This is a genomic window from Gilliamella sp. wkB195 (genome assembly GCF_001690445.1).
Taxonomy (GTDB): Bacteria; Pseudomonadota; Gammaproteobacteria; order Enterobacterales; family Orbaceae; genus Gilliamella; species Gilliamella apicola_E.
In genome coordinates this window covers 1-115343 of record NZ_LZGP01000002.1, presented here as the reverse complement: position 1 = coordinate 115343, position 115343 = coordinate 1, and the positions used below count along the sequence as shown (strand labels likewise).

Genomic DNA, 115343 nt, shown 5'->3' with positions numbered 1-115343 from the left:
ACATCGATTTATGTCAATACTTTCGGTACTGAAAAAATTGAGCATAATAAAATCATATCGTTAATTAAAGAATTTTTTGATTTAAGACCTTACGGATTAATTCAAATGCTAGATCTCATCCAACCAATCTATCAAAAAACTGCAACTTACGGCCATTTTGGTCGAGATATATTCCCTTGGGAAAAAACAGATAAAGCAGCCATTCTTAGAGATGCAGCAGGATTATAAACGAATTCCAATTTATCTCCATAATCAAGTATTGGCTTGTTTAAGAACTCACTTAACTCAAGCCAATAATATATTAAATACTAATTATAAAGAACCCAAAGTCAGTTATAAACCTAAAGGTAGTGTTGCTGGATGCGCTTTTTTAACTCGCTGGGAAATTCAACTCAATAGCATAATGCTTAATGAGAATGGAGAAAAATTTATTAATGAAGTTGTTCCTCATGAATTAGCACATCTCATTACCTTTCAAAAATTTGGAAAAGTAAAACCACATGGAAAAGAATGGCAATATATCATGTCTGAAATAATGGAAAAGGAACCTAAAGTTACTCATAATTTTAATATTAAACGTAACGAATATGTCTATATTTGTAATTGCCAAGAACATTATTTATCACCAATACGACATAACAAAATTCGAAAGAATAAAACTAGTTATCAATGCCGTAAATGCGGTACTATACTAAAACTAAAAATATCTATTTAATTTTGAAGTAAAACATGCCTAATTTTGATACACATTTTTACAAAAGTTCCACGATTATTGTGATTTTAAGCTTTTGTTTATATATAGCAGGTAACTTTTTCATTCCATTGTATGGAAAATTGACAGTTAGCTTGGTCGAACATTTACAGTCTCTTTTCTTATTATTTATGTGCTGTTACACATATTTATATGCTAAAAAGGTCAAGAATCATGTAAATCTTTACAAATTTTGGGTTTGGACAATTTTCTGGTGGTTTATGCTTTTTGGCAGAGGAATCAGCTGGGGGCGTGACTTTTTCCCTGAGGTACCCCGTTTCTACTATAAAATAATTGCTGGTATCTTAATTGGAATACCTTTTTTAACAATATTTTTACCGACAATCCGTCAAGAGATAGTTCGCCGTTATAAATTTGAAAAAATTCCTGTCTGGCACATCTTTTTTGCTTTCCTATTTCTAGGAATTGCTGATATTGCTGAACATCATCGTATTGGTCATCAATTTTTAGTCCTAAGCAACGAAAGAAAAGATCTTATTGAAGAGTTAATGGAAATACCTTGTCTTTTAAGTCTTGCATTAATAACTATTTATATGCAAAAAAATGAACAAGAGAGGTTAAACAAGCCATGTTAAGCTATCGTCATAGCTATCACGCGGGAAATCATGCAGATGTGTTAAAACACATTGTATTGACGTTATGTATTAATGCATTGAAAGAAAAAGAAAAGCCTTTTTTATATTTAGATACACATTCTGGCGCTGGTCGCTATTTACTACAAAGTGAACATGCTGAAAAGACTGGAGAGTTTTTATCAGGAATCAATTTAATTTGGCAACAATCTGATACGCCAGAACTACTTAACACCTATTTATCTGTTCTGAAGCGTTATAATCCTTTCGATAATTTAAAATATTATCTAGGCTCACCTTTAATTGCTAAGCAATTACTAAGAGAGCAAGACAAACTTAATCTTACTGAACTTCACTCAACTGACTATTCCTTATTAAGACAAGAATTTAGTAAAGATAAGCGAGCTAAAGTATTTAAAGAAGATGGATTTGCACAACTCAAATCAAAATTACCCCCTGAATCACGACGTGGTATTATTTTGATAGATCCATCATATGAGATAAAAGATGATTATCAAAAAATCCCAAAAGCATTAATTGAAGCATATAAACGTTTTGCAACCGGGGTTTATTTAATTTGGTATCCAGTTGTCTCTAGAACTCAAACACAAAAGATGATTGAGCAAATTATTAATTCAGGTATTAAAAGAATTTCACAATTCGAATTGGCAGTAAAACCCGATAATAATCAGAAGGGAATGACAGCTTCAGGTATGATTGTGATTAATCCACCTTGGAAGTTAAATGAGCAAATGCAAACAATTATGCCTTGGTTAAAAAACATTCTTGATACAGAGAAAACAGGAAATTATCTTATCAAAGAACTTGTTAGTGAATAATTTAAGCTATTTTTAAGTTAAAAATGCGAGATTTTCTCGCATTTTTTATTAAAACTTCAAAAATCTCTATTAAGGGAAGAAATGGCAAGCAAAGAGATAAATCCATAATATTAAAGTCAAAAGTAATGAAAGAAAAACAGCCGCGGAGCCATAATCCTTTGCTCGACCAGATAATTCATGTCGCTCACTTCCAATTCTATCAACCACACATTCAATGGCACTATTAATGAGTTCAACTATCATCACAAAGCCTATTGAACCAACTAATAAAATTCGCTCATAAATAGAAAAATCAATAAGCATTACAATAACATAAGCAAGAATTAACAAAATTAATTCTTGTCGGAACGCTGCTTCATTTATGATAGCTGATTTAAATCCCTTTAATGAGTACTTCGTCGCATTGATAATACGTTGTAGTCCTGTTGCTTTTTTCACAATAACTTCCCAAATTTAAAATTATCTTACATAGCCATAATTCATCAGACGCTGGAACCTTCTTTCAAGAAGCACAGGCAACTCCAAACTACCTAATTCATCAAGATCAGATAATAATTGCTTTTTAAGTGAGGCTGCAACAGCACTATAATCTCGATGAGCGCCACCTAAAGGTTCAGGGATAACTGCATCAATAAGTTTTAGTTTTATCAATTTATCTGCAGTCATATTCATTGCTTCAGCCGCCACTGGTGCTTTATCTGCGCTCTTCCAAAGAATAGACGCACAACCTTCAGGAGAAATAACAGAATAAGTGCTATATTGGAGCATATTAACTTTATCGGCCACACCTATTGCAAGTGCTCCACCAGAACCACCTTCACCAATAACAGTACAAATTGTTGGTACATTTAAACGAGACATTTCACGTAAATTACGAGCAATCGCCTCAGCTTGCCCCCTTTCCTCTGCGCCAATACCAGGATAAGCACCTGGTGTATCAATAAAGGTAATGATAGGTAATTTAAATCGCTCAGCCATTTGCATTAATCTCAATGCTTTACGATAACCTTCAGGAGCAGGCATACCAAAATTACGATAAATTTTTTGTTTAGTTTCACGACCTTTTTGGTGACCAATAACCATAACAGGTCGGTCATCAATACGAGCTATTCCACCAACAATTGCTTTGTCATCTGCGTAAGCTCTATCACCGGCCAGCTCATCAAAGTCGGTAAAAATTTCATTAATATAGTCCAATGTATAAGGGCGATTAGGATGTCGGGCTAATTGAGCTACATCCCAAGGTGATAAATTTGAAAATATCTTCTTAGTCAACTCACGACTTTTTTGATTCAACTGTTTAATTTCTTTATCTAAATTGATATCCAATTCAACTTGTTGCGAATCAATATTCTTTAAGGAATTAATTTTTGCTTCTAATTCCGCTATCGGCTTTTCAAATTCCAAAAAATTATTCATAACGCTTATGATTGCCTCTTGTATTAATTGTATTTAGTTAAAATACATTACTAAATTTAGTATACTGACTATTTATTAAAATAAAATTAAGTCAATTTTACTATGTAATAATCATTGAAGTCACCAATATTTATTATTAATGAACATCAACATTCCAAATGGCACAGCTAGCTTTTAATAGGTTAACTGCAACCATTAAATAAAAAAATCTGTTTTTTAATTAATCAAATTCAAAGTCCACTCGCTCATTTCCTAATAAAGTTTTCAACTCTATTATTAGCGCATCTTCAGGCACAATCCGCCAAGTTGTACCAAATTGAAGACGTACCACAGAATCTTCTCTATGATAATAGAGATTAATCGGGACACTACCATGTCGATAAGGTTCTATAATTTGTTGTAATCGCTGTAAAATTCGACGGTTAACTTCAGCGTCAGATAAGGTTAAAGATAATCCTTTAACATACTTAGCCCTAGCATCTTTTAAGTCGACAATATCGCGAACCGACATCTTAAATCCGCCATTAAAATCATCATGACTAACTTGACCTGAAACGATTAAAATTTTATCTTTCACTAACAAATGACCAAACTTTTCCAATGCGTCAGAAAAAAGCAAGCCATCAATTCGTCCAGATCTATCGTCTAAAGTGAATAATCCAATCTTATTACCTTTTTTAGTTATTCGAACTCTGGCATCAACAACAATACCGGCAAATGTTGCCATTTTCCCCCATCCAGTTGGAGCCGCTTCACTTATTCTAACTCCACCAGAATATCGATTAAGTTCTTTTAAATATTGCGTAACTGGATGGCCGGTTAAATATAAACCTAAGGCTTCTCGTTCACCTTCAAGTAATACTTGTTCGGGTAATTCAGGAACAGCAGCATAAGCATTTTCAACTTGTTCTGGCTCCTCAGCTAATACACCAAACATATCTTCTTGCCCAATGGTTTGAGCTCTAGCATACTGATCTGCTGCTTGCATGGCGTCATTGATACTATGCAAAATAGCCGCTCTATGAGGACCTAATTTATCAAAAGCTCCAGCCATAGTTAATTTCTCTAACACGCGCCGATTGATTTTCTTCATATCTGTTCGAGCACAAAGCTCAAAGATATTTTTAAAATAACCACCACTATTACGTGCTTCGACAATAGCCTCAATTGGGCCCTCACCAACGCCTTTTATTGCACCAATACCATATACAATTTCGCCTTTATCATTCACATGGAAATGATAAAGACCACTGTTAATATCAGGAGGATTTACTTGCAGCCCCATTCTTAAACACTCATCAACAAGACCCACAATTTTATCTGTATTATCCATATCAGCAGTCATTACGGCTGCCATAAATTCGGCGGGGTAATGCGTTTTCAACCATAATGTTTGATATGAAACAAGTGCATAAGCAGCTGAGTGAGATTTATTAAAACCATATCCAGCAAACTTCTCAACCAAATCAAAGATATGCATGGAAAGTTCACCATCAACACCTTGTTTCTCAGCGCCTTCTTTGAAGACCGAACGCTGTTTGGCCATCTCTTCTGGTTTTTTCTTACCCATTGCTCTTCGAAGCAAATCGGCGCCACCAAGTGTATAACCCGATAGCGTCTGAGCAATCTGCATAACTTGTTCTTGATATAGGATGATACCATAGGTCGGTTCTAAAATTGGTTTAAGTGATTCATGCTGATGATTTATATCAGGATATGATACCTCCTCCCGACCATGTTTACGGTCAATAAAATTATCTACCATGCCTGATTGCAACGGACCCGGTCGAAATAGCGCAACTAAAGCGATCATATCTTCAAAACAGTCAGGTTTTAAACGTCTGATCAAGTCTTTCATTCCGCGCGATTCCAGTTGGAATACAGCTGTTGTCTCAGCTTTTAATAATAATTGGAATGATTCATCATCATCAAGTGGTATGCGAGTAATATCAACTGGTGGTTTTCCATCTTTTAATCGGCGCTCATTAATCATTTTAATAGCCCAATCAATAATGGTTAAGGTCCGTAACCCTAAAAAGTCAAATTTAACAAGCCCTGCGTATTCAACGTCATTTTTATCAAACTGTGTTACTGGGTGATGACCTTCGGGATCGCAATAAATAGGAGAAAAATCGGTAATCTTAGTCGGAGATATTACTACACCACCGGCATGTTTACCTGCATTTCGAGTTACCCCTTCTAATTGTCTGGCGATATCAATGAGAGACTTAACTTCTTCGTTGTTATCATAAAGCTCTTGAAGTTGAGGCTCAACTTCAAATGCTTTAGCTAATGTCATACCCGGATCAAGTGGAATTAATTTTGAAATACGATCAACAAATCCATAAGGATGACCAAGAACTCGTCCTACATCGCGAATAACTGCTTTAGCAGCCATTGTACCAAATGTAATAATTTGAGATACTGCATCGCGACCATACATATCAGCAACGTGATCAATAACCATATCACGCTTTTCCATACAAAAATCAACATCGAAATCCGGCATTGAAACCCGTTCTGGGTTTAGAAAACGTTCAAAAAGTAGGTCAAATGCTAATGGATCTAAATCAGTTATCTTTAGAGCATAAGCAACTAAAGAACCGGCTCCTGAACCACGTCCTGGGCCAACAGGAATATCATTATCTTTTGACCATTGAATAAACTCCATGACGATCAAAAAGTACCCAGGAAAGCCCATTTGGTTTATTACGTTTAATTCAGTTTCTAACCGCTCATCATACTCAGGACGTCGCTGTTTTCGAACTTCTGGATCAGGAAAAAGAAACTCAAGCCGCTCTTCTAAACCTTCACGTGATTTATGCACCAAAAAATCTTCGGTTGACATATCACCCGTAGGAAACTGTGGTAAAAAATATTCGCCGAGTCGAATAGTCACATTACATCGTTTAGCTATTTCAACACTATTTTCCAATGCCTCTGGAATATCGGAAAACAATTTGCACATTTCTTGTTCCGATCGTAAGTATTGCTCGGATGAATAGTTTTTCGGCCTACTTGGATCTTCAAGTGTATTACCATCGTGGATAGCTACTCGAATTTCATGCGCTTCAAAATCAGAAGATGATAAGAAGCGCACATCATTAGTCGCCACAACCGGTAAGGAATATTGTTCAGCGAGTTTAATTGCGCTATGAATAAATAACTCTTCATTGGCGCGATTTGTACGGACTAATTCAAAATAGAAATGTTGATTAAAATTTTCTAAATAGTAAGTGATCGCCTCATCAATAATCGCTTGATTATCGCGAATAACACCAATACCAATATCACTTTCACGACCAGCTAATATGATTAAACCTTCTCGATGGATAGTTAGCCATTCTTGATCAACAACAGGCATATCACCAATATAGCCTCGTTGATAAGCTTTTGAAATTAATAAGGTAAGATTTTGATAGCCTGTATTATTAGCGGCTAATATTGTTAATCGATAAATATCATCACTTAGTTGTGAACTTTTAATTGCTAAGTCAGCACCAATAATGGGTTTAATGCCTTTTCCCATGGCTGATCCATAGAACTTAACTAGTCCACAGAGATTGGTAAAATCAGTAATTGCAAAAGCAGGCATTTGCAATTTACTTACTTCATTGACTAAAGCACCTACTTTAGCGATACCATCAACCATTGAAAAATCGCTATGCAAATGAAGATGAATAAACTTAGGTTCGGTCATATTTACCAAAAGTAATTACACAAAAAATTAGCCACAATTATAGCACAAACCCGACGAATATTCTTATTGCTTTATTTATCAAAAAATCGACTAATAAAACAATAAATAAAACTTCCGTTATAAAGAACGGAAGTTAATCAAATTAGTCTTAAAAATTATAAAAAGTTATTTGCGCCGTAAACCTTCAGCATTAGCTGCTTTTATCGCAGCAAATACTGTTTCTGGAGAAATTTCTGCAGGAGAATTATGAATTGATTCACCTTCAGCACAAGCTAAAATTGCCACTTGCATCAAATCATCATCGCTAACATTAGCTAATCCAATTTCTGCTAGCGTAGTTGGCAATCCAACTGACTCACAAAAATGATAAACAGTCTCGATCATTTCAGGATCGCTATCGATTAGCATTAACATAGCAAGCGTACCAAATGCTACTTTTTCACCATGCCAATAATTATGCGTTGCTTCTAATGCTGTAAATCCATTATGAATGGCATGGGCAGCTGAAAGCCCACCACTTTCAAATCCCAATCCTGAAAGAAGTGTATTAGCTTCAATTACATGTTCTAGGGCAGGAGTTACGACTTTTTGTTCACAAGAATTTTTAGCCTGAACACCATAGTTAAGTAATATTTCAAAACAAAATTTTGCTAACGCAAATGCAGTCATTGGACCTGGTCGTCCACTCATATTCCCAGCTTTTGATTGTCTACAATCTTCGGCCTCAAACCAAGTTGCTAAAGCATCTCCCATACCGGCAACTAAAAATCTTACAGGCGCATTAGCGATAACTTTTGAATCAACTAATACTACATCAGGATTTCTGGGTAACACAAAATATCTTTTAAATTCACCAGTTGGTGTATAAATTACTGATAAAGCGCTACAAGGCGCATCTGTAGAGGCAAGCGTAGGGACCACAACACAAGGGTAGTTAATCGTTGCTGCAACCGCTTTCGCTGTATCAATAACCTTCCCTCCACCTATACCCACAATCACATCAATATTTTGAGATTTAGCTAACTCAATTATCCTTGCAATCTCTTCATCGCTACATTCTCGATTAAAAATATCGACGATACTTTCAATATTACCTGATAGTGATTTTTCGATAGTTTTAGATAAATTTTTATGTGCAGATGGACTTTCAAGTAATAATGCTTTTTTTCCAAGCCTTGCTAACTCTTGGCCTAGGCTATTTTCAATTGCATTAAAACCTTGAATGTAACGATTTGGAAAAAGTGCAGTAGTAATCATAATAACAGCTCCTAAAAAATAAAAAATCCTGCATAGATAAATCTTATTATTTTAAGAAATATTTCTATCTATATTTTTAGATTAAAACATACGCTTTTATTATTAATATACTACTAAATATTTTAAAAAATGAGGTGTATGCCACATTTTTTATTGTGAAATGTATTATTGAAAATGAAAAAAGGAAATAGTCGCTTCCCATCACCAAATCGTGATGGGAAAAATGGAGATTAAATCTTCTTGAATAAGACTGAACCGTTAGTACCACCAAAGCCAAATGAATTACAAAGAGCATATTCTAAGTTTTTCACTTGACGAGCTGTGTGTGGAACATAATCAAGATCACATCCCTCATCAGGATTATCTAAATTAATTGTTGGAGGAACAGCCTGATCGCGTAATGCAAGTACAGTAAAAATAGACTCAACCGCACCAGCTGCACCTAATAAGTGCCCAATCATTGATTTAGTTGAACTTACCATTACTTTGTTGGCATTTTCTTTAAAAATGCTTTTAACTGCTTGAGTCTCAGCTTTGTCGCCAGCAGGAGTTGATGTACCATGCGCATTAATATAACCAATATGTTCAGGTGTTATTCCTGCATCACGAATCGCGCATTTCATAGCTAATGCCGCTCCGCTACCATCTGCTGGAGGTGAAGTCATATGATAAGCATCACCACTCATACCAAAGCCAACTACTTCAGCATAAATCTTAGCACCACGCTTTTTAGCATGTTCATATTCTTCTAGGAACATGATACCTGCACCGTCACCAAGCACAAAACCATCACGATCTTTATCCCATGGTCGACTTGCAGCTTTTGGGTTGTCATTATTCGTTGACAATGCACGCGCAGCCCCAAAACCACCTATACCAAGAGGAGTACTCGCTTTTTCACCACCACCAGCTAACATCGCATCGGCATCACCATATGCAATCATACGCGCTGCATGACCAATATTATGTACGCCAGAAGAACAAGCGGTAGCAATAGTAATACTTGGACCTTTTAATCCGTAAATAATTGATAAGTGACCAGCGATCATATTTACTATAGTCGATGGTACAAAGAAAGGACTAATTTTACGTGGTCCACCATTAACTAATGCACTATGATTTTCTTCAATTAATCCTAGTCCACCAATACCTGAACCGATAGCACAACCGATTCGCTCTGCATTTTCTTCCGTAATTTCAATACCCGCATCTTGCATTGCTTGCATACCTGCTGCAATACCGTATTGGATAAAATAATCCATTTTACGAGCATCTTTACGTGAAATATTATAATCTTCGCCATCAAAGTTTTTAACCATCGCTGCGAAGCGCGTTGCAAAAGGGGCTGTATCAAAGTGTTCTATAAGTTCTACACCACTTTGACCTGCTAATAAAGCTTGCCAAGTAGAATCAACTGTATTACCTACTGGAGATATCATGCCCATTCCAGTAACAACAACTCTGCGTTTAGACACATTGTCCTCCAGAAAAGGATTGAAATGAAATTTGAATCATTGAAAATTTTTTATGAGTTTTCAAAATTAAATTGGAATCCACTCTATAAAAATAGAGATACAAATACAAACTAGGCGATCATTTGACCGCCTATTATGAAAACTCTGCTAACCTTATTGATTTGCAGTAATATAATCAATTGCTGATTGTACAGTTGTAATTTTTTCAGCTTCTTCATCAGGAATTTCAGTATCAAATTCTTCTTCTAAAGCCATAACTAATTCAACTGTATCAAGAGAGTCAGCGCCAAGATCTTCAACGAAAGAAGATTCATTTCTAACTTCATCCTCTTTAACACCAAGTTGCTCAACAATAATTTTCTTAACTCGCTCTTCAATAGTGCTCATACTCTTTTTTTTCCTATAAATATCGCCGAAAGTGGCGGTGAATGTAAGTTTATAAAATGTTGAAAAAGATGCCAATCATTTTTCAACCCAATTGCTTATTTTTTGTTCAAAATATGAAATTATTGACTCATTTTACACTATTCTGATCAATTACACCATATACATGCCGCCATTGACATGTAAAGTTTCACCCGTAATATAAGATGCCTCATCAGAAGCCAAGAACGCTACTGCATTAGCAATTTCAGCTGGTTCACCTAAACGCCCTGCTGGCACTTGCGCTAATGTTAACGCCTTTTGTTCATCAGTCAATGCTTCTGTCATATCTGTTGCAATGAACCCTGGTGCTACCACATTAACCGTAATACCTCGAGATGCAACTTCACGAGCTAATGATTTACTAAATCCAATCAATCCAGCTTTTGCCGCCGCATAGTTAGCTTGGCCTGCATTACCCATAGTACCAACAACAGATCCTATAGTAATAATTCTACCATAACGTTTTTTCATCATAGTACGCATTAATGCTTTTGATAAGCGGAATACAGACGTTAAATTAGTATCTAAAATATCTTGCCACTCATCTTCTTTCATTCTCATTAATAAATTATCACGAGTGATACCTGCATTATTAACGAGAATATCAATATCGCCAAATTCCGTTTTAATTGTATTAATAACTGATTCAATAGATCCTTCATCGGTCACATTTAGTGCTAAACCTTTTCCTTTAGTGCCTAAATATTCACTTATGGCTTGAGCACCTTTTTCGGTTGTTGCAGTTCCAATAACAGTTGCGCCACAAGCAACTAATTTTTCTGCAATTGCCTTCCCGATCCCACGGCTTGCGCCAGTAACTAAAGCAATCTTTCCTGATAGGTTCATAACTACCCCTTTTACCTTCTATTTAGTATTTTCTATCGCAACATCTAATGATGCTTTATCATTAACAGCATAAGCCGATAATGAATCAACGATTCGTTTAGTTAAACCAGTTAAAACTTTACCTGGTCCGATTTCAACTAACATTGTTACACCTTGTTTTGCCATATCCTCTACTGTTTCAGTCCAACGAACAGGGCTATATAGCTGAGCGATTAATGCTGTTTTGATTTTGTCTGCTGATGTTTCAACTTTAACATCAACATTATTAATTACTGCAAATTTAGGGGCATAGAATGTGATATTATTTAATGCTACCGCTAATTTATCAGCTGCAGGTTTCATTAAAGCACAATGTGATGGGACGCTAACTGCCAGTGGTAATGCTCGTTTAGCACCCGCCTCTTTACACAGAGCGCCAGCTCGTTCAACCGCTTCTTTATTACCCGCAATAACAACTTGACCAGGTGAATTAAAATTAACTGGCGCAACGACTTGGCCTTGAGCCGCTTCGTCACAAGCTTTACGGATCGAATCGTTATCTAAACCAATGATAGCAAACATTGCACCGGTACCACTTGGTACAGCTTCTTGCATTAGTTTTCCACGTAGCTCAACTAATTTAATTGCATCTTTAAAATCAATTACGCCAGCACATACCAATGCTGAGTATTCGCCTAAACTATGGCCTGCCATAAATTCTGGTTGAGCGCCATTAATACTTTGCCAAACACGGTAAATAGCAACAGATGAAGCAAGTAATGCTGGTTGAGTTTGCCAAGTTTTATTTAATTCCTCAGCAGGACCATCTTGCACTAAAGCCCATAAATCATAACCTAGCACTTGTGAAGCTTCATCAAAAGTTGACTTCACAATTGGATAGTTTTCAGCAAGATCTTTTAACATACCTACAGCTTGTGAGCCTTGTCCTGGAAATACCATTGCAAATTTGGTCATTTTGAAATCCTTGATTACTTAAAATAAGTTATAAATTAAAATTTAACGAGCGCAGAGCCCCAAACGAAACCACCGCCGAAAGCTTCTAACAATATTAACTGCCCTCGTTTAATACGGCCATCTCGCACACCTGCATCTAAAGCGCAAGGTACCGATGCAGCAGAAGTATTACCTTGTTTATCAAGCGTCACAATAACCTTACTCATATCCATATCAAGACGTTTAGCCGTAGCTGAAATAATTCGTAAATTAGCTTGATGAGGAACTAACCAATCTAAATCTGATTTATTAAATGCATTCTCAGATAATAGCTCATCGACTAAATTTGAAAGTTCTTTGACTGCAATTTTAAATACTTCATTGCCATGCATTGTCATATAAACTGGATCATTAAGTGAACGACGATCGACATATGGATATTTTAACAATTCACCATAACGACCATCAGCATGAAGATGAGAAGCAATAATTCCTGGTTCTTGTGAAGCACCCACTACAACAGCTCCTGCACCATCACCAAAAATAATAATTGTCCCGCGATCACTTGGATCAACACCACGAGTTAACATATCTGAGCCAACCACTAAGGCATATTTAATTGCACCACTCTTCACATATTTATCCGCAATATCAAGCGCATAAATAAATCCTGAACAAGCAGCTGATACATCAAATGCAATTACATCACCCAGATCCAATTTGGCCTGTAATTCAGTAGCTGAACTTGGAAAAGCATTAACCGATGTTGCTGTTGCAACAATAATCAAACCAATCTCTTGTTTATCGATTTTCGCCATTTCAATCGCATTAATCGCCGCTTCATAAGCCATACTAGTAACGGTTTCATCTGGTGCAGCAATGCGTCTTTCTTTAATACCAGTACGGGTAGTTATCCATTCATCACTAGTATCGACCATCTTTTCAAGATCGGCATTGGTTCTTATTTGTTTTGGAAGATAGCTTCCTGTTCCTAATATCTTTGTATACATCTAATTATTCGCTCTTAGGTAGTGCAGAAGATAGACTATTGGCAATCTTCTCAGGTATATTCGTTTCGATAGCTAAAATAGCTTGCTCAATTGCTGCAAAAAATGATTTTTGATTGGCACTACCGTGACTTTTAATCACAATACTTTGAAGTCCAAGTAAACAGGCACCATTATATCGTCCAGGATCTAAATAACCAAAATTTTTTACTATTTTTCGTTGAAGCCATTTACTCAAAAATTTCATAATTAATGAGTTTTGTCCTAATAGCATTTTAAATGATGACAAGAAAATTTTGATTAATCCTTCTACTGTTTTGAGCGTCACATTACCAACAAAACCATCACAAACAAGCACATCAGTTTTACCGGTCAACAGCTCATTGCCTTCTAAATAACCGATATAATTAATTTGATCATTGGCTTTCAAAATAGACGCCGCGGCACGAATTTTATCTAGCCCCTTAATATCTTCTTCACCAATATTAAGCAGAGCAACGCGCGGATTTTTAATATGAAGGACTGATTTTGCTAGTATTTCGCCCATTATGGCAAACTGCACTAGCATATCACTATCGCATTCTGCATTAGCACCTAAATCAAGCACAACAGTATTTTGGTTATTTAACGCAGGAATGGTGGCAACTAATGCCGGGCGATCGATACCAGTTAAAGAATGCAACAACAGCTTAGATAGCCCCATCAATGCACCAGTATTACCGGAACTGACGCAAGCCTGAGCCTTACTACTTTTCACTAACTCTAATGCAATCCTCATTGAGGAACCTTGGCTATGCCTAATTGCATATGATGGTTTCATATCGTTAGCGATGATCGCAGTAGATTCAGTTAACATCAAACGACCATTTTCTTGATATTGAGTAACCAGCTTTGCATTTTCTTTAGACAAAAAAAAGCCAACTTCCTTTAAATCACCGACAAGAAAGATAGAAAGGTTTGGATAATGGTGTAATGCTTGAATTGCAGCAGGAACAACAATACGAGGACCGAAGTCCCCGCTCATAGCATCTAACGCAATGGTTAGATTATCCAAAATGTCACCTGAAGATTTCTAGTTACTAAATAATTATTTAGAAATCACTTTACGACCGCGATAATAACCATCAGCGGTTACGTGATGACGTAAATGTGTTTTACCTGATTCATCAACTGAGATATTAGCAACAGTTAATGCATCATGAGAACGACGCATACCACGTTTTGCACGAGTTTTACGATTCTGTTGAACAGCCATGGATTTACCCCTTATTCTTTAAACTAACTAAAATTGCAAATGGATTTGGTTTTTCATTCTCCGCTGGAATTTCACCAAATACCATATCTGCCTCTGACACTTCGCAGTGTTTACTATCATGCACCGGCGCAATTGGTAATGAGAGAATAATTTCGTCCTCAATTAACGCTAATATATCTACTTCACCAAACTCGTTAACTAAAACGGGTTCATAATGTTCCGGTAATGCCTCTGCTTGAGCATCGCTCTTAACAGGGCTGAATTTATTCATCACATGGACTTCAGTGATAAAAGGTTTAAAACAACGCTGACAAATCAACTCAAGCGTCATTTTTGCATCAATGGTGATAACGCAAAGTCTTTGTTCATCATAATCAAAAGATAGATGACATTCGATATCACTTTTTGGACTTTCAATCCTCGTTGCACTTTTTGCTGGATAATATCCAACATAATCAAGTCTTTTTTGTGCTGCTTTGATTGGGTCAATTGTTAATGGTAATTTATTTTGCATAAGATATGCATGTCTACCTTAAAAATTATTAAGTGCAGCTAAAAACCACACAAAGCCATAAGGCGCGCATATTACCTTTAAATCACTGTTTCGTCAATGGGTAAGCACAAGATAATTTGTTTTCATTATTAATTATTCCTTTAATATTTATCATTTTTATTTCCTGACATTAGTATTAGAAAAAAAAGTTGAGGAGCGGGGTTTTTTAATATCCAAAATCGTTATTTATTTGATCATTGAAATTCTATTCACTTAATAGAAATCGCTTTCCCAATTTCAAATTTAAAGCAAATTAATTATGATAGCCGCCCAAAACTGTCTTTTACTATGGCTTGAAAATCATCGAAATTTCGACTATTTAGTAACCGCTTAGTTGATCTTTCTTTAACAAAATTAACCACTAAATTATAGATTCGCATCGCATCTTCATATTCATCTTTACTGATTGCTAATAAGAAAATAACATGCGCAATCTCATTTTTATTCCATTCAATACCTTGAGGAGCCAAAATAGTTGTTACCACTGTCTTTTTAGCCAACAACCCTACTGAATGGGGAATAGCAATATTTTCACCAATTAAGGTGGATACAATATTCTCTCGCTCCACCACCGATGGATGAAAATCTGGTCCAACATATCCTGATTTCTCAAGGCGCTGACAAATTATCTGAAACAGTTCATTTTGTGTCATTGGCTTATCAATAATTAGGAAAAACTTTTCATTAAAAAAGCGCTCAATAATATATGGCATTGTGCGATCTACCATAGACAATCGCCCTAATTGTTCAAGTTGATAAGGTGTTGGAAATGGCGCTATTTTTACTATTTGCTTATCTTTTTCGGTCAAGCGAACGGTAGAGACAACAAAATCTTCCTCAATATGAGTTAACTGCTCATATTCTCGATAAGAAAGCGTTCGTTTAATTAAAATATGAGGGAAATCTCGTTTAATCTTTGATTCAATCATACGCAAGGTGGCATTACCTAATTCACTAACGAGTAAAATTTGCACTAATCTTTCATATCCAGCACTATAGTTACGCTCTAATGCGACGCCTATATGAATTGCTAAATAACTAATTTCATCTTCAGTCATTTTAACATCAGTAAATTTATGAATATTCGCTAATGCTGATAAAGTAATATCATAGGCAAAAGGGTAATATTGCTTAATTTCATGTAGTAATGGATTGGAAGTATGAATTTTATACTTGATCCGAGATAGCATCGATGAAATATGGATTAACATATCTTGGCGAAGTTTCATATCATCTTTCAAATTATAGTGATAAGAATCATTGATATAAGACAAGATATGTTCAAATAACTCTAGGCTTTTAGCTTGATTAGGTGATTGCATAATAGTGCGCGACATAATCTGCACACATAAATAATTAAATTCAGCATCTGAAAGTGCACTGCCTAAAAAATAAGAAAATCCTTCAGAGACCTCTCGTGCAGCTCCAATTACTGTAGAATCAATATGATCCACTTGATAGTCCAATAATTCATGACCTTGCGTAATTCTAGTTATCGAGACTGCACAACAATAGAGCAAATACCCTTGCCCTTCCGAGGTTAATTTCAATTCAAAGCGTTCAAACTGGTCTTGTAATAGGCTTTCAAGATACTCTAAATCAATATCAGGCAATATTGCCTGTATTAAACGATTAACATTGATAGTATCGCCCGTTATATGGTGTTGCCATAAAATATCAGTTAAACAAGCTCGGATAGCTGATTCCTCTCCGACTAATCGCATACCAGAATAAGGACGATTATCGAGCGATAAATGGTATTTGTCTAAATACTGCTTAACTTCAATAACATCATTTTGCAATGTATTACGGCTTAAAAACCATTCACCAGCAATATCATCCAATTTTACAGATTTAGATTGTGTTAAAAATGCAATAAGTAAGGCGGAAACACGTTCTTTATTAGTGCGAGGAACCCGTTCCATTTGCTGAACGATGGGTATTGTTGCATAAAGGTTAGAATCAACTATTACAAGGCGATAACCAATATTTTTAATATAATCAACCTGCGCACCATAAGTTTGTAACACATCATTTAAAGCAGAAATATCCGAACGAATAGTTCTTATCGATACTGAAAAACGATTTGCTAGCTCTTTTTGAGGTAGCAATTCATTTTTTATCGTATCAAAAATATAAGCTAATCGTTGATAAGGGAATAGCAATTTAGATGCCATTACTCATCCTGCTAATTTTTGCGTAATAGCTAAAAGTTGTTTAACATCTTCAGTTCTTGTCGCACCAGTTTCTTTATCAATAATTGACGTATAAATATGTGGAATCACTTTTTTTACACCTGCATCTAAAGCAATTTTCAAAATGGCTTCATAATTGTCTAAATCTATTCCCCCTGTAGGTTCTAGATAAAAATCATATTCAGCACAGCATTTAGCTACATATTCATATTCATCTACATGTTTTAAACCACCCATAGGAAAATATTTTATAGAGCTCCCGCCCATATCTTTTAATAACGCAATAGCGGTTTCAACAGGTACGATTGCAGCGGGTGATTTTGAACTTAATGGTCCGGTTGCGATATTAACTAAGCCCACTTTACCTGTTGGTGATACAAGTCCATTGATTACGGTTTCTTTTTGCCCTAACAAAGCGCGACTTGTTCCTACTCCAGTAAAAACTTGATTGACATGTTGAGGCTGAAGAACGGCTGATATTTCAGACACCATGTTAGATTGATTTGGATCACCCGCGCCAAGGCCAACTGAAATTGCATTATCAATGGCTAAAGCATATTTTTTCATATCAGTAATTGCTTGCTCATTATCTGGATAATTTTTTGATAAGACGCCAACAACAACATTAGTTTGAGCAGCTTCATAAATAGCACGCGCATTATCAATTGAATTGGCTAGTACATTCAAACAGACTCGATCATTAAAATAATTTGGTGTTAATTGCATTATTTTACTCCTTGGATAATTTTTATAATTTTGTTATAGATAATATCAAGCTGTTCGGCAGTGACACTGCGAACATCTGCATCTACTTTGCCTTCATTGGCCTTATATTCCCTAAAATAGACTGCAACTTCACCTTGCTTCATCAGCTCAATCATTTCAATTGCGGTTTTACCAATAACTTTTGAATTAAATGATATTTCGGCTCGAGCAATATCGCGCCCTGCACCATCCCAAACAACTTTTGCTGATATGCCATCAATAGAATTTAATTTTTCAATAAATGGTGTCATTTTAGAAACCATTTCTTGTCCAGTTTCTTGCTTTGGATCATTAATATATAACTCAATAGCCTTTGTTAAACCTAAAATACCTTCTTTACCCACTTTCATTGGTCTTCCAATACCTTGGGACTGAAGTTTAAGCCACTCAATTGCTTGATGACGACCAATGACTAATCCACTAGTCGGCCCTTCAATTGCTTTTGCACCACTATAGATAACTAAATCCGCACCTTGTTGATAATAGGCTTGTAAATCCTCTTCTGCAGCGGCATCAACAATTAAAGGAATATTATATTTTTTGGCAATCGTGGCGGTTTGAGCTACGGATAACATACTTTTTTGCACGCAATGGTGTGATTTAACATATAAAATAGCTGCAGTATCAGGATTAATTAGTGATTCAATATGCTCTGGTTTACACTCATTCGCATACCCCGCCTCAACGACAAGCCCACCACCTAAAGACACCATCGTACCGATAGGAGCACCAAAATTAACGTTATGTCCTTTGGGAACGATAATTTCACGAGGTACATATTTATCTGAACTATGGAGATTAAATAGCAGATCACGATCATCTTTAACAATTAAACCCGCGACAGCTTGCGCAATTCCAGCAGAAGCACAGGACACAACTACAGCATTTTCTACATTAAGTAATTTAGCAATGTATTGACCTGTTTTATCAACAAGATCTTTTATTTCAAAATATTCATTCAAACCATGAGATACGGTATCTACCACTTCTGCTCTAGGGGTTGATACACCTAAAATAGTCATTCGCCCGGAAGCATTAATCACTTTTTTCAAATGGTATTTACTGTATATTTCTTTTTCAGTTTGAGATTCTGAGCTCATTTTCACTACCTTCTTGTATTATTTCAATAATATTATTAACGATAGAAGCCAAAGGAACAAACTGCTCATGACATTCACGCACATCACCTTCTGAATCAGTAAACAAAACAGTCTGCTTTCTTACATCAAAAATAGTCAAATCAGCATCATAGCCAATTGCTATTTCTCCTTTGTTTTTTAAATGCAATATTTGTGCCGCATTTTTCGTCACACTATCTATAATTCTAGTTTTGCTATAACCTAAACAAATAAATTTACTCATGACATTAGCCAAGCTAAATACTGGGCCTTGTAAGCGATTTTTAGAATAAATATCAGAACTGATAGTGTTAGGATAAACATCTAAACATTTAGCGCGCTCGGCAACAGCAAAACTAAAACTTTCACCGCCATGACCAATATCTAAAATGACGCCACGCTCAATAGCGCGTTTAATTGAATCTCGCAGATTATTTTGTTTATCGAATATTTGATTTGGTTTACCATTAAAACAGTGAGTAATAATGTCGCCTTTAGTTAATAAATCTGCAATTTCATCAAGTTCAGGAGGATTATTACCAACATGAATCATCAGTGGTAAACCAGTCTTTTTCTGTATCTCTTTCGCTTTGATTAATGGTAAAATACCATTGTCACCAACAACGCTACGGCTCATCCTAACTTTTATTCCAATAATAAAATGAGGATATTTAGCGAGTGATTTGTCAAATAACGCAACATCAACATCTTGCATATCAGCAAGCTCATTTTGCCTTATTAAGCCAATTTTTGAGATATTTAAAAAAGAATAAACATGAGTCTTAGCTTGCATAGCTAAATCATAAAACTCATCAATATCTAGGGCACCAACACTGCCGGCGTCAACAACTGTCGTCACCCCAGCCTTAACACCAATTAGATCGGGTTCATCATGATATATAGGTGAGCGCGCAAAGCAGTGAGTGTGAGAATCGATCCAACCAGCACTGATATAGTGTTGACTTTTTAGATCCAACACCTGTTCAGATGGGGCTGTTATATCCTTGCCAATTTCAACAATTTTGCCATGGTTAATAGCGATATCAGTTACTGAATCATTAATAAGTTTGGCATTTTTTATAATTAAGTCATACATAATTTAATCCAACCCCTCCACCATGTTATAAATAGAGGGGAACATGACGTTATATAATTGGGAAGATACCACCAAAGATCATGGCACCCAAGATTGCACCGCCAGTAATAGGCTTTTTCCACACATAAAATAGTAGTGCACCAAGCAGTGAACCTATACCGATTGGAATAGAAGCAACCATAGCTGATAAAATAATCATTGGACCAAGAAATCTACCTGAAGCATTCCCCGCGCCCATCATGACATCAGCCCCAAAGGTTGAGCCACCGCCACTGTTAACGGTAAATTTACGTATCAGGATGATAATTAAGCCTATTGCTAAACCGAGAATTAAACCTGTTACTAATGCCACAAAAAAATTCTCAATTGGCAATGTATAGCCACCCGCTAATAACAGCGCTGGTACCCCTAAACCAATACCGGTTTGTAGTGCACCGCCGATATCAAGGATACCAACTAGCGATCCTTCAATAACACGTGCAAATAAAAAGCTCGCCCCAAAAGCTGCTACAGCGCCATAGTCGCCCGTTGTCATTCCTGATTTAAGCATTGCAACAAAGGCAATTTCATTAAAAGCGCCAATACCATATACATAGAAAGTATGCGTCCCAGCAAAAATACCAGCAGAGAGTAATCCACAAAGAATAGGGAAAGACCAATCTGCATACCAAAAACTTTTATTAATGGTTGTTTGAGTATTCATAATGTGTTGTTCCCTATATTATTTAAACCAATAAGACAAACCATCTCGAAATGAATTTATCATCTTCATATCAAAACCACGGAAATATCCGCTCATGACAAATAAGATGATTACTGCAACAAGCATGATTTTCATTACTCGATTCCAACCACTGTCATCTACACCTTTGCCAATCAAGATTCCCAGAACTAATCCTGGCACGGCATTACCCATAATTAATTGGGCAAGGCCACCAAACAATGTGCCCCAAAAACCACTTCTTCGACCAGCATCTAAGGCAGCTAACCAGAAAATAACTGGCATCACTGTAGCCACAAGCAAATTCGCAGCTGGAACTAGGACTTTTGTTGCCGTAATTTTTAATGAATCAGGAATAACTGATGTCGTTGTATTTAAAAATAACACAACAATCACACCGATAAATGCGCAAGCAAACGCCATTTTCTTAGGGTCATGTAGTGTTTGAGCTAAATTTCGATTTTTTATCATCAATAATGCAGCACCCCAGTTTGGGATAATACGATGATCAACATCTTGCGTGAATGAACCCGCAGCAACTGATGAAGCCCATGCATTAAAAAAGAATCCTAAACCAAATGAAAAGTGAGCAGCTGGATCACCCTCACATGAATTGAGCTCACCTAGGGTACGAAATGCCCCCATACCTTGATAGGTTGGAGCATGAAACATTCGAGCGGTACCCGCTCCTACTCCAAATCCACACAGTCCACCAATTACAATAGACTTTAACGCTATAATTAGAATTTCCATGATTTTCCTTTTACGTTATTTAGAGATAAATTTAATATCGCTTAGATCGATAAACGTAACATTTACTGATACATCAAGAGTGATGTCATAAAATGCTTTTTTTCTAGGTAAAAAGATAAATAAAAAACGTTCTGTAGTTATCTTTTCTGTAGCAGAAACAACACTAATATCTAGGGGTTCAATTCGTAACATTACATTATTCGTATTTTTAAGCACCTGTTTCTGCACTTGGCTTAAGGCTATGGCAAATGCACGCTGCTTTGAATCCCCTTGCCCGGTTACTCTTACTTGTATCTGCTCAGTTTTTTTCATATTTCAAACCTATTTAAGAACGAGGGTATTTTTTTAAAAATGCTTGGGCGATACGCTGACCAAGCTCTACCGTATCCATAAAACCAAAACCAAGCACTTTACAACCATCATTAATGGCAGTTTCACCCTCTTCAATCGAACGCATACCATGTCGTTGTGAATAACCATACTTATTTTGGGCTGTTATCGCACCCGCGCCACCACTTCCACAAAACGAAAGCCCTAAATCCGCATTTTCTTGATTCATCACATCACCTAATTTCATATCGGCGGCCATACCTGGTATAACAATTGCGCGACATCCATCAATAGAATTGATTCCTTCTGCAATTTTTTGTCCTTTTCCCATTCTATCGCCGATTACGATGACTACTTCAGCCATAATTGTTCTCCTATTAATTATCGTTTTTTATATCTAGTAACTTGTTTAGTTGGCCATGGCCACCTCATAATGAACAGCCAATAAATAAACCTCTTCCATTGGAAGATTATTGAATAGTTCTACTGTTTTACGCGAAAGAGCTAAAGCTTGCTCTGATAATTCATCAAATATAGTGGGATCGACTTCGGGGAGTTTTTCTAAAGTTTTTGCTCTTTCTACCATCGCTTTAACATGTGATAACAGCATCGCTTTTTGCACATCATTTTGAGTGATTTGATGCTCAGCTAACCAATGATTAATGATTTTTATCGTTTGCTCAGTAACAACTTCGGGATCTAAATCATCTTCGACCATTCGGAATTGTGGCATAGTCATTATTATTCTCTTGTTTATTTATAAGATGACTTAGCCTAAATGAAATAACAATCAATGTGGAGAGAGACTTTTTCCTATTGCAAAAGGAAATTTATTATCATGATGAGTGAGTTCTGTAACTAACAAGGATTGTCGTGTTGGACAAGTAATTGAGTAAATTGATTTTAAACTTAATCATTAAAAACGATTAAAAACGTCATTAACACCCTAAATTAATATTAAAAAACCCCGTTCCTCAACTTTTTTTTGATGATCGGGGTTTTAATGTTAAAGCTGATTATTGTGGAGAAGATATATAACCAAGATCGTTTTATTAAAAATTACCAGCTACCGGAGGCACCACCTCCACCGCTAGAACCTCCACCTCCACCGCTAAAGCCGCCGCTATCGCTAAAACCACCGCCAGAATCACCAAAATCGTCACTTCCTCCGTGACTATTTCCTCCTCCGCCAGCTCCGAGAGTTAAAAAGTTGCTAAACAGGAGGCTGAAAAAAAATACGACAAACATTATAACAAACAGAAAAAATGCTATCTCAAATATATATTCCACATGCCAAAGAGTGTATCCAGCAACAGATAATGCGTTAAATAAACCAGTACGTAAACATTGTTTGGTTTTATCTTTACGATATAATAATTTGGCAAGTATAAAACAAATAACGAATGACACCAGCGCATAATAAGCAAAGTTTTCTGTAAATAACTGTTCAATCCTAAGGCCTTGTTCATTATCTTCACAATTCGGGGCTGGATTATCGATTTTTTGTTTCAGCACAGATAAGGCATTATCAATACCTTGATAATAGTTATTTTGTCGAAATTCTGGCGCTAATTGCTCACGAATGATTTTACTGGCCACTAAGTCGGTAATAGTTCCTTCAAGCCCATAGCCAACCTCAATTCGCATGAGTTTATCGTCTTTTACAATAAGTAATAAAATACCATTGTCTTGTCCTTTTCGACCGATTTTCCATTGAATAAAGACTCTATCTGCGTATTGTTCTACCGTTTCATCATCCAGTTTGGGAATCATTAAAACCGCTATCTGGGCACCATCTGTTCGAGGCTTTTCAAAGCCAATTAGGCTTGATTCTAATGACTCTTTTTGAGAATCGGTTAAAGTATGAGTCGTGTCGATAACACGATGTGCAAATTCCGGGATGTCAGTTAGCCCATAACAAAACCAACTGAATGTTAACAATAAACTACTTAGAAAATATCTTTTCATTATATTTTCTGCCTCATGACTAACAACGCTAAATAAAACTATTATATAGTCAAATCAAAATCTTACTATTAAAACTTAATGAGTATGATCTTTGTTCATCTCATTACCAACGACCAGATGCACCGCCACCACCACTGCGGCCACCACCGCCACCACTAAATCCGCCACCTCGAGAACCACCGCTAGAACCACCAAAACCGCCACTTCCTCCGCGATTATTTCCTCCTCCGCCAGCTCCGGGAGTTAAAATGCCGCTAGCCATGGTACTTAAACAAAATACGACACACATTATAACAAACATCAAAAATGCTATCTCAAGTATATATTCCACATGCCAAAGAGTGTATCCAGCAACAGATAATGCGTTAAATAAACCAGTACGTAAACATTGTTTGGTTTTATCTTTACGATATAATAATTTGGCAAGTATAAAACAAATAACGAATGACACCAGCGCATAATAAGCAAAGTTTTCTGTAAATAACTGTTCAATCCTAAGGCCTTGTTCATTATCTTCACAATTCGGGGCAGGATTATCGATTTTTTGTTTCAGCACAGATAAGGCATTATCAATACCCTGATAATAGTTATTTTGTCGAAATTCTGGCGCTAATTGCTCACGAATGATTTTACTGGCCACTAAGTCGGTAATAGTTCCTTCAAGCCCATAGCCAACCTCAATTCGCATGAGTTTATCGTCTTTTACAATAAGTAATAAAATACCATTGTCTTGTCCTTTTCGACCGATTTTCCATTGAATAAAGACTCTATCTGCGTATTGTTCTACCGTTTCATCATCCAGTTTGGGAATCATTAAAACCGCTATCTGGGCACCATCTGTTCGAGGCTTTTCAAAGCCAATTAGGCTTGATTCTAATGACTCTTTTTGAGAATCGATTAAAGTATGAGTCGTGTCGATAACACGATGTGCAAATTCCGGGATGTCTGTTAGCCCATAACAAAACCAACTGAATATTAACAATAAACTACTTAGAAAATATCTTTTCATTATATTTTCTGCCTCATGACTAACAACGCTAAATAAAACTATTATATAGTCAAATCAAAATCTTACTATTAAAACTTAAAGAGTATGATCTCTTTGTTCATCTCATTACCAACGACCAGATGCACCACCACTGCGGCCGCCACATCCACCTCGGCACTCGAATAGCTATATGAAGATCGACTGCTTCTGCCACTCCCGCTACGACTTCTTCTTATGCCGTTTTTACGACTGATAGCGATGAATAACAAGTTAGCAAACACATAATTTATACCAAAAATAAAAACGACATCGGTAAGATATAAGTAACTAAAATCGTGAACATACCAAGTTACAATAAGGAGAAACAAACTATTTGATAGTGATGTGATGATAATGCGTTTAAATTCACTTTTTTCGAATTTAACCGTGAAAACGAACAAACAAAAAAAGAAAACACTTTCCAGCTTTGTTGAATAATCCAGTTAAACATCATATCTAACATTTCACTTAACCCAATTCTATAATTATTCTGGGTTTGTTTCTCTGGATGAATTTCATTACCCATTATGACATCTTTTAATACCGAAATTGCATCATTAATACCTTGATAATAGTTCTTTTGCTTAAATTGTGGGGTTTGCTGTTCCCGAATGATGTGGCTAGCGATTGTTGTAAAAAATAAACTGCTATTAATCGATATGATTAAGGCGCATATAGCGCCTTATTTTTTATCCTATTTACCAGCTACCGGAAGCGCCACCGCCTCCACTGCGACCACCACCGCCGCCGCTAAAGCCGCCACCTCCGCCGAAGCCACCGCTAGAACCACCAAAACCGCCTCCTCCTCGATGATTTCCTCTTCCGCCGCCTGCTCCGGGAGTCACAATGCGGCTGGCAATGGTACTCAAAATAAATACCACAAACATGATAAATACTATAATAAATATATCGCGCATATGCCAAAGGGTAAATCCACCAACAGATAGAGCGTTAAATAAACCAGTAAGAAGACATTGATTGGTTTTATCTTTACGATACAATAATTTGGCAAGTATAAGACAAATAACAAATGACACCAGCGCATAATTACTCAACATGGAAGTAAAATCTTCTGATGATAACAAGTTAAAGCCTTGTTCGTTATCTTCACTTTTCGGGGCAGGATTATCGATTTTTTGTTTCAGTGCAGATAAGGCATTATCAATTCCTTGATAATAGTTATTTTGTCGAAATTCTGGCGCTAATTGTTCACGAATAATTTTACTGGCCACTAAGTCGGTAATAGTTCCTTCAAGCCCATAACCAACCTCAATTCGCATACGTTTATCATCTTTTACAATAAGTAATAAAATACCATTGTCTTGTCCTTTTCGACCGATTTTCCATTGAATAAAGACTCTATCTGCGTATTGTTCTACCGTTTCATCATCCAGTTTGGGAATCATTAAAACCGCAATCTGGGCGCCATCTGTTCGAGGCTTTTCAAAGCCAATTAGGCTTGATTCTAATGACTCTTTTTGAGAATCGGTTAAAGTATGAGTCGTGTCGATAACACGATGTGCAAATTCCGGGATGTCTGTTAGCCCATAACAAAACCAACTGAATATTAACAATAAACTACTTAGAAAATATCTTTTCATTGTATTTTTTGCCTTATGATTAACAACGCTAAATAAAATTTTACTTTTTACAACAAACAGTTAATTGCGATCCATTTAATAAAGCGTTTAGACAAGATATCATTGGTTAACTAAAACTAGTATATAGCCGAATCATAATCTTACTATTAAAACTTAATGAGTATTATCTTTGTTCATCTCATTACCAACGACCAGATGCACCGCCACCACCACTGCGGCCGCCGCCTCCGCCGGTTCGGGAACATCTACTCGAATGGCTATATGAAGATCGGCTGCTACTGCCACTCCCGCTACGACTTCTTCTAGTGCCATTTTTAAAACTGATAGCGATGAATAACAAGTTAGCAACTACATAATTTATACCAAAAATAAAAACGACATCGGTTAGATATAAGTAAGTAAAACCGTGAACACACCAAGTTACAATTAGGATAAATAAACTATTTGATAGTGATGTAATGATAATGCGTTTAAATACATTTTTTTCGAATTTAACCGTGAAGGCTAAACAAACAAAAAAGGAAAACACTTTCCAGCTTTGTTGAATAATCCAGTTAAACAACATATCTAACATTTCACTTAACCCAATTCTATGATTATTCTGGGTTTGTTTCTCTGGATGAATTTCATAACCTATTGTGACATCTTTTAATACCGAAATTGCATCATTAATACCTTGATAATAATTATTTTGCTTAAATTGTGGAGCTAACTGTTCCCGAATGATGTGGCTAGCAACTAAATCAGTAACAATGCCTTCAAGCCCATACCCCACTTCAATACGCATCTGTCGGTCATCTTTTACTACTAACAATAAAATACCATTATCCAGCCCTTTTCTTCCAATTTTCCATTGGTTAAAAACTCTCTGCGCGTACTGCTCTATGGTTTCGTTGTCGAGATTTGCGATCATCAAAACCGCTATTTGCGCCCCATCAGTTTTCGAGTGTTCAAATTGAATTAGGCTTGATTCTAAAGACTTGACTTGCGATGCACTTAAAGTATTGGTTGTATCAATAATATGACTATTAAAAGCAGGAATTTCAGTCAAACCATAACTAAACCAACTAAGCATTAACAACATACTAAAGAAAACATATTTTTTCATTATATTTTGACCAAAATGACCTGCAATAGAATAATATTATTACTTTTAAAAAACGCATATCAAAAGCTAATCTACTCTATTTTAGGTTTAAGTAGTATAAGACTTCAATGGGTAGAAATGACTATTATATAGTCAGATAACAATTTTGCTATTAACATCTGCTTTTTTTATCAAGTTTTGCCGTCATGGAAATTTGGCACTATTTATTTTGTATTGGGGAAACTTAATAGAGCTTTATTGTAAAATATTTCTATGAGATCGAGTTAATGTATGGTCATAACTCGATCTTAAAGGATGAGAATTTCAGTTGATCGATACCAACTGATGATTTACAGCAAACTTAACGCTCAATATTTTTTGACAATTATGTTTATTGAAAGTTAACTGCGGGTGCATTTGAAATTTCTTTTTCATTATCAACCGTAAATTGCTGTTTAGGTTCTACACCTATAAAGCCAGCAATCCACTTATTTGGTATTTTTCGGATATAAATATTAAACGATTGAACTGCTTGTATATATCGTCCTCGGGCAACTGCGATCCGATTTTCAGTGCCTTCTAACTGGCTCATAAGATCCTGAAAAAGTGAACTGGCTTTAAGATCTGGATAGTTTTCACTGACAGCAATTAAGTGACTTAAGGCAGTACTTAATTCTGATTGCGCTTGTTGGAATTTAGCAAATAAAGCAGGATCAGTTAGCTGATCAGCATTGATTTGAATTGAGCCAACTTTACTTCTTGCTTCGGTCACTTGAGTTAACACTTCTTTTTCGTGTGTAGTATAACCTTTAACCGTATTAACTAAACTTGGAGTTAAATCAGCCCGACGCTTATATTGGTTGACAACTTCTGACCATGCAGCTGCTACACCTTCGTCACGGGTTTGGATATCATTGTATCGACTAAAACAAAAAAATGCTCCAACAATAATTAATACCAAAACACATAATAGAAATTTTGATTTCATTGTATATTCCTATAAATAGTTGAATTTATGGATAGCTTAACAAATGAATACATCAAAAAATAGAATTAAAATAAGCTATCTGCGATTTTTAAACACTTATTTATACCTCAAGTTTAAATCTCACTAACAAATTTATACCGATATCTCGATAAAAAGAACAAGCTCTGAAAAAAACAAGGAATGTAAGTTATCAATCTGTGGACTCACTAATATTGAATTGGCTATATTGCAAATTAATGTCGCCTTAATCCACACCGTTTAAGATAATTTACTCAATATTATTATAGCCATTTTTATAATGCATGCTATGCATAATCCTAATTTACGCATAAAAAATATACCGCTTATTTTTATTCTTGATCATAAAACTTTTATTAATGATGATTTAGGTAGATTTTACCAATTTATAATAAGCGGTTTATTATTTGATAATTATTTATAATACACTTTCAAAGCATTCTAACTGTGCCGGCTCATAGTAAATATCGTTATTATTTGGTCTATTTCCGGTATTACGATGTGTATGTTTGAATTGTTCTGAATTTACCCAAGCGTCAAAATCGGCTTTTGATTCCCACTCGGCAAATGATGAAAATAACGTATAATTTTCCTCAGATTTCCCCTTTAAAAAATAAAAACGATTAAAGCCTTTCATCTCTTTTAAATGAGTATCACGATTACGCCATATTTCAATAAAAGCCTCTTCACTACCTCGTTTTACTTTAAATCGGTTCATGACAATATACATATCTAAACTCCTTTTTTAAATACACATAAAAAAATAGCACGTGCTTACACGTGCTATTTTAATAACTTAGTCCTACTGACTATTGATTTTCTTCTGCAGAATTGAGTAATTCTGCTAAGTTAGCTGTTGCTTCTTCAGCTGAAACAGTTGGTTGAATTTCATCATCAATAGGCATTGTACGTTTACGCAAACGCTCTTTATGATAAGCATAACCAGTACCAGCTGGAATTAAGCGACCAACAATAACGTTTTCTTTCAAGCCACGAAGCTCATCATTTTTACCAGCAACTGCTGCTTCAGTTAATACGCGAGTCGTTTCTTGGAACGATGCCGCAGAAATAAATGATTCAGTAGTAAGTGATGCTTTAGTAATACCAAGCAGATCATGCAAGTAAACAATTGGCTCTTTACCTTGTGCCTCAAGCTCACGATTAATAATCTTCAAGCGTGAAACTTCAAGTTGTTCGCCGTCAAGTAAACGAGAACCACCCGGATGAATAACTGTCGCTTTACGTAACATCTGACGAACAATAACTTCAATATGTTTATCATTGATTTTTACACCTTGTAAGCGATAAACTTCTTGAACTTCGTTAACGATGTAACGTGTCACTGCATTAACACCACGTAAACGTAAAATGTCATGTGCAGATTCTGGACCGTCAGAAATCACATCACCACGTCCAACTTGTTCGCCTTCAAATACGTTGAGTTGACGCCATTTTGGAATCATCTCTTCATATGGATCACTACCATCTAGTGGAGTGATAATTAAGCGACGTTTACCTTTGGTTTCTTTACCAAACGAGATAATACCATCGATTTCAGCAAGAATTGCTGGCTCTTTAGGTTTACGTGCTTCAAATAAGTCAGCAACGCGTGGTAAACCACCGGTAATATCTTTAGTACCAACCGATGCTTGTGGAATACGTGCAAGTGTATCACCCACATTGATTTCAGCACCATCTTCTAATTGTACTAATGCTTTACCTGGTAAGAAATATTGAGCAAGCATCTCTGTACCTGCAACATAAATATCTTTACCTTTAGCATCAACAATCTTAATTGCTGGACGTAAATCTTTACCAACACCTGTTCGTTCAGCGACATCTAAAATAACAATTGATGATAAACCTGTTAATTCGTCGGTTTGACGGGTGATAGTTTGACCATCAACCATATCAACAAATTTAACAAAGCCTTTCGCTTCAGAGATAACTGGCATGGTATGTGGATCCCAGTTAGCAACTGTTTCACCGGCATCAACCGCTGCACCATTACCTTTAGTTAGAATCGAACCATAAGGAACTTTATAAGTTTCTTTCATTCGACCTAATTCATCGATAATCGTTAATTCAGCATTACGAGATGTAATAACCAGTTTCTTATCTGGGTTAGTTACAAATTTAGCATTAGATAATTTGATGCTACCTTTGTTTTTAACTTGAACACTTGATTCTGCTGCTGCTCGTGATGCCGCACCACCGATATGGAACGTACGCATGGTTAACTGTGTACCTGGCTCACCGATTGATTGAGCAGCGATAACACCGATTGCTTCACCTTTATTTACTAGGTGACCACGGGCTAAGTCACGACCATAACATTTCGCACAAACACCAAAGTCAGTATCACACGAAACAACTGAACGAACTTTAACGCTATCTACAGATTCTTCTTCAAGTAAATCACAATAGTTTTCATCAAGTAGCGTATTACGAGGAATTAAAATATCCGCACTACCTGGTTTTAATACATCTTCTGCTGTTACACGACCTAATACACGTTCACGAAGTGGCTCTTTAACATCTCCACCTTCGATAACTGGTGTCATCACTACACCTTCTAACGTACCACAGTCATCTTCAATAACGACTAGATCTTGAGCTACGTCAACTAAACGGCGAGTTAAGTAACCTGAGTTCGCAGTTTTTAATGCGGTATCGGCAAGACCTTTACGCGCACCATGGGTCGAGATAAAGTACTGAAGAACGTTTAACCCTTCACGGAAGTTTGCCGTAATTGGTGTTTCGATGATTGAACCATCCGGTTTTGCCATCAATCCACGCATACCAGCTAACTGACGAATCTGAGCTGCAGAACCCCGCGCACCAGAGTCGGCCATCATATAGATGCTGTTAAATGAAGATTGAACTTCTTCTTTACCTTCATGATTGATCACTTTTTCAGTTGATAAGTTATCCATCATCGCTTTAGCAACACGTTCATTGGCTGCTGCCCAGATATCGATAACTTTGTTATAGCGTTCACCAGCGGTAACTAAACCTGATTGGAACTGTTCTTGAATTTCAGCAACTTCAATTTCAGCTTCATTGATGATTTGTAATTTTTTAGCTGGAATTTCCATATCATCAATACCAACCGATACACCAGAACGTGCTGCATAAGCAAATCCGGTATACATTACTTGGTCAGCCAAGATAACAGTTTCTTTCATGCCTAATTGGCGATAACAAATATTTAAAATTCGTGAAATCGCCTTTTTACCAAGTGGTTGATTGATGACAGAGAAGCTCATACCTTTAGGCATAATTAACCATAAGATAGCACGACCAACTGTAGTATCAACTACAGAAGTTGTATCTTCCCACTCACCAATACTATTACGGTGGCTTTCAGTAATACGTACTTTAACTTTAGCATGTAGCTCAACAAGACCTAAGCGATACAGTTTTTCTGCTTCTTTAGGTCCGGTTAAAATCATGCCTTCACCTTTCGCATTGACTTTATCACGAGTCATGTAGTAAAGACCTAATACCACGTCCTGAGAAGGAACAATGATAGGCTCACCACTCGCAGGTGAAAGAATGTTGTTGGTTGACATCATTAACGCACGCGCTTCTAATTGCGCTTCTAACGTTAATGGTACATGAACCGCCATTTGGTCACCATCGAAGTCAGCATTGAATGCCGCACAAACTAATGGATGTAATTGGATCGCTTTACCTTCAATTAGGATAGGTTCAAATGCCTGAATACCTAATCGGTGAAGTGTTGGTGCACGGTTTAGTAATACCGGATGTTCACGGATAACTTCATCTAAGATATCCCAAACAATTGCATCTTCACGTTCAACCATTTTCTTGGCTGCTTTAATGGTAGTTGCATAACCACGACGCTCTAATTTACCGTAAATAAATGGTTTGAATAATTCAAGTGCCATTTTCTTCGGTAAACCACATTGATGTAATCGTAAGTATGGACCTACAGTGATTACTGAACGACCTGAGTAGTCAACACGTTTACCTAATAAGTTTTGACGGAAACGACCTTGCTTACCTTTAATCATATCGGCAAGTGATTTTAATGGACGTTTGTTTGAACCGGTAATAGCACGACCACGGCGACCATTATCTAATAATGCGTCAACAGATTCTTGTAACATACGTTTTTCGTTACGTACGATAATATCTGGCGCTGCCAAATCTAATAAACGTTTTAAACGATTATTACGGTTAATCACTCGACGATATAGATCGTTCAAATCTGATGTTGCAAAACGTCCGCCATCTAGCGGTACTAATGGACGTAAATCGGGTGGCAACACAGGTAATACGTTTAAGATCATCCATTCTGGTTTATTTTCTGATTGAATGAATGCTTCAATAATCTTAATACGTTTAGTCAGTTTTTTACGCTTAGTTTCAGAATTGGTAGTTTCAAGCTCATCACGTAGTGCTTCACATTCAGCTTGCACATCGATATTACGTAGTAATTCTTGAATTGCTTCGGCACCCATACGAGCATCGAATTCATCACCAAACTCTTCTAACGCATCTAAATATTGTTCTTCTGTTAAAATTTGACCGCGTTCTAAGTTTGTCATTCCGCCGTCAAGAACCATAAATGATTCAAAATAAAGCACACGTTCAATGTCACGAAGTGGCATATCTAATAATAGACCAATACGTGATGGTAATGATTTTAAAAACCAGATATGTGCAGTAGGTGATGCGAGCTCAATATGCCCCATACGCTCACGACGTACTTTGGCTTGAGTAACTTCAACACCACATTTTTCACAGATCACACCACGGTGTTTTAAACGTTTATATTTTCCACATAAACATTCATAATCTTTTACTGGTCCAAAAATACGAGCACAAAACAATCCGTCACGTTCCGGTTTGAACGTACGATAGTTAATTGTTTCAGGTTTTTTAACTTCACCAAAAGACCATGAACGAATCATATCAGGAGAGGCAAGGCCTATCTTGATAGCATCAAAATCTTCAGTTTTAGTTTGTGCTTTTAGAAACTTTAGTAAGTCTTTCACAATTGACTCCTATGGAGTTAAACCAATTAGATAACTTATCATTGCTGATAAGTTATCCCTATAAATAGAAATCATTTCAGTTAGTTAAGATTACTCTTCATCTAACTCGATATTAATACCTAACGAACGAATCTCTTTTAATAATACATTAAATGATTCTGGAATCGCAGGCTCCATACGATGATCACCATCTACAATATTTTTATACATCTTAGTACGACCATTCACATCATCTGATTTAACAGTTAACATTTCTTGTAGAGTATAAGCAGCACCATATGCTTCAAGTGCCCATACTTCCATCTCACCGAAACGTTGACCACCAAATTGAGCTTTACCACCCAATGGTTGTTGTGTAACCAGACTATATGAACCTGTAGAACGCGCATGCATCTTATCATCAACTAAGTGATTCAATTTCAGCATATACATGTAACCTACAGTTACTGGACGTTCAAATTGCTCACCTGTACGACCATCAAACAATGTAATTTGACCTGAAGTTGGTAAATCACCCAGCTCAAGTAATGACTTGATTTCTTGCTCTTTTGCACCGTCAAAGACTGGCGTTGCAAGAGGCATACCATTACGTAAATTTTGTGCCAATGTCATCACTTCTTGGTCAGTAAATTCAGCAACATTGACTTTCTGTGCTGCCCCTAAACCAAGGTCATAAGCTTTTTGAATGAAATCACGTAATTTAGCTAACTCTTGCTGTTCTTTTAGCATTGCATCGATCTTCTGACCAATACCTTTTGCCGCCATACCTAAGTGAGTTTCTAAAATCTGACCGATATTCATACGAGACGGAACACCAAGTGGATTCAATACGATATCAACCGGACGTCCTTTATCATCATATGGCATATCTTCAATTGGGTTGATTTTAGAGATAACCCCTTTGTTACCATGGCGACCCGCCATCTTATCACCAGGCTGAATTTGACGTTTAACGGCTAAGTAAACTTTAACAATTTTGAGAACTCCAGGTTGTAAATCATCACCTTGAGTAATCTTCATTCGTTTAGCTTCAAGTTTCTTATTAAATTCAGCTTTGATTTCATCATGTTGTTCAGCAAGTTGTTCTAATTGAGCTTGCTTACTTTCATTAGAAATACCAATGGTTAACCATTTTTCACGTGGTAAAGCATCTAATTTGTCTGCTTTAATACCACCAGAAATTAATACATCACGGATACGAGCAAACAATGCTGCTTCTAAAATTTTAAGTTCTTCAGTTAAGTCTTTTCTTACTTGTTTCAGTTGCATCTCTTCAATTTCAAGTGCACGTTTGTCTTTTTGTACACCATCACGAGTGAAGACTTGTACATCAATAACCGTACCTGAAACACCATTTGGTACACGTAATGAAGTATCTTTAACATCAGATGCTTTTTCACCGAAAATAGCACGTAGTAATTTCTCTTCTGGTGTTAATTGCGTTTCGCCTTTAGGCGTTACTTTACCAACAAGAATATCACCACCTTTTACTTCAGCGCCGATATAAACAATACCAGACTCATCAAGTTTAGAAAGTGCTGCTTCACCCACATTTGGAATATCAGCAGTAATTTCTTCAGCACCAAGTTTAGTATCACGAGATACACAAGATAGTTCTTGAATATGAATCGAAGTGAAACGATCATCTTGTACCACTTTTTCAGAGACTAAAATAGAATCCTCAAAGTTATAACCGTTCCATGGCATAAATGCCACGCGCATATTTTGACCAAGTGCTAACTCACCTAAATCCGTTGATGGACCGTCTGCAAGTACATCGCCACGCTCAACTTTTTCACCTAATTCCACGCATGGAATTTGGTTAATACAAGTATTTTGGTTAGAACGGGTATATTTAGTTAAGTTGTAAATATCAATACCTGTTTCACCGGCATACATTTCATCATCGTTAACGTTAATAACAATACGTGAAGCATCAACATATTGTACTGTACCGCCACGACGAGCAACCGCAGTTACACCTGAGTCAACAGCAACCGCACGTTCCATACCAGTACCAACAAAAGGTTTTTCTGCTTTTAATGTTGGTACAGCTTGACGTTGCATGTTCGCACCCATCAAGGCACGGTTCGCATCATCATGCTCAAGGAATGGGATTAATGAAGCACCAACAGAAACGATTTGTTGTGTTGATACGTCCATATAATGAACTTGTTCCGGGCTATATAAACCAGATTCACCATTTAAACGGCAAGTCACTAAATCTTCTTTAAAGCGACCATCGTCATCAAGATTTGAGTTAGCCTGAGCTATAACAAACTCACTTTCATCGATTGCTGATAAATAGTTAATCTCATCAGTCACAACACCGTCAATCACTCGACGATATGGCGTTTCTAAGAATCCATACTCATTGGTACGTGAATAAACCGCTAATGAGTTAATCAAACCGATGTTTGGACCTTCCGGCGTTTCAATCGGACATACACGACCATAATGTGTAGGATGTACGTCACGCACTTCAAAGCCTGCACGTTCACGAGTTAAACCACCTGGACCTAATGCAGAAATACGACGTTTGTGAGTAATTTCAGATAATGGATTGTTTTGATCCATAAACTGAGATAATTGGCTAGAACCAAAGAACTCACGAATTGCCGCTGAAATTGGTTTAGCATTGATCATATCTTGTGGCATTAATGAATCAAGATCACCTAAAGATAGACGCTCTTTTACAGCTCGTTCAACACGAACTAAACCAATACGGAATTGGTTTTCAGCCATTTCACCAACACTACGGATACGACGATTGCCTAAGTGATCGATATCATCAACTTCACCATGACCATTACGGATGCTGATTAATTTCTTCATTACATCAACGATATCAGCTTTTGTTAAGACACTTTCGCCTTCAATATCGTCTCGTCCTAAAGAACGATTGAACTTCATACGACCTACAGCTGATAAGTCATAACGTTCGTCGGAGAAGAATAGATTATCAAATAACGCTTCGGCTGCTTCTTTTGTTGGTGGCTCGCCTGGACGCATCATTCGATAAATTTCAACTAATGCACCTAATCGATCACGTGTTGAATCAACATTTAATGTTTCAGAAATAAATGGTCCATGATCTAAATCATTAGTGAATAATGTTTCAATTTTCTTATAACCAGCATTGGTTAATTCAAGTAATAGTTCTAAAGAAATTGGTGTATTGGCAAAAGCAATAACCTCACCAGTTTCTTCATCAACATAATTTTTTGCTAAAACTTTATTTACAATATATTCAACTGGAACGTCGATTTTAGTTACTTTATCTTTTTCAAGCTCACGAATATGACGAGCTGTAATACGACGACCTTTTTCTGCGTAAACTTTGCCTTTAGATTCGATATCAAATAGCGCTGTTTCACCACGTAAACGCTCTGGCACAAGTTCCATTTTTAATTTTGATTTGCCTACTTCGAAAATAGTTTTTTCGAAGAACATATCTAAAATTTCTTCAGTTTCATAACCTAACGCACGTAAAATAATTGTTGCTGGAAGTTTACGACGACGGTCGATACGAGCAAAAAGATTATCTTTTGGATCAAATTCGAAATCAAGCCAAGAGCCACGATAAGGAATAATCCGAGCATTATATAAAACTTTACCAGAAGAGTGCGTTTTACCTTTATCACTGTCAAAGAACACACCTGGACTACGATGTAATTGTGAAACGATAACACGTTCAGTACCGTTAATCACAAAAGTACCATTGTCCGTCATTAAAGGGATTTCGCCCATATAGACGTCTTGCTCTTTAATATCTTTAACTGTTCCTTCTGGCGCATCTTTATCATAAATAACTAAACGTAATTTAACGCGCAATGGTGCTGAGTAAGTGATCCCTCTGATTTGACATTCTTTTACATCAAACACAGGTTCGCCCATTTTAAAGCTTACGTATTGTAACTCAGCGCTACCACTATAACTTTTTATCGGAAATATTGAACGGAATGCGGCTTCTAAGCCATATTGACCTTCTGGGTCTTGCTCAATAAACTTCTGGAACGAATCAAGTTGAATAGAAAGAAGATACGGTATATCCAAGACTTGTGGACGCTTACCAAAATTCTTACGAATTCGTTTTTTCTCGGTATAAGAGTAAACCATTAGTTCCTCAACTTGCTTATCTGCTATTTTAGCATGATTAAATATTCATCAGGGTACTACGAAATGATAACGCCTGACACCTCATCGAAAATATCTATAAATATCAATTGATTAGGCTTAATAAATATATTATTTCTTTATTACTTTTTATTGATAATCTTCAAATAAAATTATTTGACTTATTACAGCGCAAAAAGGCTGGAGGTATAAAACCCCCAGCCGTTTAGCTTGCTATTGATAAACTTACTTAAGTTCGACAACTGCACCAGATTCTTCAAGTGCCTTTTTAAGTTCATCTGCGTCAGCTTTGCTAACACCTTCTTTAACTGTTGCTGGAGCTGATTCAACAAGGTCTTTTGCTTCTTTTAAGCCTAATCCTGTTGCACCACGAACTGCTTTGATAACAGCTACTTTGTTAGCGCCAACATCTTTTAAGATTACATCAAATTCAGATTTTTCTTCAGCTGATTCAGCTGGGCCTGCTGCTGCAACTGCTACAGCTGCTGCTGCAGAAACGCCAAATTTTTCTTCCATCATTGATACAAGTTCAACAACATCCATTACAGACATTTCTGCAACTGCATCTAAAATTTGTTCTTTAGTGATAGACATAATATAGTTTCCCAAATTTACATTTTTTTAATTAATAAAATTCACAATCACAGCGCTATTAAGCAGCTTGTTTTTGATCACGAACCGCTGCAAGAGTACGAACCAATTTGCCAGCTGCGGCTTCTTTCATGGTTGACATCAAGCGAGCTAATGCTTCTTCATAAGTAGGTAATGTTGCTAAGCGATCAATGTTCGCTGCAGTAATTAACTCACCTTCAAAGGCTGCGGCTTTAATCTCAAAATTATCATTTTCTTTTGCAAACGCTTTAAAAATACGCGCAGCAGCACCTGGGTGCTCATTTGAAAATGCAATTAGAGTTGGACCAACAAACGAATCTTTTAAGCACTCGTATTGAGTTCCCTCAACAACACGGCGTAATAAGGTGTTACGAACAACACGCATATAAACACCAGCTTCACGAGCAGATTTACGTAATGCAGTCATGTTTTCTACAGTTACGCCACGAGAGTCAGCTACAACTGCAGATAGCGCACCTTTGGCGATTTCATTAACTTCAGCAACAATTTCTTGTTTATTTTGAAGATTTAGTGCCATTGGTATTGCTCCTGGATTAAACTAGGCAAAGCCTAGAATTATTTAAACTAACTACAAATGTAATTAGCACAATCACGATGAGCAGAATGCCTGTATTATATCTTATCAGGTTCTGTCACCGTCTACGTAGGAAGATTAAGTAATTAAATATCAATTACACCTACGGTCTTGGACGGGGTCTGGTTAAGGCCAGACACCAACCGATTCTTTGTTTAACAATTAATTAAACAGATGCATTTAAAGTTGCTTGGTCGATAGCAACACCAGCGCCCATTGTAGTAGAAAGACTAACTTTCTTCACAAATACACCTTTTGAAGATGCTGGTTTTGCACGTTTTAATGCAACAAGTAATGCTTCTAAATTCTCTTTAAGCTTATCTGCATCGAAATCAGCTTTACCGATAGTAGTATGGATAATACCATTTTTATCATTACGGTAACGGATTTGACCAGCTTTAGCGTTTTTCACTGCTTCAGCAACGTTAGGTGTTACAGTACCAACTTTAGGGTTTGGCATTAAACCACGTGGCCCTAAAATCTGACCTAATTGACCAACAACACGCATAGCGTCTGGAGATGCAATAACAACATCAAAGTCCATTTCGCCTTTTTTGATTTGATCCGCTAGATCATCCATACCAACTAATTCAGCACCAGCTTCTTTAGCGGCATCAGCGTTTGCACCTTGAGTAAATACAGCAACACGTACACTACGTCCGGTACCGTGAGGAAGAACGATAGCACCACGCACATTTTGATCTGATTTACGTGAATCAATACCTAAATTAACTGCAACATCAACGCTTTCAGTAAATTTAGCAGTAGCAAATTCTTTTAATAAAGCGATTGCTTCATTGATTTCATATTGTTTAGTCGCGTTTACTTTTTCGCGGATAAGTTTAGCTTTCTTAGATAATTTAGCCATGAATTAACCCTCCACTTCCAAGCCCATTGAACGAGCAGTACCTTCAATAGAACGCATCATCGTTTCAATAGTTGCACCATTCATATCAGCAGCTTTCAATTCAGCGATTTCACGAATTTGAGCGCTTGTTACTTTACCTACTTTTTTCTTATTAGGCTCACCAGAACCCGACTTGATTTTAGCTGCTTTCTTTAATAATACAGCCGCAGGAGGAGTCTTAGTTACAAAAGTAAATGAACGGTCAGAATATACTGTAATAACAACAGGAATAGGTAGACCTTTTTCCATGCTTTCTGTTTTAGCGTTAAATGCTTTACAGAATTCCATGATGTTAACACCATGTTGACCAAGTGCTGGACCAACTGGTGGACTAGGATTTGCTGCACCAGCTGCAACTTGCAACTTGATGTAGGCTTGTACTTTTTTTGCCATTTTAGTTTCCTTTTTCTCGGGTGCAAACGCTTCTATTAATCAATAGACAGCTCCCCTAAGTTAAATGAGGGCGAAATTATCCTACAACTAATACAAAAATGCAAGACTTTTTATTAGCGGATAAAATAAAAGCAGGTATAACCCTGCTTTTATATAATAAATGAACGATATTAAAGTACGTCGATCGCATTAAGTTCTTTAAATGCAAGTTCTAAACGAGCAACTAAAGATTCTTGACCTTTACGTAACCATACGCGTGGATCATAATATTTTTTATTTGGAGCATCAACGCCTTCAGGGTTACCTAATTGACCTTGAAGGTAAGCTTCATTTGCTTTGTAATATTCTAAAACACCAGCCCAGTTTGCCCATTGCGTATCAGTATCGATGTTCATTTTAACAACACCGTAACTTACTGCTTCTGCAATTTCTTCAGGAGTAGAACCAGAACCACCATGGAACACAAAGTTCAATGATTTAGCTGGTAAATTGAATTTCTCAGATACATATTTTTGAGAGTTATCTAAAATTTTTGGCGTTAATTTAACATTACCTGGCTTATAAACACCATGAACGTTACCGAATGAAGCTGCGATAGTGAAACGCGGGCTAATTGCACTTAAACGTTCATAAGCATAAGCAACATCTTCAGGTTGAGTATAAAGTGCTGAACTATCCATATGGCTATTGTCAACACCATCTTCTTCACCACCAGTACAACCAAGCTCTAATTCTAATGTCATTTTCATCGCTGACATACGAGCAAGATATTGACAACAAATATCAATATTATCTTTTAAAGATTCTTCTGAAAGATCGATCATGTGAGAAGAGAATAGAGGTTTACCCGTTTTAGCAAAGTGAGCTTCACCTGCGTCAAGTAATCCATCAACCCATGGAAGAAGTTTTTTAGCACAGTGGTCGGTATGAACGATAACTGGCACACCATATTTTTCAGCCATAAGGTGAACATGTTTAGCGCCAGAAATTGCACCTAAAACAGCAGTTTCTTGCCCATCTAATTTCAATCCTTTACCTGCGATGAATTGAGCACCACCATTAGAGAATTGAACGATAACAGCAGAACCAACTTTAGCCGCAGTTTCGATTACTGCATTAATTGTATTAGTGTCAACACAGTTAACAGCTGGTAATGCAAAATTATTTTCACGAGCAACTTGAAACACTTTTTGAACATCATCACCGGTTACAACACCAGGTTTAACGACATCAGAAATCTTTGTAGCCATTTTAATACCTATAGATTTATTTATATAAAAATTAAAGGATGAGTGATTGGCTCATCCTTCATATAGAAAACTATTACGCTTTTGCTCTCTCTTCTAGCATTGCAACAGCAGGAAGTTTTTTACCTTCTACAAACTCTAGGAAGGCACCACCACCAGTTGAAATATAAGAGATTTTATCTTCAATACCAAATAAATCAATTGCAGCTAATGTATCACCACCACCTGCGATTGAGAAACCTTGGCTGTCAGCAATTGCTTTAGCAACAATCTCGGTACCACGACGGAAATTAGGGAACTCAAATACGCCAACAGGGCCATTCCATAATATAGTTTTGGCTTTTTTGATAATGTCTGCTAATGCTTCAGCTGATTTATCACCTAAATCAAGAATTTGTTCATTCTCTTTTACATCGGCAACTGATTTTTCAGTAGCTGTTGCAGTTTCACTAAATTCTGTTGCTACACGAACATCAGTAGGAACTGGAATATGACAATTAGCCATTAATTTTTTTGCTTCAGGAATTAAATCAGCTTCATAAAGTGATTTACCAACATTATAGCCTTCAGCTGCGATAAATGTATTTGCAATACCACCACCAACAATAATTTGGTCAGCGATTTTTGATAAAGAATCAAGAACAGTCAATTTTGTTGATACTTTAGAACCAGCAACAATCGCAACCATTGGACGAGCTGGATTATCTAACGCTTTACCTAAAGCATCAAGTTCAGCTGCTAATAATGGACCTGCACAAGCAACTGGCGCAAATTTACCAGCTCCATGAGTTGAAGCTTGAGCACGGTGAGCAGTACCAAATGCATCCATTACATAGATATCACAAAGTGCTGCATATTTTTTAGATAAAGTTTCATCATCTTTACCTTCGCCTACATTAAAACGTACGTTTTCAAGAACAACTAGTTCGCCTTCTTTAACGTCAACACCGTTAAGATAATCTTTTACTAGACGAACAGGGAAAGAAACATGTTCTTTTAAATAATCAACCACTGGTTGTAAAGAGAACTCAGGGTTATATTCGCCTTCAGTTGGACGGCCAATATGAGAAGTAACCATTACTTTAGCGCCTTTTTTAATGGCTTCTTCAATAGTCGGTAATGATGCTTTAATTCGAGCATCAGAAGTAACCTTACCATTTTTGACCGGCACATTAAGATCTGAGCGAATAAATAAACGTTTCCCTTTTAGATCAAGATCTTGCATTCTAATGATAGACATGAGACTTCCTCTTTTAAATATAAAAACAATAAAATTTTTGCTATTCTAACATAAAATTTCTTTTTAGGTTACATCCATTATCGGTTATATAGTAAACATTTAGTAGAAATTAGTTATTTATACTATATAGGAAATTTTTTTATGTAACAGCATTGACAATAGAAAGAAAATCAGGCATATTTCCCCGCCTTATTAATATGTATTTTTTATCTAAACTTGGGAGTTGACTTTGGCTAATATCAAATCAGCTAAGAAGCGTGCGGTTCAGTCCGAAAAACGCCGTAAACATAATGCTAGTAACCGTTCAATGATGCGTACTTATATTAAAAAAGTTTACGCAGCTGTAGCAGCTGGTGATAAACAAACAGCTGAAGTAGCATTCAAAGACATGCAAGCAGTTGTTGACCGTCAAGCGGCTCGTGGTCTAATCCACAAAAACAAAGCAGCACGTCATAAAGCGAATTTAATTAAACAGATTAAAGCATTAGCTTAATTTTCTAATCTGTTGACAATAGAGTTAAAGAAAATTGAAAAAAAGTGGTGTAAGCCACTTTTTTTATTTATATACTATTATTTAAATTTATGTGAATAAAAGAAAAGAGAGCGTATTGTGGTTCAGCGTGATTATGTAAGAAAAAAGAGCCAATCAAAAGGAAAAGCTAAAAAAAATAAGTCACGATTATTCCCATCGTTAATGATATTCCTTGCAATCATCATTATTATTTTGTTTTCTTCTATTCTATATTATCTTTCAACCAATTCTTCTGAAAAACCAGTTGAAAAACCAAAAGTCAAAACTGAATCACCAGCGATAACCCTACCGGAAAAACCACAAGAACGCTGGACTTACCTTAAAGAATTGGAAACACCAAATGCTAGTAGTAACTCAAATAAAGCGGCAAGCGAACGGCAACAAATATTAGATAGCTTTATGAATAACACCACGACCACATCGACTTTATCATCAAGTAATGATAATACTAAATGGTTACTACAATGTGGGGCTTTTAAAGATAAAACTAATGCAGATACATTAAAAGCATCTTTGGCAATGACCGGTATTAGTGGTAACATATCTTTAAGTCAGCAGTTATATCGAGTTACCGTTGGGCCTTATACAAATAAAGGTGATGTGCAAAAAGCATTAAACACTTTAAAAACGAATGGAATTAATAACTGTATTATTTCTAATTAAATAAGATATATTATGAATATACTTAAGCATATACAGACCTTTTTGGTAATGTTATGGTCTCGTATAAATCATGATCGTTTAACCTCATCCTCGGCAGAACTAGCTTATACGACAATACTTGCATTAGTCCCATTAATAACTGTTGTGTTTTCCTTACTTTCTGCGTTTCCTATGTTTAATGAAGTTAGCCAATCATTAAAACAGCTCATTTATAGCAATCTTGTCCCTACTGCAAGTGACACCATTCAAAATTACCTAGAACAATTTATTGCCAATACAAAAAAAATGACATTTATCGGAATTATCGGTTTAATAGTAACATCATTACTACTTATTAATTCTATTAATAATGCACTAAACCGTATCTGGCAAACCAAACGCAAACGCTCCTTCATGTATAACTTAACCATGTATTGGACAATTTTAACATTAGGTCCTATTTTAGTTGGCTCAAGTGTTGCAGTAAGTTCTTATATATTTTCCCTAAAATGGTTATCGAATGCTGCTAGTGGTGATCTCCTACTAAGTACTTTACCATTTATCATATCGGTTGTTGGATTTTGGTTGCTCTACAGCATTATTCCAACTGAATCAATTCCATTTAAAGAAGCTGCAATTGGTGCGTTAGTTGCAGCAATATTATTCGAAATTGGTAAACGTGCTTTTGCGCTGTATGTTACTTCTTTTCCGACTTATCAACTTATTTATGGGGTAGTTTCCTCAATTCCCATTATGTTAGTTTGGATCTACTGCTCATGGTGTATTGTTTTGTTTAGCGCCGAATTTGCAGCAACACTCGCTGACTATAATAAACAACAAAAAGCGCTATTAAAGCCCCAATCTTAACTGGAATAATATAAATTATGATTGCCTTAATCCAACGTGTAAAACAAGCATCGGTTTCTGTTGATAATCAAATTATTGGTCAAATCGATCAGGGATTACTTGTTTTACTCGGTGTTGAACAAGATGACAACGAGCAAAAAGCAATACGCTTGAGTGAAAAAGTACTCGGCTATCGTATTTTCAGTGATATTAATGACAAAATGAATCTCAATGTTCAGCAAATAAATGGAAAATTGTTGGTTGTTTCTCAATTCACTCTGGCCGCTGATACTCAAAAAGGTATGCGCCCAAGTTTCACAAAAGGTGCTCCACCCGATAAAGCTAATGAACTTTATCAATTTTTTGTTAGACAATGTCAGCAACAAATTGAGACACAAACTGGACAATTTGCCGCTGACATGCAGGTTTCTCTTATTAACGATGGACCCGTAACTTTTTGGCTACAAGTTTAAAAATTATTTTACTTTATTTAGCCATTCTAAAGATGCGTTATTATCAGTAAAACCTAGTTTACTCAGCTTATTTTTATAAAACTGTTTTACCTCGTCCCAACGGTAGTACGGATAATTATCGGTTTTCAATGATAAATGCACTTCTCTTTCATTTAACATCACTTTGATTAAAATGGGTTGATGGGGTTGATTGCTTTGGTAAAAAATCCATTGAATATTAGCGCCCATAGGAATAATTTTTTCTGCTTGCCAAACGAATGGATAATCCGCGACTGAGTTAACAGCAGTATAAGTGCCTTCAAGTTCAAGCAATGTTGCTAATGGCGAAATAGTTTCAGCATGAGCAAACCGTAAATTAGCATCAATATTTTTATCAGTTATTGCCTTATCAGCTGTTTTTAACATATCCAACAATAATGGCGCAGCAATTTTAATCTGGATACCATTCGCATCAAACGCTGGACCAATTTGTAAAAAATTTTTAGAAGTGACTACCGTGTCAAACCATGATAACTGATTTTTAGTGAAATAAAGGCTAAAATCAAGATGGTTATCAGCTAAAATTTCAGGAGAAAATGATAATAACTCCTGGTAAAGTTGATAAACTGCAATGACAAAATCTGCTGTTTTAATTGAAGATTTTTCAGGTAAAGAAATCCCATTATTCAACTCATTACAAAAGCCTTGAGTAAATATCAAACTTGCAACATTTTGACTCATCTCTACTGTTTTAGTCGAATTTTCTAGCGATTTTAAGGCATTTTTAACACTTTTACTCTTTTTATATTCTTTATAAGTCGGAGAATATTCAAAAAAACGTAATAGAGTTTGTTGATTTTCTGGTTGTTGATAAATATTGATATCAGAATAGTTATTTTTAAATGTTTTAATAAAAATTTCTGCTGTTTCTTTAGCTCTTGGTGAGGTTGATGATATCACTTCGATTTTTTGTCCTTTAAAAACCGTTGGGTTATTGGCTAACATGCGTTGACTAATTAAACTAATATCTTTTCGACCAAGATCAGTAAGCTGACCATAATGATTTTTATTCAATGCTTTAATACGAATAATTTGCCTTAATAATGATTTTCCCATTTCGGTTAATTGATTATTTTTATCAGCTAAAATTAATACGTTATAAGCAATATCTTCATATTTAGGTTTACTAATATAACGTGAACCATGCCGACCAATATGATCAATATAAAATGCTTGATATCCATCTGGTGCAGGAGTCTGTTGTTTATCATACTGATACGCGGTCTTTGAACCTGATGTTATCATTTCTGCAAAACTTAATGGTGAAAACATCAGTAAACTGATGACTAAGATTAAAAATTGGATAAAAAAAGATTGTTTTATAAAAGACATAATGACTCCTACCTAATAATATAAGAGCAAAATAACAAGAGCGTGCTTTTAAAGCATTTTATACCATTAATCACATAATTTAACTGAAAATCATACAATTATTTTTAGAATACTCTTTCAATTTTTAAAAAAAAGATTATCTTATTAGCTACTTTTTATAACTCATTTAACTGCTTTAAAACATAATGAAATTATATGGCCTTTCTGGTATTAAAATAAGCTGTGCGTTTATATCTGCATGCATAAATACTCCTTACAACACAACTCGTTTTCTTAAAGATTTAATTGCCGGAATAACGGTTGGCATTATTGCTATCCCGCTTGCTATGGCTTTAGCTATTGCAAGTGGTGTTGCCCCTCAACATGGCCTCTATACCGCAATTATAGCAGGCTTCGTGATAGCTCTCACTGGAGGATCACGTTTTAGTGTTTCCGGCCCAACTGCGGCGTTTGTGGTCATTCTATATCCTGTTTCCATACAATTTGGCTTATCAGGTCTATTAATTGCCACTCTACTTTCAGGCATTTTTTTAATATTGATGGGTGTAATTCGTTTAGGTCGATTAATCGAATACATTCCTCTACCAGTGGTGCTAGGTTTTACTTCTGGTATTGCAATAACCATCGCCACCATGCAGATAAAAGATTTTTTTGGCTTAACACTAGAACACATGCCAGAAAATTATGTTAATAAAGTTATTGAACTAGTTAAAGCCTTTCCAACCATTAATATCGCAGATACCTTTGTTGGTTTAGTTACACTGATTGTTTTAATCATGTGGCCAAAATTTCGAGTAAAAATATCTGGCCATTTACCGGCTTTAATTGCTGGCATACTAACCATGTTAGTATTCAATCAATTTGGCTATCAAATCGAAACAATCGGTTCACGATTCACTTATACATTAGCCGATAACACTGTTGGTCATGGTATTCCACCTGTTTTACCAGAATTTATCTTACCATGGGAACATGCAAGTTTCACATGGAATTGGTCAACAATAACGGCTTTAATTCCAATCTCATTAACGATGGCTATGTTATGTGCGATTGAATCACTACTATGCGCAGTTGTATTAGATGAAATGACCCATACCAAACATCATTCAAATAGCGAACTGATTGGCCAAGGTTTAGGAAATATCATTGCGCCATTTTTTGGTGGCATTTCAGCAACAGCGGCTATTGCGCGTTCAGCGGCAAATGTCAAAGCGGGCGCAACATCGCCAATTGCCGCCGTATTGCATTCATTAATCGTATTATTGGCACTTATCTGTTTTGCCCCACTTTTATCATTTATTCCATTATCAGCTATGGCAGCATTATTATTAATTGTTGCATGGAATATGAGTGCCATTCAACGCGTTATCTACATTATTAAATGCGCACCTAAAGACGATATCATGATCATGCTTATTTGCATGTCCCTTACCGTATTATTCGACATGGTAATCGCTATTACGCTTGGAATTGTATTAGCCTCAATACTGTTTATGCGTCGTATTGCTAGTATGACTCGTTTGGTCGAATTGAACCAAAGCAATGAAAAGACGTTAGTGCTAAGAATTAATGGTCCATTATTCTTTGCGGCTGCTGAACGGACTTTTTTAGAGTTATACCAAAAAATCAATGGTTATCAACATATTGTTTTACAATGGGATGCAGTACCTATCCTAGATGCAGGAGGCTTAAATGCACTTATCCATTTTATTGATGAATTACCAGAGTCAGTTGATCTATCTATTTGCGAATTGCAATTCCAACCATTAAAAACCTTAGCTCGGGCGAGAATTGTACCTGTATCAAATAAATTAATATTTTATTCAACTTTAGATGAAGCACTGAAAGATAAAATTTAATATCAAAATTGATTTTATTATATTGATTAAATATTATACTTAGTGAAAGTAAATCGTCCGAGTTTTCACTAAGTATTTTTTATCAGCTATGTACACTTCCCTTTTTCATATGAGTCAAGATTAACTCAGAAAGATGGTGTTCATTTAATACATTACATTAACAACAGGAAATAAATATGATAGCTAATGAAAACACTATTCAAAGTTTTAAACAAAAATCAAATTGGTTTATTATTATTGGTATAGTTTTAATTATTCTCGGTTGCTTGGCATTAGGGTATCAATTCATAGCCACCGTTTTTTCTGTTTATTTTATCGGTTCACTCCTTTTTATCGCAGGGATTATCCAAGTAATCCACTCTTTTAACATCAAAGGATTTGGCCAAACTGCTTTATGGGCAATCATGGGGATTTTATATATCTTCATTGGCGCTATGTCGTTTTTCCAACCGATCGCGGTCTCAAGCGCATTAACATTATTAATTTCTTTATTATTGACGATTAGTGGATTTACCCAAATTTTTGCTGCAATGAGCAACCGCAACATACCTCGTTGGGGATGGGTCGTCTTTTCTGGGGTGATTAACATCATTTTAGGACTTATGTTAATGGCAGGCTGGCCATATGATAGCGTTTGGGTATTAGGAATGTTTTTAGGTATAGATTTAGTTTTCCAAGGCTTTGCTTATATTGCAATTGGTTTTGCACTAAAAAATCATAGATCTTAAATTTCATTTTATTGCTCACAAGTCATGTTGTGAGCAATAAGCCTCAACAGTTCAAAAATAAAACCTTCTAACCAAAAGCAACTATTTATAACTTTTATTGGTTTTCGCTTTGACTTCGCGCATTGACTGTAATATTCGATGATAATTATCTAACCTTGATGGTGCAATCGCGCCTTGTGCAACAGCTTTCTGGAGTAAACATCCCGGTGTATCTAAGTGATTACAATCACGAAATTGGCAACCTCCTAAATAATCATCAAATTCAACAAAACCAGCAATAACTTGCTCTGGCTCTAAATGCCATAAACCAAACTCACGAATTCCTGGTGAATCAATAATATCCCCACCATTTGGTAAATGATAAAGCCGAGTTGAAGTTGTGGTATGTTGGCCAAGCCCAGATATTTCAGATACTTCACCAGTTAGCGTAGCTTGGTTGTGAGGCAATAGTAAATTGATGATACTGGATTTACCGACACCCGATTGACCAACTAAAATAGAAATTTTACCATCTAAAACCTTCTGTAAAGGTTCAATACCTTGTTGTGACTGACATGAAACAAATAAAACCTGATAACCAATTTTAGTGTAAATAAGAAACTGTTGCTCAATTTCTTGTTTTTTTTGCTCATCAAGTAAATCAATTTTATTCAATACGATAATAGGTTTAATTTTCGTCGCCTCACAAGCGACTAAATACCGATCGATGATATTAAACGATAATTCAGGTAAAACGGCTGAAATAATAACAATTTGATCGACATTTGCTGCAACAGGCTTAACTCCATCATAAAAATCAGGCCGTACTAACTCGGAATGACGAGGATGAACTGCTTCAATAATACCATTAGTATTCGGTTCCAAACTCTCACGCCACAATACTTTATCCCCCGTCACTAATGACGGTAAAGTACGGCGAATACTACATCGATAAATAATCCCAGCATTATCTTCAACATCCGCTGATTTGCCAAACCTACTTACCACCACCCCTTCACGAGGCGCAGAGAAATTTGATAGATTTTCATCCATCTTAGTTTCTAAACGTTGTTGATGCTTAGCGGCCATACGCCTTTTTTGATTTTTTGAAAGTTGATTTTTTGCCACGGTTGCTAATTTTTTTGGTCAAACAGTTTAGTACTTATGCTACACTACTCAGCATTAAAAAGAAAATTTATACCACAAATTATGACTACTCTATCAAATAATCTGATATGGATTGATCTGGAGATGACAGGCCTCAATCCAAATAGCGATCGCATTATCGAAATCGCAACTATTGTAACTGATTCTAATTTAAATATTCTCGCTGAAGGTCCAGTCATTGCCATTCATCAAACAGATGAACAACTTGCACTTATGGATGATTGGAATCAAAAAACGCATGGCAAGTCTGGATTAATCGATCGTGTTCGTCAAAGTACGGTTACCGAACAACAAGCTGAACAACAAACTCTTGCGTTTTTAAAACAATGGGTTCCCGAAAACTGTTCACCAATCTGTGGTAATACGATTGGTCAAGACCGACGTTTTCTGTTTAATTATATGCCAAATCTAGAAAAATATTTTCATTACCGTTATTTAGATGTCAGTACGATTAAAGAATTAGCCAGACGCTGGAAACCTGAAATATTAAAAGGTATCAGTAAACAGAGTTCTCACCAAGCGTTAGATGATATTCGCGACTCAATCGCCGAATTACTTTATTACCGACAACACTTTTTCAATCTAACTAATGAGTAATCATGAATATTTTATATACGATTTTACTTTATTTAATCCAACCGCTTGTCTGGTTTAGACTGCTTTGGCGCAGTCGCAAAGCACCAGATTATCGTAAGCGTTGGTTAGAACGCTATGGATTTTGTAAAAATAAAGTCAAATCAGGTGGAATTTTAGTTCACGCGGTATCTGTCGGCGAAACACTCGCAGCAATTCCATTGATAAAAACACTTCAAAAACAATATCCGCAGTTACCAATTACCGTTACAACAATGACACCTACTGGCTCTAAACAAGTTAAGACGCTACTCAAAGATAGCGTTAGCCATGTCTATTTACCTTATGATTTGCCCTGTGCAATACATCGTTTTCTAAAAGCAGTTAAACCTAAATTAGTCATAATCATGGAAACCGAACTTTGGCCAAACTTAATTAGCCAATGCCATAACAAAAAAATCCCATTAATTATTGCTAATGCGCGATTATCTGAACGTTCAGCCAATAGGTATCACAAATTAGGAAAAGCGATTAGTAAACTATTAACTAAAATCAGCACTGTCGCCGCTCAAAACGAACAAGATGGGGAGCGATTTTTATCGTTAGGTTTGCCAAAAGAGCATTTAACCGTAACCGGTAGTATTAAATTTGATATTGAACTAACTGATAAACAAAGTCTTGCGCAATTAAAACAGCAATGGCAATTAAATCGACCAGTTCTTATAGCAGCGAGCACACATTCAGGTGAAGATGAAATCATTTTATCAGCATTTCAACGACTACTAAAAAATCACTCTAACTTATTACTTATCTTAGTTCCGCGTCATCCAGAACGTTTTAAAACTGTTGAAGAACTAATTTCCGATAATAAGTTAAATTATATCAAACGAAGCACGAAGCAAATCCCAACAGATCAGACGCAAGTGATTTTGGGCGACACCATGGGAGAACTATTAGAACTTTATGGTTTAGCTAATATCGCTTTTGTTGGCGGTAGCTTAATTGAACATGGTGGTCACAATCCATTAGAACCGGCACTACACCATATTCCAATTATTAGCGGTAAATACTTTTTTAACTTTAAAGTAATTTGTGAACAGTTAATTGAAGCTAATGGTATGTTAATATGTGACAGCACAGCTGATTCACTCTATTCAACTGTAAACAGCTTATTGAATGACGATAATCGTTGTCAGCAAATCGGCGAAAACGCATATCAAGTATTAAAAAGAAACCAAGGAGCACTAAATCGCCTACTTAAGGTTATCCATCACTATCTTGAACCATATAAGGATAACCGATGAAAAACAAACAGGGAGTATTAATTGTTAATTTAGGTACGCCAAGTGCTGCAACGCCAGAGGCAATACGCTCTTACTTAACAGAGTTTTTACTCGATCGTCATGTTGTCGATCTTCCTGCTTTTATTTGGTATCCAATACTAAAATACCTAGTATTACCTAAACGCGTTCCCTACATCATTAACCATTATCAAAAAATATGGATAAATGAGGAATCACCATTACTCCATTACAGTAAACGCTTGATGAATCAATTACAACAAGCATTACCGGATATACAATGCGAATTAGCCATGACCTATGGTGAACCGAGCTTACAATCCGCACTAAATAATTTAAAATCATGTGAGAAAATAACACTATTACCGTTATTTCCACAATATTCTACAACTACAACTCAGGCGGTATTAGATAAAGTTAAGCAACTTATTCGTGATTGTGCGTTCAAGATTAACTATATTCGTGATTATGCAGATGACGAAAGTTATATCGATGCGCTTTATTCACAAGTGCAACAAGCTTTTTCAACGCAAGGACAACCTGATGTATTGCTTCTTTCCTATCATGGCATACCTCAACGCTATATTGATAAACGGCAAGATGACTATGTGCAAAGATGCCAGTTAACAACCAAGTTATTGATAAAAAAATGCCAAGATAATGGTATCGACTTACCAATCAAAATGGCTTATCAATCAAAATTTGGTAAAGGGAAATGGGTTGAACCAAACACCAGCGATATATTAGAAAACCTAGCTAAAACCGGGACCAAACATGTCCATGTTATCTGCCCGGGTTTTTCGGCGGATTGCATTGAAACACTTTATGAAATTGATGAGCAAAACAGAGAAATATTTTTAAATGCTGGTGGTAAACAGTTTTATTACATTCCAGCCTTAAACGATACGCCATTACAGGTGGAATTAATCAAAAATATACTTCAAAAACCCCGTTCCTCAACTTTTTTGACTAATTAATATTTATTCTAACGATAATAAACTACCCAAAATCACATCAGCTGAACGTAAAATTGATTAAGATTAAAGCTAAATTACCAACTAATTTAACCTAGATGATAACCTGTGTTAGGATGATAGTTAAAAATTATCTGCGCTCAAAGGAGAATTATCGATGAAAATAATCATCATTGGCGCTCAAGCAGCTGGAGCAAGTGCTGCTGCAAAAGCCAAAAGAAGGGACCCCAATGCGACAATTTGTATCTATGAAAAATCAGATATAGTTTCATTTGGAGCTTGTGGATTACCTTATTTTATTGGCAATCATTTTGGCGATGAAAATGAAATGATATCCAGAACGCCAGAACAATTTGCTAAAGATGGCATTGAAATCAAAACATTACATGAAGTTATCGCTATTGATCCTAATTTAAAAAAAGTCACCGTCAAAGATATCAAAAACAATAATTGCTTTGACGATGATTATGATAAGTTACTCATTGCCGTTGGGGCGATACCAATAATTCCACCTTTAGAAAATAGACAACTGGAAAATATTTTCACTTTACGCGATATGTATGATGGTCTAGCAATAAAAAAAGCCTTAAACCAAAATACCAATGTCGTGGTCATTGGTGCTGGCTATATCGGGCTAGAAATAACCGAATCGTTAGTAAAATTGAATAAAAACGTAAAATTAATTCAATTAGATGATAGAGTTTTGACCGATGCCTTCGATCCAGAACTTACTGAGATAATTGAAGAAAATCTAAAACAACATTGTGATTTACATCTACAAGAGCAAGTACAAGGCTTTGAAGGTGAACAAAAAGTTACTCATGTTATCACCGATAAAGCTAAATATCCCGCCGACATTGTCATTATTGCCACAGGAGTAAAGCCTAATAGCGAAGTTTATAAACACCTCAATATTGAAACTCTTAGTAATGGTGCAATTGTCGTTGATAATTATGGACAAACTAACATAGCTGATATTTATGCTGCAGGCGACTGTGTCGCGCTTCATCATCGCGTTAGCCAATCAATGACTTATATTCCATTAGCGACCGGAGCGAACAAATTAGGTAAAATTGTTGGTGACAATTTAGCAGGCGGTAACAATCAATTCCCAGGAACCCTTGGGACATCAGCATTAAGAGTATTTGATATTGAAGCCGGTCGAACAGGATTAACCGAACAACAAGCTATTAAAGCTGGTATCCCATACAAAACAGTAGTAGTTAAAGATAAAAATCATAGTAACTATGTTGAAGGGCAAACTAGCGTCACAGCTAAACTTATTTATCACGCCGAAACTCGTATTTTATTAGGTGGACAGATTGCTGGGGGCAGTGGTGCTGTATTAAGAACGAATAGTTTAGCCACCGCTATTTGGGCTAATATGAAAATTGATGAATTAGCCATGATGGATTTTTTATATGCACCACCTTTTTCAAGACCATGGGATATTTTAAATATCGCTGGGGGCATTGCTAAATAGTATTGAAATATTTCAAATATTTGCAAAATTATTAAAATTCAAAATATGTGGTTTGGTTTTAATCCAAACCATAAAAGATTATTAAAAATTAATTCAATTTTATCCAAAAGCTGGGGGTAAACATGTCAGATGCCATTTTTCAGGGCACTTTTTTCGAAAAGTTCTTATCCATCACCCATTATCAAACTTTAATCGGGATTGGTTTATTACTGCTTTGCTTTTTTGCCATCATGCGACCGATGCAAACCAAAAAAGTTAATTTTTCTATTAGAATGTTAGTCGGATTGGTGCTTGGTGCTGTTATTGGTTTAGGTATTCAAGCTGCAGCCGGTTTTCCAGAAAGTTCAACTGTTTGGATGCAAGAAACAGCAACATGGTATGGTTTGTTTGGTCGTGCCTTTATTGCCTTCATACGCATGTTAGTGATTCCATTAATTTTTGTCTCAATTGTAAAAGTGATTATTGATTTTTCTGGTAAAGACAATTTGCCGAAAATAGCATTCAGAGGAATTTTTTGGTTACTATTCACTACAGCCATCGCTTGTATTGTCGGTATTATTTTAGCAAATTTATTATCATTAGGTGAGTTGAGTTCTGCATCAACCAAAACGGCTACCGCCAAACAATATACCAATATTATTGATACTTTCGTGAATCTTATTCCAAGTAATATCATCGGCTCTATGGTAAAAGAGAATATTGTAGGCTTAGTTATCTTTTCAGCATTGATGGGACTTGCCGCTAACCGAATGGAAAAAAAGAATCCACAACCTATTGCTCTTTTTAAAACCTTTATTGAAGCGCTTTATAAAATTATCATGTCAATTGCCATGACGGTTATTAAATATATGCCTTATGCGGTGATTGCTTTACTTGCTCGTACAATTATTTCAAACGGTATCCCAGCAATTATTGATGTATCAAGCTTTGTATTAGCAATTTACCTTGCAACCATAATAATGCTTGTTGTGCATATTGTGATTGTCATGCTTCATGGAATTTCACCTATCGTATTTATCAAAAAAGCACTTGGCACATGGTTACTTGCTTTCACTAGCCGCTCATCTGTTGGTACATTACCGATGACTATCTCAACATTGACCGTTAGAATGGGGGTAAATACAGGTACAGCGAATCTAGTTGGCTCACTCGGAAGTACAATGGGAATGAATGGCTGCGCTGGCTTTTTCCCTGCCTTACTCGCGGTTATGGTTGCTCATATGGTAGGCATTAATACTGATATTCAATTCTATATAATGCTAGTCATTGTGGTAGTTATCGGATCAATTGGTATCGCAGGTATTCCAGGCACTGCAACAGTTGCAGCGACTGTCGTACTTTCAGGCATGGGTATGGCTGAATACTTCCCATTAATTGGTATGGTGTTAGCCGTCGATCCAATCATTGATATGGCCAGAACGTTAGCTAATGTATCTGGATCAATGACCGCTGCAATAGCAACCGATCATGAAGTCGGATTAATGAATATGGATATTTATAATGATCCTAATGTGACTTTGGATAATGAACAGTCTGAAGTTTAACAATAAAGATAATTTTCAGTTTAATTTAATTAACAAAAAGACGCCAATTGGCGTCTTTTTATATCAGCGGAAAAACAAAATTAAATGGTTTTTAACCATGCTTTAACATCATCACCTAAACTTTTGTGACGCATTGCGTATTGTACAAAAGTTTGTACATAACCCAATTTATTTCCACAGTCGTGGCTTCGGCCTTTAATACAGTATGCATCCACTCGATCTTCATCAAGTAACATCGCAATTGCATCAGTCAATTGAATTTCACCTCCAGCACCTAGAGGCGTTTTAGCTAAAAGTGGCCAAATTTTTTCAGATAAAACGTAACGCCCAACAACTGATTGGTTAGATGGAGCTTCTTCAATTGACGGTTTTTCAACTACACTATACATTTGCGCTATATTACCAGCTGATAACTCTTCACCACGGCAGTCAACAATACCATAAGATGAAACAAGATCTTTTGGTACAGGTTCGACCATGATTTGGCTATGTTTAGTGTTATGATAATTATTAATCATCGCCGCTAAATTATCTTGAGCAAGATCACTATCATACTCATCAATAATCACATCCGGTAATACTACAGCAAAAGGCTCATCACCAACTAAAGGATAAGCACAAAGTACAGCATGACCAAGTCCTTTTGCTAACCCTTGACGAACACTAGTAATCGTCACGTTTTTAGGCAGAATCCCTTGTACTTCTTGTAAGAGTTGACGTTTAACTCGGGCCTCAAGCATAGCTTCAAGCTCAAAACTGGTGTCAAAGTGATTTTCTATAGAATTTTTAGACGAGTGCGTTACAAAAATAATTTCAGTTATCCCTGCCGCAATACACTCTTTGACAACATACTGAATAAGTGGTTTATCAACCACAGGTAACATCTCTTTAGGAATCGCTTTGGTTGCAGGTAACATTCTTGTGCCAAGACCAGCAACAGGAATAACTGCTTTTTTAACTTTTCCTTTAACAGATGATTCAAAATTTAATGGCATTTTAATTCCTTAAAATAATAAAATGATAAATTAATTAATTATATTGTTATGACTTTTACATTGTCCTTCAACAAAGGTATTTGCAACTCGCTCTGATCTTAATATATAAGCAGCCCAAATACCGCTCCAAATGAGTTGTCTTACTATTTTAGCTATATCGCTTGTTTCAATCGGAAGTTTAACATAATGATAAGAAAAAAATTGATCCAAAAGAACAAAAGTACATGAAGTTACTAGATAACCAATCATATAATAAGGAAATTTATAGTTTTTAGTAAAAAAAAGATAAAGCAAATAAAGGGCAAAAGGAATTAAAATCGCGTTAAGACCTAATTCCAAAGGTAAAACCCAACTAAAATTAGGAATATAATATTCAGAAGCAGGATTGATAAACTCACCCCAATGGTCTTTGAAAATCATAACAATAAAACCGATACCGAATAGATTTACTACAATCGAAAATATGATACATATTGCAACAACTATAAGCCAGCCACCTAATCCCTTAAGTTTTGGATTATCCGTCATATAAAGATCCTTAGTTAATAATAGATAAATCATTAAATTTAATTAATGACGAATTATCACTGTCTTTAGCTAAAGAATCAATGGAAATATAAACAATTTGACACGTTTCTAACACAGCTTCTTTAACAACAAACTTTGCTTTACGATCGCGTTCTTCTTTCTGTTTGGCGCTAATGTAAAGATCATCATAACCATCATCATACATTGATGCTTTTTCAAATATATTAGTACTACGCCAAAAAGTCTCTTTTGGATAATCTCGCTCAAAAGTTTGACCTGTTAATTTGCCTTTTAAGCCAGCATAACTCATGGGTAAGTGTCGACTAGCTCGACTTTGTGAAAGATAAATGTGGGGATATTGTGTAAGATTGGATTCAAGTTGGTTTAACTTAAATTCAACACCAGAACGATTTTGATACTGGCAATTATCCATGATTAAAGGTGCAGTTCGAAAGTTCAACGAACCACACCCTACAAGTAAAAATGCTAAAATAAATAGTCGATACATATGGTTTTGTTTGCTTTTAAGAAGCTATAAGCAAACCCATTTATTATTTACAATTTTTCACTAACATCTTCGGCAGTATTGGTAATAGCTTTACCGCCAGATTGCACGTCTTTACCTACACCTTTAACCGTGTTACAACCTACTACAAGTGTTGTCATCGCGATACTTACCAATAAAATAAATACTTTACGTAACATGTGATTCTCCTCTAGTTAGTCACATTATGATTTGATTGTGGCAAATGCTTCTGCTACACGATGTATATTATGGTGATTTAAACCCGCCACACACATTCTCCCGCTGCCCACCAAATAAACAGCGAAATCATCTTTTAGTTGTGCGACTTGCTCTTTAGAAAAACCGGTGTAACTAAACATACCTCTTTGTTTAAGTAGGTAGTCAAAATTCTGTTTAGGTGCTGCTGTTTTTAATAAATCGACTAATGTTGAGCGCATGATAACAATACGATTACGCATTGATTCGACTTCTTTAAACCATAAAGCTTTAAGTTCAGCATTATTTAATACGTATGATACAAGTTGTGCACCGTAAGCGGCAGGACTAGAATAATTTCGACGAACCGTTGCTTGTAATTGACCAAACACTCGATTAGCCACTTGGTTATTATCACATAAAACGGATAAACCGCCCACTCGCTCACCATAAAGTGAAAAAGTTTTAGAAAACGAATTACTGATAAACCCACATAATCCTCGATCAGCCACTTTTTTTATTGCATAACTATCACTTTCGATACTTTCGCCAAAACCTTGGTAAGCGATATCCATAAATGGAATGAGATCTCGGTTTTGTAAAACATCAATCACTTTGTCCCATTGTTGGTTTGTTAATTCTGCACCAGTTGGGTTATGGCAGCAAGGATGCAATAACACAATACTTTTAGCGGGTAAGGTATTAAGTGTTTCAAGCATCGCATCAAAATTCACGCCACAAGTCTGAGGATCAAAATAAGGGTATTTATTTACCTTAAATCCTGCGCCATTAAAAATGGCAATATGATTCTCCCAAGTTGGATCACTAACCCAAACTTGAGAACCAGGAAAATAACGATATAAAAAGTCAGCACCGACTTTCAGCGCACCTGATCCCCCTAATGTTTGAACAGTGGCTATCCGCTTTGTTTGAAAAGCAGGATTATCTTCACCAAAAAGCAATGATTGGATTGCCTGACAATAACTCGGTAAGCCACTCATCGGCAAATAAAGTTGTGCGCCTTGTTGATGATGATAAATATAGTCACGAGCCGTTTTAATACACGATAATTGAGGAACCACACTATTTTCATCATAATAATAACCAATACTCAAATTGGTCTTGTTTTCGCGCTTATCATTATTGAATTCAGCGACTAATGATAATATTGGATCCCCTGCGTACGACTCTACTTTTTCAAACATTTTCCCAACCTAATTAAATCAGTAAATATCAATGGATAATTGTAGATTATTGCACCAACTTAATTGGCAATCAATCACTAAATAATAGTTTAAATATAAATAATTTTAGGATAATAAAATAGACCGTTTAAAAGACTGATTTGGATATAAAACGTTAGAATAGATGGTCAAAAAAGGGATTTTAAATAAAAAAAACCTCAAAAACCCCGTTCCTCAACTTTTTTTACTTCATTAGCACCTTTCGGTGCTAACAATTATAAGCCGATTATTTAACCGCAATAACTTCTATTTCAACTTTCGCATCTTTAGGAATGCGAGCAACTTGCACACAAGAACGAGCAGGGAATGTTGCCTGATTCTCTGTAAAAAATGCCTCATAGACACTATTCACATCCGCAAAATCATTCATATCTGCTAAAAAAATCGTCGTTTTAACGATATTTTTAACTTGATATCCTGCCTCAGTAATAATTGCTTTTACATTCGCTAAACTTTGTTTAGCTTGCTCTTTGACACAACTTGGCATCTCACCTGTAGCTGGATTAATTGGAATTTGACCTGATGCAAATAACATGTTGCCCAAATCAACACCTTGAACATAAGGACCTATAGCTGCTGGTGCTTTGTTGGTATTAACAACTTTTACCATATATGATTTCTCCTTTCATCTTGTTATGCATCTCATTTCAACAGGAACCAAATTTGGTGTCAAGTCATGGTAAATTTATGATCATGGGACTTCTGCCAATTTTCTGATATGATAGTTGAAAATTTTTTCATTTGTTGAGAGTTAGCATGTTTGAGAATTTAACTGACCGTTTATCACAGACATTTCGCAATATTAGTGGGCGTGGACGCTTATCTGAAGATAATATCAAAGATGCCCTACGTGATGTCCGTATGGCATTACTTGAGGCTGATGTTGCCCTACCTGTGGTACGAGAATTTATTAACCAAGTTAAACAAAAAGCTGTTGGTTTAGATGTTAATAAAAGCCTAACACCAGGCCAAGAATTCATCAAAATCGTTCAAGCAGAACTTACTACAGCTATGGGTGAAGTTAATAGTTCACTTAACTTAGCCACCCAGCCTCCAGCCGTCATTCTCATGGCAGGTTTGCAAGGTGCGGGTAAAACTACCAGCGTCGCAAAACTAGCAAAATTTTTAAAAGAAAAACAGAAAAAGAAAGTGTTAGTTGTCTCTGCCGACGTTTATCGCCCTGCGGCAATAAAACAGTTAGAAACACTAGCTAAAGCAATTGATGTGGAGTTCTTCCCGTCAGATATCAATCAAAAACCTATTGATATTGTTAACAAAGCAATTTCACATGCTAAATTACAATTTTTTGATGTCCTTATTGTCGATACCGCTGGTCGATTACATGTCGATAGCGAGATGATGGATGAAATCAAAGCACTGCATGATGCAATCAATCCAATTGAAACGTTATTTGTGGTCGATGCTATGACCGGGCAAGATGCTGCTAATACGGCAAAAGCATTTAATGATGCATTACCCTTGACCGGGGTTATTTTAACTAAGGTGGATGGTGATGCTCGTGGCGGTGCAGCGTTATCGATTCGTCATATTACCGGTAAACCAATCAAATTCTTAGGGATGGGTGAAAAGACGGATGCATTAGAACCTTTTTATCCTGACCGTATCGCTTCACGTATTTTAGGGATGGGTGATGTACTCTCTTTAATTGAAGAGTTACAGAGTAATGTTGATCGTGAAAAGGCAGAGAAAATCGCCAAAAAACTCAAAAAAGGCGATAAGTTTGATTTTAATGACTTCCAAGATCAACTTCGACAAATGCGTAATATGGGTGGAATGGGCGCTATGCTGGCTAAACTACCTGGCGTTGGTCAACTTCCTGATCATATCAAAGCACAGATGGATGATAAAATCACCATCAAGATGGAAGCCATAATTGGTTCGATGACATTAAAAGAACGAGCCAATCCCGAAATCATCAAAGGCTCACGCAAACGCCGTATTGCTAATGGTTCTGGAACCCAAGTGCAAGATGTTAACAAGCTGCTTAAGCAGTTTGAAGATATGCAAAAAATGATGAAAAAGATGAAAGGTGGTGGCATGATGAAGATGATGCGCCAAATGAAAGGTCTAATGGGTGGAGGCATGGGCTTCCCACCTAGATAACATTTTACTTCGCTTTTCTTTCAATAAAATACTATCGTGCAAAGTTACACGATAGTATTTCAATAAACTCAATTTTCTCGATTTAGCGCTTTAATTTTAGTTGGATGCTGCATAGTTAATACAGTACCAATCGATGAAACTATAATAAATAGAATAGCAATCCATTGATAATGAGTTAACTGTTCGTGTAAAACAATTAATCCTGAAAACGCAGCAAATACAGGTGACAAGCTCATCAAAGTACTAAAAGTTTGTGCGGGTAATCGTGGCAAAGCGATCATATCCAGGCCATATGGAATAGCAGACGCCAATAATGAAACGACAAAAACGAGAGGCAACAGATCCATCGAAAACATTGTGCTACCACTGTGCCATACACCAATAGGAAAGAGTAATATTGAGGCAATAATCGAACCTACCGCAACACTTGAGGCACCATAAATTTCACCCGCTTTTCGCCCAAAAATAATATAACCAGCCCAACAGCTTCCTGCACATAAAGCTAGTAATATACCGATAGGATCCAAATCGTTAGAAGCATGATGAATAGGAAGCAACATCACCAATCCAATGATCGCAATAGCTAACCAAACAAAATCAGTTAATCGGCGCCCAGAAAACATCGCAACCATAATTGGTCCAGTTAACTCTATTGCCACAGCAATTCCTATTGGGATTCGAGATATGGAATTATAAAAAGCCAAATTCATACATCCCATAGCGACACCATACAGAATAATATATTTAATGGCTGACTTAGTAATAGTTTTACGCCAAGGTTTAAAGATTATTACCAATAAAATCGCTGAGAAAAACAACCGCCATGCTGTCATCGCCTCAGGCCCTAGTACAGGAAACAAGTATTTAGCAAATGAAGCACTTGCTTGCACAGATATCATCGAAATAAAAATTAAAAAAACAGGCCAAGATCTTTTGAGCATAATGACTACCTAGATTAAAGTAATTGCATATTAAGGGAAGCAATTTGTTTACATAGCAACGTAAAATCAATTTAAGATTATTACGATATTTCGCTAAAAGCTTTATTATTAAACGAATCGTATAAATAATATTTTTTCAATATCACATCACGTTTAGTTATCCCTTTTTACTGATAGTAAAGCCAGATCTTGTAGCGCTTTTTTATAAGGGGAATCAGGTAAGATTGAAATAACATTGAATGCTTTATTGGCCTCTTGTTGAGCCGTTTTTAAAGTAAATTCAAGAGATCCACACGACTGCATAACTTTTAAAATATGATCTAATAAATGCCTGCCATTACCTTGCTCGATAGCTTGACGGATTAATGTCGCATCTTCTGAATTAGCATGATGCATTGCATGCAATAATGGTAAGGTTGGTTTACCTTCATTGAGATCATCACCCAAATTTTTACCTAATTTTTGATTACTATCCGCACTATAATCTAATAAGTCATCAATAATTTGAAAGGCGGTTCCCAAGTATTTTCCATACTCTTGCAGTGCAAATTCTTGCTCTGGTGTTGCTCCTGCTAATACTGCTGCTGAATGCGATGTTGCTTCAAACAGTCTTGCTGTTTTGCGATAAATAACTTGTAGGTATTGCTCTTTAGTAATATCAGGATCATTACAATTTATCAGCTGTTGAACTTCACCTTCAGCAATAATATTTGTTGCTTCTGACATTATCTTCAATACTTTGAATGATTCTGTGCGTACCATCATTTGGAAAGATCTTGTGTAAATATAATCACCAACTAAGACACTTGCCGCATTACCAAATAGCGCATTAGCAGTTGATTTACCTCGACGTAAATCAGATTCATCAACAACATCATCATGCAATAAAGTTGCAGTGTGAATAAATTCGATAAAAGCTGCGGTAATAATATGTTTATCACCCTGATAATTAAGCGCTTTAGCTATTAACAAAGCAATAACTGGGCGAATCCGTTTTCCACCACTACTAATGATGTAATTCCCTAATTGATTAATTAGTACAACATCAGAACTAAGTTCTGCTTGTATTGCTTCATTAACTTTAACTAAATCATCTTGCACTAGATCGAGTATTTGTTTTATCGATGGATTATTCATCAGTCTAACCACTACAAATGGGAGATATTTATTTACTATTATCTGATAAATATTTTTAAGCAACAAGTATTGCTAAATCATATTTAAAAAAATACTACAAATGATAAGCATTTTCATTTAGAATACACACCTTAAATGAACATTAATTACTGTTATGAAGATCAACTTTGATATAGATATCAACAACGAAAAAGAGCCGCAATCACCTGCTTCTAATAAGCAAAAGGATGCCTATATATATACATCGATCTCTGTAATATCACATTTATTTTTATTTGGATTATTGTTCAGCTCTGCACTGTTTGCAAATAATATCGTTGTTGATGAAGGTGATAATTCAATTAAAGCTGTTATGATTGACCTTACTCAGTTATCAGCTCCGGAACAATCATTGGTTGAAGAAACACCTGAAATCAAAGGTGCTGAAAACAGTGAAATCATTGACAATAAACCAATTGAAGAACCAGTCGTAGAGCCAGAAGTCGTTGAAGAAAAGATTCCGGAACCTACCCCTGAAATAGAACAAAAAAAACCAGCAACAGAGCCAGATAAACCAGTTATTGTTAAACCTAAACCAAATAAGAAAAAACCACCGACACAAAAATCATCTCGTCAACAAGTTAGACAAGATGTGATAAGTGATAATATAGCAAATACTTCAGTAGCTCCTAAAGTATCTGATAATCGACAATATTCTGGTAATCCCTCTCCAATTAGTCGTAATCGACCAGAATATCCTCGAAGAGCACTAGATATGCGCTTAGAAGGTTATGTTGTTGCTATGTTTGATGTAACTAGTGAGGGCCGTGTTGAAAATATTAGGATTATTGAAGCCCAACCTAATAATATTTTTAATCGCTCGGTTATCTCAGCAATGAAAATGTGGAAATATAAGCCGATTGCCGGAAAAGATCTCAAAATAAAAATTGTTTTCAATCGTGATAGTTCAATTAGCTTAGGAAGCAATTAATCACTCATTCCTCAATCAATAACTATTATTAAATAAAAAACTGTAAAAGCACTAATTTTATAATTCAATTAGTGCTTAGTTGATAAATAGTTTATCTATTCTTTTGCATTAAAAGTTCAATTTCCTGCGGTTGTTTAGGTACCGTTGAGGTTAAAATTTCGTTACCAGATTCGGTAACCAAAATATTATCTTCGATACGAATCCCAATACCTTTATAACATTCTAGCACATCAGCATCTTTATTAATATAAAGTCCAGGCTCAACGGTTAAGACCATACCCGGAGCGAGTATGCGATCACGATCACTGCCAACATCATGCACATCAATGCCTAACCAGTGACCTAATCCATGCATATAGAATGCTAAATAAGCTTTGTTAGTAATCAATGTTTCAACATCACCTTGCATAATTCCAAGCTTAACTAATCCTTCAACCATAATCCGAATAATTTTTTGATTAACTAATGATATTGAGGTGCCTGGTTTCAATAATTTGATAGCTGTACATTGCGCAGTTAACACAATGTTATATATTTCGAGTTGTGCTTGACTAAATTTACCATTAATCGGAAATGTTCGAGTAATATCACCTGCATAATAATGATATTCACAACCTGCATCAATTAAGACTAAATCGCCATCTTTGAGCGTGTCGCTATTATTTTCATAATGCAATATACAACCATTATTACCTCCGCCAACAATAGTATTATATGACGGCCATCTAGCGCCATGCCATGCAAACTCATGTAATATTTCAGCTTCTAATTGATATTCATACCAATTAGCCTGGCATTTTTGCATTGCCCGAATATGGGCTTGAGCACTGATTTCGCACGCTTTACGTAAAAGAGCCATTTCATATTCAGACTTAAACATTCGCATTTCATGAACAATTGGTCGCCAATCAATAACTGTACTCGGCGCAGAAAGTTTAAATCGAGCACCTTGCCGTAATGTATTGATTGCTTTCTTAATTATCTCGTCAGCATAATCATATAGCTGGTCTGCATAATAAATTGCTTTTTTTCCATTTATTAAATTTGGTAGAACACTCTCTATATCATCGAAAAGATAAGCCTCATCGACTAAAATCTTTGTTAATGCCTCTTGCTGGCCTAAGCGATAGCCAGTCCATGTTTCGGCTAAAGGATCTTTCTTGCGATTAAATAAAATATATCGTCCTTGACCGTCTTGTTGCTTAATTATTGCCAAAAGCGCTTCTGGCTCTGCAAAAAAAGTAAAATACCAAAAGTCACTATCTTGTCTATAAGGATAGTGGGTATCATTACTTCGTTTAACTTCTGGTGAAGCAAAAAATAAGGCAATGCTATTTGGCTCCATCTGAGCCAATAATTTATTTCGCCGATCTAGCAGTTCTGTCTTGGTCTGAATATCTATCATAGCGTTTACCTTGATAATCAGTAATATCGTATATTAGTGAAGTGTTGGTGTGATATCGGGTTCATTAAATTCATCAAAACATAACATCGCCGTAATGCGAACGTACTCTTTGATCTCTTCAAATGCAAAGCCCAGCTCTTGCTGATCTTCATCTTCATCATAACCGAGTTTAGCTATTTGTCTTAGATCATATATTGCTTCACCCACATCACCTTTAACTCGATTAAGTTTAGGTTGAACTAAACCAATACCCAATAAAAAATGATTTACCCATCCCACTAAATCGTCAATTTGTGTAAACAAATCTTGCTCACCAAGTAGAAGTTGGAACTCAAAATCTTCATCAATAAATTGTTGTTTAGTTGTATGATATAATTCTTCCACTTCCTTATTTAAAGGTTCAGCTATTTTTTGCCCATCATTCAACATGTCTTGAACTAACACTCTCCAACTTTCGTCATGATTTCCTCCAGCTAATAAGCCAGATAAAAATCCATGTAACTCGGCTGCAGTTATGCCAACTTTATTTTGGATAAGTTGACGATTAAGCTCGTCATAAATCTTGGTATTAGTCATTAACTCCACCTTATTAGTTTATAATAATAGTGAAAATACATCCCTCTGCACTTTCACTCATTATTAGTATATAATTTGTGCCTAGCTGTAAATAATAAACAGGTTATTGTGCTTTATAAAGGAATTATTTTGAACATTTTTAGATTAATTTTAACATCACTGTATATAGTTATATCGTTAACTGCTTGTAGTTCATGGCTGAAAAATAAAGGTGTGATTGTTCTTGATGTACAGAATAATACCTATATAACCAGCCAAGACTTACCTAAAGATTATCAGTTAGGCAATGGAGAACAAGAACTTGATAAGTTTGAAGCTTTCTGCCGAGACGAGATCCGTGCCTCACAACTAGATGGTAGTGAAGAGATGGTATTTGAAAATATCAAACGAGGAATTCACGGTCAGGTTGAATTTAAAAAATGTAGTGATAGAGTCACTCGAATTTACCGATATTAATAAATATTTCAGCTTACTTTGTAAAGTATCGCTAATAAGATTGACTAATTGTCACATATCCGTGAAATCTTACTAGCCTTTCAAGCTGTTTTTATTTATATTGTCGCATGAACAAATATATTTTTGGGAGTAAAATAATTATGTACAAGCAAGATGTAACCATTACTGCATCGAACGGTCTTCATACCCGCCCTGCTGCACAATTTGTAAAGGAAGCTAAAAACTTCAATTCTGAAATTACTGTCACATCAAATGGAAAAAGTGCAAGTGCTAAAAGCTTATTTAAATTACAAACATTAGGCTTAACTCAAGGTACAACTATTACTATTTCAGCCGAAGGTGAAGATGAAAAAGAAGCAGTAACTCATTTAGTAAAATTAATTCCTGAATTGGAATAATACTCCCATGTTAGCGTTGAACGGTTTTAATATTAGATAAGGATTAAATGTTATGGTATCAGGTATACTTGTTTCCCCAGGTATCGCTTTTGCAAAAGCGCTATTATTAAAAGAAGAACCTATTGTTATTAATAATAGGCAAATTCTTGATAACAAAATTGACGCTGAAATTGATCGGTTTAAAGAAGCACGTGAAAAATCAAGCGAACAATTACATGCGATCATGGAACGAGCTAAAACCACTTTAGGTGAAGATAAAGCTGCTATTTTTGAAGGTCATATCATGCTTCTTGAAGATGAAGATCTTGAACAAGAAGTTATTTCACGCATCAAAAGTAAACACTCAAGTGCTGATGCAGCTGTCCAATCTGTATTTGAAACCCAAGCAAAAGAGTTAGAAAATTTAGATGATGAATATCTAAAAGAACGTGCTGCCGATATACGTGATATTGGTAAACGATTGCTAAAAAATATTTTAGGCATCGAAATTGTTGATCTAAGTGCTATTAGCCAACCTTGTATTTTAGTTGCAACTGATTTAACACCATCTGAAACTGCTCAATTAAATTTAGATATGGTGTTAGGTTTCATCACTGATGCGGGTGGTCGTACTTCACATACTTCAATCATGGCTCGTTCATTAGAAATTCCAGCAATCGTAGGAACATCTAATGCAACACAAGAAATCAAACAAGGTGATTTTGTTATTTTAGATGCAATCAACAATGCTATCTATATTAATCCAGATCACGCAACTCAAGAAAAACTAAAACAAGTACAAACAAAATATCTTGCTGATAAAGAAGAGTTAGCAAAATTAAAAGATCTACCAGCTGTTACACTTGATGGTCATCAAGTAGAAATTTGTGCAAATATTGGTACTGTTCGTGATATTGCTGGTGCAGATCGTAATGGTTATGAAGGTGTTGGGCTTTATCGTACAGAATTCTTATTCATGGATCGTGAAGCTTATCCTAATGAAGATGAACAATTCAAAGCATATAAAGAAGTTGCTGAATCAACTAATGGCCTATCAGTTATTGTTCGTACAATGGATATCGGTGGTGACAAAGATGTACCATATATGCATTTACCAAAAGAAGAAAATCCATTCTTAGGTTGGCGAGCAATTCGTATCTGTTTAGATCGTAAAGAAATACTACATACACAGTTACGAGCAATCTTACGTGCTTCTGCATTTGGTAAATTGCGTATTATGTTCCCAATGATTATTTCGGTAGAAGAAATTCGTATTCTAAAATCTGAAATTAATATCCTTAAAGAACAATTAACATCTGAAGGTAAAGCATTTGATAAAAGCATTGAAATTGGTGTGATGATCGAAACACCAGCCGCTGCGGTTATTGCTAGACATTTAGCTAAAGAAGTTGATTTCTTTAGTATTGGAACTAACGACTTAACCCAATATACACTTGCTGTTGACCGTGGTAATGAGCTTATTTCACATCTTTATAATCCACTTTCACCATCAGTATTAACATTGATTAAAAATGTAATTGATGCTTCTCACAAAGAAGGTAAATGGACAGGAATGTGTGGAGAGCTTGCTGGTGATGAAAGAGCAACAATTTTATTACTAGGTATGGGACTTGATGAGTTCAGTATGAGTGCGGTATCAATTCCTAAAATCAAAAAATTAATTCGTAATACTAATTATGAAGAAGCGAAGAAATTTGCTGATACTGTTCTTGAAAAAGCAACAGCCAAAGAAATAACCGATTTAATTGAAAAATATACTGCTGAAAAGCAAATTTGTTAGGAGGCAATGATGGGTTTATTCGATAAAATAAAGCAATTTGTATCTGATGATAACAAAAATAGCATCGAAATTATTGCACCTCTTAGTGGTGAAATCGTTAAGATCGAAGATGTGCCAGATGTAGTTTTTGCAGAAAAAATCGTTGGTGATGGTGTTGCTATAAAACCTTCTGGTAATAAAATTGTAGCACCATTAAATGGTAAAATTGGTAAAATTTTTGAAACCAATCATGCATTTGCTATTGAATCAGATGAAGGTATCGAACTTTTTGTTCATTTCGGTATAGATACGGTGGAATTAAAAGGTGAAGGTTTTACACGAGTTGCCGAAGAAGGACAACAAGTTAAAATTGGAGATACTATCATCGAAATCGATCTGCCTTTACTTGAAAGTAAAGCCAAATCAGTGTTAACACCAGTTGTAATATCTAATATGGAAACTGTTGTTGAATTAACTAAGTTATCCGGCTCAGTTGAGGCAGGTAAAACACCAATTATGCGTGTTAAAAAATAACATCGCGCAAAGTTACTACTCATAAAAAAACCTTCAGTTTTCACTGAAGGTTTTTTATTGAGAATAATCAAACATAGAGTTCAAATAATTCGTTTAACGCCATTTTTTGTATTGATTAATCAAGCTGTTGGTTGATTCATCATGCGAGCTGACTGGTTTATCATCAGCAAGTTCAGGTAAAATGCGACCAGCTAACTGTTTACCCAATTCAACCCCCCACTGATCGAAGCTAAAGATATTTAAAATAACGCCTTGCGTGAAGATTTTGTGCTCATACATCGCCACCAATGCGCCTAAAGTGTACGGTGTGATTTTTTTCACTAAAATAGAGTTAGTCGGTTTATTGCCTTCAAAAACTTTAAATGGAACAATAGATTTAACTTCATCAAGCTTTTTACCAGCAGCAAGAAACTCTTGTTCTACTTGTTGTGCAGTCTTACCAAAGGCTAAAGCTTCTGTTTGAGCAAAAAAGTTAGAAAGCAATTTAGGATGATGATCGCCAACTGGATTATGACTAATTGCCGGTGCAATAAAATCACAAGGAATAAGTTTAGTACCTTGGTGAATTAATTGATAAAACGCATGTTGACCATTTGTCCCTGGTTCACCCCAAATAATAGGACCTGTTGTATAAGTAGTTTTATTGCCATTACGATCAACACTTTTACCATTTGATTCCATATTTCCTTGCTGAAAATAAGCAGCAAAGCGATGCATATATTGATCATAAGGTAAAATTGCCTCGGTTTCTGCACCATAGAAGTTATTGTACCAAATCCCAATTAAAGCAAGTAATGTTGGGATATTTTTTTCAATTGGTGTGCTTTGGAAATGTTTATCCATCGCATGTCCACCAGCTAAAAACTGTTTAAAGTTTTCAAAACCAATTGAAAGTACAATTGATAAACCGATTGCAGACCAAGAAGAATAACGACCACCAACCCAATCCCAAAATTCAAACATATTGGCAGTATCAATACCAAATTTTTCTACTTCTTTGGCATTGGTTGATAAAGCTACAAAGTGAAGCGCAACAGCTTTATCATCTTTTGCAGCATCAAGTAACCATTGACGAGCGGTTTGTGCATTAGTCATGGTTTCTTGAGTTGTAAAGGTCTTTGATGCAACTAAAAATAGTGTTGTTTCTGGATTTAAACCTTTTAAAGCTTCAACAATGTGAGTACCATCGACATTAGAAACAAAATGCATAGTTAGATGGTTTTTATAAGACCGTAATGCTTCGGTAATCATCACTGGTCCTAAATCTGAACCTCCAATTCCGATATTAACTACATCAGTAATCGCTTTACCAGTATAGCCTTTCCATTCACCACTAATAATTTTTTTACTAAAGGATTCCATCTTAGCCAGCACAGCATTGACGTCATCCATAACATTTTTACCATCAACATAAATTGGTGAATTTGATACATTACGAAGCGCAATATGTAAAACGGCTCTATTTTCGGTACGATTAATTTTTTCACCGCTATACATTGCCTTAATAGCACCATTCAAATCACATTCATCGGCAAGTTTATAAAGTACTTCTAATGTTTCTTGCGTTAAACGATTTTTTGAAAGATCAACCAAAAAGTCATCTTCAAAATGAATACTTAACTTTTCAACTCTGTTAGGTTCATCTTTTAGAATTTGAGCAATCGTTTTATTATGATGCTTTTGATAACTAGCTTGAAGGGCCTTCCAAGCGGAAGTGGTAGTTGGATCAATTGACTTTAACATAACTTATTCCTTAATTAATATAGCACTATTAACCATGATATAACTATGGATAACATGATGCAAGATAAGGATTTATTCTTTCAAATTAAGTTAGTTGAAAAATTCTATCTACTGGTAATTAAGCAAACTTTCTTACCAGTAGGTATCTAGTTTATAAATTTATTTACTTTCCCATTTAATCAATTGTCAAATTGCGAGTTGTTAAATCAAATGGTGTTAATTGATAAACATAATAATTGAGCCAGTTACTAAATAATAAATATGCATGGCTTCGCCATGTGGCTTTTGGCGTTAAATTTGGGTTATTTTCAGGGAAATAGTTGTAAGGAATTTCCGGATTTATTCCTGCTTTCAAATCTCGATTATATTCATTAGCTAAGGTGAAGGAGTCATATTCTGGATGCCCTGTTACAAAAGCCATACGTTTATCCGCAGTTGCCATCAAATATGGACCGGTTAAATCTGATTCAGCTAAAATCGTCAAATCAGTATAACTTTTAATTTTATCTATTGGAAAATCAGCATTACGTGAATGTGGCGCTAAAAAAGTATCGTCAAAACCTCGAGTTAAAAGTGCATTAGGTTGTATGATTTGATGTTGATAGACGCCTGACAATTTTTGTGAGCGAGTAAATTTTGGCATATCATAGAGTACATTTAATGCAGCTTGTACAGCCCAGCAAACAAACATTGTTGAAGTAACATGATCTTTTGCCCAAGTAATTATTTCAGCTAATTTTGGCCAATACACTACATCTGAAAATGCGACTTTACCTAATGGTGCGCCAGTTATGATAAGACCATCAAAATTCTGCTCACGAATATCTTCAAAATCACAATAAAAGCTATTTAAATGCTCTACAGGGGTATTTTTGGATTCACGTTGATCAATACGCAAGAGTTGAATATTGACTTGTAAAGATGAATTGGAAAGCAAACGTAAAAACTGATTTTCAGTTTCGATCTTTTTAGGCATTAAATTTAAGAAGAGAAGCTTTAGTGGACGAATTTCTTGAGTATTAGCACGAGTTGAAGTCATCACAAATACATTTTCATTACGTAACACATCTACTGCCGGTAATGAATCTGGAATACATATAGGCATATTAAAAGCTCCTATTAATTACTTTTTATAACATTTCAAATAGACGTCTAGAAATCCATATAGCTAAATATAGTGTTTTTTAGAAAGATTGTCGAGCGTTTTGTTAGAAAAAATAGATATAATATTTTAAACAAAATCAGAATAATAGCAGAGTATATGAATTCACAAATAAGTGTGATGATAGTTATATAAATAGTGAAAATAGAATTTAAATGATTCGAGTATCGGTCCGCCAAGTATCTGCGGTTAAAGCCTCACCAAAATAGCTATTAATCAGTTTTTGTGTAATTTCGCTTAATGGCGAAGCTAAGACTTCAGCGGTATTACCATATTCAACTAAATCACCATTATGCATAACTAAAATTTGGTCACTGATATGTTTCATCATACCAATATCTTGTGTTACATAGACATAAGAAATATTCTGTTCTTCTTGTAAAGACAACATCAAATTAACAATCTGTGAACGCATTGAAATATCTAACGCAGCTAAAGCTTCATCGAGAATAATAACTTTGGGTTTCAGAATTAAGGCCCTAGCCAATGCGACGCGTTGTTTTTGCCCCGCTGCCATCACTGATGGATAATAAGAAGCATGTTCAGGCAGTAAGCCTACTTGTTTTAAAACATCACTAATCAATTTTTCTCGTTCAAGAGCGCTATAATTGCTATTGCGTTTAAGTGGAATTTCAAGTAATTGACCAATACGAAGTCTTGGGTCAAAAGAGCTTTCAACATGTTGAAATATCATTCTAATAAGTTGTGACCGATGGACAAAATCACCATATTCAACTTTATTACCGTCAATCCAAATATCCCCACTATCTGGTTTTATCATACCCACCAGCATTTTGGCTAGTGTCGATTTTCCTGAACCATTTTGTCCTATAATGGCGAGTGTTTTACCTTCGTTGAGCGAGAACGACAATGGTTTAACTGCATCAATTTGTAAATGACCAAAGAGCCCTTTAGGAATTTTAAATCGTTTTGATAAATTTCGGACTTTTAATATTGGGTTCATTAACTATTCCTGTATTTACTCATCAGTATTTAATGGGAAATGGCAAGCCACAGAATGATCTTTTATAAGAATAAGTTCAGGTGCTTGAATACATTTTTTTTGAGCATAAGGACAACGTGGTCCTAATCGACAACCAATAGGTAAATGCTCCAATGATGGGATAACCCCTGGTAACGTGTTCAATGGACTTTTATGTGGCATGGCTTTACCAAAATCAGGTATAGCATAAATCAATGCCTGAGTATAAGGATGATAAGGCGATTTTATTAAATCTTCACTATCCGCAACCTCAACGGTTTGTCCACAGTAAAGGACATTGATACGATCTGTCCAGCGAGTAACCATTTGTAAATCATGACTAATAAGTAAAATAGTCGTCCCCATATTCTGATTCATACTCGCTAATAACCTGAAGATTTGCGCTTCAGTTGTTGCTTCCATAGCATTAGTTGGTTCATCTGCAATAAGTAACTTAGGTTGGTTTGCTAATGCAATTGCAATCATCACCTTTTGACATTCACCTTCCGTTAATTCAAAAGGATATGATTTAAGGATTTCTTTATGATCTTTAATTCCAACGCGATGTAATAATTCAACAGCTCGATGTTTACGCCAAAATAGACGCTGCCACCAATGTCCTTTAAAGGTTCTTCGTGGGATAGCCTCGATTAACTGTTGCCCTATTTTCATTGAGGGATCCAAGCAGGACTGCGGTTCTTGGAAAATCATCGAAATATGGTCACTAATGACTTTTCGACGTTGTTTTGGTGTCAATTTAAGTAAATCGATATCATTAAAATGAAAACGATCAGCAGATATTTTCCAATTATGATTTGTCACACCCAATATAGCTTTAGCAATAAGGCTTTTACCAGAACCAGACTCGCCAACTAGACCTCGAATTTCGCCTTCAGACAGCTTCAAATTCACGCGGTCAATTGCGCGTAAAAGGCCATCAGGAGTAATAAACTCAATAGTTAAATTACGAATGTCTAATAATGCCATAATTAATGTCCTACTCGCTGGCCAAATAATCCAAAATTGAATAAATAAACCAAAGTAATTGTAGTAGACACAGCAATACCCGGAGCTAAAAAAGCAAGCAAATTAACATCCATCATATCTTTCATCTTAAACATCATCATGCCTAAATCTGGCCGAGAAAAATCATTAGCAAAACCCAAAAAGGTAAGTGTTGTTATCGCTAAAATAACTGAACCAAATAATGAAACAATTTCAGCCAAATAAACGGGTAAAATATTAGGGATAATATAATGATTTAAGATAGAAAATGAGGATAATCCATCGAGTCGATACGCAGTAATATAGGTTTTATTCCATTCCTTAATAACACGTTGATGGATATTATAAATGAAGCGCGGTGAATAGGATAAACCAATCACAATTAAAATATTGGTAATATCATCTTCCAATAACAAGCTAATAACAATTACACCAAGTAATGGCGGAACGACCATAAAAAATCTAAAAATAAATAAAATAAAAGGCCTAATAAATGAAACAAAAAACATTAAATAGTTAATCACTCCACCAATTATGATGACATAAAAAACCGCTTTTAAAGTCATTGAAATGGTTGATCGATAACCAATTAATAAGTAATCAAAAATATCTTGCCCTTGATCAGTTGTTCCTAATATGTGATTAATATCTCCATTAGGCCACCAAGCAGGAGGCAATGAAGTTGCATAGATAGGGTTCAAGTGAGCATGAAAAAGCCATTTGGTTGATAATGCAATAAAAGCAATTGCTAAAACCCCATAAAAACTTATGATCAGGTATAAATTGCTATGAAGTCTTTGGAAACATGAATTTATTCGCTTACCTAACAAAATTATCCTAGACATAATGTTCCTTATGACGTAATGGATAAATAGCGATAGCTGTTATCTCACCTAATAAAGTCAATAAACTAATTACTGTTCCACACGCAAGAATTGCTATCGCAATAATAAAATAATTATGGTTACGATAAGCCATCATCACCCATTGGCCTAAACCAACTCGATTGAATAAAATTTCAATAACCATAGTTAAAAATAATAAAGTCGTGGTGTTATATGTCAATTGTGGAATTGTTGCCGGAATTGAATTTGGTAATAAATGTCGACGTAACACTTTAAACGGTGAACGTTCCCGGATAATTGCCATTTTAATATAATTTTGTCTTGAAGTATTTTTGACATTTTCACTAACTAGTTGAATGGTCATAATACTTGGTTGAATAGCTAAAATAATTGTTGGCAAAAGTAAATAGTGAAGCTGATCTAACATTGCAGTGAATTTATCTGGCCTTGATGAAATTAAAATATCTAGCAAAGAACTACCGATTACTGATGGTGCGATATCAAAGTTCATTGAAATCGGCATTGTCGAGGAAAGATAAAACATTACAATTGTTGCGAGCATAACAATCGGGCAAGAATAAAAGATTAAACAGCCTAAACGAATGGTAGTATTCAACCAATTTATATTACTTAAACCTAGAAAAATACCCAAAGGTAATCCAATAAATAAAGCTACAAGCAATGCTAAAATACAAAGTTCAAACGTTGTTAATAAGGTATCTAAAAATGGTAAAGTTTCACCTGATGCTAACCTAAATTGACCTTGTAGTAATTGTTTAAAAAAAGCACTATAGGCATCAACAAAAGTTAAATCACTAAAAATAGATTGAGGATCAAAATAGACCAGACAAAAGCTGATCTGAGCAAGTACGCAGATAATAAATGAAAACGTCACTATTTTTTTTAAAATATAGATAATCATTGTTTATCTTTATTATGAGTTAAAAACAACAGTGATATCCATCACTGTTGTTTTAGTTATCTGCTATTCAGGTATGACCGGTTTACTTGCTGCGGCATAAGCATGATCTTGAGCACTTAATCCACCAGCATTACCTTTACCGTCATAACGATAATCCAACTCTTCTCGTGTTTTTATTCCACTATCAGATTCCACATAGTCCGGAGCTGGAGCCTTAGTCATTATTGATGATGAATAACCCGCTACTGGATCTGCTGTAGATTCTGTTGTTATCTGAGTTGTAGGTGATTTCTCAATATTTGTTTGAGTTGTGATATTTGATTGAGATTCACTAGCAACTACGTTTTTAGCGATGTCTACATCATCTTTAATTACGATTGGTAATAAAAGTGAAGGGATCACTGGAACAGCATTACACGATTCATCATGACTAACTTGACTATAATCAACCGATACACGGCCTAATGCAAGCTCTAATGACGCAGCAGCAAATTGCAATGGCATTGCAGACTGTTTTAATTCGCTATTTTTACCGCGTCGTTTAGTCCGTGGTGTATTCATACGCAAATGACGAGATGTTCTTCGTTGACGCTTCGGTTGTGAATCGTTAGTTACAGCATTATCGCCTGTTTCAGGAACAATAACCGGCAATAATAAAGTAGGGATACACACTTTTTCAGCTTGAGCAGGTACATCACTATTTTTAACACGAACACTCTTCGTTAATGCACGCTGTTGACGTCTTGGTTTCGCTTCTTTTTGCTTAGGTGGTTGTGCCGCCTCATTAACGACTTTATCAGCTTTTATATTATTCGCAGCATTAGATGAATTATTATTTTGTTTTGTACGACGATTAGAGCGAGTTGTCTCTTTAACTTCATCAGTTGCAACATTATTATTTGCCGCTGAATTGTTACGATTATTACGCTGACGTCGATTGTTTGAGCGTTGATTATCTCGTTTTTTATTTGATTGAGGCTTAACTTCTGGTTTAGGTTCTACCTTTTCGGGAACAAATAACTGACGAATTTTCTTAAATAAACCACCAAATAAACCACTAGATTTTTCAACTTTTTTCGGTTCACTTTTCGCTTTAGATGCTTTACTCGCTTCTACTTTAGGACCTGATAATACAGCTTGCTCTACCACTAATTCAGCGACTTGATCTTCTTCTTCCTCTTCAAGCTCACGGATTAGTTTAGGTAAATTGTAGCTTAATACATCTGTCTCTTCACCAGTACGTTTACGAATCACTTTATAAAGTGGTGTTTCCATTTCTTCATCGCCAGCAATGACGATTTTAACATCCGGATGCATTCTTTCGATATTATTAATCGCACGACGCTTTTCGTTAAGCAAATAGCTAGCAATTGGTACTGGCACAATCACATCAATTTGAACCGTATTATCTTTCATCGCCTCTTCTTGAATTAAGCGAAGAATTGAAAGCGATAATGAATTATTATCACGAACTGTACCAGTTCCTTGACAACGAGGACATATATGATGAGTTGCTTCACGTAGAGATGGGCTTAAACGTTGACGAGACATTTCAAGCAAACCAAAACGGGAAATACGGGTGGTTTGAATTCTTGCTCGATCTGTTTTCATCGCTTCTTTTAAGCGATTTTCCACTTCGCGTTGATTACGAATTGGCGTCATATCAATAAAGTCGATAACAATCAAGCCACCTAAATCACGTAATCGTAATTGGCGAGCAATCTCTTCTGCCGCTTCAAGATTAGTATTAAATGCAGTCTCTTCAATATCGCTACCACGAATAGATTTAGCAGAGTTAATATCGATCGCAGTTAATGCTTCTGTTGCATCAATAACAATCGAACCACCAGATGGTAAGCGAACTTCCCGTTGGAATGCCGATTCAATCTGACCTTCGATCTGGAAATGATTAAATAATGGTACATCACCTTCATAAAGTTTAAGACGACTAACATATTCAACTCGGCCTAAATCAGCTAATCGTTTTTTGGCAATTTCCAGTACTTTTGGATTATCAATAAGAATATCACCCACATCATCACGTAAATAATCACGAAATGCTCGAGTAATAATATCACTTTCTTTATGAATTAAGCTTGGTGCTGGATGATTTTTTGACTCATTTTGAATCGCTGTCCAATAATTAACTAACGCATTTAAATCCTGTTGTAACTCTTCTTGGCTTTTACCCACACCCGCTGTTCTAGCTATTACACCCATGCCCTTTGGTTTTTCTAGTGCATCGATAACTCTTTTTAGATCTGCACGCTCTTCTCCCTCAATACGGCGCGAAACCCCACCTGCTCTTGGGTCATTTGGCATTAATACTAAATAGCTACCGGCTAAACTGATATAAGTCGTTAAAGCAGCACCTTTTTTACCACGAATCTCTTTTTCAATTTGGATAAGGACTTCTTGGCCTTCTTGCAGATGTTTAATACTACGGCGACCAGAAATATTTGAAGGGAAATAGCTTTCTGCGATCTCTTTTAATGGTAAAAAACCATCTCGCTCACCACCATATGAAACAAAAGCGGCTTCTAAACTAGGGTTGATTTTAGTGATTTTGCCTTTATAAATATTGGCTTTTTTTTGTTCGTGACCAAGGCTTTCGATATCTAAATCATACAAGCGTTGGCCATCAACAAGGGCAACTCGCAGCTCTTCTTGCTGGGTTGCATTGATTAGCATTCTTTTCATTATTCTACACTCTTCATTAATCTAAATTAACTGTAGGTAGAATCTTATTATTAATAAATGCTTATTTTAACAATGATAAACAATAGTACTTAACTTAATATTTTGTATACAGTATTTCATTATTTTATTTATGTTATTTTTGTTATTATTTTATGTGAAATCCGTATATACAACATCAATACATTTTTAGAGGTAATATTACATTCAAAACACTTATATACTTTTTGAACACCACTAAACATACAATTATTGATATTATTTCAATGATGAGTTTGCAAATTTCTACAATTTAACAAACCACTAAATCTTTATATGATTGTTTAAAATAAACATATTAATTAATTATAATAATTCTACTTACGCTATTTTATTTTCTGTAATGTCTAACGCCATTGCTGCATTACAAGGATAAATTATCCTTGTCTATTATTCACGTTTCAGCAGAGGATAGCAAGTAAATTAAAGTGATTATTTTATAAACAATTAAGTATTAATTTTGAGCGCGCAATAAAATAGGCTAAAAGTATAATAAAATGCAGTATTAGTCGCTAGTTTTCTAAATTTGATTTTGTCTAAATTTTCTCCATTATTACTGATGGTTTTATGACCTATTTTAGTAATTTACAAACCTAACATTAACACAGGTGCATATCCCAATTTTATCCGTATAATATAATTTAGATTTGCTTACAAAATGAACGAATATTTATCTATGGAATTACCTGAAAAAATTGCCTTAATTGATTTTACCCATCGTTGGATTGCTCAATTTGATGGTGCACCCAAAAGTGAAGAGTTACATTCATTACCGTCTCCTTGTATTATAAAAACCGAAAATCTTACTGTTTATTGGCAACCTTATTCACTTATTCCGCCAAGAAATTTAACCATCGTTGAACAAGTAATTAATATACAAATACATCAAAGCGCTCATATTTATTATGGCACACAATATGCGGCTAATATGGCTGCAAAGTTTGACGATATTGATTTAATTTTACTTCAACCATGGAGTGATGACGACTTCTCTAATTTAGAGCAAAATTTAATTGCGCATTTATCACAGCTTAAAAAATTAAAACGTTACCCGACCATTTTTATCGGTTCAACGAATAAAGATACCGAAATTATTGCAATAAATAATTTAACAGGTGAAATTGTTAAAGAGGATTTAATAACAGGACAATTAATCACATTAGCGCCTGATTTAAAGTCATTTCTTGAAAAACTTGAAATTAAAAGTTAACAATTTGCGTTTGAAAGCACCCATAGCGGTAAAAAATATTGCTTCGAAGCCTGATTGTTAACGAAATTGTAACTCGCCAAACAATGTGTATATAATGCATTGAAGCTCAAAAATAGAAATAGGTATATTATGTTTGAATATTTATTAGCAGCGCCTGCAGATCCCATTTTAGGTTTAGCGGATCTTTATAACAAGGACGAACGCACTAACAAAATCAATTTAAGTGTTGGTGTTTATAAAGACGAGACGACTAAAACACCTATTTTAGAAAGTGTAAAAAAAGCTGAGCATCTGATTTTAAATGATGAAATCACAAAAAGTTATTTACCAATTGATGGTCTTAACTCATTTAATAATGCTACCCAAATTCTACTATTTGGTAGTGAAAATCAACGAGCTAGAACAGCTCAAGCACCTGGAGGCACTGGTGCATTACGAATTATGGCTGATTTTTTATCTCGACGCACCAAAGTAAAACGAGTATGGATAAGTAATCCATCTTGGCCTAATCATCGTAGCGTATTCCAAACCGCGGGCTTAGAAGTTCGTGAATACCGTTACTACAATCCTCTAACGCGAGACCTAGATTTTGATGGTTTAATGACTGATTTAAGCCAAGTTGTCGCTGGTGAGGCTGTGCTATTTCATGGCTGCTGCCACAACCCAACTGGTATCGATCCAACGCCTGAACAATGGCAAGCTATTTCGGAATTAGCGTTAAAAAATGGTTGGTTACCGCTATTCGACTTAGCTTATCAAGGATTTGGACAAGGAATAGAAGAAGATGTATATGGACTTAGACTATTTGCCAATAACCAACCAGAACTCCTAATTGCTAGTTCTTACTCAAAAAACTTTGGACTTTATAATGAACGTGTTGGGGCATTTACTTTAATTGCTGCTGATAGCGAAATTGCCGATCGAGCATTTAGTCAAGTAAAAACTATTATTAGAGCCAATTACTCTAATCCACCCGCACATGGAGCTAAAATTGTCTCTTATATTTTAAATAATGATGAACTAAAAGAAGAATGGCTTGATGAATTAACCAGTATGCGCCAACGCATTCATCGTATGCGACAGTTATTTGTAAAAACACTACAAGATAAAAGTGCCAACCAAGACTTCAGCTTTATTGCTAAACAAAATGGGATGTTTTCATTTAGTGGATTAAGTGAAGAACAAGTAATAAAATTGCGTGATGAGTATGGCATCTATATGGTCAATTCAGGTCGTATTAATGTTGCGGGAATGACTATCGATAATATGTCTAGACTTTGTGAATCAATTGTCGAGGTTTTATAACATTCAAGATTAATAAAATTTTCTAGTAAAAGTCGAATACATTGGCCGTTAATTTAGATTTTAACCACCAATGTATTCAATATATTAACAATAATAACACTTTGATAACCTCAATTAATATTATGTTTTGTCATGATTTGATATCCCTTATTAAGGTTTTGAGTATGAGTAAATAACCTGCTTTTTTTCAATCTTAAAAACCCCTCTCCTCAAAATTTTCTGCTTAATAATAATCTTTTTAACCAGTTAAAAAATGCATCATTTATTTTATTATTCCTTTTAGTTATATATTTAGGAAAACTAGCTATTAGACGTTAAATCAATAATTAATAATAATTGCTATCAATTTATTGAATTTTCATTGAGGACGGTTTGTGGCATCACATATTTTAGATTTTTTAATTTTAGGCAATAATTTTGGCACTAGCGAAATGCGCCAAATATGGTCTGAACAAAATCGCTTAGAAAAGCAAGTAAAAGTAGAAGTAGCTTTAGCAAAAGCTCAAGGTGAATTAGGTGTAATTCCTGCTGACGTTGCTGATGCAATTATTGCCAAAGCTGATGCATCAAAATTATCACTTGAACAACTTGCTCAAGAAGCAGCCAAAGCGAAACATTCACTGATGTCAACAATCAACGCATTACAAAAACAAGTAGGTGATGCTGGTCAATACATTCATTATGGAGCAACCACCCAAGATATTGTCGATACCGCAACTGTTCTCCAGATACAACAGTCATTTGATATAATTGAACGGGATACCAAATTAATTGCGCATCAATTAAAACGGTTGGCTAAACAATATCAATATTTACCCATGGTAGGTCGCACCCATGGTATGCAAGCATTACCGACGACATTTGGTTTTAAATTAGCGGTTTGGTTAGACGAGTTTGTTCGTCATTTACAACGTTTATCTGAAATAAAACAAAGAGTTTTAGTCGGCAATATTAGCGGAGCTATTTGTACTTATGCATCAATGGGTGAATTAGGTCCACAAGTGGAAAATCGTGCATTAACTTCACTTGGACTAAATACACCCAATATTGGTTGGCAATCTGCACGAGATCGTTTTTCTGAATACGCATCAGTTATTGCTCTTATTAGCGGTTCGCTTGGCAAAATTGGTAACGAATTTTACAACCTTATGCGAACGGAAATTAATGAAGTGGAAGAACCATTTTCTGATGGTAAAATTGGTTCGACTACCATGCCACATAAGCGTAATCCAGCAGCCTTAGAAGGTTTAGCTAGTCTTACCGCTCCTTTATTAAAAAGTGTGGCACTTATTCATGAATCAATGAAAGTTGAACATGAACGTGATGCCATGAGCTGGCGAGCTGAATGGATTGCCCTGCCAGAAATTAATCTTTATATTTCAGCACAACTTCAAACCGCTTTAGCTGTTTTGAAAGGATTAAAAGTCAATGCTGATCAAATGTTAGCTAATTTAAAAAAACAAAATGGCTTACTGTTATCAGAAAAAATAATGTTCGAAATTGGCAAGCGATTAGGAAAACAAACTGCTCACCATTTAATTTATGAAAATGCTATGCAAGCATTTGAACAAAACCGACCATTTAAATCACTCCTATTGGATGATCCACGTTTAAGTGAACAATTTACCGAGTCTGAACTTGATAATTGGTTAAATCCAATTAATTATCTGGGGTCTGCACCACAAAAAGTCGACCAAGTAATCAAATATGCGGAGCAAAGCGGAGTATTATTATGAATTTTCGCTTAATCAGCTGTTCCGATATTCCAGCATATCAACAATTATTGCACCGAGCATATCAAGCTACGTCACAGCTAGGCATTCATTTTGCAGCAGCTACTGTCGAACTTGAAGAAATAGTTCATCATATTGATTCGAATGCCGTTTACATAATGGAAAAGGACAATAACTTAATATCAACCTTAAGCATACGTTTTCCTTGGGGAAATAACCCAGGACCTTATGGACTACCGCATTTAGGCTGGTTTGCAACCGATCCAATTTATAAAGGACAAGGCTATGGTAATACTTTATGGGATTGGGTTGAAAAAGAAGTTTTAATTAACCAACTTAAGCTCCCCGCCGTAACTTTAGGTACAGCAGCCAATCATCCATGGTTAGCCAATATATATCGCAAAAAAGGATATCAACAAATAGGGCAAGTAAATTTAACCAGTGATCACACTACCCTTTATTTTGAAAAAATATTAATTCACAAAAACTATTCCGAATGGAAAAAGAGGAGTCATCAATAATGAAAAAAATAATAACATGGTTTTCTGCTATTTTATTAATTACCCTGAGTGGTTGTGACAATCAATCAAACAATCAGGCGGCGGAACAAAACATTATAAAAGTAGGCTCAACCGGTCAAAGTTACCCAAATGGTTATAAACAAGATGGAAAGTTAGTTGGATTTGATGTCGAAGTCACAGAAGCAATTGCCAATGAGTTAGGTTTTAAAGTTGAATGGGTAATTGCTGAATTTGGTGGATTAATGGGCCAATTTGACTCAGGTCGTTTAGATACAGTAGCAAATGCGGTGGCAGTTACACCAACTCGTCAAGCTAAATATGATTTTTCTCAGCCGTATAGTTTTTATGGTAGTCAAATTGTTACACATAAAGATAATAACAATATTAATCAGTTAACTGATTTTAATGGTAAAACTATTGCAGGGGTACTTGGTTCAAACCATATTAATAATCTTAAAAAAGCTTTTCCTAATAACGAAATTACGATCAAAACCTATGAAACTCGAGATGGTGCAATGCATGATACAGAATTTCAAAGAGTCGATGGTTATGTCAATTCAAAACCAATTTTATTGGCAGAAATTAAACGAAAAAATCTACCATTCAAATTAGTGGGCGAGCCAATTACTATTGAACAAGTTGCCTTCCCATTTAGTAAGGATGAAAAAGGTAAAGCTTTACGAGAAAAATTTAACCAAGCCATCGAAAAATTACGTGTTAATGGAACATTGAAAAATCTTTCAATTAAATATTTTGGTGAAGATATTACCTCATGAATTTTAATATAAACTATTTCTTTAGTGTATTCCCGCAGATATTACCTTATCTGCCAGTTACACTTTTTATTGCCATTACATCATTTGTGTTTGCCACTATATTAGGGCTTGCTATTGCTTTGATTAGAAACAATAGAATTATTGTAATTGATTCTTTTTTGGCGCTGTTTATTTCTTTATTTCGTGGAATTCCATCTGTCGTTTTACTGTTTATTATTTATTATGGCCTACCACAAATATTTCCAATTATGAAACAGGTAGGCGCAACCACGGCAGCTATTATCTGTTTTAGTTTAAAATATTCAGCTTATTTAGCCGAGATATTTCGTGCTGGCTTAACTTCGGTTGATCTTGGACAAAAAGAAGCAGGATTAACCTCAGGATTAAGTACAATTCAGGTTTATCGAGGCATTATATTACCTCAAGCGATGATTAATGCTTTACCGAATGCGGGAAATATGTTTATTTCACTACTCAAAGACTCTTCTGTAGCATTTTTTGTCGGGGTACAAGAATTATTAGCAGCAGGAAAAATGCTAACTGCTAATTCTTTTCTCTATTTTGAAACTTACTTAGCCGTCGGTATTGTTTACTGGCTAACTGTTGTCGCCTATTCATGGTTACAAAAACAGTTAGAACGTAAACTAACTAAACCATATCATCGTTAAGGAGAGCATGATGATTAGTGTATCTCATTTATCAAAACGATTTGGAAATAATGAAGTTTTAAAAGAAATAAATCTTAATATCAAAGAAGGTGAAGTAGTTGCCATTATTGGACCATCCGGATCGGGAAAATCAACCTTATTGCGTTGTCTTAATTTACTTGAAAAACCCAATACAGGAACGATTCGTATTGATAAAGTAATACTCAATAGTGAACATTACAACCATAAGCAAGAGGCAAATTTACGCAAACAATCAGCAATGGTTTTTCAACACTACAATTTATTTAGAAATAAAACAGCTTTAGAAAACATTACTTATCCATTAATTGTTGCACAGAAAATGAAGAAAAGTGAGGCACAACAGTACGGAATATCATTGTTAGAGCGTGTTGGAATGTTAGCTTATGCTGATCAATATCCTATAACGTTATCGGGAGGACAACAACAGCGTGTTGCAATTGCTAGGGCATTAGCAGTAAGACCAAAAGTATTATTATTTGATGAACCAACCTCTGCGTTAGATCCTGAGAGAGTTCATGAAGTTTTACAAGTGATGCTCAAACTAGCCAAAGAAAAGATAACGATGCTAATCGTAACCCATGAAATGGAGTTTGCAAAGTATGTGGCCGACCGCATCATCTTTATGGCTAATGGTGTTATTGTTGAGGAAGGACCAGCAAAATCATTAATTGATAACCCACAACACGAGTTAACTCAACGCTTTTTACGGCAACTCAATGATGATATTGACTTTGAAATTTAAGTTTATATTTATAAAATAATTAACTAGTTATAGCAGATATCAAAGTATTTTCCAATGCGATATGAGTAATTGTTTAATATCCATACCATTGGCAAGAGCATAGATATCGGACAATAATTGTTGTGCTTTAATTTCATTTTGCAATGCTCCAAATAACTTAGCGGCAAATTCTTGTTGGCTATAAGGATTTTTCGGTGATCCTTTAGGAATATCTATTCGTTGGCTAATTTTTTGTCCATCATTTAATACTATTTCAATCACGACATAGCGCTTATTATATGCATCAGGATGAGGGGGTAATTGTATATCATAACTACGCTGCATTTTTTGCATTAATTGTTGGATATTGTCAGCTATTGGCTTTGAAGCAAATTGTTCAAAATCGATAGGTATACCAAGTAAAATCAATGCCAAAATATATTCTGCTGAAAAACGTCCTTGCTCAGCTAATAATGGCTTTTTATAGATCAGTGCTGCATCACTATTAATTGGTGCAAAGAAAAGAGTGATATAATCAATATTATCTACATTAAACTTAGGATGCTTATAAATTAACTTACCCGCATCAGCAATATATGAAGCGGCAGAACAATATGAATAAGTCTTAAACCATAACCCTGGTTCAACAATCTTCCATGGCTTAGCCCAGATAGTTAAATCTAAATTATCATTGCCTTGTCCATATATTGATAAAAAACCGAGGTTATCATCAAGAAAATCCTTATCTGCTGAAATCCCAGCTCTTAACCATTCAACCGATTGTATAGCATGTTGTGCAGCCAATCCCGCATGCAAAAATTTTATTGGTGTCCCCATCACTAATCGCAGACCTGACGCTTGCGTCGCAGCTAAAGTTAATGCTTGAGCAAGAAATGGTTCATCATATAAATAACAAATAGCAGCTGTTGCGGCAATACCACCTAAAGTGATTGTTGTATGCCAACCTTTTTCATAATGTTCAGGATTGACACATCGTCCCAATAAGGCCATAACTTCAATACCTATTACATAGGCAGTTAAAAAACGACGACCATCTAAACGCGTTAATGAATCATCTAAGCGGATACTAGAAAATAAGGCTGATAAGATAACCGCTGATGGATGACCACGTACATCAATATGTACATCATCATAATCTAAACAATGTGCTTGAAAACCATTAAATAATGCTGCTTGCCGGCTAGTTGCTAACTTTTTTTGACCAATTAGCCAAGCTCGATTGTTGCCACCTTCATCATTTATCCATGCCAGTAATTTCTGAACATTAGTTTCATTAGATGCCTGTAAGCTACTCGCAAAATAATCAATAACACCATTAATTGCACATTCAAGGACTGATTGTTGCTCAATAATTGGTGTATTTATTATTAACAAACTCAATTGTTGACCTAGATTCATTATAAACTCTCATACAAATCTCAATAAATATTGAGCAAATAGTGGATACTAAATATGCTTTTAAAAGATTATATCGCTATATCTTAATAACTAGAAATAATCATTATTTAGCAATCTAGCTTGATAACACTTTATATGTGCTAAAATATCTCTACGCTTAAACATCACGAAAAAATACATCCAATTATGTCAATATGTTATATTGCCTTAGGCAGTAATCTTAACGATCCATTAGCTCAAGCTAATCAAGCTATTGCAGCCCTAAAACAATTACCCAATACCGTAGTTACTGACATTTCACCATTTTATCGCAGTAAACCGCTCGGTCCACAAGATCAAAATGATTACCTCAATGCAGTTATAAAGTTAACCACCTCACTTAAACCTATAGCTTTATTAGATGAACTACAAGCAATAGAAAAATCACAAGGTCGGGTACGCAAAGATAATCGATGGGGAGCAAGGACATTAGACTTAGATATATTATTATACGATGACTTAATAATAGACAACGATAGACTAACAATTCCTCATTATCATATGAAAAATAGAGAATTTGTACTCTATCCTTTATTTGATATTTCACCAGAACTCATCTTACCTGATAACGATAAGCTGTTTGATTTAATTAAAAAATGTCCTTTGAATAATTTAAAAAAATGGGATGAATAATTAATCTTATTAATAACATATAGTTGTAATATTCTGCACTTTTAGCACAAAAAAAATAGTAAAAAAAATTTGCCAAAGGCTAATTTATTGCTATAGTTTAGCGCTTGAAAATAATGTGTATTTAAGGGGATTGCTGTGAAAAAGGAACAAAAAGTAAATACATCTTCTCTTAGTCTGCTATCAATTGCTGGGCTTGAGCCTTATAAAGAGGCAAAAGGTGAGGAGTATATGAATCCTAAGCAATTGAAACATTTTAAACTAATCTTAGAAGCGTGGCTTTCACAATTACAAGGTGAAATGGGTAAAACTGTCTCTCATATGCAAGATGAGGCTGCTAATTTCCCAGATCCAGCTGACCGCGCAACTCAAGAAGAAGAGTTCAGTTTAGAACTAAGAGCGCGTGATAGAGAACGCAAACTTATCAAAAAAATTGAAAAAACATTAAAGAAAATTGAAACCGATGATTTTGGCTATTGTGAATCATGTGGTGTTGAAATTGGTATCCGTCGTTTAGAAGCAAGACCTACCGCTGATTTATGTATCGATTGTAAAACATTAGCTGAACTTCGTGAAAAACAAATGGGTATGTGATTCTCATTTAACTATTCTTTCTATCCTATACGCCCATGCAATATATTGGTCGTTTTGCTCCGTCACCTTCTGGACCATTACATTTTGGTTCGTTGGTGACAGCTCTCGGTAGCTACTTACAAGCCAAGGCCAGCAATGGTAAATGGCTTGTTCGTATTGAAGATATTGATCCCCCAAGGGGGGTCAAAGGTGCATCATCTTTAATATTAAAAACACTAGAAGCTTTTAATCTTTATTGGGATGATCAAGTTTTATATCAGTCTAACTGTAGTGAACGTTATCGATCAGTGTTAGCATCATTAATTTCTGAGCAAAAAGCTTACTATTGTGATTGTACCAGACAACGGATCCATAGCCTTAAAAACAATATTTATGATGGATTTTGTCGTGAGCGACATTTAGCATTAAATAACGTTGCTATTCGTTTAAAGCAAAATCATCCGATTTTCGCTTTTGATGATAAAATTCGAGGTCAACAAAGCATTGATCATATTAATGCACTAGAAGATTTTATTATTCATCGAAAAGATGGATTATTTGCTTATAATCTCGTTGTTGTATTAGATGATAATTATCAAGGAATAACCGAAATTGTGCGTGGAGCAGATCTATTACCTGTGACCGCTAAACAGATTTCACTTTATCAATTATTTAATTATACAGTCCCAAATTACTGCCACTTACCCTTAGCTCTAGATAGTCATGGAAATAAACTCTCGAAGCAAAATCATGCCTCTCCAATTGAAATAAAAAAAAACAAATTATTAACGGTGCAAGCCTTACAATTTTTAGGTCAACAAATACCCGAAAATTGGCAAGATGCCACACAGAAAGATTTATTAGATTGGGCGATATCGCACTGGGACATTAATCATATTCCCAAACAAGACTGTATGTTAACCACCAATATAAGATAAATTAGGTGTGATACCTAAATGGTGGGTATGTAATGAATGTTTTTCAGGTTTTATTAATAGTGAAGATAAAATTCTAGCTTTAAGTTGCGCTTTTTGTTCAGAGCTTTGTAGCAAATCCCTCAAATCAACCGCTGCATCACCAAACAAGCAATAATGTAATTTACCGATCGACGAGACACGTAATCGATTGCAACTTTTACAAAAATCCTTTGAATACGGCATAATCAGACCAATCTTACCTTGATAATCACTATGCGCATAAACTTTAGCTGGTCCAGAGAACGCCTCTTTTGACTGTAATTGCCAACCTTGTTCAATAAGTTGTGATTCCATCACATGACCAGCTAAATGATAACGATTAAATAATTCACGGCTTTCTGTTGTTTCCATCAATTCTATAAAACGTAACTCAACTGAACGATCTTTAATCCAAGTTAAATAATCAGCCAGATGGTCGTTCATATTTTTCATCAAAACGGTATTAATTTTAACTTTCCTAATACCTACTTCTAATGATTTTTCAACGCCTTGAATCAGCTCACGTAATTTATCTTGGCCTGTTATTTGTTTAAAAATGTAAGGAGAAAAACTATCAATACTAATATTAATAGCATTAAGTCCTGCTTGTTGCCAATAATGCACATTTTTTAATAACCGTGAACCATTGGTTGTGATAGCGAGTTGTTTGATGCTGGGATAAGCAGAAATTATTGACAAAATATCTATAAAGTCTCGACGCAAAGTCGGTTCACCGCCCGTTAACCGAATTTTATGTACACCAAGTTCAGTAAACGTTGACACAACATTGTCAATTTCATTTAACGATAAAAAGCGATGATCTTTATTAGTTCGATAACCATTAGGTAAACAGTATTGGCACTGAAAATTACACTGCTCGGTAATCGACAAGCGTAGATATTGAAATCGACGCTGAAAATTATCCATTAATTGCATATCACAAACACCTTATCCAAATCGGGAAGCATAGCCATTTCTGTGCTATACCGCGGCTAGTCCACCATATGAAACTCACTTAGGTGAAAAAGCTTCAGAGTTTGTTTAAGTCTAGCATAGACACTATTTATTGACTACGGACAATTATCACTATTCGATAATTGATTAGATGATTCAATTTCATCATTTTTCTTTTAAGTATAAATAACCGTGATGTAATTAAGTAAGTTGCCCTTCGACAAGATTAATAAAAGCGTTCGGTCGCCCTTTTCTCTCTTCTTTAACTTACTGACAACTCCTATAAACAAATAAATTCCTTTTTCATTGATAACTCACTAACCTGACAAACACCTTGAAGGTTGTATAATATTCTAATTTTTTTTATTTTTTCTTATTATGAGGTATTTATTTCATAACTAGAAAAAATTTTTTAATTCACCCTATTGCCTCATATTTTTAGCTTATTTACAGCTTTGCTTAGTATTCATTATATTTCGGTATATAATGATTTCCTTGTCGATAAAACCGTCAAATGGAGGTTGTGATGATTACCCATATAAGTCCGTTAGGATCAATGGATTTACTTGCGCAGGCTGAAGTTGATATTTTAAAAAAATCAGCAAATAGCGAACTTTATCAATTATTTAGAAATTGCTCATTAGCTACCCTTAATGCGGGTAGTAAAACGGATAACACTAAAGAATTACTAGATAGATTTAAATCGTTCGAAATTAACGTTATCAGTAAAGAGCGTGGAGTTAAATTAGAGCTTATTGATGCACCTGAAAGTGCTTTTGTCGACAAACGCATTATTCGCTCCATACAAGCTAATCTGTTTGCGGTTTTACGTGATATTCTTTTTTTAAATGGCCAAATTACGGCAATTAAACACTTGGTACCTAACGAGAAGCTTGAAAAAGAGCACTCCTATTACATCACCAATCTTGTTTTTTCTATTCTGCGTAATGCCAATGCCCTACACGTTGGCGAAGAGCCTAATCTAATTGTTTGTTGGGGTGGACACTCAATTAACGAAAGTGAATATTATTATGCTCGTCAAGTTGGTATGCAACTTGGATTACGAGAACTTAATATCTGTACAGGCTGCGGTCCGGGAATAATGGAAGCACCAATGAAAGGCGCCGCTGTTGGTCATGCACAACAACGTATAAAAGATAGTCGCTTTATTGGTATGACTGAGCCATCGATAATTGCAGCCGAACCACCAAATGCATTAGTTAATGAACTCATCATTATGCCAGATATCGAAAAACGACTTGAAGCGTTTGTTCGAATGGCGCATGGTATAGTTATCTTTCCTGGCGGACCTGGTACTGCTGAAGAACTACTTTATATTTTGGGGATTATGCTCAATCCTGCTAATAAAAATCAGACTTTACCAATTATTCTAACGGGTCCAAAAGAGTGTGAAGATTATTTTGACGCGATTGATCAATTTATTCGTAATACTTTAGGCGAAGAAGCGACTAAATTGTATGAAATTATCATTGATTCACCTGAACAAGTTGCACGCATAATGAAACATGGGGTAAAACAGGTTAAATCATCACGGTTAGCAACTGGTGATGCTTATGGGTTTAATTGGTTACTCAAAATTGATGAAGCATTACAGCACCCATTTGAACCAACCCATGAAAACATGGCATCACTTAATCTACATAAAGATCAGCCAGTTGAATTATTAGCTGCTAATTTACGCCGTGCTTTTTCTGGAATTGTTGCAGGTAATGTTAAAGAGTTTGGTATGAAGCAAATTGCTGAACATGGTCGCTATAAATTGCAAGGTGATCCTGAAATCATGAAGCAATTAGATAATTTACTGCTTAGCTATGTAAAACAAGATCGCATGAAGCTTCCTGGCGGTAGTGCCTATCAACCTTGTTATGAAATTTGTTATTAATTAACCTTAATATTAGCCAGTTATACTTCGCCGATACAAAAATCGGCGGAGTATTTAGCAATATTTGAACACTCTAAAGATCACTTAAAATATCTAACGCTTCCGACACTTTCTTAACAGCAAAGATCTGCATATTTTCTGGCTTTTTCTTTGGCATATTAGCTATAGGCACTATTGCCTTTTTGAAACCATGTTTAGCGGCTTCAGAAATACGCTCTTGACCACTTGGTACTGGTCGTATTTCTCCTCCCAGACCTATTTCACCAAAAATAACCACATCTTGTGGTAAAGGGCGATTTCGAAAACTGGATACCAATGCAGCAATCAATGCTAAATCGGCACTAGTTTCGGTCACTTTTACCCCGCCAACAACGTTAACAAAAATATCCTGATCAGCCATTTGTAAACCACCATGGCGATGCAAAACCGCGAGTAAAAGTGCCAGCCGATTTTGATCAAGCCCGACAGTCACTCGCCTTGGATTGCCATATACAGAATGATCAACTAACGCTTGAATTTCAACCAGTAATGGACGAGTACCTTCCCATAACACCATTACCGAACTGCCCGATAACATCTCTTCACCACGACTTAAAAAGATTGCAGATGGATTACTGACTTCTTTCAATCCTTGTTCAGTCATAGCAAACACACCTAACTCATTGACTGCGCCAAAACGATTTTTATGGCTACGTAAAGTTCGAAATCGAGAGTCAGCATCACCATCAAGTAAAATTGAGCAATCAATACAGTGTTCAAGTACTTTAGGGCCTGCTAGTGAGCCATCTTTAGTCACATGGCCAACCATAATAATGGCTATGCCTTTGGTTTTCGCAAAACGCGTTAAATAAGCTGCAGTTTCACGAACTTGAGCCACACTACCTGGCGAAGATTGAATATCAGCAAGATGCATAACTTGAATTGAGTCAATAACCATTAACTTTGGCTGTGACTGTTCAGCAAGTAAACAGATCTGCTCAATACTGGTTTCAGACAACATATTAATATTATCTGTCGGTAAACCTAAACGATGTGCACGCATCGCTACTTGTTGTAATGATTCCTCACCAGTTACATAAAGGGTATTCATTTGTGCTGACAGTTTACTCATGGTTTGCAGTAGCAAAGTACTTTTACCGGCACCGGGGTTACCACCAATTAAGATAGCACTACCTGGTACTACACCACCACCAAGTACACGGTCAAATTCAGAAAATCCAGTTGAAAATCTGGGTAAGGCTTCCAGACTAATTTCAGATAATTTTTGGATTTTAGTTTGCCCTGCACCACCGGCATAGCCGGTTAATCGGTCATTGCGTGATGAACTACTAGCTAACCTAACTTCAGTAATGGTATTCCATGCATGACAAGCGCTACATTGACCTTGCCAACGAGGATAGTCAGCACCACAATCATTACAGACATAAGCGCGCTTTACTGTTTTTGCCAAATTCTTCTCCTAGCCTTCACTTAATAAACTGGTAGATAAGATGCACCATAAACCGGTTAAATCAGCATAATTGATGCTGATTCTTGCTTTTTCAACGACTTTAGGCTTTCCATGATAAGCAACACCAAGCCCTGCAATTCTAATCATCATTAAATCATTTGCCCCATCACCAATCGCAACAGTTTGCTCAATAGGAATATCTAAAGAGGTGGCTAATTGTTGTAACATCCGCGCTTTATATTTAGCATCAACAATTTGCCCATTAACTTTACCTGTCAGCTTACCGTTTTTAATTTCTAATTCATTAGCGTGAGCATCAATTAGTTTTAACTTCTGTTTTAAATGATTTGCAAAATAAGTAAATCCACCCGAAACAATGGCGACATGCCAATTTTTTTTATGTAACTCTTTAACTAAATAAGTTAATCCTGGTGTTAATGGTAGACTCTCTTTTACTTGTTCTAAAATATCTTGCTGTGCGCCTTTTAATGTAGCAACTCGTTTACGTAAGCTGGTAGCAAAATCAAGTTCACCACGCATAGCAAGCTCAGTCACTGCAGCAACTTGTTCTCCGACACCGTGTAATTTTGCTAGTTCATCAATACACTCAATACCAATTGCGGTCGAGTCCATATCCATGACTAATAAACCTGGGGAATGCAATGTGGGTAAATTATCAATTGGTGAAACATCAATACCTAATGTTAGCGAAATCGATTTGGCTTTTTTCGGCATTACGCCAGCAATACGTACTATTTGATAGGTTTTAATTTTCCAAGATGAAACCACAACCATTGGCATTGCAAGTTGTCTTTGAAATTTTGAAAGCAGTGTTTTATTTAACTTTTTCCCATAAATAATCCAACCCGTTTTACCAGCATTGTAATCCAATGGAACAACTTCACAACCATTTAAAGACAAAGGTAAACCTTGCCAATATTGAATATTTTCTGGGAGATCATTATAGGTTAATGTATAAGCCATATATCGAAAGTCTTAAAAATGTAAAACAGATTCGGAATTTACCATATCTACTAAAGATTGTCCAAGTAAGGATTATAAGAAGTTATTTCTTAAATTTTACGGCTCAAAAACCCCGTTCCTCAACTTTTTTTGCAAGAAATTTCATTGTTAATCAATATTAATTAGCTTCAGTTTAGAAATGAAGAAAGAAGACTAAACAGATAGTCCCCACATACAAAGCTGTTCAAGTACTGGGCCAATTTTTTCACCCAAAGGGGGTAATTTGTATAACACTTTAAGTGGTGTTTTTTCACCATATACACTACGAGTGATAAGTTCATCTTCCTCCAACTTTTTAAGCTGGATGCTCAGCGTTAATACATTAATCATTTTTAAACAGAGCTGGCATTGTAAAAATGTATTAACTACTTTTTTTTAAAACAGCATAGAAAAAGCCATCGCCGCCGTGTATAGTTGGTAAAAATTGTTTCGTATCACCCACAAGTTGGGCATTGCTGTTTTCTTTTAAAAAACGCTCAATTTGCAATCTGTTTTCATCAGGTAGGATTGAACAGGTAGCATAGACTAAAGTGCCACCTGTTTTTAAATAAGACCAAATATTGGTTAAGATCCCATGTTGCAACTCAGTGAGTTGCGCAATATCACTATCTCGCCGTAACCACTTGATATCAGGATGGCGACGAATTACGCCTGTTGCCGAGCATGGTGCGTCAAGCAAAATTCGGTCAAATTGTTTACCTGAGCACCATTTTTCAGGTGTAAGACCATCACCCACTTTAACTTCTGCTACTTGTTTTAGGCGAGCCAGATTTTCTTCAATACGTTTAGCACGACCTGCATCAACATCTACCGCTAATAAATTTGATTTAGGTGCAATTTCTAAGATATGGGTTGTTTTTCCACCTGGAGCGGCACACATATCCAAAATTTGCTCACCATTTTGGGGTTCTAACAAATATGCAGCATATTGAGCAGATAAGTCCTGTACGGTAACGGCTCCTTCAGCAAAATAAGGTAATTTCGTTACATTTACAGGCGATAATAACCTGATAGCACAAGGCAAATCAGCAAAAGCTTCTGATTCAATTTGCCGTTCAGTTAACAATTGTTGATACTCACTAACAGAATAGTGATTAAGATTAACGCGTAACCACATTGGTGGTTTTTGGTTATTGGCAGAAATGATTGCTTGCCATTTCTCGGGGTAAGCTTGCTTAAGACGATTAACTAACCAACTTGGATGCAAGGTTTGAGGTGCTTTATCATCCTGTACAAATTTTCGTTGTAATGATTCTTGTTGGCGTAAAAATTCACGCAATACGCCATTTACTAATCCTTTGAGCGCTGATTTTTTTAAATCATTTACTGCATTAACTGTTTCGCCTACAGCTGCATGTTCAGGTATTCTGGTATATAAAATTTGGTAAATACCCACTAACAATAAATAGTGTAGAACTCGATTTTTCCCGGTAAGAACTTTATTCATCAAAGTATGAATATAAAAATTAAGTTCAGGTAAAACACGCATCACACCGAAACAGATTTCTTGCATTAGCGCGCGATCTTTTTCTGCTACTTTATGGCTAAATAACGTTAAGGCCGTACTAAGCGATTGCCCCTCTTCAAGTACATTAAAAATCGCTTGAGCACAAATAGCTCGAATATTTGAGTGTGACTTTTTATTCATAACCAATAATGACCTTAACTCATCAATCTAAATATTTATAAAATTAATGATCCCACCCAACCAGCTATAAACAATGGAATATTAAAATGGGTAAAGGTTGGAATAACACTATCTCTTATATGATCATGCTGACCATCACTGTTTAAACCAGCAGACGTTGCTAAAATAGTATCTGAAGGAGGTGAACCTGCATCGCCAATCGCTCCTGACGCACCAATTAAACAAACGGTTGCTATTGGTGAAAAGCCCAACTGAACACATAAAGGAACATAGATAGCTGCAATAATTGGTACAGTAGAGAAAGATGAACCAATACCAAGTGTAATGATCAAGCCAACTAACATCATCATAAAAGATGCTACTACTTTATTCCCCGCAAATAATGAGGCACTATTAACAACTAATGGTTCTATTTCATGAGTCTGTTTTAATACTTCAGCAAAGCCTTGAGCTGATATCATCACAAAGCCGATCATCGCCATCATTTTGATACCATCGGTAAAGATTCCGTCTGCCTCACCCCATTTAATTGAGCCTGAAGCAATAAAGCAGATAAAGCCAATTAAAGCACCTAAAATCATCGATCCTGTGTAAAGTTGCACTGTAAAAGAGAGAATAATTGCTAATAATGAGACGACAAGTGAACGAGTACTTACATTACTAAACTCTTCGGCATGGCTTTCTTCATGAATCAGTTTATATTGTCTCGGTTTACGATAACTAACGAAAATAGCCCAAAGTAGACCAACAAACATACCAAAAGCCGGAATAGCCATAGCATGCATAACATTAACATGGCTAACATCCATCCCCGATGAAATAATATTTTTTAATAAGATTTGATTTAAGAAAATATTTCCGAATCCGACAGGTAAAAACATATATGGTGTAATCAAACCAAATGTCATGATACAAGCAATCATTCGTCTATCTAGTTGCAATCTCGACATCACATATAAAAGTGGCGGAATTAACAACGGTATAAAGGCGATATGAATTGGGATGATATTTTGTGAGGAAATACTAACTAACCCGATTATGATAATTAACAACCATTTAATTCGAGTTTTAGCATCATTAGTCGTTAACTGCTTAATGGCTTTGTCAGCTAACAATTCTGGTAATCCTGATTTTGAAATTGCTACTGCAAACGCACCAAGCATAGCATAAGAAAGCGCAATATTAGCCCCGTTGCTAATCCCAGTATTAAAAGCGTCAATTGTTTCTTTTAATGTTAAATGGCTACATAAACCACCGACAAAAGCACCAATGATTAAGCTAATCACCACATGAACACGGCAAAGCGAAAGGACTAACATTAAAATAACTGCAACAACCACTGCATTTACCGAGGAAAACAGCTCAAGAATAGTATTCATAAATAGATTCTTCGTAGCAAAATAAAGATAGTTATTCTAGGCGATAGATATATAAAGTGCAATTGTTAGTATACGCTTACTAGCGTAAATTATTTTTTAGGTAAGACTAAAGAAAACTTATAATAAATTTAATGCTAACATTGCAAATAAAGAATAACCGATTTGTATCCTTAATGAAAATTGTGTGAATAACTTGCTTTAATTAACGGTAATATTCAATTCATGCTGATATGGTGCTAATAGAAATAAACCTTTATAATACGTTGTCATTATCATAATGTAATCACTACAAGATTATGCAAATTTGCTATACTGTAACGCATATATACTTGGATTAATGTTTTTTATATTAGAGTATCATATCAATTTACAGCTTAAACATTCATTATTAGGTTGGTAAATAAATAACTTAAAATGATTTAAGTATATAGTTAGCAACAAAGTATGAGGTTTATTTTTATGTTTTCTTGGTGGACAAAAATTTATTTTTCACTAATTCAAATTCCTGTTAAGCTTTTTGTTAAAAGTAAACCAATTCCTACCGATCCCATTACTGAACTGGACCTCGATATCCATCGTCCAATTTTGTATGTGCTTCCTTATAACTCTCAAATTGATTTAATGGTAGTTAGGTCGCTTTGTCTAAAATATCATTTACCAGATCCTTTATTAGGAATTGATATTAATGATAAAACTGTACCTGCTTATATTTATATCGATAAAGGGCCAGGAATTTTTGCTTCAAGTAAACAAAAAAATAAATCTATCGAAATTTTAAGAGAATACATTTCAGCGCATCAACAAAATGATGAACTAGATGTTCAAATGTTGCCTGTATCTGTCATGTTTGGTCGTAAACCAGATAAAGAAGGCAAAAAAATGCCTTCACTGCAAGTGTTAGGTGCTACCTATAAACTTTATAAAATCTTAATTTCTGGTCGTGACTGCTATACTCGATTTTCTCGGACCGTATCTTTTAAAGATATTAAAGTCGACGATAAACAAGATATTTCTGTTTTAGCTCATAAGCTTGCACGTGTAGCACGTATTCACTTTGCTAAACAAAGAGCGGCTTCTGTTGGTCCTAAATTGCCTGTTAGACAGGAAATGCTTAATAAATTATTAACTAACCCAGCTCTTGCTGAAGCAATACAAGAAGAAGCTAAAAGTAAACATATTGGGCTAGATAAAGCCAAGAAAAATGCTTTATCACTTCTAAATGAAATCGCGGCTAATTTTTCTTACCGCATGCTAAGAGTGACTGACTTTGTTCTTACTTGGGCATGGAATAGACTTTATCAAGGTTTAAAAGTAACGAATGCTGACCCAGTTCGAGAGCTTGCTGAAAATGGACACGAAATCGTTTACGCACCATGTCATCGAAGTCATATGGACTATTTGTTATTGTCTTATGTACTTTATCGGCAAGGATTAGTTCCACCACATATTGCAGCTGGTATCAATTTAAATTTCTGGCCAGCAGGACCTATTTTTAGGCGCTTAGGGGCATTTTTTATCCGCCGTTCATTTAAAGGTAACAAACTCTATACCGCCGTATTTAGAGAGTATTTAGCAGAGTTATTTATCCGGGGTTATGCCGTCGAATATTTCATTGAAGGTGGGCGCTCACGCACAGGAAGACTACTCGACCCTAAAACCGGAATGTTGTTGATGACAATCCAAACTTTATTACGGGGTGATACACGCCCAATCACAATTGTCCCGGTCTATATTGGTTATGAACATGTTTTAGAAGTTGCCACTTATGCTAACGAGCTGCGTGGCGCTAAAAAAGAAAAAGAAAGCTTGTGGAGCACAATTAAAGCCTTCTTAAAATTAAAAAAACTAGGCTTTGGCTATGTTAACTTTGGGAGCCCAATACCTTTAAATCAATTTTTAAATCAGCATATACCTGAATGGCGAGATGCTATTGATCCTACAGGAACACTGCGCCCTAATTGGTTAACACCAACAACTAATTTGCTTGCGAAACAAATTATGGAGCACATCAATTCTTCGGCTGCGATTAATGCTATGAATTTATGTTGTTCAATATTATTAGCCGCTGATCAATGCACATTAACAAAAGTAAAATTATTAGAGCATTTAGATTATCTTTTAAAATTATTAAAAAACATTCCTTACTCTGATTTGATTACCATTCCCGATCAAACTGCCGAAGAGATGTTTGAACATGCCAAAGAAATGGGTAAATTTGTCATTACTACTGATGAAGTTGGTGAAATGGTGGGGTTAACTACCGAACAAGCAGTATTGATGACCTATTATCGCAATAATATTCAGCATTTACTGATTATACCGGCAATTGTGGCTAGAATTTTACTTAAACATAATCGCATTTCAATTGATGAAGTACTTATGCAGGTTAAATTGCTCTTCCCTTTAATAAAATCAGAGCTATTTTTATATCATAATGAAGATCAATTAACTGAATATGTTAATAAAATTATTGCAACTTATGCTGATTTGAATCTAATAAGTTATTCACCTGATAAATTAACATTGAACTACTTAAAAATGTCAGGATTACAGTTGTTAGCGTCATCATCAAGAGATACATTACAACGCTATGTCATTGCATTTTCATTGTTGCAAAAAGATCCGACAATTAGTCGTGCAACCTTAGAAAAAGAAGGACGTTTAATTGCAGAACGGCTTTCAATATTACATGGTATAAATGCTCCTGAATTTTTTGATAAAGGTGTTTTTTCAACACTAGTTGCTTCGCTTCGGGAACAAGGTTATTTAGATGATAAAGGTGATGCAAATTTACCGAAAATCGAAACCATGAATAATATACTTAAACCATTAATTACTAACCGTGTAATGCAAACAATTGATGAAATCAATCCTTAAAAATTAAATTATCTTGGGCTTACTTGATTATTTTGGGTAAGCCGAATAAACTTCAATCATTAAATAAAGTATCTTTTTTTATGCTTTATCACTGTTTTCTAAATAATTTTATTCTTTATAATCTTCATTAACAAATTTAATAAATAGCACCATTGTTTTTTTGACATATGTCAAACTTTTGTGAAAGTATACCTTTATTTCCATTCAATTAAATATTATCATTACAATTAGTAAGGATGTTTATAACATCGAAAAAATTAGATAATAAAATGTAATGTCAGCTTTTTAAGGAGTTCATATGCTATTTAACCGTAGACAGTTCTTTAAGATCTGTGCTGGTGGCATGGCAGGAACAACTGTCGCTACTTTAGGATTAATGCCGAATGTAGCGCTTGCACAAACTCGCCAATATAAATTGTTAAAATCAAAAGAAACGCGAAATAATTGTACTTACTGTTCTGTTGGATGTGGAATGCTCCTTTATAGCCGAGGAGATGGCGCTAAGAATGCCGAATCGTCTATTTTTCATATCGAAGGCGATCCTGACCATCCTGTTAGTCGTGGTTCACTTTGTCCGAAAGGTGCTGGCGTACTCGACTATATTAAAAGCGAACAACGAGTTAAATACCCAGAGTATCGTGCGCCAGGTTCTGACAAATGGCAACGAATCAGCTGGGATGAAGCAATTGACCGCATAGCTCGCTTAATGAAAGCTGACCGTGATAAAAATTTTCAAGAAAAAAATGAACAAGGAACGACGGTTAACCGCTGGACAACTACTGGCTGGCTAGTGACTTCTGCTGCGAGTAATGAAACGGGTTGGTTAGCATTTAAAGTTGCCCGTTCTTTAGGAATGCTAAGCCTTGAAACTCAAGCTAGAGTTTGCCATGGGCCCTCAGTATCTAGTTTAGGTGCTACCTTTGGTCGAGGCGCCATGACCAATAACTGGAACGATATTAAAAATGCTAATGTGGTTATTGTTATGGGGGGTAACGCAGCTGAAGCCCATCCAGTTGGTTTTAAATGGGCAATTGAAGCCAAAATTACTAACGGTGCAGAACTCATAGCGATTGATCCACGCTTTCATCGAACCGCTTCGGTAGCTGATCATTATGTACCTATTCGTGCAGGTTCAGATATCGCTTTTCTACTTGGTATCATTAATTACCTTATCACTAATAACGAAGTCAACTTTGAATACCTTATAACACACTCTAATGCTAGCTTAATTGTGCGTGACGATTTCAACTTTGATAATAATAGTGGATTGTTCAGTGGTTACGATGCTGCAAACCGTCAATACGATCAAACCAGTTGGGCATATCAAAAAGATGAAAATGGTTTTGCATTAAGAGATAAAACATTAAGTCACGCACGCTGTGTTTGGAATTTACTAAAACAACATGTTAGTCGCTATACGCCAGAAATTGTAAATAAAATAACGGGTAGTCCTGTAGATGGCTTTTTACATGTTTGTCGTTCACTCGCCAGTACTAAAACCAATGATCGTGCGGCAACTTTCCTATATGCATTAGGTTGGACTCAACATACTTATGGTACACAAATCATCCGCACTGCAGCAATGATTCAACTGATTCTTGGTAATATTGGTGTCATGGGTGGTGGTATAAATGCTTTGCGTGGTCACTCAAATATTCAAGGATTAACTGATGTAGGTTTACTGTCTAATCGATTACCTGCTTATCTTGATCTACCAAAAGATTCTCAAACATCGCTTGAACAATACTTAGCAGAAAAAACACCGAAACCTCTTGGTCCAAATGAGGTTAATTTTTGGGGTAATTACCCCAAATTCTTTATTAGTTTTATGAAAGCAATGTATGGTGATAAGGCAACTGGGGATAATAATTGGGGATTTGATTGGTTACCAAAATGGGATAAAACCTATGATATTTTACGTTTTAGTAAAATGATGCGTGACGGGCAAGCTAATGGTTTTATTTGCCAAGGGTTTAACCCACTGGCAGCCTTACCTGATAAAAATAGTATTCGTGAGGGATTATCCAAACTCAAATTCTTGGTAAATATCGATCCATTGCCAACTGAAACAGCCGAGTTTTGGAAAAATCATGGTGAATCAAATGATGTTGATCCAAGTAAAATACAAACCGAAGTCTTTAGACTTCCGGCCAACTGTTTTGCAGAGGAAAATGGGACAATTGTTAACTCATCACGTTTATTACAATGGCATTGGGCAGCTGCTAGACCACCTTATGAATCACTTTACGATCCAGAGATTATTGCGCGAATCTATTTAAGAATTAAAGAGCTTTATGAAGAAGAAGGCGGTGCTTATCACGAACCAATTAATAATTTAACTTGGGATTATCAAGATCCTGAAGGTCCGTCAGCCGAAGAGTTAGCAAAAGAGTGTAATGGTCGAGCATTGGCTGACATAACGGACACTAATGGCAATATCATCCTTAAAAAAGGCCAACTATTAAGTGGTTTTTCTCAATTAAAAGCCGACGGAACGACCTCATCTGGAATTTGGATATTTTGTGGTTCTTGGACTGAACAAGGTAACCAAATGGCTCGCCGAGATCCTAGTGATCCATCAGGTAAGGGTATTCATGCTGGCTGGGCTTGGGCTTGGCCGATGAATCGACGTGTACTCTATAATCGTGCTTCTACTGATGAAAATGGAAAACCATGGGATCCAAATCGGATGTTAATCAAATGGAACGGAACAAGTTGGGTCGGCAATGACGTACCAGATTTTACTGCCACATTATCACCAGATTCTGGAGCGGGAGCCTTTATCATGAACAATGATGGATTAGGTGGGCTGTTCTGTTTGAATCGTTTAGTTGATGGACCGTTTCCTGAACATTATGAACCATTTGAAACACCAATTTCAAATAACCCAATGCACCCTAAACAAGTAAATAGTCCAGTAGCTCGGGCATTTAAAGAAGATTTAGCTCGCTTAGGTAAAGCAGATGAATTTCCTTATGTTGGTACAACATACAGTATTACTGAGCACTTCCACTTTTGGACGCAACATGCAAGATTAGCTTCAATAACACAACCAGAACAATTTATTGAGCTCAGTGAAAATCTTGCGAATAAAAAAGGCATAAAATTGGGCGATACAGTGAAAGTAACTTCATATCGAGGTTATATCAAAGCCAAAGCAGTTGTGACAAAACGTTTACCTACTTTGACAGTTGATGGTAAAGAGATCGAAACCATAGGAATTCCAATTGTTTGGGGATTCACAGGTCAAACTAAAAAAGGCTTTTTGGTTAATGAATTAACACCGCATTTAGGTGATGCTAATTCACAAACCCCAGAATACAAGTCCTTCTTAGTCAACATCGAAAAAGTTACCACAGCGGCATAAGAAGGAGGATAGATTATGTCATTACAAACTCAAGATATTATTCGCCGCTCAGCAACTAATGCCCTAACACCTGCACCTAGGGCAAGAGATTATCAGCAGGAAGTAGCTAAATTAATTGACGTGACCACCTGTATCGGTTGTAAAGCTTGTCAGGTAGCTTGTAGCGAATGGAATGATCTGCGAGCAGAAGTAGGAAATACCGTCGGCGTTTATGATAATCCAGCTGACTTAGAACCAAAAGCATGGACCGTAATGCGTTATTCAGAAGTTGAAATCAATGGCAAATTCGAATGGCTTATACGTAAAGATGGTTGTATGCATTGTGCAGATCCTGGTTGCTTAAAAGCGTGCCCATCTGAAGGAGCAATCATTCAATATGCTAATGGGATTGTCGATTTCCAATCAGAACACTGTATTGGATGTGGTTATTGCGTCGCAGGATGTCCATTTAATATTCCACGTGTTAGCAAAGAAGATAACCACTCTTATAAATGCACATTATGTGTTGATCGAGTTGCTGTTGGTCAAGAACCTGCTTGCGTAAAAACCTGCCCTACTGGAGCAATTCATTTTGGCACCAAACAAGATATGATTCGCCATGCCGAACACCGAATTGTTGATTTAAAAAAACGTGGATTTGAAAACGCAGGACTCTACAATCCAGAAGGTGTCGGCGGTACTCATGTTATGTATGTACTACATCATGCTGATCAACCTGAACTTTACCATGGATTACCTAAAGATCCTCAAATTAGCGAAATCGTTAAATTCTGGAAAGGCGCATGGAAACCACTATCAGCTGCTGCTTTTGTTGCAACTTTTGGCGGATTACTCTTCCACTACATGGGGGTAGGTGCAGTTGAAGTCGATGAAGAAGATATTGAACACGAAAAAGAAGCGGACAAACAAGCAAGAAAACGTTTAGGACTACCTATTTTAGGTCGAAAAAATAGTCCTAATTCAACACAATCGGAGGCTCGTCATGAATAAGAAAGGAATGATATTAAGAACACCACTTATTGTACGCTTCTGTCATTGGTGTATGGTCTGTTTGTTTATATTAACCGCGTTATCAGGTTTATCTTTATTTTTTCCATCAATCAAGTTATTTGGATTATTTCTTGGCACACCACAATTGGTGAGAGCTTTACACCCTATAATTGGTTGTGTGGTATTCATTTTATTAATGTTCATGTTTATCAAATTAGCTCATCACAATATTCCAAATAAAAATGACCTTTTATGGATTAAAAACTTTAAAAACGTGATTATGGGAAAAGAAGAAGGTATCCCAATTGGTAAATATAATGTTGGCCAAAAGTTTTTATTCTGGTGCATTATGAGCTTAATCTTTGTGCTATTCGTTACGGGCTTGATAATGTGGCGCCGATATGTATCTGATTATTTTCCTATTCAAATAGTCCGAATCGCAATATTTTTCCACTCTTTTGCTGCTATTTGTCTTATTTTACTGGCTATTGGTCATGCTTATATGGCAATTTGGGTTAAAGGGTCTATAAAAGGAATGATAACTGGATATGTATCACGAGCGTGGGCATTTAAAAACCACTCCTCATGGTACGAAGAAGAAATGAAAAAAGTCTATCAGCAAGAACTTAAAGATAATCAAAAGAACGATATTGAGCCATCATCTCAAACAGAACAAAAACCTGCTTTATAAGAATAATTAATCTCCGCTGATATAAATCAGCGGAATTCTTAGCCTATTAGATTAATGATGGAAAAAATAACAAAATTGGTAATCAAGAATGAGTATAAAAATCATCCCACGAGAGCAGCTTGAACAACAAAACACCGTAATTAGACAGATTCCCTTACTCTTTTATCCATCACCGAAAACACTTTATATTCATCGCGCTGAGCGTTTAAAAACGCTAGCACGAAACAATTCTTTAAGCGATTATTTAAATTTCTGCGCTAAGATTGTCGAGCAACAGGCTATTTTAATCAAAAAACCTATTGATATCTCTCCATCACTTAATAATCATTTTCCGCCATTAAGTTTGGAAAACTTACCATTAAATGATATTTGGCAAGATTATTTATTAACATTATTAAATTCATTTTCAAATACAACCTATCAAATTCAATCTGTTATTGAACAATTAAAACAAAACGATTCTAATCAACTTCAAGAGAAAGCACTCAACTTACTCAATGGTAAATTTACTTTGGTTGACGGTAATGAATCCATATTTATTTGGTCAGCTTTATCAGTCTATTATTGCCAACTAGCTAGTCAAATTAAAGGCAAAGCCGTCGCTGAAAATACCAATGAAAGCTGGCTATGCCCAGTGTGTAATAGTATGCCAGCTGCGAGTATTATTCAGCTTGGTGCAAATAATGGATTAAGATACCTTCATTGTAGCTTATGTGAAAGCGAATGGTATGTACCACGAGTGAAATGTACTTGTTGTGATAATATGCAAGATATTCAATACTTCTCTTTGGATAAAGAATTAGCTGCAATAAAAACCGAGTGCTGTGATGCTTGCCATAGCTATTTGAAAATCTTAGACCAAGATAAAGATCCTCATATCGAAATCATTGCTGATGATATTGCCTCATTAATATTGGATATCAAGACTGAAGAAGAAGGATTTGCAAAAAGTGGGTTAAATCCTTTTGTCTTTGCCCAATAAGAAATTACAAAAGTTAAAAATATTACTTAACATTTTGTAATATTGAGATTAGAATCATATCACTGTACTAGTTTACGAGTTCTTTATGATGAAACGCGCTATAATTTTAATATTGATGTTAGTAATTACGCCATTTTTCTGTTTGGCTAATGCGGTAAAAAATGTTGCGATAACAGCAATTGTTGAACACCCTTCATTAGACCAAATCCGTGATGGAGTAAAAGATGAGTTAACAGCAAATGGATTTAAGTTAAACGATAATTTAAATGTCCAATATCGAAGTGCCCAAGGTAGTAGTGCAACAGCCGCACAAATTGCCAGACAGTTCGTTGCAGCTAAACCAGACGTCATCGTTGCAATTGCAACACCAAGTGCTCAAGCAACAGTTGCCGCAACTAAACAAATACCCGTTGTTTTTGCAGGAATTACTGATCCAATTGCAGCAAAATTAATTAAAAATTGGAATCCCTCTCATAACAATGTCACTGGCGTTTCAGACTATCAAGAAATAGGCCCTCAAATTGAATTTATGAAAAAAGTTGTGCCTAATGTAAAATCTGTTGGTTATATTTATAGTCCTAGCGAAATTAATTCCACTGTAGTGTTAAAAAATCTTCAAAATGAACTTAGCCAACAAAATATTTCATTGGTGGCGGTACCTGCCCAACGTACAGCGGATATTTCAACAGCAGCCAATACATTGAAAGGAAAAGTTGATCTGATCTACACCACAACAGATAACAACGTTGTTTCAGCTTATGAATCATTAGTTAAATTTGCCAATGAAAATAAAATCCCACTGTTAGCATCGTTTCCTGATGCCATTGAGCGAGGAGCTGTTGCTGCTTATGGAATGAGCTATTACGATGTAGGTCGTCAATCAGGTAAGCTGGTGGTAAGAGTTTTAAATGGAGAAGATCCTGGCAATATTAAACCCGAAATCGGACAAACATTACGCCTTGTAGTCAATACTGATGCAGCCAAAAAACAAGGAATCTCTTTACCTCCTGACGTTATCGAGTCTGCCTATAAAGTTATTGGTCAAAAATAAAATCATATATCTAAATAAAATCAATTCTTTGTCCATTTTAATGGGCAAAGAATGTTCAAAAACCCCGTTCCTCACCGCAAAATTTTTTAAAGTATTATTGATAAGCCTATTTTATTCATAATTCCCTGCAATAAAGTGTATTAAAATATTTACACATATACTTTTCATTAAATCTAGAAAATTATCTGTTTTTGCTTTATAGTAAACGTATATTTAGGTTGGTTGTAAAATAAATATTACAGGAGCACCACATGCGGAATTTAATCATCAAGCTTTTTATGTTACTTAGTTTGTCTGTAGTAACATTTTTTTCATTAGCAGATAATAAATCTGAGCAAAAATATGTCGCGATAACAGCAATTGTAGAACATCCTGCATTAGATAATGTTCGCAAAGGTGTTGAAGATGAATTAAAAGATAATGGCTATATTGTTGGTCAAAATTTAAAATTACAGTTTGCTAGTGCTCAAGGTAGTAGCGCTAATGCTGCCCAAATAGCAAAACAATTTGTTGCTAATAAGCCCAATGTTATCGTTGGTATTGCAACACCTAGCACCCAAGCTTTAGTGGCAACAACCAAAACGATTCCTATTGTATTCACTGCTGTCACTGATCCCGTTGCTGCTAAATTAACACCTAGTTGGGAAGCTTCTAAAACCAATGTAACTGGTGTATCAGATGCATTATCTTTAGAATCACAAATCGATATGATGTTAAAAATTAAACCTGATGCAAAAAATATTGGTTATGTTTATAGCCCAAGTGAAGTAAATTCCACAATTGTGCTTAAAGAATTACAAGTTGCACTTGGAAAACGCGGCATGAAAATTATTGCTGCACCAGCACAACGAACATCTGATATTTCAACCGCCGCAATAAGTTTAAAAGGAAAAGTTGATCTGATCTACACAACAACCGATAATAACGTCGTTTCAGCTTATGAAGCATTAGCGAAGGTTGCCAATGAAAACAAAATTCCTCTTCTTGCATCAGATCCTGATTCAGCTGAACGAGGTGCAATTGCTGCTTTGGGAATGAGTTATTATGACCTTGGTCGCCAAGCAGGTAAAATTGTTATTCGAATTCTTAATGGTGAAAAACCAGGTGATATTCCACCACAAGTTGGTAACATCACACAATTAACTATTAATAAAAAGGCTGCTGAACGCCAAGGTGTCACTCTATCTGAAGAGGTTTTAAAATCAGCAGCAAAAATTGTTGAAAAATAATTTATTAAACCGTTTTAATAACTAAACCGCCTACTTTGGCGGTTACTTTTTTTAGTGGATATTTTCATGTCATTTGAATTTTTATTAGGCTCAGTTGGAATAGGACTTATTTACGCATTAGTTAGCTTAGGCGTGTTTATATCGTTTCGACTACTTGACTTCCCCGATCTAACCGCTGATGCGAGTTTTCCACTTGGCGGGGCAGTATGTGGTTTGTGTATGTATGTCGGTATTGATCCATGGATTGCAACTTTTCTAGGTATGTTTGCAGGTTGTATTGCCGGTGCAATGACTGGACTGTTATATGTTAAACTTAACATATTACAATTACTATCAAGTATTATCGTGATGATAGGCCTTTATTCAATTAATCTAAGAATTTTAGGATTAGGACCTTATCTCATGGATGAAACACCAAGAATGGCTGGTTCGCCTAATCTATCTTTACTCGATGCAAAAACTATTTTCTCTCCATTTATTAATGAAGATTATAGTAATCAATATTTAGTGCAACCACTTATGGTTTTAGCTTTTGTTGTTGTATTTTGGTTGCTACTTAACCTATTTTTAAATACCCAAATCGGATTGGCTTTAAGAGCGACTGGTACTAACCAACGAATGGCTAAATCCCAAGGAATTCCAACAGGTGGTATCACTATTTTAGGTATGGCAATTTCAAACGGATTAATCGCACTTGGTGGTTCATTATTTGTTCAAACTCAAGGCGGTGCTGACATTACTATTGGGGTGGGGACTATTGTTATCGGCCTTGCATCAATCATTATAGGTGAAAGTATTTTCCCAACAAAACGCATTTGGGCGGTTATGATTGCTGTTATTTTCGGCGCTATCTTATACCGTTTATTTATTGCCTTTGCACTTAGCAATGAATTTTTACAAGAGATCGGTGTCGGTACAGAAGATTTAAATCTTATCACGGCAATATTGGTTGTTTTAGCTTTAGTCTTACCAAAACAACTGAAAAAATACTCAAAAAGAAGAGGGAAGTAAGCATGATCAATGTTGGGCAATTGCAATTGACGTTTAATCAAGGAACACCAATTGAAAATCATGTATTACGAGGTTTAAATCTCAATATCAGTGAAGGTGAGTTTGTTACTATAATCGGTAGTAATGGCGCAGGAAAGAGTTCTTTACTTAATGTGATTAGTGGTGATTTGATTGCTGATTCGGGACATGTGATTATTAATAATAAAGATGTGACTCGTTGGCCTGCTTGGAAAAGAGCCGGTATGGTTGCACGAGTATTCCAAGATCCTATGGTAGGAACATGTGAAAATCTTACTATCGAAGAAAACTTAGCGATTGCTTATAACAGAGGTAATAGTTTCACTTTACTACCAGCATTAAATCGCAAGCTGAGGGCCTTATTTAAAGAAAAACTAGCAACACTCAATTTAGGCCTTGAGAATCGCTTATCAGATATGATGGGATTATTATCAGGAGGACAAAGACAAGCAGTAAGTCTATTAATGTCGACATTACAACCATCTAAGATTTTATTACTTGATGAACACACTGCTGCACTTGATCCCAAAACAGCACAATTCGTTTTGGATCTCACTAATGAAATTGTTTTAAAAAATAAGTTAACCACAATGATGGTTACCCATTCAATGAAACAAGCTTTAGAATACGGCACAAGAACAGTCATGCTTCATCAAGGGCAAGTGGTGCTTGATGTTTCAGGGGAAAAGCGAGATAAATTAACCGTCAATGATTTATTAGAGATGTTCGAAAAAACTCGCGGTGAAAAAGTAACAGATGATGCCCTACTTTTAGGCTAATAATAAAAATTTAAAGCAATATTTATTTAATGAATATTGCTTTTTTCAATCTATTGTTCATTTATTCAATCTCCATTAACACAAAATCTAACACGCTTTTATCCCTCACTATTAATGGTTATTGATTTTGTGAGTATTCTCAAAATCCATATTTTATCTACCAAATTAACTTTGCGTTATTCATCCAATCATCCAATCATGAACTCATTAAACCCTTTAATTTTTAATTTAATAATTTTGTTAATTTAGATGTATTTAGTATTTTGGAAAAGATTACCTTTTCCCCAAATTATCTTGTTACTAAAGATAATATGAAAGAAATTATGATGTTTTTAAGTTATAGGTAAGTAGCATTTAACGCATTAATTATTTAAAGGGAAGTGTTTTGTTCTATTCTTTGATTTTCGTTGATTATTAAGCTGCTAAAAATATCAGAGAGATATAGGAATTTATTTGCTCAATAGTATTAAAAATACTGATCCCTAAATGCAAAAAAGCCCAGCATTGCTGCTGGGCTTTCGCTCTAATTTAAAAGTCTGGCGGCACCCTACTCTCACATGGGTAATACCCACACTACCATCGGCACTACGGCGTTTCACTTCTGAGTTCGGCATGGGGTCAGGTGGGACCACCGCGCTATTACCGCCAGACATATTCTGTCTTCTCTTTTTCAACTGATGATGATTATCACATATCTTCACCAATCGCTCAATCCGGAACAAACTGTTTTATTAATCTTTAACCATCTTTCGATGATTTCTTAATCTCAACTTCGCGTATCCCAAAACAACTCCGAGTTGTAAGGTTAAGACTCTCGGTTCATTAGTATCAGTTAGCTCAATGTATCACTACACTTACACACCTGACCTATCTACGTCTTAGTCTCAAACGGACCTTACTGAATCTCTTCAGGGAAAACTCATCTCGAGGCTAGTTTCGTGCTTAGATGCTTTCAGCACTTATCTATTCCGCACGTAGCTACCGGGCAATGCAATTGGCATCACAACCCGAACACCAGCGGTGCGTTCACTTCGGTCCTCTCGTACTAGAAGCAAACCCTCTCAATTTTCCTACGCCCATGGCAGATAGGGACCGAACTGTCTCACGACGTTCTAAACCCAGCTCGCGTACCACTTTAAACGGCGAACAGCCGTACCCTTGGGACCTACTTCAGCCCCAGGATGTGATGAGCCGACATCGAGGTGCCAAACACCGCCGTCGATATGAACTCTTGGGCGGTATCAGCCTGTTATCCCCGGAGTACCTTTTATCCGTTGAGCGATGGCCCTTCCATTCAGAACCACCGGATCACTATGACCTACTTTCGTACCTGCTCGAGCCGTCACTCTCGCAGTCAAGCTAGCTTTTGCCATTGCACTAACCTCCTGATGTCCGACCAGGATTAGCTAACCTTCGTGCTCCTCCGTTACTCTTTGGGAGGAGACCGCCCCAGTCAAACTACCCACCAGACAGTGTCCCTTACCTCGATTCAGAAGTATAGGTTAGAACATCAAACATTAAAGGGTGGTATTTCAAGGATGACTCCATGCATACTGGCGTACACACTTCATAGTCTCCCACCTATCCTACACATTAAGGCTCAATGTTCACTGTCAAGCTATAGTAAAGGTTCACGGGGTCTTTCCGTCTTGCCACGGGTACACCGCATCTTCACGGCAATTTCAATTTCACTGAGTCTCGGGTGGAGACAGCCTGGCCATCATTACGCCATTCGTGCAGGTCGGAACTTACCCGACAAGGAATTTCGCTACCTTAGGACCGTTATAGTTACGGCCGCCGTTTACTGGGGCTTCGATCAAGAGCTTCTGCTTACGCATAACCCCATCAATTAACCTTCCAGCACCGGGCAGGCGTCACACCGTATACGTCCACTTTCGTGTTTGCACAGTGCTGTGTTTTTATTAAACAGTTGCAGCCAGCTGGTATCTTCGACTGATTTCACCTACATCCGCGTGGGACTTCAATTACCATCAGCGTGCCTTCTCCCGAAGTTACGGCACCATTTTGCCTAGTTCCTTCACCCGAGTTCTCTCAAGCGCCTGAGTATTCTCTACCTGACCACCTGTGTCGGTTTCGGGTACGATTAACTATAACCTGAAGCTTAGAGGATTTTCCTGGAAGCAGGGCATCAATTACTTCACTACCTTAGTAGCTCGTCATCACGCCTCAGGGTCTCAGTGACCGGATTTGCCTAATCACACCCCTACACGCTTAACCCACCATCCAATAGGTGGTAAACCTAGCCTTCTTCGTCCCCCCATCGCAGTTATAGCCAGTACGGGAATATTAACCCGTTTCCCATCAGATACGCCCTTCGGCCTCTCCTTAGGGGTCGACTCACCCTGCCCCGATTAACGTTGGACAGGAACCCTTGGTCTTCCGGCGAGCGGGCTTTTCACCCGCTTTATCGTTACTTATGTCAGCATTCGCACTTCTGATACCTCCAGCATGCCTCACAACACACCTTCTACGGCTTACAGAACGCTCCCCTACCCAATACACTTACGTGCACTGCCGCAGCTTCGGTGCATAGTTTTAGCCCCGTTACATCTTCCGCGCAGGCCGACTCGACTAGTGAGCTATTACGCTTTCTTTAAATGATGGCTGCTTCTAAGCCAACATCCTAGCTGTCTAAGCCTTCCCACTTCGTTTCCCACTTAACTATGACTTTGGGACCTTAGCTGGCGGTCTGGGTTGTTTCCCTCTTCACGACGAACGTTAGCACCCGCCGTGTGTCTCCCATGATTAAACTTGTCAGTATTCGGAGTTTGCATCGGGTTGGTAAGCCGGGATGGCCCCCTAGCCGAAACAGTGCTCTACCCCCAACAGTTATACATGAGGCGCTACCTAAATAGCTTTCGGGGAGAACCAGCTATCTCCCGGTTTGATTGGCCTTTCACCCCCAGCCACAGGTCATCCGCTAATTTTTCAACATTAGTCGGTTCGGTCCTCCAGTTAGTGTTAACCAACCTTCAACCTGCCCATGGCTAGATCACCGGGTTTCGGGTCTATACCCTGCAACTTAACGCACAGTTAATACTCGGTTTCCCTTCGGCTCCCCTATTCGGTTAACCTTGCTACAGAATATAAGTCGCTGACCCATTATACAAAAGGTACGCAGTCACACATACCCAACGGTACATGCTCCCACTGATTGTACGTACACGGTTTCAGGGTCTATTTCACTCCCCTCCCGGGGTTCTTTTCGCCTTTCCCTCACGGTACTGGTTCACTATCGGTCAATCAGGAGTATTTAGCCTTGGAGGATGGTCCCCCCATCTTCAGACAGGATATCACGTGTCCCGCCCTACTCTATAAGCTTCCACATAATGCATTTTCATGTACGGGACTTTCACCCTCTATCGTGCGACTTTCCAGACGCTTCCACTAATACATTATGCTACCCGCTTGGGCTACTCCCATTTCGCTCGCCGCTACTTTGGGAATCTCGGTTGATTTCTTTTCCTCGGGGTACTTAGATGTTTCAGTTCTCCCGGTTCGCCTCATCTGACTATGTATTCATCAGATGATAGTGCAGTCGCCTGCACTGGGTTTCCCCATTCGGACATCAACGGCTATAGCGCCTTTTATCGGCTCACCGTCGCTTTTCGCAGATTAACACGTCCTTCATCGCCTCTGATTGCCTAGGCATCCACCGTGTACGCTTAATTTCTTAACCTTACAACTCACAGTTGTCTTGGTTTTAATTACGCTTTTTCTCTTTTCTACTTCATCACATCCATACTTTCATACAAATGCTTTCCGTAAAAACGAGAACTCGTTTCTTTCAGCTTGTTCCTAATTGTTAAAGAGCTTTATCTTTCTATTCATTCGAATATCAAATAAATACAAAAATAATTTTAT

At 36.0% G+C, this 115343-nt stretch carries 102 protein-coding genes, 2 rRNA genes and 1 riboswitch (1 of these 105 running past the window's edge); of the genes, 41 read left to right on the top strand and 63 right to left on the bottom strand.

The window, feature by feature from the left end; translation table 11 throughout:
• The 4 genes in view from metK to A9G08_RS00715 are tightly spaced (at most 14 nt apart) and all read left to right on the top strand, a layout consistent with a single transcriptional unit that may run on beyond the window.
• Positions 1-228, top strand: the final stretch of a protein-coding gene (metK, locus tag A9G08_RS00730) for a methionine adenosyltransferase (protein ID WP_065561847.1). 924 nt of this gene lie to the left of the window's left edge; the window shows 228 of its 1152 coding nt (coding positions 925-1152); its start codon lies beyond the left edge, outside the window; it ends in the stop codon at positions 226-228.
• Positions 212-715 carry a SprT family zinc-dependent metalloprotease gene (locus A9G08_RS00725; protein ID WP_065561846.1) on the top strand — a complete coding sequence of 168 codons (504 nt, stop codon included), beginning with the start codon at positions 212-214 and terminating at the stop codon, positions 713-715. The genes metK and A9G08_RS00725 overlap by 17 nt, the downstream gene beginning before the upstream one ends.
• A 14-nt stretch (positions 716-729) precedes the next feature.
• Complete coding sequence (locus A9G08_RS00720; protein ID WP_065561845.1) at positions 730-1347, top strand: hypothetical protein; 618 nt, start codon at positions 730-732, stop codon at positions 1345-1347.
• Complete coding sequence (locus A9G08_RS00715) at positions 1341-2183, top strand: 23S rRNA (adenine(2030)-N(6))-methyltransferase RlmJ (RefSeq protein WP_065561844.1); 843 nt, start codon at positions 1341-1343, stop codon at positions 2181-2183. The genes A9G08_RS00720 and A9G08_RS00715 overlap by 7 nt, the downstream gene beginning before the upstream one ends.
• Positions 2184-2252: 69 nt before the next feature.
• Here A9G08_RS00715 and A9G08_RS00710 read toward each other — a convergent pair whose 3' ends face one another.
• The 35 genes from A9G08_RS00710 to pgk all read right to left on the bottom strand — a co-directional run bounded on the left by A9G08_RS00710 (position 2253) and on the right by pgk (position 42879).
• Positions 2253-2624 (bottom strand): diacylglycerol kinase, encoded by a 372-nt coding sequence (locus A9G08_RS00710; protein ID WP_081299430.1) that lies wholly within the window; start codon positions 2622-2624, stop codon positions 2253-2255.
• Between the two features lie 18 nt (positions 2625-2642).
• Positions 2643-3602, bottom strand: coding sequence for an acetyl-CoA carboxylase carboxyl transferase subunit alpha (gene accA, locus A9G08_RS00705; RefSeq protein WP_065561842.1), 960 nt, complete (start codon positions 3600-3602; stop codon positions 2643-2645).
• 220 nt (positions 3603-3822) lie between these two features.
• Complete coding sequence (dnaE, locus tag A9G08_RS00700) at positions 3823-7302, bottom strand: DNA polymerase III subunit alpha (protein ID WP_065561841.1); 3480 nt, start codon at positions 7300-7302, stop codon at positions 3823-3825.
• Positions 7303-7467: 165 nt separating this feature from the next.
• Positions 7468-8559, bottom strand: coding sequence for a glycerol dehydrogenase (locus tag A9G08_RS00695; protein WP_065561840.1), 1092 nt, complete (start codon positions 8557-8559; stop codon positions 7468-7470).
• Between the two features lie 230 nt (positions 8560-8789).
• Entirely contained in the window at positions 8790-10034 is a 1245-nt protein-coding gene (gene fabF / locus A9G08_RS00690; RefSeq protein ID WP_065561839.1) for a beta-ketoacyl-ACP synthase II, read from the bottom strand.
• 153 nt (positions 10035-10187) lie between these two features.
• Positions 10188-10421, bottom strand: coding sequence for an acyl carrier protein (acpP, locus tag A9G08_RS00685; protein WP_065561838.1), 234 nt, complete (start codon positions 10419-10421; stop codon positions 10188-10190).
• Positions 10422-10571: 150 nt separating this feature from the next.
• Complete coding sequence (fabG, locus tag A9G08_RS00680; protein ID WP_065561837.1) at positions 10572-11306, bottom strand: 3-oxoacyl-ACP reductase FabG; 735 nt, start codon at positions 11304-11306, stop codon at positions 10572-10574.
• 18 nt (positions 11307-11324) lie between these two features.
• The gene (gene fabD, locus A9G08_RS00675) at positions 11325-12260 is read right to left on the bottom strand and encodes an ACP S-malonyltransferase (RefSeq protein WP_065561836.1); all 936 of its coding nucleotides are present in this window, start codon (positions 12258-12260) and stop codon (positions 11325-11327) included.
• A 35-nt stretch (positions 12261-12295) separates the two neighbouring features.
• Positions 12296-13249, bottom strand: a complete 954-nt coding sequence (locus tag A9G08_RS00670; protein WP_065561835.1) for a beta-ketoacyl-ACP synthase III — start codon at positions 13247-13249, stop codon at positions 12296-12298.
• Between the two features lie 4 nt (positions 13250-13253).
• The gene (plsX, locus tag A9G08_RS00665; RefSeq protein WP_081299429.1) at positions 13254-14300 is read right to left on the bottom strand and encodes a phosphate acyltransferase PlsX; all 1047 of its coding nucleotides are present in this window, start codon (positions 14298-14300) and stop codon (positions 13254-13256) included.
• Positions 14301-14333: 33 nt separating this feature from the next.
• Positions 14334-14501, bottom strand: a complete 168-nt coding sequence (gene rpmF / locus A9G08_RS00660) for a 50S ribosomal protein L32 (RefSeq protein WP_025316508.1) — start codon at positions 14499-14501, stop codon at positions 14334-14336.
• Positions 14502-14505: 4 nt separating this feature from the next.
• The gene (gene yceD, locus A9G08_RS00655) at positions 14506-15015 is read right to left on the bottom strand and encodes a 23S rRNA accumulation protein YceD (protein WP_065561834.1); all 510 of its coding nucleotides are present in this window, start codon (positions 15013-15015) and stop codon (positions 14506-14508) included.
• A 296-nt stretch (positions 15016-15311) separates the two neighbouring features.
• Positions 15312-17231 (bottom strand): BglG family transcription antiterminator, encoded by a 1920-nt coding sequence (locus A9G08_RS00650; RefSeq protein WP_065561833.1) that lies wholly within the window; start codon positions 17229-17231, stop codon positions 15312-15314.
• A gap of 3 nt (positions 17232-17234) precedes the next feature.
• Entirely contained in the window at positions 17235-17975 is a 741-nt protein-coding gene (dagF, locus tag A9G08_RS00645; protein WP_065561832.1) for a 2-dehydro-3-deoxy-phosphogluconate aldolase, read from the bottom strand.
• The gene (locus A9G08_RS00640; protein ID WP_065561831.1) at positions 17975-19114 is read right to left on the bottom strand and encodes a DgaE family pyridoxal phosphate-dependent ammonia lyase; all 1140 of its coding nucleotides are present in this window, start codon (positions 19112-19114) and stop codon (positions 17975-17977) included. The genes dagF and A9G08_RS00640 overlap by 1 nt, the downstream gene beginning before the upstream one ends.
• Entirely contained in the window at positions 19092-20228 is a 1137-nt protein-coding gene (locus tag A9G08_RS00635) for an amidohydrolase/deacetylase family metallohydrolase (RefSeq protein WP_065561830.1), read from the bottom strand. The genes A9G08_RS00640 and A9G08_RS00635 overlap by 23 nt, the downstream gene beginning before the upstream one ends.
• A gap of 49 nt (positions 20229-20277) precedes the next feature.
• A complete protein-coding gene (locus A9G08_RS00630; RefSeq protein WP_065561829.1) occupies positions 20278-20931 on the bottom strand; it encodes a DUF4310 family protein in 654 nt (217 codons plus the stop codon).
• 18 nt (positions 20932-20949) lie between these two features.
• A complete protein-coding gene (locus tag A9G08_RS00625; protein WP_065561828.1) occupies positions 20950-21702 on the bottom strand; it encodes a DUF4311 domain-containing protein in 753 nt (250 codons plus the stop codon).
• A gap of 15 nt (positions 21703-21717) precedes the next feature.
• Positions 21718-22014, bottom strand: a complete 297-nt coding sequence (locus A9G08_RS00620) for a DUF4312 family protein (protein WP_065561827.1) — start codon at positions 22012-22014, stop codon at positions 21718-21720.
• Between the two features lie 13 nt (positions 22015-22027).
• Positions 22028-22396: an SFCGS family glycine-rich protein gene (locus tag A9G08_RS00615; protein ID WP_065561826.1), complete on the bottom strand. Its 369-nt coding sequence runs from the start codon at positions 22394-22396 to the stop codon at positions 22028-22030.
• Positions 22397-22441: 45 nt separating this feature from the next.
• Positions 22442-22771, bottom strand: a complete 330-nt coding sequence (locus A9G08_RS00610) for a PRD domain-containing protein (protein WP_065561825.1) — start codon at positions 22769-22771, stop codon at positions 22442-22444.
• 320 nt (positions 22772-23091) lie between these two features.
• Positions 23092-24000, bottom strand: coding sequence for a TPM domain-containing protein (locus A9G08_RS00605; protein WP_065561824.1), 909 nt, complete (start codon positions 23998-24000; stop codon positions 23092-23094).
• 103 nt (positions 24001-24103) lie between these two features.
• Positions 24104-25009 (bottom strand): TPM domain-containing protein, encoded by a 906-nt coding sequence (locus tag A9G08_RS00600; protein WP_065561823.1) that lies wholly within the window; start codon positions 25007-25009, stop codon positions 24104-24106.
• Positions 25010-25725: 716 nt separating this feature from the next.
• Complete coding sequence (locus tag A9G08_RS00590; RefSeq protein ID WP_065561821.1) at positions 25726-26628, bottom strand: TPM domain-containing protein; 903 nt, start codon at positions 26626-26628, stop codon at positions 25726-25728.
• A 181-nt stretch (positions 26629-26809) separates the two neighbouring features.
• Positions 26810-27736, bottom strand: coding sequence for a TPM domain-containing protein (locus A9G08_RS00585; protein ID WP_065561820.1), 927 nt, complete (start codon positions 27734-27736; stop codon positions 26810-26812).
• 370 nt (positions 27737-28106) lie between these two features.
• Entirely contained in the window at positions 28107-28703 is a 597-nt protein-coding gene (locus tag A9G08_RS00580) for a LemA family protein (protein ID WP_065561819.1), read from the bottom strand.
• A gap of 436 nt (positions 28704-29139) precedes the next feature.
• Positions 29140-29451, bottom strand: coding sequence for an antibiotic biosynthesis monooxygenase family protein (locus A9G08_RS00575; protein WP_065561818.1), 312 nt, complete (start codon positions 29449-29451; stop codon positions 29140-29142).
• A 79-nt stretch (positions 29452-29530) separates the two neighbouring features.
• Complete coding sequence (gene rpoC / locus A9G08_RS00570) at positions 29531-33748, bottom strand: DNA-directed RNA polymerase subunit beta' (RefSeq protein WP_065561817.1); 4218 nt, start codon at positions 33746-33748, stop codon at positions 29531-29533.
• Between the two features lie 90 nt (positions 33749-33838).
• A complete protein-coding gene (gene rpoB / locus A9G08_RS00565; protein ID WP_065561816.1) occupies positions 33839-37867 on the bottom strand; it encodes a DNA-directed RNA polymerase subunit beta in 4029 nt (1342 codons plus the stop codon).
• Positions 37868-38110: 243 nt separating this feature from the next.
• Positions 38111-38479, bottom strand: a complete 369-nt coding sequence (rplL, locus tag A9G08_RS00560; RefSeq protein WP_065561815.1) for a 50S ribosomal protein L7/L12 — start codon at positions 38477-38479, stop codon at positions 38111-38113.
• 58 nt (positions 38480-38537) lie between these two features.
• A complete protein-coding gene (rplJ, locus tag A9G08_RS00555; protein ID WP_065561814.1) occupies positions 38538-39035 on the bottom strand; it encodes a 50S ribosomal protein L10 in 498 nt (165 codons plus the stop codon).
• Between the two features lie 223 nt (positions 39036-39258).
• Complete coding sequence (rplA, locus tag A9G08_RS00550) at positions 39259-39960, bottom strand: 50S ribosomal protein L1 (protein ID WP_065561813.1); 702 nt, start codon at positions 39958-39960, stop codon at positions 39259-39261.
• A gap of 3 nt (positions 39961-39963) precedes the next feature.
• Entirely contained in the window at positions 39964-40392 is a 429-nt protein-coding gene (gene rplK / locus A9G08_RS00545) for a 50S ribosomal protein L11 (RefSeq protein ID WP_034884321.1), read from the bottom strand.
• Positions 40393-40562: 170 nt separating this feature from the next.
• Positions 40563-41642, bottom strand: a complete 1080-nt coding sequence (gene fbaA / locus A9G08_RS00540; RefSeq protein WP_065561812.1) for a class II fructose-bisphosphate aldolase — start codon at positions 41640-41642, stop codon at positions 40563-40565.
• 73 nt (positions 41643-41715) lie between these two features.
• Positions 41716-42879 carry a phosphoglycerate kinase gene (gene pgk / locus A9G08_RS00535; RefSeq protein ID WP_065561811.1) on the bottom strand — a complete coding sequence of 388 codons (1164 nt, stop codon included), beginning with the start codon at positions 42877-42879 and terminating at the stop codon, positions 41716-41718.
• Positions 42880-43108: 229 nt separating this feature from the next.
• Between pgk and rpsT the strand changes: the two genes are divergently transcribed.
• The 4 genes from rpsT (at position 43109) to dtd (ending at position 45372) form a co-directional block, all read left to right on the top strand.
• Positions 43109-43372, top strand: a complete 264-nt coding sequence (gene rpsT / locus A9G08_RS00530; protein WP_025316521.1) for a 30S ribosomal protein S20 — start codon at positions 43109-43111, stop codon at positions 43370-43372.
• Positions 43373-43489: 117 nt separating this feature from the next.
• Positions 43490-44074 (top strand): SPOR domain-containing protein, encoded by a 585-nt coding sequence (locus A9G08_RS00525; protein WP_065561810.1) that lies wholly within the window; start codon positions 43490-43492, stop codon positions 44072-44074.
• Between the two features lie 12 nt (positions 44075-44086).
• Positions 44087-44920 (top strand): virulence factor BrkB family protein, encoded by an 834-nt coding sequence (locus A9G08_RS00520; RefSeq protein ID WP_065561809.1) that lies wholly within the window; start codon positions 44087-44089, stop codon positions 44918-44920.
• Between the two features lie 17 nt (positions 44921-44937).
• Positions 44938-45372 carry a D-aminoacyl-tRNA deacylase gene (dtd, locus tag A9G08_RS00515; protein ID WP_065561808.1) on the top strand — a complete coding sequence of 145 codons (435 nt, stop codon included), beginning with the start codon at positions 44938-44940 and terminating at the stop codon, positions 45370-45372.
• Positions 45373-45375: 3 nt separating this feature from the next.
• Here the strand turns inward: dtd and A9G08_RS00510 are convergent, their stop codons facing one another.
• Positions 45376-46743: a histidine-type phosphatase gene (locus A9G08_RS00510; RefSeq protein WP_065561807.1), complete on the bottom strand. Its 1368-nt coding sequence runs from the start codon at positions 46741-46743 to the stop codon at positions 45376-45378.
• Positions 46744-46928: 185 nt separating this feature from the next.
• Here A9G08_RS00510 and dauA point away from each other — a divergent pair, with 185 nt between their 5' ends.
• Positions 46929-48602 (top strand): C4-dicarboxylic acid transporter DauA, encoded by a 1674-nt coding sequence (gene dauA, locus A9G08_RS00505; protein ID WP_065561806.1) that lies wholly within the window; start codon positions 46929-46931, stop codon positions 48600-48602.
• A gap of 176 nt (positions 48603-48778) precedes the next feature.
• Positions 48779-49330 (top strand): HdeD family acid-resistance protein, encoded by a 552-nt coding sequence (locus tag A9G08_RS00500; RefSeq protein ID WP_065561805.1) that lies wholly within the window; start codon positions 48779-48781, stop codon positions 49328-49330.
• A gap of 81 nt (positions 49331-49411) precedes the next feature.
• On the opposite strand, the gene rsgA is transcribed toward A9G08_RS00500, so the two are convergent.
• The gene (gene rsgA, locus A9G08_RS00495; protein WP_065561804.1) at positions 49412-50437 is read right to left on the bottom strand and encodes a small ribosomal subunit biogenesis GTPase RsgA; all 1026 of its coding nucleotides are present in this window, start codon (positions 50435-50437) and stop codon (positions 49412-49414) included.
• An 81-nt stretch (positions 50438-50518) separates the two neighbouring features.
• On the opposite strand from rsgA, the gene orn reads away from it, so the two are divergent.
• The 5 genes from orn to A9G08_RS00470 all read left to right on the top strand — a co-directional run bounded on the left by orn (position 50519) and on the right by A9G08_RS00470 (position 56351).
• Entirely contained in the window at positions 50519-51073 is a 555-nt protein-coding gene (orn, locus tag A9G08_RS00490) for an oligoribonuclease (RefSeq protein ID WP_065561851.1), read from the top strand.
• A 2-nt stretch (positions 51074-51075) separates the two neighbouring features.
• Positions 51076-52353: a lipid IV(A) 3-deoxy-D-manno-octulosonic acid transferase gene (waaA, locus tag A9G08_RS00485; protein WP_065561803.1), complete on the top strand. Its 1278-nt coding sequence runs from the start codon at positions 51076-51078 to the stop codon at positions 52351-52353.
• On the top strand, positions 52350-53327 hold the full coding sequence (gene hemH / locus A9G08_RS00480; protein WP_065561802.1) for a ferrochelatase: 978 nt from the start codon (positions 52350-52352) through the stop codon (positions 53325-53327). The genes waaA and hemH overlap by 4 nt, the downstream gene beginning before the upstream one ends.
• Positions 53328-53481: 154 nt before the next feature.
• Positions 53482-54807 carry a CoA-disulfide reductase gene (locus A9G08_RS00475; protein WP_065561801.1) on the top strand — a complete coding sequence of 442 codons (1326 nt, stop codon included), beginning with the start codon at positions 53482-53484 and terminating at the stop codon, positions 54805-54807.
• A 122-nt stretch (positions 54808-54929) separates the two neighbouring features.
• Complete coding sequence (locus tag A9G08_RS00470; protein WP_065561800.1) at positions 54930-56351, top strand: cation:dicarboxylate symporter family transporter; 1422 nt, start codon at positions 54930-54932, stop codon at positions 56349-56351.
• A gap of 80 nt (positions 56352-56431) precedes the next feature.
• Here the strand turns inward: A9G08_RS00470 and galU are convergent, their stop codons facing one another.
• From galU to A9G08_RS00445, 6 genes are all read right to left on the bottom strand, one after another.
• Complete coding sequence (galU, locus tag A9G08_RS00465) at positions 56432-57346, bottom strand: UTP--glucose-1-phosphate uridylyltransferase GalU (protein ID WP_065561799.1); 915 nt, start codon at positions 57344-57346, stop codon at positions 56432-56434.
• A gap of 30 nt (positions 57347-57376) precedes the next feature.
• Positions 57377-57874: a DUF2569 domain-containing protein gene (locus tag A9G08_RS00460; protein ID WP_065561798.1), complete on the bottom strand. Its 498-nt coding sequence runs from the start codon at positions 57872-57874 to the stop codon at positions 57377-57379.
• 10 nt (positions 57875-57884) lie between these two features.
• Positions 57885-58382: a hypothetical protein gene (locus tag A9G08_RS00455; RefSeq protein ID WP_065561797.1), complete on the bottom strand. Its 498-nt coding sequence runs from the start codon at positions 58380-58382 to the stop codon at positions 57885-57887.
• Between the two features lie 47 nt (positions 58383-58429).
• Entirely contained in the window at positions 58430-58540 is a 111-nt protein-coding gene (locus tag A9G08_RS11475; protein WP_370632592.1) for an entericidin A/B family lipoprotein, read from the bottom strand.
• A gap of 63 nt (positions 58541-58603) precedes the next feature.
• On the bottom strand, positions 58604-59800 hold the full coding sequence (locus tag A9G08_RS00450; RefSeq protein ID WP_065561796.1) for an amino acid aminotransferase: 1197 nt from the start codon (positions 59798-59800) through the stop codon (positions 58604-58606).
• A 265-nt stretch (positions 59801-60065) separates the two neighbouring features.
• Complete coding sequence (locus tag A9G08_RS00445; protein WP_065561795.1) at positions 60066-60449, bottom strand: RidA family protein; 384 nt, start codon at positions 60447-60449, stop codon at positions 60066-60068.
• Positions 60450-60595: 146 nt separating this feature from the next.
• Between A9G08_RS00445 and ffh the strand changes: the two genes are divergently transcribed.
• Positions 60596-61963, top strand: coding sequence for a signal recognition particle protein (ffh, locus tag A9G08_RS00440; RefSeq protein ID WP_065561794.1), 1368 nt, complete (start codon positions 60596-60598; stop codon positions 61961-61963).
• Positions 61964-62031: 68 nt separating this feature from the next.
• Here the strand turns inward: ffh and A9G08_RS00435 are convergent, their stop codons facing one another.
• Both A9G08_RS00435 and ispB read right to left on the bottom strand, forming a co-directional pair.
• On the bottom strand, positions 62032-62904 hold the full coding sequence (locus A9G08_RS00435; protein WP_065561793.1) for an EamA family transporter: 873 nt from the start codon (positions 62902-62904) through the stop codon (positions 62032-62034).
• Between the two features lie 153 nt (positions 62905-63057).
• Entirely contained in the window at positions 63058-64041 is a 984-nt protein-coding gene (gene ispB, locus A9G08_RS00430) for an octaprenyl diphosphate synthase (RefSeq protein ID WP_065561792.1), read from the bottom strand.
• Between the two features lie 154 nt (positions 64042-64195).
• Between ispB and A9G08_RS00425 the strand changes: the two genes are divergently transcribed.
• A complete protein-coding gene (locus A9G08_RS00425; RefSeq protein ID WP_065561791.1) occupies positions 64196-65011 on the top strand; it encodes a TonB family protein in 816 nt (271 codons plus the stop codon).
• Positions 65012-65102: 91 nt separating this feature from the next.
• Here the strand turns inward: A9G08_RS00425 and pepP are convergent, their stop codons facing one another.
• Together pepP and A9G08_RS00415 are read right to left on the bottom strand one after the other, a co-directional pair.
• The gene (pepP, locus tag A9G08_RS00420; RefSeq protein ID WP_065561790.1) at positions 65103-66416 is read right to left on the bottom strand and encodes a Xaa-Pro aminopeptidase; all 1314 of its coding nucleotides are present in this window, start codon (positions 66414-66416) and stop codon (positions 65103-65105) included.
• A 33-nt stretch (positions 66417-66449) separates the two neighbouring features.
• On the bottom strand, positions 66450-66992 hold the full coding sequence (locus A9G08_RS00415) for a YecA/YgfB family protein (protein ID WP_065561789.1): 543 nt from the start codon (positions 66990-66992) through the stop codon (positions 66450-66452).
• Between the two features lie 129 nt (positions 66993-67121).
• Here A9G08_RS00415 and A9G08_RS00410 point away from each other — a divergent pair, with 129 nt between their 5' ends.
• The 4 genes from A9G08_RS00410 (at position 67122) to crr (ending at position 70139) form a co-directional block, all read left to right on the top strand.
• The gene (locus A9G08_RS00410; protein WP_065561788.1) at positions 67122-67448 is read left to right on the top strand and encodes a hypothetical protein; all 327 of its coding nucleotides are present in this window, start codon (positions 67122-67124) and stop codon (positions 67446-67448) included.
• Positions 67449-67588: 140 nt separating this feature from the next.
• Positions 67589-67846 carry a phosphocarrier protein Hpr gene (ptsH, locus tag A9G08_RS00405; RefSeq protein WP_065561787.1) on the top strand — a complete coding sequence of 86 codons (258 nt, stop codon included), beginning with the start codon at positions 67589-67591 and terminating at the stop codon, positions 67844-67846.
• A gap of 52 nt (positions 67847-67898) precedes the next feature.
• Entirely contained in the window at positions 67899-69626 is a 1728-nt protein-coding gene (gene ptsI, locus A9G08_RS00400) for a phosphoenolpyruvate-protein phosphotransferase PtsI (protein WP_065561786.1), read from the top strand.
• Positions 69627-69635: 9 nt separating this feature from the next.
• Complete coding sequence (crr, locus tag A9G08_RS00395; protein ID WP_065561785.1) at positions 69636-70139, top strand: PTS glucose transporter subunit IIA; 504 nt, start codon at positions 69636-69638, stop codon at positions 70137-70139.
• A gap of 93 nt (positions 70140-70232) precedes the next feature.
• Here the strand turns inward: crr and pgi are convergent, their stop codons facing one another.
• The 7 genes from pgi to rne form a co-directional block, all read right to left on the bottom strand.
• Entirely contained in the window at positions 70233-71882 is a 1650-nt protein-coding gene (pgi, locus tag A9G08_RS00390) for a glucose-6-phosphate isomerase (protein WP_065561784.1), read from the bottom strand.
• Positions 71883-72057: 175 nt separating this feature from the next.
• Positions 72058-72987, bottom strand: a complete 930-nt coding sequence (metA, locus tag A9G08_RS00385; protein WP_065561783.1) for a homoserine O-acetyltransferase MetA — start codon at positions 72985-72987, stop codon at positions 72058-72060.
• Positions 72988-73195: 208 nt separating this feature from the next.
• Entirely contained in the window at positions 73196-74008 is an 813-nt protein-coding gene (locus A9G08_RS00380; RefSeq protein ID WP_065561782.1) for a peptide ABC transporter ATP-binding protein, read from the bottom strand.
• 15 nt (positions 74009-74023) lie between these two features.
• A complete protein-coding gene (gene sapD / locus A9G08_RS00375) occupies positions 74024-75013 on the bottom strand; it encodes a putrescine export ABC transporter ATP-binding protein SapD (protein WP_065561781.1) in 990 nt (329 codons plus the stop codon).
• A gap of 2 nt (positions 75014-75015) precedes the next feature.
• A complete protein-coding gene (locus A9G08_RS00370) occupies positions 75016-75876 on the bottom strand; it encodes an ABC transporter permease subunit (RefSeq protein WP_065561780.1) in 861 nt (286 codons plus the stop codon).
• Entirely contained in the window at positions 75869-76798 is a 930-nt protein-coding gene (locus A9G08_RS00365; protein WP_065561779.1) for an ABC transporter permease subunit, read from the bottom strand. Before A9G08_RS00365 ends, A9G08_RS00370 begins: the two co-directional genes overlap by 8 nt.
• 63 nt (positions 76799-76861) lie before the next feature.
• On the bottom strand, positions 76862-79498 hold the full coding sequence (rne, locus tag A9G08_RS00360) for a ribonuclease E (protein ID WP_065561778.1): 2637 nt from the start codon (positions 79496-79498) through the stop codon (positions 76862-76864).
• Positions 79499-80192: 694 nt separating this feature from the next.
• On the opposite strand from rne, the gene syd reads away from it, so the two are divergent.
• The 7 genes from syd to A9G08_RS00325 all read left to right on the top strand — a co-directional run bounded on the left by syd (position 80193) and on the right by A9G08_RS00325 (position 86510).
• Entirely contained in the window at positions 80193-80744 is a 552-nt protein-coding gene (syd, locus tag A9G08_RS00355; RefSeq protein WP_081299426.1) for a SecY-interacting protein, read from the top strand.
• A 129-nt stretch (positions 80745-80873) separates the two neighbouring features.
• Entirely contained in the window at positions 80874-82049 is a 1176-nt protein-coding gene (locus tag A9G08_RS00350; RefSeq protein WP_065561776.1) for an amino acid aminotransferase, read from the top strand.
• Positions 82050-82423: 374 nt separating this feature from the next.
• Positions 82424-83785, top strand: a complete 1362-nt coding sequence (gene purB, locus A9G08_RS00345; protein ID WP_065561775.1) for an adenylosuccinate lyase — start codon at positions 82424-82426, stop codon at positions 83783-83785.
• The gene (locus tag A9G08_RS00340) at positions 83782-84303 is read left to right on the top strand and encodes a GNAT family N-acetyltransferase (protein WP_065561774.1); all 522 of its coding nucleotides are present in this window, start codon (positions 83782-83784) and stop codon (positions 84301-84303) included. Before purB ends, A9G08_RS00340 begins: the two co-directional genes overlap by 4 nt.
• The gene (locus tag A9G08_RS00335; RefSeq protein WP_141673889.1) at positions 84303-85079 is read left to right on the top strand and encodes an amino acid ABC transporter substrate-binding protein; all 777 of its coding nucleotides are present in this window, start codon (positions 84303-84305) and stop codon (positions 85077-85079) included. The genes A9G08_RS00340 and A9G08_RS00335 overlap by 1 nt, the downstream gene beginning before the upstream one ends.
• Positions 85076-85747: an amino acid ABC transporter permease gene (locus tag A9G08_RS00330; protein WP_065561773.1), complete on the top strand. Its 672-nt coding sequence runs from the start codon at positions 85076-85078 to the stop codon at positions 85745-85747. The genes A9G08_RS00335 and A9G08_RS00330 overlap by 4 nt, the downstream gene beginning before the upstream one ends.
• A 10-nt stretch (positions 85748-85757) precedes the next feature.
• The gene (locus A9G08_RS00325; protein ID WP_065561772.1) at positions 85758-86510 is read left to right on the top strand and encodes an amino acid ABC transporter ATP-binding protein; all 753 of its coding nucleotides are present in this window, start codon (positions 85758-85760) and stop codon (positions 86508-86510) included.
• Positions 86511-86549: 39 nt separating this feature from the next.
• On the opposite strand, the gene A9G08_RS00320 is transcribed toward A9G08_RS00325, so the two are convergent.
• On the bottom strand, positions 86550-87908 hold the full coding sequence (locus A9G08_RS00320) for an MmgE/PrpD family protein (RefSeq protein WP_065561771.1): 1359 nt from the start codon (positions 87906-87908) through the stop codon (positions 86550-86552).
• Between the two features lie 186 nt (positions 87909-88094).
• On the opposite strand from A9G08_RS00320, the gene folK reads away from it, so the two are divergent.
• From folK to gluQRS, 3 genes are all read left to right on the top strand, one after another.
• Entirely contained in the window at positions 88095-88580 is a 486-nt protein-coding gene (folK, locus tag A9G08_RS00315) for a 2-amino-4-hydroxy-6-hydroxymethyldihydropteridine diphosphokinase (protein ID WP_065561770.1), read from the top strand.
• Between the two features lie 135 nt (positions 88581-88715).
• Positions 88716-89171, top strand: coding sequence for an RNA polymerase-binding protein DksA (dksA, locus tag A9G08_RS00310; RefSeq protein WP_065561769.1), 456 nt, complete (start codon positions 88716-88718; stop codon positions 89169-89171).
• A 35-nt stretch (positions 89172-89206) separates the two neighbouring features.
• On the top strand, positions 89207-90088 hold the full coding sequence (gene gluQRS, locus A9G08_RS00305; protein ID WP_065561768.1) for a tRNA glutamyl-Q(34) synthetase GluQRS: 882 nt from the start codon (positions 89207-89209) through the stop codon (positions 90086-90088).
• Here gluQRS and moaA read toward each other — a convergent pair.
• Positions 90068-91042 carry a GTP 3',8-cyclase MoaA gene (gene moaA, locus A9G08_RS00300; protein ID WP_065561767.1) on the bottom strand — a complete coding sequence of 325 codons (975 nt, stop codon included), beginning with the start codon at positions 91040-91042 and terminating at the stop codon, positions 90068-90070. The genes gluQRS and moaA overlap by 21 nt on opposite strands.
• A riboswitch (molybdenum cofactor riboswitch) is annotated at positions 91035-91154 on the bottom strand. (Overlaps the previous gene by 8 nt.)
• Before the next feature lie 432 nt (positions 91155-91586).
• Between moaA and ppnN the strand changes: the two genes are divergently transcribed.
• Positions 91587-92963 (top strand): nucleotide 5'-monophosphate nucleosidase PpnN, encoded by a 1377-nt coding sequence (ppnN, locus tag A9G08_RS00295; RefSeq protein ID WP_065561766.1) that lies wholly within the window; start codon positions 91587-91589, stop codon positions 92961-92963.
• 73 nt (positions 92964-93036) lie between these two features.
• On the opposite strand, the gene radA is transcribed toward ppnN, so the two are convergent.
• The 5 genes from radA to A9G08_RS00275 form a co-directional block, all read right to left on the bottom strand.
• Positions 93037-94413, bottom strand: a complete 1377-nt coding sequence (gene radA / locus A9G08_RS00290) for a DNA repair protein RadA (protein ID WP_065561765.1) — start codon at positions 94411-94413, stop codon at positions 93037-93039.
• Between the two features lie 9 nt (positions 94414-94422).
• Positions 94423-95397 (bottom strand): phosphoserine phosphatase, encoded by a 975-nt coding sequence (gene serB / locus A9G08_RS00285; RefSeq protein WP_065561764.1) that lies wholly within the window; start codon positions 95395-95397, stop codon positions 94423-94425.
• Between the two features lie 192 nt (positions 95398-95589).
• Positions 95590-95766: a winged helix-turn-helix transcriptional regulator gene (locus A9G08_RS11470; protein WP_081299425.1), complete on the bottom strand. Its 177-nt coding sequence runs from the start codon at positions 95764-95766 to the stop codon at positions 95590-95592.
• 31 nt (positions 95767-95797) lie between these two features.
• Entirely contained in the window at positions 95798-97084 is a 1287-nt protein-coding gene (gene rsmB / locus A9G08_RS00280; RefSeq protein WP_065561763.1) for a 16S rRNA (cytosine(967)-C(5))-methyltransferase RsmB, read from the bottom strand.
• A 35-nt stretch (positions 97085-97119) separates the two neighbouring features.
• On the bottom strand, positions 97120-98463 hold the full coding sequence (locus tag A9G08_RS00275; RefSeq protein ID WP_065561762.1) for a Na+/H+ antiporter family protein: 1344 nt from the start codon (positions 98461-98463) through the stop codon (positions 97120-97122).
• A gap of 444 nt (positions 98464-98907) precedes the next feature.
• Here A9G08_RS00275 and plsB point away from each other — a divergent pair, with 444 nt between their 5' ends.
• From plsB to A9G08_RS00230, 9 genes are all read left to right on the top strand, one after another.
• The gene (gene plsB, locus A9G08_RS00270) at positions 98908-101340 is read left to right on the top strand and encodes a glycerol-3-phosphate 1-O-acyltransferase PlsB (protein WP_218058360.1); all 2433 of its coding nucleotides are present in this window, start codon (positions 98908-98910) and stop codon (positions 101338-101340) included.
• Between the two features lie 298 nt (positions 101341-101638).
• On the top strand, positions 101639-104707 hold the full coding sequence (fdnG, locus tag A9G08_RS00265; protein ID WP_081299424.1) for a formate dehydrogenase-N subunit alpha: 3069 nt from the start codon (positions 101639-101641) through the stop codon (positions 104705-104707).
• 15 nt (positions 104708-104722) lie between these two features.
• Entirely contained in the window at positions 104723-105697 is a 975-nt protein-coding gene (gene fdxH, locus A9G08_RS00260; protein WP_081299423.1) for a formate dehydrogenase subunit beta, read from the top strand.
• Entirely contained in the window at positions 105690-106388 is a 699-nt protein-coding gene (locus tag A9G08_RS00255) for a formate dehydrogenase subunit gamma (RefSeq protein WP_065561760.1), read from the top strand. Before fdxH ends, A9G08_RS00255 begins: the two co-directional genes overlap by 8 nt.
• An 88-nt stretch (positions 106389-106476) precedes the next feature.
• Positions 106477-107370, top strand: a complete 894-nt coding sequence (fdhE, locus tag A9G08_RS00250; RefSeq protein ID WP_065561759.1) for a formate dehydrogenase accessory protein FdhE — start codon at positions 106477-106479, stop codon at positions 107368-107370.
• Positions 107371-107455: 85 nt separating this feature from the next.
• Positions 107456-108421 carry an ABC transporter substrate-binding protein gene (locus A9G08_RS00245; protein WP_065561758.1) on the top strand — a complete coding sequence of 322 codons (966 nt, stop codon included), beginning with the start codon at positions 107456-107458 and terminating at the stop codon, positions 108419-108421.
• A gap of 251 nt (positions 108422-108672) precedes the next feature.
• Complete coding sequence (locus A9G08_RS00240; protein ID WP_065561757.1) at positions 108673-109650, top strand: ABC transporter substrate-binding protein; 978 nt, start codon at positions 108673-108675, stop codon at positions 109648-109650.
• A 66-nt stretch (positions 109651-109716) separates the two neighbouring features.
• Entirely contained in the window at positions 109717-110661 is a 945-nt protein-coding gene (locus tag A9G08_RS00235) for an ABC transporter permease (RefSeq protein WP_065561756.1), read from the top strand.
• Between the two features lie 2 nt (positions 110662-110663).
• Positions 110664-111458: an ABC transporter ATP-binding protein gene (locus tag A9G08_RS00230; RefSeq protein WP_065561755.1), complete on the top strand. Its 795-nt coding sequence runs from the start codon at positions 110664-110666 to the stop codon at positions 111456-111458.
• Positions 111459-111992: 534 nt separating this feature from the next.
• Here A9G08_RS00230 and rrf read toward each other — a convergent pair.
• Positions 111993-112108 (bottom strand): 5S ribosomal RNA (rrf, locus tag A9G08_RS00225).
• Between the two features lie 151 nt (positions 112109-112259).
• Positions 112260-115158, bottom strand: a 23S ribosomal RNA gene (locus A9G08_RS00220).
• Between the last annotated feature and the right edge of the window lie 185 nt (positions 115159-115343).

Excerpts from the sequence above, each read along its gene's own strand:
- rplK (WP_034884321.1), bottom strand. The coding sequence starts at position 40,392 with ATGGCAAAAAAAGTACAAGCCTACATCAAGTTGCAAGTTGCAGCTGGT.
- fabG (WP_065561837.1), bottom strand. The coding sequence starts at position 11,306 with ATGAACCTATCAGGAAAGATTGCTTTAGTTACTGGCGCAAGCCGTGGG.
- A9G08_RS00620 (WP_065561827.1), bottom strand. The coding sequence starts at position 22,014 with ATGAAAAAAACTGAGCAGATACAAGTAAGAGTAACCGGGCAAGGGGAT.
- A9G08_RS00450 (WP_065561796.1), bottom strand. The coding sequence starts at position 59,800 with ATGTTTGAAAAAGTAGAGTCGTACGCAGGGGATCCAATATTATCATTA.
- ppnN (WP_065561766.1), top strand. The coding sequence starts at position 91,587 with ATGATTACCCATATAAGTCCGTTAGGATCAATGGATTTACTTGCGCAG.
- ptsI (WP_065561786.1), top strand. The coding sequence starts at position 67,899 with ATGGTATCAGGTATACTTGTTTCCCCAGGTATCGCTTTTGCAAAAGCG.
- A9G08_RS00590 (WP_065561821.1), bottom strand. The coding sequence starts at position 26,628 with ATGAAAAGATATTTTCTAAGTAGTTTATTGTTAATATTCAGTTGGTTT.
- fdhE (WP_065561759.1), top strand. The coding sequence starts at position 106,477 with ATGAGTATAAAAATCATCCCACGAGAGCAGCTTGAACAACAAAACACC.
- A9G08_RS00230 (WP_065561755.1), top strand. The coding sequence starts at position 110,664 with ATGATCAATGTTGGGCAATTGCAATTGACGTTTAATCAAGGAACACCA.
- A9G08_RS00335 (WP_141673889.1), top strand. The coding sequence starts at position 84,303 with ATGAAAAAAATAATAACATGGTTTTCTGCTATTTTATTAATTACCCTG.
- folK (WP_065561770.1), top strand. The coding sequence starts at position 88,095 with ATGTCAATATGTTATATTGCCTTAGGCAGTAATCTTAACGATCCATTA.
- yceD (WP_065561834.1), bottom strand. The coding sequence starts at position 15,015 with ATGCAAAATAAATTACCATTAACAATTGACCCAATCAAAGCAGCACAA.
- accA (WP_065561842.1), bottom strand. The coding sequence starts at position 3,602 with ATGAATAATTTTTTGGAATTTGAAAAGCCGATAGCGGAATTAGAAGCA.
- sapD (WP_065561781.1), bottom strand. The coding sequence starts at position 75,013 with ATGGCATTATTAGACATTCGTAATTTAACTATTGAGTTTATTACTCCT.
- A9G08_RS00455 (WP_065561797.1), bottom strand. The coding sequence starts at position 58,382 with ATGTATCGACTATTTATTTTAGCATTTTTACTTGTAGGGTGTGGTTCG.
- rplA (WP_065561813.1), bottom strand. The coding sequence starts at position 39,960 with ATGGCTAAATTATCTAAGAAAGCTAAACTTATCCGCGAAAAAGTAAAC.
- pgk (WP_065561811.1), bottom strand. The coding sequence starts at position 42,879 with ATGTCTATCATTAGAATGCAAGATCTTGATCTAAAAGGGAAACGTTTA.
- A9G08_RS00510 (WP_065561807.1), bottom strand. The coding sequence starts at position 46,743 with ATGTCTTTTATAAAACAATCTTTTTTTATCCAATTTTTAATCTTAGTC.
- fdnG (WP_081299424.1), top strand. The coding sequence starts at position 101,639 with ATGCTATTTAACCGTAGACAGTTCTTTAAGATCTGTGCTGGTGGCATG.
- A9G08_RS00425 (WP_065561791.1), top strand. The coding sequence starts at position 64,196 with ATGAAGATCAACTTTGATATAGATATCAACAACGAAAAAGAGCCGCAA.
- pepP (WP_065561790.1), bottom strand. The coding sequence starts at position 66,416 with ATGATAGATATTCAGACCAAGACAGAACTGCTAGATCGGCGAAATAAA.
- ptsH (WP_065561787.1), top strand. The coding sequence starts at position 67,589 with ATGTACAAGCAAGATGTAACCATTACTGCATCGAACGGTCTTCATACC.
- A9G08_RS00615 (WP_065561826.1), bottom strand. The coding sequence starts at position 22,396 with ATGGCTGAAGTAGTCATCGTAATCGGCGATAGAATGGGAAAAGGACAA.
- fbaA (WP_065561812.1), bottom strand. The coding sequence starts at position 41,642 with ATGGCTACAAAGATTTCTGATGTCGTTAAACCTGGTGTTGTAACCGGT.
- A9G08_RS00500 (WP_065561805.1), top strand. The coding sequence starts at position 48,779 with ATGATAGCTAATGAAAACACTATTCAAAGTTTTAAACAAAAATCAAAT.
- hemH (WP_065561802.1), top strand. The coding sequence starts at position 52,350 with ATGAAAAACAAACAGGGAGTATTAATTGTTAATTTAGGTACGCCAAGT.
- waaA (WP_065561803.1), top strand. The coding sequence starts at position 51,076 with ATGAATATTTTATATACGATTTTACTTTATTTAATCCAACCGCTTGTC.
- A9G08_RS00600 (WP_065561823.1), bottom strand. The coding sequence starts at position 25,009 with ATGAAAAGATATTTTCTAAGTAGTTTATTGTTAATATTCAGTTGGTTT.
- A9G08_RS00330 (WP_065561773.1), top strand. The coding sequence starts at position 85,076 with ATGAATTTTAATATAAACTATTTCTTTAGTGTATTCCCGCAGATATTA.
- A9G08_RS00415 (WP_065561789.1), bottom strand. The coding sequence starts at position 66,992 with ATGACTAATACCAAGATTTATGACGAGCTTAATCGTCAACTTATCCAA.
- A9G08_RS00320 (WP_065561771.1), bottom strand. The coding sequence starts at position 87,908 with ATGAATCTAGGTCAACAATTGAGTTTGTTAATAATAAATACACCAATT.
- A9G08_RS00625 (WP_065561828.1), bottom strand. The coding sequence starts at position 21,702 with ATGGAAATTCTAATTATAGCGTTAAAGTCTATTGTAATTGGTGGACTG.
- A9G08_RS00445 (WP_065561795.1), bottom strand. The coding sequence starts at position 60,449 with ATGGTAAAAGTTGTTAATACCAACAAAGCACCAGCAGCTATAGGTCCT.
- A9G08_RS00575 (WP_065561818.1), bottom strand. The coding sequence starts at position 29,451 with ATGTATATTGTCATGAACCGATTTAAAGTAAAACGAGGTAGTGAAGAG.
- A9G08_RS00470 (WP_065561800.1), top strand. The coding sequence starts at position 54,930 with ATGTCAGATGCCATTTTTCAGGGCACTTTTTTCGAAAAGTTCTTATCC.
- rpoB (WP_065561816.1), bottom strand. The coding sequence starts at position 37,867 with ATGGTTTACTCTTATACCGAGAAAAAACGAATTCGTAAGAATTTTGGT.
- rsmB (WP_065561763.1), bottom strand. The coding sequence starts at position 97,084 with ATGAATAAAAAGTCACACTCAAATATTCGAGCTATTTGTGCTCAAGCG.
- A9G08_RS00350 (WP_065561776.1), top strand. The coding sequence starts at position 80,874 with ATGTTTGAATATTTATTAGCAGCGCCTGCAGATCCCATTTTAGGTTTA.
- dnaE (WP_065561841.1), bottom strand. The coding sequence starts at position 7,302 with ATGACCGAACCTAAGTTTATTCATCTTCATTTGCATAGCGATTTTTCA.
- serB (WP_065561764.1), bottom strand. The coding sequence starts at position 95,397 with ATGGCTTATACATTAACCTATAATGATCTCCCAGAAAATATTCAATAT.
- A9G08_RS00435 (WP_065561793.1), bottom strand. The coding sequence starts at position 62,904 with ATGCTCAAAAGATCTTGGCCTGTTTTTTTAATTTTTATTTCGATGATA.
- A9G08_RS00370 (WP_065561780.1), bottom strand. The coding sequence starts at position 75,876 with ATGTCTAGGATAATTTTGTTAGGTAAGCGAATAAATTCATGTTTCCAA.
- A9G08_RS00235 (WP_065561756.1), top strand. The coding sequence starts at position 109,717 with ATGTCATTTGAATTTTTATTAGGCTCAGTTGGAATAGGACTTATTTAC.
- A9G08_RS00670 (WP_065561835.1), bottom strand. The coding sequence starts at position 13,249 with ATGTATACAAAGATATTAGGAACAGGAAGCTATCTTCCAAAACAAATA.
- A9G08_RS00275 (WP_065561762.1), bottom strand. The coding sequence starts at position 98,463 with ATGAATACTATTCTTGAGCTGTTTTCCTCGGTAAATGCAGTGGTTGTT.
- A9G08_RS00720 (WP_065561845.1), top strand. The coding sequence starts at position 730 with ATGCCTAATTTTGATACACATTTTTACAAAAGTTCCACGATTATTGTG.
- A9G08_RS00715 (WP_065561844.1), top strand. The coding sequence starts at position 1,341 with ATGTTAAGCTATCGTCATAGCTATCACGCGGGAAATCATGCAGATGTG.
- syd (WP_081299426.1), top strand. The coding sequence starts at position 80,193 with ATGAACGAATATTTATCTATGGAATTACCTGAAAAAATTGCCTTAATT.
- fdxH (WP_081299423.1), top strand. The coding sequence starts at position 104,723 with ATGTCATTACAAACTCAAGATATTATTCGCCGCTCAGCAACTAATGCC.
- plsB (WP_218058360.1), top strand. The coding sequence starts at position 98,908 with ATGAGGTTTATTTTTATGTTTTCTTGGTGGACAAAAATTTATTTTTCA.
- A9G08_RS00340 (WP_065561774.1), top strand. The coding sequence starts at position 83,782 with ATGAATTTTCGCTTAATCAGCTGTTCCGATATTCCAGCATATCAACAA.
- dtd (WP_065561808.1), top strand. The coding sequence starts at position 44,938 with ATGATTGCCTTAATCCAACGTGTAAAACAAGCATCGGTTTCTGTTGAT.
- orn (WP_065561851.1), top strand. The coding sequence starts at position 50,519 with ATGACTACTCTATCAAATAATCTGATATGGATTGATCTGGAGATGACA.
- A9G08_RS00245 (WP_065561758.1), top strand. The coding sequence starts at position 107,456 with ATGATGAAACGCGCTATAATTTTAATATTGATGTTAGTAATTACGCCA.
- ffh (WP_065561794.1), top strand. The coding sequence starts at position 60,596 with ATGTTTGAGAATTTAACTGACCGTTTATCACAGACATTTCGCAATATT.
- rplJ (WP_065561814.1), bottom strand. The coding sequence starts at position 39,035 with ATGGCACTAAATCTTCAAAATAAACAAGAAATTGTTGCTGAAGTTAAT.
- A9G08_RS00460 (WP_065561798.1), bottom strand. The coding sequence starts at position 57,874 with ATGACGGATAATCCAAAACTTAAGGGATTAGGTGGCTGGCTTATAGTT.
- A9G08_RS00630 (WP_065561829.1), bottom strand. The coding sequence starts at position 20,931 with ATGAATACTCAAACAACCATTAATAAAAGTTTTTGGTATGCAGATTGG.
- acpP (WP_065561838.1), bottom strand. The coding sequence starts at position 10,421 with ATGAGCACTATTGAAGAGCGAGTTAAGAAAATTATTGTTGAGCAACTT.
- A9G08_RS11475 (WP_370632592.1), bottom strand. The coding sequence starts at position 58,540 with ATGACAACACTTGTAGTAGGTTGTAACACGGTTAAAGGTGTAGGTAAA.
- crr (WP_065561785.1), top strand. The coding sequence starts at position 69,636 with ATGGGTTTATTCGATAAAATAAAGCAATTTGTATCTGATGATAACAAA.
- gluQRS (WP_065561768.1), top strand. The coding sequence starts at position 89,207 with ATGCAATATATTGGTCGTTTTGCTCCGTCACCTTCTGGACCATTACAT.
- A9G08_RS00640 (WP_065561831.1), bottom strand. The coding sequence starts at position 19,114 with ATGAGCTCAGAATCTCAAACTGAAAAAGAAATATACAGTAAATACCAT.
- rplL (WP_065561815.1), bottom strand. The coding sequence starts at position 38,479 with ATGTCTATCACTAAAGAACAAATTTTAGATGCAGTTGCAGAAATGTCT.
- rpmF (WP_025316508.1), bottom strand. The coding sequence starts at position 14,501 with ATGGCTGTTCAACAGAATCGTAAAACTCGTGCAAAACGTGGTATGCGT.
- A9G08_RS00725 (WP_065561846.1), top strand. The coding sequence starts at position 212 with ATGCAGCAGGATTATAAACGAATTCCAATTTATCTCCATAATCAAGTA.
- rne (WP_065561778.1), bottom strand. The coding sequence starts at position 79,498 with ATGAAAAGAATGCTAATCAATGCAACCCAGCAAGAAGAGCTGCGAGTT.
- pgi (WP_065561784.1), bottom strand. The coding sequence starts at position 71,882 with ATGTTAAAGTCAATTGATCCAACTACCACTTCCGCTTGGAAGGCCCTT.
- moaA (WP_065561767.1), bottom strand. The coding sequence starts at position 91,042 with ATGCAATTAATGGATAATTTTCAGCGTCGATTTCAATATCTACGCTTG.
- A9G08_RS00475 (WP_065561801.1), top strand. The coding sequence starts at position 53,482 with ATGAAAATAATCATCATTGGCGCTCAAGCAGCTGGAGCAAGTGCTGCT.
- A9G08_RS00610 (WP_065561825.1), bottom strand. The coding sequence starts at position 22,771 with ATGACTATGCCACAATTCCGAATGGTCGAAGATGATTTAGATCCCGAA.
- A9G08_RS00365 (WP_065561779.1), bottom strand. The coding sequence starts at position 76,798 with ATGATTATCTATATTTTAAAAAAAATAGTGACGTTTTCATTTATTATC.
- galU (WP_065561799.1), bottom strand. The coding sequence starts at position 57,346 with ATGCCATTAAATTTTGAATCATCTGTTAAAGGAAAAGTTAAAAAAGCA.
- A9G08_RS00380 (WP_065561782.1), bottom strand. The coding sequence starts at position 74,008 with ATGAACCCAATATTAAAAGTCCGAAATTTATCAAAACGATTTAAAATT.
- A9G08_RS00605 (WP_065561824.1), bottom strand. The coding sequence starts at position 24,000 with ATGAAAAGATATTTTCTAAGTAGTTTATTGTTAACATTCAGTTGGTTT.
- A9G08_RS00520 (WP_065561809.1), top strand. The coding sequence starts at position 44,087 with ATGAATATACTTAAGCATATACAGACCTTTTTGGTAATGTTATGGTCT.
- A9G08_RS00650 (WP_065561833.1), bottom strand. The coding sequence starts at position 17,231 with ATGGCATCTAAATTGCTATTCCCTTATCAACGATTAGCTTATATTTTT.
- A9G08_RS11470 (WP_081299425.1), bottom strand. The coding sequence starts at position 95,766 with ATGATTAATGTATTAACGCTGAGCATCCAGCTTAAAAAGTTGGAGGAA.
- A9G08_RS00695 (WP_065561840.1), bottom strand. The coding sequence starts at position 8,559 with ATGATTACTACTGCACTTTTTCCAAATCGTTACATTCAAGGTTTTAAT.
- ispB (WP_065561792.1), bottom strand. The coding sequence starts at position 64,041 with ATGAATAATCCATCGATAAAACAAATACTCGATCTAGTGCAAGATGAT.
- A9G08_RS00585 (WP_065561820.1), bottom strand. The coding sequence starts at position 27,736 with ATGAAAAAATATGTTTTCTTTAGTATGTTGTTAATGCTTAGTTGGTTT.
- dagF (WP_065561832.1), bottom strand. The coding sequence starts at position 17,975 with ATGCAATTAACACCAAATTATTTTAATGATCGAGTCTGTTTGAATGTA.
- A9G08_RS00255 (WP_065561760.1), top strand. The coding sequence starts at position 105,690 with ATGAATAAGAAAGGAATGATATTAAGAACACCACTTATTGTACGCTTC.
- A9G08_RS00240 (WP_065561757.1), top strand. The coding sequence starts at position 108,673 with ATGCGGAATTTAATCATCAAGCTTTTTATGTTACTTAGTTTGTCTGTA.
- A9G08_RS00635 (WP_065561830.1), bottom strand. The coding sequence starts at position 20,228 with ATGTATGACTTAATTATAAAAAATGCCAAACTTATTAATGATTCAGTA.
- fabD (WP_065561836.1), bottom strand. The coding sequence starts at position 12,260 with ATGACCAAATTTGCAATGGTATTTCCAGGACAAGGCTCACAAGCTGTA.
- A9G08_RS00580 (WP_065561819.1), bottom strand. The coding sequence starts at position 28,703 with ATGAAATCAAAATTTCTATTATGTGTTTTGGTATTAATTATTGTTGGA.
- A9G08_RS00325 (WP_065561772.1), top strand. The coding sequence starts at position 85,758 with ATGATTAGTGTATCTCATTTATCAAAACGATTTGGAAATAATGAAGTT.
- metA (WP_065561783.1), bottom strand. The coding sequence starts at position 72,987 with ATGCCTATATGTATTCCAGATTCATTACCGGCAGTAGATGTGTTACGT.
- dauA (WP_065561806.1), top strand. The coding sequence starts at position 46,929 with ATGAAATTATATGGCCTTTCTGGTATTAAAATAAGCTGTGCGTTTATA.